General features: G+C 56.2%; 108 protein-coding genes and 1 riboswitch (1 of these 109 running past the window's edge). Of the genes, 73 read left to right on the top strand and 35 right to left on the bottom strand.

Features of this window, described 5'->3' with window-relative positions:
- The 18 genes from rpsE to glmM form a co-directional block, all read left to right on the top strand.
- Positions 1-109, top strand: partial view of a 30S ribosomal protein S5 gene (gene rpsE / locus ACN08Y_RS00540; RefSeq protein ID WP_419099316.1) — the 3' end only. The gene continues 575 nt to the left of window position 1, outside the view; the window shows 109 of its 684 coding nt (coding positions 576-684); its start codon lies beyond the left edge, outside the window; its stop codon occupies positions 107-109.
- On the top strand, positions 109-318 hold the full coding sequence (gene rpmD, locus ACN08Y_RS00535; protein ID WP_419111559.1) for a 50S ribosomal protein L30: 210 nt from the start codon (positions 109-111) through the stop codon (positions 316-318). Before rpsE ends, rpmD begins: the two co-directional genes overlap by 1 nt.
- A gap of 2 nt (positions 319-320) precedes the next feature.
- Complete coding sequence (gene rplO / locus ACN08Y_RS00530; RefSeq protein WP_419099318.1) at positions 321-779, top strand: 50S ribosomal protein L15; 459 nt, start codon at positions 321-323, stop codon at positions 777-779.
- A gap of 289 nt (positions 780-1,068) precedes the next feature.
- Positions 1,069-2,379 carry a preprotein translocase subunit SecY gene (secY, locus tag ACN08Y_RS00525; RefSeq protein ID WP_419111558.1) on the top strand — a complete coding sequence of 437 codons (1,311 nt, stop codon included), beginning with the start codon at positions 1,069-1,071 and terminating at the stop codon, positions 2,377-2,379.
- On the top strand, positions 2,376-2,939 hold the full coding sequence (locus ACN08Y_RS00520; RefSeq protein ID WP_419099320.1) for an adenylate kinase: 564 nt from the start codon (positions 2,376-2,378) through the stop codon (positions 2,937-2,939). The genes secY and ACN08Y_RS00520 overlap by 4 nt, the downstream gene beginning before the upstream one ends.
- A gap of 111 nt (positions 2,940-3,050) precedes the next feature.
- Positions 3,051-3,887 carry a type I methionyl aminopeptidase gene (gene map, locus ACN08Y_RS00515; RefSeq protein ID WP_419099321.1) on the top strand — a complete coding sequence of 279 codons (837 nt, stop codon included), beginning with the start codon at positions 3,051-3,053 and terminating at the stop codon, positions 3,885-3,887.
- A 126-nt stretch (positions 3,888-4,013) separates the two neighbouring features.
- Positions 4,014-5,195, top strand: a complete 1,182-nt coding sequence (gene rlmN, locus ACN08Y_RS00510; protein ID WP_419111557.1) for a 23S rRNA (adenine(2503)-C(2))-methyltransferase RlmN — start codon at positions 4,014-4,016, stop codon at positions 5,193-5,195.
- 409 nt (positions 5,196-5,604) lie between these two features.
- Entirely contained in the window at positions 5,605-5,826 is a 222-nt protein-coding gene (gene infA, locus ACN08Y_RS00505; RefSeq protein WP_083090737.1) for a translation initiation factor IF-1, read from the top strand.
- A gap of 140 nt (positions 5,827-5,966) precedes the next feature.
- Complete coding sequence (rpmJ, locus tag ACN08Y_RS00500) at positions 5,967-6,080, top strand: 50S ribosomal protein L36 (RefSeq protein ID WP_004005257.1); 114 nt, start codon at positions 5,967-5,969, stop codon at positions 6,078-6,080.
- A gap of 156 nt (positions 6,081-6,236) precedes the next feature.
- Entirely contained in the window at positions 6,237-6,605 is a 369-nt protein-coding gene (gene rpsM / locus ACN08Y_RS00495) for a 30S ribosomal protein S13 (protein WP_237202258.1), read from the top strand.
- A gap of 71 nt (positions 6,606-6,676) precedes the next feature.
- Positions 6,677-7,081 carry a 30S ribosomal protein S11 gene (gene rpsK, locus ACN08Y_RS00490; protein WP_083090739.1) on the top strand — a complete coding sequence of 135 codons (405 nt, stop codon included), beginning with the start codon at positions 6,677-6,679 and terminating at the stop codon, positions 7,079-7,081.
- Between the two features lie 146 nt (positions 7,082-7,227).
- Complete coding sequence (locus ACN08Y_RS00485) at positions 7,228-8,223, top strand: DNA-directed RNA polymerase subunit alpha (RefSeq protein WP_419099323.1); 996 nt, start codon at positions 7,228-7,230, stop codon at positions 8,221-8,223.
- Between the two features lie 96 nt (positions 8,224-8,319).
- Positions 8,320-9,012 (top strand): 50S ribosomal protein L17, encoded by a 693-nt coding sequence (gene rplQ, locus ACN08Y_RS00480; RefSeq protein WP_419099324.1) that lies wholly within the window; start codon positions 8,320-8,322, stop codon positions 9,010-9,012.
- A gap of 114 nt (positions 9,013-9,126) precedes the next feature.
- Positions 9,127-10,086, top strand: a complete 960-nt coding sequence (gene truA, locus ACN08Y_RS00475; protein WP_419111556.1) for a tRNA pseudouridine(38-40) synthase TruA — start codon at positions 9,127-9,129, stop codon at positions 10,084-10,086.
- 290 nt (positions 10,087-10,376) lie between these two features.
- Positions 10,377-10,820 carry a 50S ribosomal protein L13 gene (rplM, locus tag ACN08Y_RS00470; protein WP_419099326.1) on the top strand — a complete coding sequence of 148 codons (444 nt, stop codon included), beginning with the start codon at positions 10,377-10,379 and terminating at the stop codon, positions 10,818-10,820.
- Positions 10,821-10,855: 35 nt separating this feature from the next.
- A complete protein-coding gene (gene rpsI / locus ACN08Y_RS00465) occupies positions 10,856-11,344 on the top strand; it encodes a 30S ribosomal protein S9 (RefSeq protein WP_419111555.1) in 489 nt (162 codons plus the stop codon).
- Between the two features lie 197 nt (positions 11,345-11,541).
- Complete coding sequence (gene ppk2, locus ACN08Y_RS00460) at positions 11,542-12,645, top strand: polyphosphate kinase 2 (protein WP_419111554.1); 1,104 nt, start codon at positions 11,542-11,544, stop codon at positions 12,643-12,645.
- A 25-nt stretch (positions 12,646-12,670) separates the two neighbouring features.
- On the top strand, positions 12,671-14,026 hold the full coding sequence (glmM, locus tag ACN08Y_RS00455; RefSeq protein ID WP_419099328.1) for a phosphoglucosamine mutase: 1,356 nt from the start codon (positions 12,671-12,673) through the stop codon (positions 14,024-14,026).
- Between the two features lie 295 nt (positions 14,027-14,321).
- On the opposite strand, the gene mscL is transcribed toward glmM, so the two are convergent.
- The 3 genes from mscL to coaA form a co-directional block, all read right to left on the bottom strand.
- Positions 14,322-14,699, bottom strand: a complete 378-nt coding sequence (gene mscL, locus ACN08Y_RS00450) for a large conductance mechanosensitive channel protein MscL (RefSeq protein WP_419111553.1) — start codon at positions 14,697-14,699, stop codon at positions 14,322-14,324.
- A 141-nt stretch (positions 14,700-14,840) separates the two neighbouring features.
- Complete coding sequence (locus ACN08Y_RS00445) at positions 14,841-15,680, bottom strand: M15 family metallopeptidase (protein WP_419111552.1); 840 nt, start codon at positions 15,678-15,680, stop codon at positions 14,841-14,843.
- 1 nt (position 15,681) lies between these two features.
- Entirely contained in the window at positions 15,682-16,638 is a 957-nt protein-coding gene (gene coaA, locus ACN08Y_RS00440) for a type I pantothenate kinase (RefSeq protein WP_419104936.1), read from the bottom strand.
- Positions 16,639-16,778: 140 nt separating this feature from the next.
- On the opposite strand from coaA, the gene glmS reads away from it, so the two are divergent.
- The 3 genes from glmS (at position 16,779) to ACN08Y_RS00425 (ending at position 20,163) form a co-directional block, all read left to right on the top strand.
- A complete protein-coding gene (gene glmS / locus ACN08Y_RS00435) occupies positions 16,779-18,662 on the top strand; it encodes a glutamine--fructose-6-phosphate transaminase (isomerizing) (protein ID WP_419110760.1) in 1,884 nt (627 codons plus the stop codon).
- 125 nt (positions 18,663-18,787) lie between these two features.
- A complete protein-coding gene (locus ACN08Y_RS00430) occupies positions 18,788-19,216 on the top strand; it encodes a holo-ACP synthase (protein ID WP_419111551.1) in 429 nt (142 codons plus the stop codon).
- Between the two features lie 17 nt (positions 19,217-19,233).
- Positions 19,234-20,163, top strand: a complete 930-nt coding sequence (locus ACN08Y_RS00425) for an ADP-dependent NAD(P)H-hydrate dehydratase (RefSeq protein ID WP_419111550.1) — start codon at positions 19,234-19,236, stop codon at positions 20,161-20,163.
- A gap of 71 nt (positions 20,164-20,234) precedes the next feature.
- Here ACN08Y_RS00425 and ACN08Y_RS00420 read toward each other — a convergent pair whose 3' ends face one another.
- The 3 genes from ACN08Y_RS00420 to ACN08Y_RS00410 form a co-directional block, all read right to left on the bottom strand.
- Positions 20,235-21,707 carry a sugar transferase gene (locus tag ACN08Y_RS00420; RefSeq protein ID WP_419099335.1) on the bottom strand — a complete coding sequence of 491 codons (1,473 nt, stop codon included), beginning with the start codon at positions 21,705-21,707 and terminating at the stop codon, positions 20,235-20,237.
- A gap of 240 nt (positions 21,708-21,947) precedes the next feature.
- Positions 21,948-22,724 (bottom strand): phosphatase, encoded by a 777-nt coding sequence (locus tag ACN08Y_RS00415; RefSeq protein ID WP_419111549.1) that lies wholly within the window; start codon positions 22,722-22,724, stop codon positions 21,948-21,950.
- 9 nt (positions 22,725-22,733) lie between these two features.
- Positions 22,734-23,951 (bottom strand): glycosyltransferase, encoded by a 1,218-nt coding sequence (locus ACN08Y_RS00410; protein ID WP_419111548.1) that lies wholly within the window; start codon positions 23,949-23,951, stop codon positions 22,734-22,736.
- A gap of 137 nt (positions 23,952-24,088) precedes the next feature.
- On the opposite strand from ACN08Y_RS00410, the gene alr reads away from it, so the two are divergent.
- Genes alr through tsaD form a run of 5 tightly spaced genes read left to right on the top strand, consistent with a single transcriptional unit; the run spans position 24,089 to position 28,340 of the window.
- Positions 24,089-25,339: an alanine racemase gene (alr, locus tag ACN08Y_RS00405; protein WP_419111547.1), complete on the top strand. Its 1,251-nt coding sequence runs from the start codon at positions 24,089-24,091 to the stop codon at positions 25,337-25,339.
- 26 nt (positions 25,340-25,365) lie between these two features.
- Positions 25,366-25,962, top strand: a complete 597-nt coding sequence (gene tsaE, locus ACN08Y_RS00400) for a tRNA (adenosine(37)-N6)-threonylcarbamoyltransferase complex ATPase subunit type 1 TsaE (RefSeq protein ID WP_419099339.1) — start codon at positions 25,366-25,368, stop codon at positions 25,960-25,962.
- A 4-nt stretch (positions 25,963-25,966) separates the two neighbouring features.
- On the top strand, positions 25,967-26,647 hold the full coding sequence (gene tsaB / locus ACN08Y_RS00395) for a tRNA (adenosine(37)-N6)-threonylcarbamoyltransferase complex dimerization subunit type 1 TsaB (protein WP_419099340.1): 681 nt from the start codon (positions 25,967-25,969) through the stop codon (positions 26,645-26,647).
- Positions 26,644-27,180, top strand: coding sequence for a ribosomal protein S18-alanine N-acetyltransferase (gene rimI / locus ACN08Y_RS00390; protein WP_419110754.1), 537 nt, complete (start codon positions 26,644-26,646; stop codon positions 27,178-27,180). Before tsaB ends, rimI begins: the two co-directional genes overlap by 4 nt.
- A 59-nt stretch (positions 27,181-27,239) precedes the next feature.
- Positions 27,240-28,340: a tRNA (adenosine(37)-N6)-threonylcarbamoyltransferase complex transferase subunit TsaD gene (tsaD, locus tag ACN08Y_RS00385; protein ID WP_419104929.1), complete on the top strand. Its 1,101-nt coding sequence runs from the start codon at positions 27,240-27,242 to the stop codon at positions 28,338-28,340.
- Between the two features lie 11 nt (positions 28,341-28,351).
- Here the strand turns inward: tsaD and ACN08Y_RS00380 are convergent, their stop codons facing one another.
- The 3 genes from ACN08Y_RS00380 to ACN08Y_RS00370 all read right to left on the bottom strand — a co-directional run bounded on the left by ACN08Y_RS00380 (position 28,352) and on the right by ACN08Y_RS00370 (position 31,243).
- Positions 28,352-29,491, bottom strand: coding sequence for a glutamate--cysteine ligase (locus ACN08Y_RS00380; RefSeq protein ID WP_419099343.1), 1,140 nt, complete (start codon positions 29,489-29,491; stop codon positions 28,352-28,354).
- A gap of 212 nt (positions 29,492-29,703) precedes the next feature.
- Entirely contained in the window at positions 29,704-31,023 is a 1,320-nt protein-coding gene (locus ACN08Y_RS00375; RefSeq protein WP_419111546.1) for a THUMP-like domain-containing protein, read from the bottom strand.
- Positions 31,016-31,243 (bottom strand): hypothetical protein, encoded by a 228-nt coding sequence (locus ACN08Y_RS00370; protein ID WP_419111545.1) that lies wholly within the window; start codon positions 31,241-31,243, stop codon positions 31,016-31,018. Before ACN08Y_RS00370 ends, ACN08Y_RS00375 begins: the two co-directional genes overlap by 8 nt.
- Before the next feature lie 238 nt (positions 31,244-31,481).
- On the opposite strand from ACN08Y_RS00370, the gene groES reads away from it, so the two are divergent.
- The 9 genes from groES (at position 31,482) to ACN08Y_RS00325 (ending at position 44,087) form a co-directional block, all read left to right on the top strand.
- A complete protein-coding gene (gene groES, locus ACN08Y_RS00365; protein WP_419099346.1) occupies positions 31,482-31,772 on the top strand; it encodes a co-chaperone GroES in 291 nt (96 codons plus the stop codon).
- A gap of 54 nt (positions 31,773-31,826) precedes the next feature.
- On the top strand, positions 31,827-33,422 hold the full coding sequence (groL, locus tag ACN08Y_RS00360; RefSeq protein WP_419099347.1) for a chaperonin GroEL: 1,596 nt from the start codon (positions 31,827-31,829) through the stop codon (positions 33,420-33,422).
- Positions 33,423-33,635: 213 nt separating this feature from the next.
- On the top strand, positions 33,636-35,777 hold the full coding sequence (locus ACN08Y_RS00355; RefSeq protein WP_419111544.1) for an acyltransferase family protein: 2,142 nt from the start codon (positions 33,636-33,638) through the stop codon (positions 35,775-35,777).
- A 199-nt stretch (positions 35,778-35,976) separates the two neighbouring features.
- Positions 35,977-37,494, top strand: coding sequence for an IMP dehydrogenase (guaB, locus tag ACN08Y_RS00350; RefSeq protein WP_419110749.1), 1,518 nt, complete (start codon positions 35,977-35,979; stop codon positions 37,492-37,494).
- A gap of 88 nt (positions 37,495-37,582) precedes the next feature.
- Positions 37,583-38,710: a GuaB3 family IMP dehydrogenase-related protein gene (locus ACN08Y_RS00345; RefSeq protein WP_419111543.1), complete on the top strand. Its 1,128-nt coding sequence runs from the start codon at positions 37,583-37,585 to the stop codon at positions 38,708-38,710.
- 83 nt (positions 38,711-38,793) lie between these two features.
- Positions 38,794-39,741, top strand: coding sequence for an SURF1 family cytochrome oxidase biogenesis protein (locus ACN08Y_RS00340; RefSeq protein ID WP_419099351.1), 948 nt, complete (start codon positions 38,794-38,796; stop codon positions 39,739-39,741).
- A 91-nt stretch (positions 39,742-39,832) separates the two neighbouring features.
- Positions 39,833-40,384, top strand: a complete 552-nt coding sequence (locus ACN08Y_RS00335) for a DUF3817 domain-containing protein (protein ID WP_419110748.1) — start codon at positions 39,833-39,835, stop codon at positions 40,382-40,384.
- A gap of 167 nt (positions 40,385-40,551) precedes the next feature.
- Positions 40,552-42,144, top strand: coding sequence for a glutamine-hydrolyzing GMP synthase (guaA, locus tag ACN08Y_RS00330; protein WP_419110747.1), 1,593 nt, complete (start codon positions 40,552-40,554; stop codon positions 42,142-42,144).
- Positions 42,145-42,776: 632 nt separating this feature from the next.
- Entirely contained in the window at positions 42,777-44,087 is a 1,311-nt protein-coding gene (locus ACN08Y_RS00325; RefSeq protein WP_419111542.1) for a GH25 family lysozyme, read from the top strand.
- Between the two features lie 218 nt (positions 44,088-44,305).
- Here the strand turns inward: ACN08Y_RS00325 and ACN08Y_RS00320 are convergent, their stop codons facing one another.
- From ACN08Y_RS00320 to ACN08Y_RS00310, 3 genes are read right to left on the bottom strand one after another with little or no spacing between them, the layout of a single operon-like run.
- On the bottom strand, positions 44,306-46,021 hold the full coding sequence (locus tag ACN08Y_RS00320; protein ID WP_419104920.1) for a glycoside hydrolase family 13 protein: 1,716 nt from the start codon (positions 46,019-46,021) through the stop codon (positions 44,306-44,308).
- A 60-nt stretch (positions 46,022-46,081) separates the two neighbouring features.
- Complete coding sequence (locus tag ACN08Y_RS00315; RefSeq protein WP_419111541.1) at positions 46,082-47,806, bottom strand: glycoside hydrolase family 13 protein; 1,725 nt, start codon at positions 47,804-47,806, stop codon at positions 46,082-46,084.
- A 35-nt stretch (positions 47,807-47,841) separates the two neighbouring features.
- Positions 47,842-48,672 carry an endonuclease/exonuclease/phosphatase family protein gene (locus ACN08Y_RS00310; RefSeq protein ID WP_419111540.1) on the bottom strand — a complete coding sequence of 277 codons (831 nt, stop codon included), beginning with the start codon at positions 48,670-48,672 and terminating at the stop codon, positions 47,842-47,844.
- Between the two features lie 343 nt (positions 48,673-49,015).
- Between ACN08Y_RS00310 and ACN08Y_RS00305 the strand changes: the two genes are divergently transcribed.
- From ACN08Y_RS00305 to ACN08Y_RS00290, 4 genes are all read left to right on the top strand, one after another.
- Positions 49,016-50,593 carry an alpha-glucoside-specific PTS transporter subunit IIBC gene (locus ACN08Y_RS00305; protein ID WP_419111856.1) on the top strand — a complete coding sequence of 526 codons (1,578 nt, stop codon included), beginning with the start codon at positions 49,016-49,018 and terminating at the stop codon, positions 50,591-50,593.
- Positions 50,594-50,685: 92 nt separating this feature from the next.
- Positions 50,686-51,453 (top strand): MurR/RpiR family transcriptional regulator, encoded by a 768-nt coding sequence (locus ACN08Y_RS00300; protein WP_419099358.1) that lies wholly within the window; start codon positions 50,686-50,688, stop codon positions 51,451-51,453.
- A complete protein-coding gene (locus tag ACN08Y_RS00295) occupies positions 51,450-51,908 on the top strand; it encodes a cell shape determination protein CcmA (protein ID WP_419099359.1) in 459 nt (152 codons plus the stop codon). Before ACN08Y_RS00300 ends, ACN08Y_RS00295 begins: the two co-directional genes overlap by 4 nt.
- A gap of 195 nt (positions 51,909-52,103) precedes the next feature.
- Positions 52,104-56,036, top strand: a complete 3,933-nt coding sequence (locus ACN08Y_RS00290) for a DNA helicase (RefSeq protein ID WP_419111539.1) — start codon at positions 52,104-52,106, stop codon at positions 56,034-56,036.
- A gap of 289 nt (positions 56,037-56,325) precedes the next feature.
- Here the strand turns inward: ACN08Y_RS00290 and ACN08Y_RS00285 are convergent, their stop codons facing one another.
- Positions 56,326-56,508 carry an FmdB family zinc ribbon protein gene (locus ACN08Y_RS00285; protein ID WP_419099361.1) on the bottom strand — a complete coding sequence of 61 codons (183 nt, stop codon included), beginning with the start codon at positions 56,506-56,508 and terminating at the stop codon, positions 56,326-56,328.
- A gap of 40 nt (positions 56,509-56,548) precedes the next feature.
- Positions 56,549-57,163 (bottom strand): 5-formyltetrahydrofolate cyclo-ligase, encoded by a 615-nt coding sequence (locus ACN08Y_RS00280; RefSeq protein ID WP_419099362.1) that lies wholly within the window; start codon positions 57,161-57,163, stop codon positions 56,549-56,551.
- Positions 57,164-57,256: 93 nt separating this feature from the next.
- On the opposite strand from ACN08Y_RS00280, the gene galU reads away from it, so the two are divergent.
- The 5 genes from galU to ACN08Y_RS00255 all read left to right on the top strand — a co-directional run bounded on the left by galU (position 57,257) and on the right by ACN08Y_RS00255 (position 62,763).
- Positions 57,257-58,165, top strand: a complete 909-nt coding sequence (gene galU, locus ACN08Y_RS00275; RefSeq protein WP_419111042.1) for a UTP--glucose-1-phosphate uridylyltransferase GalU — start codon at positions 57,257-57,259, stop codon at positions 58,163-58,165.
- A 185-nt stretch (positions 58,166-58,350) separates the two neighbouring features.
- Entirely contained in the window at positions 58,351-59,238 is an 888-nt protein-coding gene (locus ACN08Y_RS00270; protein WP_419111538.1) for a hypothetical protein, read from the top strand.
- A gap of 126 nt (positions 59,239-59,364) precedes the next feature.
- Complete coding sequence (locus ACN08Y_RS00265) at positions 59,365-61,011, top strand: CHAD domain-containing protein (protein WP_419111537.1); 1,647 nt, start codon at positions 59,365-59,367, stop codon at positions 61,009-61,011.
- A gap of 392 nt (positions 61,012-61,403) precedes the next feature.
- Positions 61,404-61,835, top strand: coding sequence for a hypothetical protein (locus ACN08Y_RS00260; RefSeq protein ID WP_419099365.1), 432 nt, complete (start codon positions 61,404-61,406; stop codon positions 61,833-61,835).
- Between the two features lies 1 nt (position 61,836).
- Positions 61,837-62,763 carry a LysR substrate-binding domain-containing protein gene (locus ACN08Y_RS00255; protein WP_419111536.1) on the top strand — a complete coding sequence of 309 codons (927 nt, stop codon included), beginning with the start codon at positions 61,837-61,839 and terminating at the stop codon, positions 62,761-62,763.
- Positions 62,764-62,809: 46 nt separating this feature from the next.
- Here the strand turns inward: ACN08Y_RS00255 and ACN08Y_RS00250 are convergent, their stop codons facing one another.
- Positions 62,810-63,859, bottom strand: a complete 1,050-nt coding sequence (locus tag ACN08Y_RS00250) for a mechanosensitive ion channel family protein (protein ID WP_419111535.1) — start codon at positions 63,857-63,859, stop codon at positions 62,810-62,812.
- A gap of 149 nt (positions 63,860-64,008) precedes the next feature.
- Here ACN08Y_RS00250 and ACN08Y_RS00245 point away from each other — a divergent pair, with 149 nt between their 5' ends.
- The 3 genes from ACN08Y_RS00245 to ACN08Y_RS00235 are packed head-to-tail and all read left to right on the top strand — an operon-like array spanning position 64,009 to position 66,834.
- A complete protein-coding gene (locus ACN08Y_RS00245; protein WP_419104909.1) occupies positions 64,009-64,488 on the top strand; it encodes an NUDIX hydrolase in 480 nt (159 codons plus the stop codon).
- Between the two features lie 2 nt (positions 64,489-64,490).
- Positions 64,491-65,606: a glycine betaine ABC transporter substrate-binding protein gene (locus ACN08Y_RS00240; protein ID WP_419111855.1), complete on the top strand. Its 1,116-nt coding sequence runs from the start codon at positions 64,491-64,493 to the stop codon at positions 65,604-65,606.
- Positions 65,607-65,616: 10 nt separating this feature from the next.
- Positions 65,617-66,834, top strand: a complete 1,218-nt coding sequence (locus tag ACN08Y_RS00235; protein WP_419099370.1) for a pyridoxal phosphate-dependent aminotransferase — start codon at positions 65,617-65,619, stop codon at positions 66,832-66,834.
- 100 nt (positions 66,835-66,934) lie between these two features.
- Here ACN08Y_RS00235 and ACN08Y_RS00230 read toward each other — a convergent pair whose 3' ends face one another.
- A complete protein-coding gene (locus tag ACN08Y_RS00230) occupies positions 66,935-67,171 on the bottom strand; it encodes an exodeoxyribonuclease VII small subunit (RefSeq protein ID WP_419099371.1) in 237 nt (78 codons plus the stop codon).
- A 61-nt stretch (positions 67,172-67,232) separates the two neighbouring features.
- A complete protein-coding gene (xseA, locus tag ACN08Y_RS00225; protein ID WP_419111534.1) occupies positions 67,233-68,534 on the bottom strand; it encodes an exodeoxyribonuclease VII large subunit in 1,302 nt (433 codons plus the stop codon).
- A gap of 135 nt (positions 68,535-68,669) precedes the next feature.
- On the opposite strand from xseA, the gene ACN08Y_RS00220 reads away from it, so the two are divergent.
- Positions 68,670-69,902, top strand: coding sequence for a hypothetical protein (locus tag ACN08Y_RS00220; RefSeq protein ID WP_419111533.1), 1,233 nt, complete (start codon positions 68,670-68,672; stop codon positions 69,900-69,902).
- Positions 69,903-69,922: 20 nt separating this feature from the next.
- On the top strand, positions 69,923-71,014 hold the full coding sequence (locus ACN08Y_RS00215; protein WP_419099374.1) for a 4-hydroxy-3-methylbut-2-enyl diphosphate reductase: 1,092 nt from the start codon (positions 69,923-69,925) through the stop codon (positions 71,012-71,014).
- Between the two features lie 3 nt (positions 71,015-71,017).
- On the opposite strand, the gene ACN08Y_RS00210 is transcribed toward ACN08Y_RS00215, so the two are convergent.
- A complete protein-coding gene (locus ACN08Y_RS00210) occupies positions 71,018-72,283 on the bottom strand; it encodes a DNA recombination protein RmuC (protein WP_419110732.1) in 1,266 nt (421 codons plus the stop codon).
- Positions 72,284-72,377: 94 nt separating this feature from the next.
- Between ACN08Y_RS00210 and ACN08Y_RS00205 the strand changes: the two genes are divergently transcribed.
- On the top strand, positions 72,378-72,701 hold the full coding sequence (locus tag ACN08Y_RS00205; protein ID WP_419099376.1) for a DMT family transporter: 324 nt from the start codon (positions 72,378-72,380) through the stop codon (positions 72,699-72,701).
- A 10-nt stretch (positions 72,702-72,711) separates the two neighbouring features.
- Here the strand turns inward: ACN08Y_RS00205 and ACN08Y_RS00200 are convergent, their stop codons facing one another.
- The 4 genes from ACN08Y_RS00200 to ACN08Y_RS00185 are packed head-to-tail and all read right to left on the bottom strand — an operon-like array spanning position 72,712 to position 76,137.
- Positions 72,712-73,317 (bottom strand): response regulator transcription factor, encoded by a 606-nt coding sequence (locus ACN08Y_RS00200; protein ID WP_419111532.1) that lies wholly within the window; start codon positions 73,315-73,317, stop codon positions 72,712-72,714.
- Positions 73,314-74,426 (bottom strand): sensor histidine kinase, encoded by a 1,113-nt coding sequence (locus ACN08Y_RS00195; RefSeq protein ID WP_419111531.1) that lies wholly within the window; start codon positions 74,424-74,426, stop codon positions 73,314-73,316. The genes ACN08Y_RS00200 and ACN08Y_RS00195 overlap by 4 nt, the downstream gene beginning before the upstream one ends.
- Positions 74,427-74,443: 17 nt before the next feature.
- Positions 74,444-75,208 (bottom strand): ABC transporter permease, encoded by a 765-nt coding sequence (locus tag ACN08Y_RS00190; protein ID WP_419104901.1) that lies wholly within the window; start codon positions 75,206-75,208, stop codon positions 74,444-74,446.
- A gap of 23 nt (positions 75,209-75,231) precedes the next feature.
- Positions 75,232-76,137 (bottom strand): ABC transporter ATP-binding protein, encoded by a 906-nt coding sequence (locus ACN08Y_RS00185; protein WP_419111530.1) that lies wholly within the window; start codon positions 76,135-76,137, stop codon positions 75,232-75,234.
- A gap of 286 nt (positions 76,138-76,423) precedes the next feature.
- On the opposite strand from ACN08Y_RS00185, the gene ychF reads away from it, so the two are divergent.
- The 7 genes from ychF to ACN08Y_RS00150 all read left to right on the top strand — a co-directional run bounded on the left by ychF (position 76,424) and on the right by ACN08Y_RS00150 (position 82,519).
- Positions 76,424-77,509 (top strand): redox-regulated ATPase YchF, encoded by a 1,086-nt coding sequence (gene ychF / locus ACN08Y_RS00180; protein ID WP_419111529.1) that lies wholly within the window; start codon positions 76,424-76,426, stop codon positions 77,507-77,509.
- Positions 77,510-78,202: 693 nt separating this feature from the next.
- Positions 78,203-79,249, top strand: a complete 1,047-nt coding sequence (locus tag ACN08Y_RS00175; RefSeq protein ID WP_419111528.1) for an EcsC family protein — start codon at positions 78,203-78,205, stop codon at positions 79,247-79,249.
- A gap of 235 nt (positions 79,250-79,484) precedes the next feature.
- Positions 79,485-79,895 carry a DoxX family membrane protein gene (locus ACN08Y_RS00170; RefSeq protein WP_419111527.1) on the top strand — a complete coding sequence of 137 codons (411 nt, stop codon included), beginning with the start codon at positions 79,485-79,487 and terminating at the stop codon, positions 79,893-79,895.
- Between the two features lie 111 nt (positions 79,896-80,006).
- Entirely contained in the window at positions 80,007-80,744 is a 738-nt protein-coding gene (locus ACN08Y_RS00165; protein WP_419111526.1) for a hypothetical protein, read from the top strand.
- 117 nt (positions 80,745-80,861) lie between these two features.
- Positions 80,862-81,221 carry a zinc ribbon domain-containing protein YjdM gene (locus tag ACN08Y_RS00160; protein WP_419111525.1) on the top strand — a complete coding sequence of 120 codons (360 nt, stop codon included), beginning with the start codon at positions 80,862-80,864 and terminating at the stop codon, positions 81,219-81,221.
- Positions 81,221-81,985, top strand: coding sequence for a class I SAM-dependent methyltransferase (locus ACN08Y_RS00155; RefSeq protein ID WP_419110724.1), 765 nt, complete (start codon positions 81,221-81,223; stop codon positions 81,983-81,985). Before ACN08Y_RS00160 ends, ACN08Y_RS00155 begins: the two co-directional genes overlap by 1 nt.
- Positions 81,986-82,147: 162 nt before the next feature.
- The gene (locus tag ACN08Y_RS00150; RefSeq protein ID WP_419111524.1) at positions 82,148-82,519 is read left to right on the top strand and encodes a hypothetical protein; all 372 of its coding nucleotides are present in this window, start codon (positions 82,148-82,150) and stop codon (positions 82,517-82,519) included.
- Between the two features lie 174 nt (positions 82,520-82,693).
- Here the strand turns inward: ACN08Y_RS00150 and ACN08Y_RS00145 are convergent, their stop codons facing one another.
- Together ACN08Y_RS00145 and ACN08Y_RS00140 are read right to left on the bottom strand one after the other, a co-directional pair.
- Entirely contained in the window at positions 82,694-83,362 is a 669-nt protein-coding gene (locus ACN08Y_RS00145; RefSeq protein WP_419111523.1) for a TetR/AcrR family transcriptional regulator, read from the bottom strand.
- Positions 83,355-84,005 (bottom strand): TetR/AcrR family transcriptional regulator, encoded by a 651-nt coding sequence (locus ACN08Y_RS00140; protein WP_419111522.1) that lies wholly within the window; start codon positions 84,003-84,005, stop codon positions 83,355-83,357. Before ACN08Y_RS00140 ends, ACN08Y_RS00145 begins: the two co-directional genes overlap by 8 nt.
- 175 nt (positions 84,006-84,180) lie before the next feature.
- Here ACN08Y_RS00140 and tpx point away from each other — a divergent pair, with 175 nt between their 5' ends.
- Positions 84,181-84,675, top strand: coding sequence for a thiol peroxidase (tpx, locus tag ACN08Y_RS00135; RefSeq protein ID WP_419111521.1), 495 nt, complete (start codon positions 84,181-84,183; stop codon positions 84,673-84,675).
- An 85-nt stretch (positions 84,676-84,760) separates the two neighbouring features.
- Here the strand turns inward: tpx and ACN08Y_RS00130 are convergent, their stop codons facing one another.
- On the bottom strand, positions 84,761-85,087 hold the full coding sequence (locus ACN08Y_RS00130; RefSeq protein ID WP_419099393.1) for a branched-chain amino acid transporter permease: 327 nt from the start codon (positions 85,085-85,087) through the stop codon (positions 84,761-84,763).
- Positions 85,080-85,841 (bottom strand): AzlC family ABC transporter permease, encoded by a 762-nt coding sequence (locus ACN08Y_RS00125; protein ID WP_419111520.1) that lies wholly within the window; start codon positions 85,839-85,841, stop codon positions 85,080-85,082. Before ACN08Y_RS00125 ends, ACN08Y_RS00130 begins: the two co-directional genes overlap by 8 nt.
- A gap of 79 nt (positions 85,842-85,920) precedes the next feature.
- Here ACN08Y_RS00125 and ACN08Y_RS00120 point away from each other — a divergent pair, with 79 nt between their 5' ends.
- From ACN08Y_RS00120 to ACN08Y_RS00095, 6 genes are all read left to right on the top strand, one after another.
- Positions 85,921-86,358 carry an Lrp/AsnC family transcriptional regulator gene (locus ACN08Y_RS00120; RefSeq protein WP_419104889.1) on the top strand — a complete coding sequence of 146 codons (438 nt, stop codon included), beginning with the start codon at positions 85,921-85,923 and terminating at the stop codon, positions 86,356-86,358.
- Positions 86,359-86,443: 85 nt separating this feature from the next.
- Positions 86,444-86,899, top strand: a complete 456-nt coding sequence (locus ACN08Y_RS00115; RefSeq protein ID WP_419099396.1) for an OsmC family protein — start codon at positions 86,444-86,446, stop codon at positions 86,897-86,899.
- A gap of 135 nt (positions 86,900-87,034) precedes the next feature.
- Positions 87,035-88,516 (top strand): amino acid permease, encoded by a 1,482-nt coding sequence (locus ACN08Y_RS00110; protein WP_419111519.1) that lies wholly within the window; start codon positions 87,035-87,037, stop codon positions 88,514-88,516.
- Between the two features lie 165 nt (positions 88,517-88,681).
- Positions 88,682-89,302: a thymidine kinase gene (locus tag ACN08Y_RS00105; protein ID WP_419099398.1), complete on the top strand. Its 621-nt coding sequence runs from the start codon at positions 88,682-88,684 to the stop codon at positions 89,300-89,302.
- A 157-nt stretch (positions 89,303-89,459) separates the two neighbouring features.
- Positions 89,460-90,206 (top strand): hypothetical protein, encoded by a 747-nt coding sequence (locus ACN08Y_RS00100; protein WP_419110717.1) that lies wholly within the window; start codon positions 89,460-89,462, stop codon positions 90,204-90,206.
- 148 nt (positions 90,207-90,354) lie between these two features.
- Positions 90,355-90,470, top strand: a riboswitch (SAM riboswitch).
- 18 nt (positions 90,471-90,488) lie between these two features.
- Positions 90,489-90,974: a hypothetical protein gene (locus ACN08Y_RS00095; RefSeq protein WP_419111518.1), complete on the top strand. Its 486-nt coding sequence runs from the start codon at positions 90,489-90,491 to the stop codon at positions 90,972-90,974.
- 375 nt (positions 90,975-91,349) lie between these two features.
- Here the strand turns inward: ACN08Y_RS00095 and ACN08Y_RS00090 are convergent, their stop codons facing one another.
- From ACN08Y_RS00090 to ACN08Y_RS00080, 3 genes are all read right to left on the bottom strand, one after another.
- Complete coding sequence (locus tag ACN08Y_RS00090) at positions 91,350-92,237, bottom strand: SIR2 family protein (RefSeq protein ID WP_419111517.1); 888 nt, start codon at positions 92,235-92,237, stop codon at positions 91,350-91,352.
- A 2-nt stretch (positions 92,238-92,239) separates the two neighbouring features.
- Entirely contained in the window at positions 92,240-93,277 is a 1,038-nt protein-coding gene (locus tag ACN08Y_RS00085) for a ParA family protein (protein WP_419111516.1), read from the bottom strand.
- 168 nt (positions 93,278-93,445) lie between these two features.
- Positions 93,446-95,668, bottom strand: a complete 2,223-nt coding sequence (locus tag ACN08Y_RS00080) for an NADP-dependent isocitrate dehydrogenase (RefSeq protein ID WP_419111515.1) — start codon at positions 95,666-95,668, stop codon at positions 93,446-93,448.
- A gap of 144 nt (positions 95,669-95,812) precedes the next feature.
- On the opposite strand from ACN08Y_RS00080, the gene ACN08Y_RS00075 reads away from it, so the two are divergent.
- Positions 95,813-97,825 (top strand): prolyl oligopeptidase family serine peptidase, encoded by a 2,013-nt coding sequence (locus tag ACN08Y_RS00075; protein WP_419111514.1) that lies wholly within the window; start codon positions 95,813-95,815, stop codon positions 97,823-97,825.
- A gap of 85 nt (positions 97,826-97,910) precedes the next feature.
- Here ACN08Y_RS00075 and ACN08Y_RS00070 read toward each other — a convergent pair whose 3' ends face one another.
- Positions 97,911-98,351, bottom strand: coding sequence for a hypothetical protein (locus ACN08Y_RS00070; RefSeq protein WP_419111513.1), 441 nt, complete (start codon positions 98,349-98,351; stop codon positions 97,911-97,913).
- 36 nt (positions 98,352-98,387) lie between these two features.
- Here ACN08Y_RS00070 and ACN08Y_RS00065 point away from each other — a divergent pair, with 36 nt between their 5' ends.
- Positions 98,388-99,065 carry a pyroglutamyl-peptidase I gene (locus ACN08Y_RS00065; protein WP_419111512.1) on the top strand — a complete coding sequence of 226 codons (678 nt, stop codon included), beginning with the start codon at positions 98,388-98,390 and terminating at the stop codon, positions 99,063-99,065.
- Between the two features lie 19 nt (positions 99,066-99,084).
- Here ACN08Y_RS00065 and ACN08Y_RS00060 read toward each other — a convergent pair whose 3' ends face one another.
- On the bottom strand, positions 99,085-99,549 hold the full coding sequence (locus ACN08Y_RS00060; protein WP_419111511.1) for a DUF805 domain-containing protein: 465 nt from the start codon (positions 99,547-99,549) through the stop codon (positions 99,085-99,087).
- A gap of 244 nt (positions 99,550-99,793) precedes the next feature.
- A complete protein-coding gene (gene pgi / locus ACN08Y_RS00055; protein WP_419111510.1) occupies positions 99,794-101,476 on the bottom strand; it encodes a glucose-6-phosphate isomerase in 1,683 nt (560 codons plus the stop codon).
- Between the two features lie 374 nt (positions 101,477-101,850).
- Between pgi and ACN08Y_RS00050 the strand changes: the two genes are divergently transcribed.
- The 6 genes from ACN08Y_RS00050 to ACN08Y_RS00025 all read left to right on the top strand — a co-directional run bounded on the left by ACN08Y_RS00050 (position 101,851) and on the right by ACN08Y_RS00025 (position 110,922).
- Positions 101,851-103,758, top strand: a complete 1,908-nt coding sequence (locus ACN08Y_RS00050; protein ID WP_419111509.1) for a BCCT family transporter — start codon at positions 101,851-101,853, stop codon at positions 103,756-103,758.
- A 272-nt stretch (positions 103,759-104,030) separates the two neighbouring features.
- Positions 104,031-105,944: a translational GTPase TypA gene (gene typA, locus ACN08Y_RS00045; protein ID WP_419099409.1), complete on the top strand. Its 1,914-nt coding sequence runs from the start codon at positions 104,031-104,033 to the stop codon at positions 105,942-105,944.
- 223 nt (positions 105,945-106,167) lie between these two features.
- On the top strand, positions 106,168-107,466 hold the full coding sequence (locus ACN08Y_RS00040; RefSeq protein WP_419111508.1) for a PIG-L family deacetylase: 1,299 nt from the start codon (positions 106,168-106,170) through the stop codon (positions 107,464-107,466).
- A gap of 121 nt (positions 107,467-107,587) precedes the next feature.
- Positions 107,588-107,911 (top strand): ferredoxin, encoded by a 324-nt coding sequence (gene fdxA, locus ACN08Y_RS00035; RefSeq protein WP_419099411.1) that lies wholly within the window; start codon positions 107,588-107,590, stop codon positions 107,909-107,911.
- Between the two features lie 366 nt (positions 107,912-108,277).
- On the top strand, positions 108,278-109,408 hold the full coding sequence (gene dapC, locus ACN08Y_RS00030) for a succinyldiaminopimelate transaminase (protein WP_419111507.1): 1,131 nt from the start codon (positions 108,278-108,280) through the stop codon (positions 109,406-109,408).
- 233 nt (positions 109,409-109,641) lie between these two features.
- Positions 109,642-110,922 (top strand): citrate synthase, encoded by a 1,281-nt coding sequence (locus ACN08Y_RS00025; RefSeq protein WP_419105486.1) that lies wholly within the window; start codon positions 109,642-109,644, stop codon positions 110,920-110,922.
- A 76-nt stretch (positions 110,923-110,998) separates the two neighbouring features.
- Here the strand turns inward: ACN08Y_RS00025 and ACN08Y_RS00020 are convergent, their stop codons facing one another.
- The 3 genes from ACN08Y_RS00020 to dapD form a co-directional block, all read right to left on the bottom strand.
- Positions 110,999-111,553 (bottom strand): NUDIX hydrolase, encoded by a 555-nt coding sequence (locus tag ACN08Y_RS00020; protein WP_419111506.1) that lies wholly within the window; start codon positions 111,551-111,553, stop codon positions 110,999-111,001.
- A 190-nt stretch (positions 111,554-111,743) separates the two neighbouring features.
- Positions 111,744-112,757: a UDP-glucose 4-epimerase GalE gene (gene galE, locus ACN08Y_RS00015; protein ID WP_419099415.1), complete on the bottom strand. Its 1,014-nt coding sequence runs from the start codon at positions 112,755-112,757 to the stop codon at positions 111,744-111,746.
- 149 nt (positions 112,758-112,906) lie between these two features.
- The gene (gene dapD, locus ACN08Y_RS00010; protein ID WP_419099416.1) at positions 112,907-113,863 is read right to left on the bottom strand and encodes a 2,3,4,5-tetrahydropyridine-2,6-dicarboxylate N-succinyltransferase; all 957 of its coding nucleotides are present in this window, start codon (positions 113,861-113,863) and stop codon (positions 112,907-112,909) included.
- A 77-nt stretch (positions 113,864-113,940) separates the two neighbouring features.
- Between dapD and dapE the strand changes: the two genes are divergently transcribed.
- On the top strand, positions 113,941-115,080 hold the full coding sequence (gene dapE, locus ACN08Y_RS00005; RefSeq protein ID WP_419110706.1) for a succinyl-diaminopimelate desuccinylase: 1,140 nt from the start codon (positions 113,941-113,943) through the stop codon (positions 115,078-115,080).
- Positions 115,081-115,343 lie beyond the last annotated feature (263 nt).

Genomic DNA, 115,343 nt, shown 5'->3' with positions numbered 1-115,343 from the left:
GCGTCAGCTCGAAGAGCCCGTTGCAGTTGCAGCACGCCGTGGTCTTCCCCAGGACGAGGTTATCCCCGGCTTCTTGCGTGTCGCTCAGTCTGAAAAGGCAGGTGCCTAATGTCCGGCAAGCGTATTCAGCCCAGCGATGCAAAGCTGGAAATCACCCAGATCAAGTCCTACGTTGGCGAAAAGCAGAACATGCGCGACACCCTTCGTTCCTTGGGCCTCAAGCGCCCCGGTAACATGGTTGTTCGCACTGCTGACCCCGTCACCTGCGGCATGGTCAACACCGTAGCTCACCTGGTTCAGGTTGAGGAGGTCAAGTAAAGATGGCAGTAGAAAATAACGACGCTATCAAGATTCACGATCTGCGCCCGGCTCCGGGTGCCCATAAGGCAAAGACCCGCGTAGGCCGCGGTGAAGGCTCAAAGGGTAAGACCGCAGGTCGCGGTACCAAGGGTACCAAGGCTCGTTACCAGGTCCGTGCGGGCTTTGAAGGTGGTCAGCTTCCGCTGCACATGCGCCTTCCCAAGCTCCGCGGCTTCAAGAACCCCTTCCGTACCGAGTACCAGGTTGTTAACCTGGACCGTATTGCGGAACTGTTCCCTCAGGGCGGCGACATCACCGTTGACGCACTGGTAGCAGCTGGCGCCGTTCGCAAGAACGAGCTGGTTAAGGTTCTGGGTACCGGCGAAGTTTCAGTAGCCTACAAGGTAACCGTTGATAAGGTTTCCGAATCAGCTAAGGCTAAGATCGAAGCTGCTGGCGGTTCTGTAACCGTCAAGTAGTCTTTGGACTCACCGGGTTAACCGGTAGGGCTCCTCTCACGTCACCGTGAGGGGAGCCCTTCTTTTGATGCCATCTACAGGGGCCGGTCTCATCTGCTGGAAAGCTGGGGTGGGGGAGTGAAGCCAGAATATCAACACTGAAAAGCCTGGGTATAGGGCTGGCCACACAGTGTGACCGCGAAATAATTAAGATTAAGCGCTAAACTGTAGAAGATTGTGTAAAAGCTCCGTCTTCTGGCTTCGGCCAGGAAAGAAGGGCTACCAAAACTTTTGTCTCACAGGAGGACATGTGCTGACCGCTTTCGGACGGGCCTTTAAGACGCCTGACCTGCGTAACAAGCTGCTGTTCACCCTGGGAATTATCGTGATTTACCGGTTGGGCGTCTTTATCCCCGCCCCCGGTGTTTCCTACGGAAACGTCCAGCAGTGCCTCAATACCATCACCGCAAGCGGTGGTATCTACGACATGATTAACCTCTTTAGCGGTGGCGCGCTGCTTCAGCTCTCGATTTTTGCCCTGGGTGTTATGCCATACATTACCGCCAGTATTATTGTGCAGCTGCTGCGCGTGGTGATTCCCCGGTTCCAGCAACTCCATGAGGAAGGCGCGCAGGGGCAGACTAAACTCACCCAGTACACTCGCTATCTGACTATCTTGCTGGCTCTGCTGAACGCCACAACCATCGTTTCACTGGCTCGTTCGGGCATGCTGCTGCAAGGGTGCGCCCTGCCGGTAATTCCCGAGGACGGTTTTCTCAACATTCTTCTGATTATCACCACCCTGACAGCCGGTACCGGCGTCGTCATGTGGCTGGGCGAACAGATCACCGAGAAGGGCGTGGGTAACGGTATGTCCCTGCTGATCTTTACATCTATTGCTGCTTCCTTCCCCGGTGCATTTGGCGCTATTTTACAGGCGCAAGGTTGGGGCATCTTCTCAGCTGTCATTGCAGTTGGCCTGGTCCTGATCGTTGCTGTGGTCTTTGTAGAACAGTCCCAGCGTCGTATCCCGGTTCAGTATGCTAAGCGTATGATTGGTCGCCGCACTATCGGGGGAACAACCACCTATATTCCCCTTAAAGTCAATATGGCCGGTGTTATCCCCATCATCTTTGCATCATCCATGCTGATGGTTCCCGGTTTGCTCGCTCAGTTCAATACTCCTTCCGATGGCTCTGCACCACCGGAATGGGTCAACTGGGTCAAGGCCAACCTAACCATGGGGGACAAACCGCTTTACATGGTTCTCTACTTCCTGATGATCCTTGGCTTCGCCTATTTCTATGTCTCAATCACCTTTGACACCGAGGAAGTAGCAGACAATATGAAGAAGTACGGCGGCTTCATTCCCGGTATCCGTGCAGGCCGACCAACCCAGGAGTACCTGAGCTACGTCCTGAATCGCATCACTCTACCGGGCGCTATCTATGTAGCATTCTTGGCCTTGATTCCACTGATTGCATTTGTGCTCTTTGGTGCCAACCAAAATTTCCCGCTCGGCGGTGCCTCACTGCTGATCGTTATCGGCGTTGGTCTTGATACTATCAAGCAGATCGACGCCCAGCTCCAACAACGCAACTACGAAGGACTGCTCCGATGAACCGCTTGCTCATCATCGGCCCTCCCGGTGCCGGCAAAGGCACTCAGGCCGTCAAAATCGCTGAAAAACTGAACATTCCCGCTATCTCTACCGGCGACATCTTCCGCAAGAATATTAAGGAAGCTACCGACCTGGGCCAAGAAGCAAAGAGCTACATTGACTCAGGCAACCTGGTTCCAGACTCGGTAACCAACCGTATGGTACGCGCTCGTCTGGCTGAAGACGATACCGCCCAGGGCTTCCTGCTGGACGGCTACCCCCGAAATACCGCTCAGGTTGCTGAACTCGACTCAATTCTTGCTGACATGGGCCAGAAAATTGACCGTGTTCTGCTCCTGGTTGCAGATAACGACGAACTGGTTCAGCGTCTGCTGGGTCGGGCCGCTAAAGAAGGTCGCTCAGATGATAACGAAGAGGTCATCCGCCACCGCCTGAAGGTCTACCAAGAAGAAACAGCTCCGCTGCTTGAAATCTACACCGAGCGTCAGCTGGTTTCAGAAGTCAACGGTTTGGGCGAGATCGATGAGGTTACCGCCCGCATCATGGATGCTCTTAAGTAGAGCTTACCGACCCACCTGTGCCCCCGGTCATTGCGGGGGCACAGCACTTTAACGCACACTGGTGTAGCCTTGGCATTTACCACAAGCCCCATACAGCCCTGAAAGAGACACATGCGCCGCATAGAGTACAAAACCGACCGTCAACTAGCTGAGATGGCCCGAGCCGGTGTTATCACCTCCCGCGCCTTAGATGCTGCCGTTGCCGCAGCCCTACCCGGTGTGACCACCGCAGAGCTTGACCGGGTCTTCCGGAAGGTACTCGCCGAACACGGGGCTGGGTCTAACTTCCTGGGCTACTACGACTACCCGGCAACTATCTGTACCTCCGTCAACGACCAAGTGGTCCACGGGATCCCCGGTGACCGGGTCTTAGCTGAAGGTGACATTATCTCTATTGACGGTGGCGCAACCGTTCAGGACGACCGTGGAACCACCTGGCACGGCGACTCCGCCCGAACCGTGCTGGTCGGGAAAACCGTATCCGATGCCCGCCGCGAGCTCTCCGAGATCACCCGCGCGGCTCTCTGGCAGGGCATTGCCGCTGCCGCAAGAGCCAAAAAAGTCGGTGAAATTGGTTTCGCCATTGAAAACTTTGTCCGCCAAGAAACCGGCGACAAGTACGGGATCATCGAAGACTTTGTAGGCCACGGAATTGGCACTTCCATGCACATGGCCCCAGACGTACTCAATTACGCCGCTCGTGACCTGGGCCCCCGCCTCAAAAAAGGAATGGCCCTAGCGATTGAGCCCATGCTGGTCACCGGCGGCATTGAAACCGTCACCCTCGAAGATGACTGGACCATCAAAACTCTTGATGGGGGAGATGCCTGCCAATGGGAGCACTCCGTGGCGATCCACTCAGACGGTATTTGGGTCCTTACCGCCGAAGACGGCGGAGCCTCCGAACTCTCCAAGCTCGGTGTTACGGTAAAGCCCATTCCTGCCTAAGAATTCATCCCGAAGGCGCGGCACCCTCAGAACCTTTGGATTACCCGCCGCTCCGGCCATCAGAAACGAACCATTTCACCGGGGAAAGGCCGCTAGCCCCCACCCCTCACCGAAAGCATAGACTTTATGACTGAAACGATTAGCGTCCCCCTGGAAATCTCCAGCGCCAGACCAGAGCCGGGGCAAATCATCCTCAAGGCCCCTCGCCGCGGCAAGCCCCCGCGCCACATCGCTGACTTCGACATGGCAGGCCGCCGCGCCTTTCTGGAAGAACTGGGCTACAAGCCCTTCCGCGCCGCCCAACTCTCCAAGCACTACTTTGAACGCCTGGTTACTGACCCCGAGCAGATGACCGACCTACCCGCCGCCGAACGCAATACAATGGTCGCAGAAGCCATGCCCCAGCTTCTGACCACCGTGCGTACTCTCGAAGCAGATGGCGGTGACACCCTCAAAGTAGTTCACCGCCTCTTTGACGGAGCACTGGTCGAGTCTGTGATCATGCGCTACGAAAACCGCGTTACCATGTGTATCTCATCGCAGGCAGGCTGCGGTATGAACTGCCCCTTCTGCGCCACCGGCCAGCAGGGTCTCACCCGCAACCTTTCCACCGCCGAAATCGTGGAGCAGGTTGTAGCCGGTGCCCGTTACCTGAAAAAAATGAAGGGCCTTGAAGAGGCCGAAGGCGGATCCGAAAACACCCGCCCCCTGCGCGTCTCCAACATCGTCTTCATGGGCATGGGCGAAGCCCTCGCCAACTATAAGGCAACCATGGGGGCCGTTCACCGCCTCATCGATCCGGCCCCCGAAGGCCTAGGAATCTCAGCACGGGGCATCACCATGTCTACCGTTGGACTAGTCCCCGGTATCCGCAAATTTGAACTCGAAAAACTCCCCATCACCCTGGCGCTGTCTCTGCACGCCCCAGATGATGAACTTCGTGATGAACTGATCCCCATCAACCAGCGCTGGAAAGTCGACGAAACCCTCGACGCGGCCTACGACTACTACCGGACCACCGGCCGCCGTATCTCCATCGAGTACGCACTTATTCGCGACATCAACGACCAGGGCTGGCGCGCGGACCTCCTCGGTAAGAAACTGGCCCAGCGCGGCCGGGGCTGGGTCCACGTCAACCCCATCCCCCTCAACCCCACCCCCGGCTCCAAATGGACAGCCTCACGCAAGGGCGTTGAACAGAACTTTGTTGAGCGCCTCCGCGCCCATGGGATTCCCACCACCGTGCGCGACACACGCGGTAGCGATATCGACGGAGCATGCGGCCAGCTAGCCGCCAAAGAGGACTAAGAGTATATAAGTTCCTCTTTTTGCTTGTGCGCCCCGTCTGCCCCCTAAACGCCAGCCCAAGCCAGCAGACGGGGCAGGCCACCAGCAGAATAAATCCCAGCCAGCATAGGAGTATGCCCAAGCTAATAAGTTGAAGGCATACGGGGACTGTTCCTCCATCATCTTGTGTCCGCTTCACGCAAGAACCGCAACAGCAACAAAGCCCCAGCGAGTTAATGTGAACCTCATTATGTTTTGAGGAAACCGTTAACTTTCTGGGGCATTTGCCGTATATTAGATTGTTGGTTGTCTGTGCCAAGCGTTTGCGCGCATGCGGAGCCAAGCTCACCCCTTGAGAACAAGCCCCGAACGCAGAAAAAATACTACCAACTGCCCACACAAAAATGGGCACGAACGTAAAGCGGAGGATATGGCCAAGAAAGACGGCGTCATCGAGATCGAAGGTACCGTGGTCGAAGCACTGCCCAACGCATCATTCCGCGTTGAGCTGGACAACGGACACAAAGTACTGGCACACATCTCAGGCAAGATGCGTCAGCACTACATTCGAATCCTGCCTGAGGACCGAGTAGTAGTGGAGCTGAGCCCCTACGACCTCTCACGCGGTCGTATCGTCTACCGCTACAAGTAAACACAAAGGCAAACGTCGCACTATGCGGCGTTTACGCCGTGTAAAAGGGGTAAACAGTTCTACCACCGGGCAACCGGACACAGAACCTCTTACCCCGCCCGTCCAAAGCATTAGCTGAAACATCAACGCAAAGGAATGCGATGAAGGTCAAGCCGAGCGTTAAGCCGATCTGCGACAAGTGCAAAGTGATCCGCCGTCACGGTGTGGTCATGGTGATCTGCGAAAACCCGCGCCACAAGCAGCGCCAGGGCTAACACCCAGGACAGCTGAGAAAAGTCCACCCTCACCGGTGGCAGACAGAAAATGGCACCGCTCCTGAGCAATCAGGATACCCTCGGGCACAGAGGCCGGGGACCGGAACAACCGGGCAGTGATGTCACAGACCTCTGCGAAAACAAGGAGAACGCCCCATGGCACGTCTCGCTGGAGTCGATATTCCCCGCGAAAAGCGCGTGGAAATTGCTCTTACTTACATCTACGGCGTGGGCAAGACCCGTGCAAAAGAAGCGCTAGCTGCAACCGGTGTTGACCCCAACACCCGCGTCAAGGACCTTGACGACTCACAGCTCGTAGCACTTCGTGACTTCATCGAAGGCAACTACAAGGTTGAAGGTGACCTTCGCCGCGAGGTTGCTGCTGATATCCGCCGCAAGGTAGAAATCGGTAGCTACCAGGGTCTGCGTCACCGCCGTGGCCTTCCCGTACACGGCCAGCGCACCAAGACCAACGCTCGTACCCGCAAGGGCCCCAAGCGTACCGTCGCCGGTAAGAAGAAGTAAACAGTGTTGTCTCAGTCTTACACATCGCGTAAGGCCAACACTTCCACCAAAACTTTGTAGGAGAATCAAAAATGCCTCCCAAGACTCGCGCAGCGGCCAAACGAACCGGCCGCCGCAAGGTTTCCAAGAACATTGTTGCCGGTCAGGCACACATCAAGTCAACCTTTAACAACACCATCGTATCGATCACCGATCCTTCAGGTGCGGTTATCTCCTGGTCATCCGCAGGTGAAATGGGCTTCAAGGGTTCACGTAAGTCAACCCCCTACGCAGCTCAGATGGCCGCTGAGACCGCTGCAAAGCGCGCTCAGGAGCACGGTGTCCGCAAGGTAGACGTTTTCGTTAAGGGCCCCGGCCCCGGTCGCGAAACCGCTATCCGCTCACTCCAGGCTACCGGCCTCGAGGTTGGCTCCATCCAGGACGTCACCCCCGTTGCCCACAACGGTTGCCGTCCCCCGAAGCGCCGCCACGTCTAAACCTCGCTGTCTAGACGCGTCCCGAACATCGGGCGATTGGCCACCTCACGGTAGCCGATCAATGAACAGACTGCTTCGTCTGCTTCCTCACTCGTTTTTCCCAACCTGTGAGCTCATATAGCGGATGCTCACCGAAAGGAAACATAGTGCTCATTGCACAGCGCCCCATCCTACGTGAAGAACATGTATCGGAAAACCGTTCACGCTTCACCATCGAGCCCCTCGAACCCGGCTTCGGCTACACCCTGGGTAACTCCCTCCGTCGCACCCTTCTCTCATCAATCCCCGGTGCCGCTGTAACCAGCATCCGCATCGACGGTGTGCTGCACGAATTCAGCACCGTAGAAGGTGTGACCGAGGACGTCACCGAGATCATCTTGAACATCAAGAAGCTCTCCATCTCATCTGAGAACGACGAACCCGTTATCGCTTACCTGCGCAAGCAGGGCGAAGGTGAACTCACCGCAGCCGACATTGAGGTGCCCGCAGGCGTCGAGATCCACAACCCGGATCTGCACATCGCAACCCTCAACAACCGCGCAAACTTCAACGCAGAACTGACCATCGAACGCGGCCGTGGCTACGTCTCGGCAGCCCAGAACAAGTCAGGTGATGCAGAGATCGGCCGTATCCCGGTTGACTCCATCTACTCACCCGTCCTGAAGGTCACCTTCCGCGTTAGCGCAACCCGTGTTGAGCAGCGCACCGACTTCGACTCCCTTACCCTGGACGTCGAAACCAAGGAAGCAATTGCTCCCCGCGACGCAGTCGCATCAGCAGGTAACACCCTCGTTGAGCTCTTCGGCCTTGCCCGTGAACTCAACACTGCCGCTGAAGGTATCGAAGTTGGCCCGTCACCCGCTGACGAGTCAATGGCCGCAGACCTGGCTCTGCCCATCGAAGACCTGGACATGACCGTCCGCTCCTACAACTGCCTCAAGCGCGAGGGCATCCACACCGTGGGTGAGCTCGTGACCCGCAGCGAAGCTGACCTCATGGACATCCGTAACTTCGGTGCCAAGTCCATCGACGAAGTCAAGGCAAAGCTCACCGAGCTCGGCCTGTCCCTCAAGGACTCACCCGCCGGTATGGATCTCTCAGCCCGCCTGCAGGACGACGACAGCTACGGCAGCGACTACTAAGACACCGGCAGTCAACGCACCCGCGTTACACCAGTCAAACATCTTTGGTTCCACTAGCCTGACGGCTTGAGGAACGGCTTACCAGGAGAAATTAATATGCCTACTCCCACTAAGGGTCCCCGCCTCGGCGGATCACCGACCCACGAGCGCATCATGCTGAACAACCTGTCTCAGCAGCTCTTCGAGCACAAGCGCATCACCACGACCGTTACCAAGGCCAAGCGCATGCGTCCGGTCGCTGAGCGCCTGATTACCTTCGCTAAGAAGGGTGATCTCGCCGCTCGCCGTCGCGTCCTGCGCTCCATCGGTAACAAGTCAGTTGTCCACGAACTGTTCACCGTCATTGCACCCGCAATGGCAGAACGCCCCGGTGGCTACACCCGCATCACCAAGATCGGTAACCGCAAGGGCGATAACGCTCCTATGGCCGTTATCGAACTGGTCATGGAGCCTGTAGCAACCGCAGCAGCTGTTTCCGAAGCAACCAAGGTTGCAGATAGTGCAGCAGCTCAGGAAGAGACCCCTGCTCCCGCAGCAGCTGCCGCTCCCGTAGCAGAAGAAGCTCAGGCTTCTGACCTGCCCGCAGGCGCACACGCTCCTCTGGAATCCGGTGAAGCTCCCGAGGGCTTCGAGATCAAGGGCAACGCTGACTCCATGAAGTACCACGTACCCGGCTCACGCTGGTATGCAAACACCCAGGCTGAGATTTGGTTCGACACCAAGGAATCAGCTGAAGCAGCAGGTTACGCACCTGCTGGTGGTGCTGCAGCACAGACCATCTCCGAATAATTTTCGGTGTCTGCGGTGGCCTTCCCTCAGGGGGAGGCCACCGCTGTTTTAAGCTAAGGTTCTGTTTGCCGCTACAGTGGAAGAAATACATGCAGGACGCTGGGAAGGAAAGACATGACTGAACACCCCCTGGGCGCTGTGCTATCTGCGGATGAGGAAGAGACCGCTGACTCCACGGTGCGCGTGCGGATAGATTTTTCCTATGACGGTGGCCCCTTTGCAGGTTGGGCTAAACAGCCCGGGTTGATTACTGTACAGGGTGTCCTGGAAGAAGCGCTTGCCCTCATTTTTCGGGTGCCCATATATACTACTGTGGCTGGTAGAACCGACGCCGGTGTCCACGCCCTGCACCAGGTAGTGCACTTCGACGTCTCGCGTTCTGCCTGGGAAAGAATGCCGGGTAAGAACCTAAATCTTGACCCCGGTAAGGCACTAGGCCGTAAACTGCGGGGGGCCTTGAGCCGGGCGCTGGCCGATGCAGAGGCTGAGCTCGGGCTACCCACCCGCTTGCAGGGCTATCTCCAGAAAGCAATCACTGTGACAGAGTGCCGTGAGGTGCCTGCCGACTTCGATGCCCGCTTTTCTGCCCTAGAGCGGTCCTACCGTTACCTGATTGAAGATCACCAGGAGGAACGGGGTAGTAATCCGCTCAACAGGCACCTTGCCTGGCAGGTTAATGCTGGGCTTGACCTGCAGCTAATGAACAGGGCAGCAGAAGAACTGCTGGGCCTTAAGGACTTCCTTTCTTTCTGCAAGCCCAGGGCCGGTTCCACAACAATTCGCGAGCTTCGGGAACTGAGCTTTGAACGCAGAGAAGACGGCCTCATCGAGGCAACTATCAGGGCAGATGCTTTTTGTCACAATATGGTCAGAACCCTGATAGCTTCTTTGGTCATGGTAGGGGAGGGTGCCCGCGATATTGCCTGGTTGCAGAGCCGCATCAGCACGCCGGTACGTGATTCTCAGGTTCGTCTGGCCGCCCCACGAGGCTTAGCTCTGGCACGGATTAGCTACCCAGAGGCCTCCGGATACGCCAGGCAGGCCAATAGGGCAAGGAATCTAAGAACTCTTTAAATAACATTCGTGTGATTTAAAGGTGAGGTCAGTCAAACAAGCCTATTTAAGGGAGCTTAGCTCTGGCTTAAAGCTAGAAGATTGGGTATAGTTTCATACGTTGTGCGTATACCGCCCTAATTTCGTACCCTGTTCTTCGGTCTAGTTGCAGGACAATAACGGGGAATAAGTGGTCTTAGGAGCTTGGTAGGCAGTTGTGTTTGGCCCTCACCCGAACCCTGCCCCACGCACTCACAGTAATCTAGCGCGATACCCAACTAGCGCTACCCGAAACGAGAAAAGGCGAAATTTTGCGCACTTACACTCCGAAGTCAGGCGATAACAACCGCCAGTGGCACATCATTGATGCCTCTGACGTTGTTCTCGGCCGTCTCGCAAGCCAGACCGCAATCCTGCTGCGCGGCAAGCACAAGCCCACCTTCGCACCTCACGTTGACATGGGTGACTCTGTCATCATCATCAACGCAGAAAAGGTTGCACTGACCGGTGCAAAGCTTGAGCAGAAGCGTGCCTACCGCCACTCGGGCTACCCCGGTGGTCTCAAGTCCGTCAACTACGCTGAACTGCTGGAAACCAACCCTGTTCGCGCCGTAGAGAAGGCCGTCAAGGGCATGCTCCCCAAGAACAAGCTGGCTGCACAGCAGCTCAAGAACCTCAAGGTTTACGCTGGTTCTGAGCACCCCCACGCAGCTCAGCAGCCCAAGACCTACGAATTCAACCAGGTTGCCCAGTAATTCGGGCCTACGAAAGAACTATTAAAGGAGACATCGTGGCTCAGAACGAAGAGTACACCACCGAAGAAGAGCTCACTAGCTACACTTCCGAATCCTCAGCTCCTGTAGCTGAGAAGGTTGCCCGCCCCGCACTGACCGTTGGTGGTCAGGCTGTTGGTCGCCGTAAGGAAGCTGTTGCTCGCGTTCGCCTGGTACCCGGTACCGGCAAGTGGACCGTTAACGGTCGCGAGCTTGACAACTACTTCCCCAACAAACTGCACCAGCAGGAAGTAAACGATCCTTTCAAGCTTCTTGAGCTTGAAGGCGCTTACGACGTCTTCGCCCGTATCTCAGGTGGCGGACCCTCCGGCCAGGCCGGCGCACTGCGTCTTGGCGTTGCTCGTGCACTGAACGAGATTGATGCCGAGAACAACCGCCCCGCCCTCAAGAAGGCAGGCTTCCTGACCCGCGACGCTCGTGTTATCGAGCGTAAGAAGGCTGGTCTTAAGAAGGCACGTAAGGCTTCACAGTTCTCCAAGCGTTAAGCTTTACTGGAATCCTTTCAGCCTCAGCTGTTTGAGAAGTGCCCTCTCCCTTTTGGGAGGGGGCACTTTTGTATTTCCTGGTCAGCCTAGTAAGAGAGCTTTGCTCCCGGTTAGGGTCAAAAGTTCTGTAACAGTGGGTTTACTCCCAGAGGCGTTCTAAGATAGTGGTGGAAACTACACCGAGAGAAAGGATGCCCATGGCATCTGCTAATGACGCGCGTGCAACCGGTCAGAACCCCACACCAGGCAAAAAAGCCGCAGCGGAAGAGGACACACAGACTACACCCCCGGTTACTGAGGGCAAAGAGGCCCACGCCGGCAGACCTGAGGACACTAAGAAACAAGCTGTCAAGGCCGCCTTAGCTAAAACAACTCGTCGGGTCTCTGTCGTTGAAGACTACAGTGCAGAGCTCGATGAGATTGCATCATTGACCAAGAAACTCAAGGGGGGAGAGGAGGGCCTCTCTGATGCCTGGAAGGTAGGCTACCCCTACGATAAGAAACTAGGACGTAAAGAGTACGAAAAAGAGAAGCGTGCCTTGCAGATTGAGCTTCTCAAACTGCAGCTATGGATTAAAGAAACCGGCCAGAAGGTACTCATTATCTTCGAGGGCCGCGATGCCGCAGGCAAGGGTGGCGCCATCAAACGCTTTATGGAGCATCTTAATCCCCGTGGCGCTCGTGTTGTGGCCCTGGAGAAGCCCACCGATATTGAGCAGACCCAGTGGTACTTTCAGCGTTATATCCAGCACCTTCCTTCAGGCGGCGAGATCGTGCTCATGGACCGTTCTTGGTACAACCGTGCCGGTGTTGAGCGCGTCATGGGCTACTGCACCTCCCAGCAGTACTACGAGTTCATGCGTGAGGTTCCTGAGCTAGAACGTATGCTGGTGAACTCCGGAGTTAGGCTCATCAAGTTCTGGTTCTCTGTCACCCGTGCAGAGCAGCTGGCCCGTTTCAATTCACGACGTACCGACCCTGTGCGCCAGTGGAAGCTTTCACCTACCGACCTAGCATCGCTGGATAAGTGGGACGACTACACCGCAGCCAAGGAAGCCATGTTCTTCTACACTGACACCGGTGATGCTCCCTGGACCGTGGTCAAATCAAACGACAAGAAGCGTGCTCGCCTAGAAGCTATGCGCCATGTGCTCAGCCAGTTTGAGTACCCCAATAAGGACCACGCCCTGGTCGGGGCCACAGACTCCTTGATTGTTGGTAAGGGCTCGGACGTTCTGGAGGATGACGACGATAGCATCGAAAATCCAGAGGGTTTCCCCGTCCTGCGTGAAGAAAAGTAGCTCTGAGAGCGTAGAATAGTCTGTAATGACTAGATTATTCGGAACCGACGGTGTTCGCGGCCTCGCTAACGATCTCATCACTCCTGCGCTTGCTATGGAGCTAGCGCAGGCCGCGTCCATCGTCCTAGGGTTCAATACGGTTGAAGAAGGTACTCGCCCCAAGGCTGTCATCGCTCATGACTCCCGTATTTCCGGTGAGTTTATTGGTGCAGCTATGACCGCTGGTTTCGCGGCTTCTGGCGTTGATGTCCTTGACGCGGGTATGGTACCCACGCCTGCAGCTGCCTACCTGGTAGCAAGCACCGGCGCAGACTTTGGTGTCATGATTTCCGCGTCGCACAACGCCGCAGAAGACAACGGCATTAAGTTTTTGGCCCGGGGCGGTAAGAAACTGGATGATGAGATTGAGAACGCCATTGAGGCTCTCTACCGTTCCAAAGACTTCCGTTACCCCACTCACGGTGATGTTGGGCGAGTTCGTCTGTTAACAGACGGCGAAGACCGCTACGTGACACACCTGATGTCGACCATGCCAGAACACCGCCGTCTCAACGGCCTCAAAGTGGTTTTGGACTGCGCCAATGGCGCTTCCTCAGGTGTTTCCCCAGACGCTTTCCACGCCCTGGGCGCCAAAGTCTTCCTTATTGGCGCCGAGCCCGATGGCAACAACATCAATGACGGTGTGGGTTCTACTCACCCCGAGCTCCTGCAAGAAGCCGTTGTTAAGCACAGCGCTGACCTGGGCATTGCCCATGACGGTGATGCTGACCGCTGTATGGCGGTAGACGAGCAGGGCAACCTGGTAGATGGTGATCAGATTATGGCCATTCTTGCTCTTTCCATGAAAGAAGCAGGAAGGCTCAAAGACGATACCCTGGTCGCAACCGTCATGAGTTCTTTGGGCTTGGAGCATTTCCTCAGGGATCATGACATCAAGCTTGTGCGTACCAAGGTGGGGGATCGCTATGTTCTTGAAGCCATGAACAAGCACGGCTACAACCTGGGGGGTGAACAGTCAGGTCACGTGATTATGAGCGATCATGCCACGACCGGCGACGGTGTTCTCACCGGCTTGCATCTTGCCGCTGAGGTTGCCCGAACAGGTCTGCCTCTCTCCGAGTTGGCTAACCGTATGCAAGCAACCCCCCAGAAGCTCATCAACGTCAAGGGTGTTGACCGTTCCGGCGTTGCTACCTGCCAGCCCCTCCAGGAAGCTATTGCACAGGCAGAAGCTGAACTTGGTGATAGTGGCCGTGTACTGCTTCGGGCCTCGGGCACAGAGCCTCTGGTGCGCGTCATGGTTGAGGCCCAGACTCAGGAAGTCGCCGATGCCACTGCTCAGGCTCTTGCCGATGTGGTCTCTCGTGAGTTAGCTCTGTAGAGCGCGTTTGGGCCTAAAGACTTACAGCGGGTCTCTCCACTAGGGGAGGCCCGCCTTCTCTTTGCAGGAATTTTGTGGCTTCTCTGCAGGGGGGGGGAGATAGCTCCTGTTAGGCGCAAGGGGGGTAGGGAATCATTGGCCTTGTGCCAGAGTTAGCTTTGTCTCTCTTTGCGGAGGGACTTAAGGCCTTTCTATCGACTGGGACCGATAGCTGATGAAGGTGGGAGAGAAAAAGCAGGGCCCCGGTAGCTTGTGCTACCGGGGCCCTGGTGATTTATAGGAGTTTTATATGAGATTACTTGGCGCTCAGGGCGTCACGGATCTCCTTGAGAAGAGCAACCTGGGGATCCTCTTCTTCAGCTTCTTCTTCGAGGCCGAGCTTGGCAGCGCGACGTTCGTTGAGCTTGTTGATGGGTGTTACGATGCAGAAGTAAACAGCTGCTGCGACGAGCAGGAAGTTAACAACTGCGGTCAGGAAAACGCCGACCTTGATGTCCCCGAAAGCCAGGAACTGGTCAAAGCTCTGAGCGCCGACAAGAGCGGCGATAGCCGGCATAAGAACCGACTCAACCAGGGCAGTGATAACGGCGGTGAAGGCGGTGCCAATAATCAGACCAACTGCCAGGTCGATGACGTTACCGCGGGTGATGAAATCTTTAAATCCACTAAGCATAAGTCCAACACTAGCGCCTTAAAGGGCAAGTGAACACACAAAAAGCCACCATTTCGGATATAGTCCTAGTGCACTTACTCACACTAGGGCTAAAACCTACCGTGAGAGGTAGGTGTGGAAAACCCGAGTGGTGGCTGAAAGCTAGTAGGAGGGTGCTGCCGATAGTCCGTAGAACTCTTCGAGAGTTTTCGCCCCTGATTCTTTGTAGGCTTTGGCTTGCTCTTTTCCGATGTAGCGCAGGTGCCAAGACTCGTACCAATAGCCGGTGGTTTCGTGTTCCATCCAGGGGTAGCGAACAATAAAGCCGTACTCGTGGGCGTGCTCAGCTGCCCAGAGAGCCGTGGCGGTGTCCCTGAAGCAGGGCTGAAGATCGCAGTCACTGCCACTACCAATATCAAGGGCAAGACCGGTTTGGTGTTCCGAGTAACCTGGGCGGGCGGAGGCAACATCGGCCCCTTCCCGGCCGTACTGGGCGACCCAGCCTGCGTAGGTTGCCTGCTGGGTCTCATAAGAGCGGTAGCCACTGAGTGCAGTCATCGGTGCACCGGCTGCTGCCGCATCAGCGAACATTTTTTGGGCCGCCTGGCTGGCTTGGGCCCGCAGATAGACACCACCGATGGGTTGCAGATCGGCTGGTGCGTAAGTTGAGGGGTTGAGAGGGTTCTGCTTGTTGACCACCACATTCAGTGAAGAAGCTCTTGAAGTGTCCGCAAAGTAGGTGGGCCCAGGCTGAGCTGGCTCTGACCCCTGGGGGGTAGCTTTAGCCGGGCTGGTGCTGGCCTGCTCTGAAGCCGGGCTGACTGAAGTACCGGCTGATGCTTCAGCAGATGTTGCTGACGCTACATAAGTGGCTTGGGCAGAGACCTCCTCTCCTTGAGTAGGCGAAAACTTTACAGTGTCCTCTCCTGTAGAAGAGCAAGCTGTTAAGGCCATGGTGATGATTCCCGCGATAGCAAGCGGGGTGTGTCTTAGCTCTTGCACGTCAGTTCTTTCTCAGGAGTACGCGACGAATTTTGTGGTCATGTGATTTTTTGAGAATAAGTTGTGCCCGGCCCCGCGTTGGTCGGACATTCTCTCGAAGATTGGGCTCATTGATAGAACGCCAAATACTTAAAGCAAGCTCACGCGCGGCCTCCTCAGAAAGGTTGGCGTACCGCTTGAAGTAGGATTCCGGGTTGGTAAAGGCAGAACGCTGGAGTTTAAGGAACCTTTGTACGTACCAGGACTCGATATCGCTGGTCCGGGCATCCACATAGATGGAGAAGTCAAAGAAATCAGCCAGGCTCAGAGCCGAGCTTTCATGGGCCCCCAGCTTGGCAGGAGCTAGCACGTTCAGGCCCTCAACGATGAGTACATCGGGGCTGGTAACCTCAATATGCTCCCCGGGAATAATGTCGTAGTACAGGTGCGAATACTTAGGCGCTGTCACTGAGGGGGAGCCTGATTTGACGTCCGAGACGAAGCGCAGGAGAGCCCGCCGGTCATAGGATTCGGGAAATCCCTTTCTGCCCATCAGCCCGCGCCGCTCTAACTCAGCGTTGGGGTAGAGGAAACCATCGGTGGTCACAAGCTGGACGTTGGGGGTTGAGGGCCACCTGCGGAGGAGCTCCTGCAGTACACGGGCGGTAGTTGACTTACCAACAGCTACAGAGCCAGCCACACCAATAATAAAAGGAACCTTTTGACCCCGAATACCCAGAAAATCATTGGTCATATGGTTAGTACTGGCTGCTGCATTGACGTAGAGGTTGAGCAACCTGGAGATAGGGAGATAAACCTGGCTGACCTCGTCCAGGTCAATTGTTTCCCCAAGCCCCTGAAGCTGTTCTAACTCGTCTTCACTCAGGGGAACCTCAATTTCGCTCGCTAACCGAGACCAGGTTTCCCGGTCCAGCTCAATAAAGGGAGAGTGCCTGAGGTAGAGAGGTGGGTTGCTCATTCTCTATAGTCTACGGCCACAGCCTCTACCTGACTGAATATGACAGCGCGGTAACCTCGGCGTTTATAAGGTCAAACTGTGTCGTAGTGATCAGTCAGTAAATCATCAGAGGCGCGTGATAGGCAATGTAGTATGAGAGTATGTGTGGAATCGTAGGATATGTAAGTCTGGGCACTGCCGCAGACGGTAAGAAATTTGACCATAGCGCGTACGACGTAGTTCTTGAAGGCTTGCGTCGCCAGGAATACCGTGGCTATGACTCGGCCGGTGTAGCACTCATCGGCGAAGACGGAATTGAATTCCGTAAAAAGTCAGGCAAACTGGTTAACCTGGAGGCTGAGGTAGCGGCAAGCCCCCTTCCCTCAACCACGATCGGTATCGGCCATACCCGTTGGGCAACCCACGGCGGCCCCACCGACACCAACGCGCATCCCCATGTTGTTGACAATGGGCGGCTAGCAGTCGTTCACAACGGTATTATCGAAAACTTCGCTGAGCTTCGCGCTGAGCTGCTGGCAGAAGGCGTGGAATTCAAGTCGCAGACTGACACTGAAATCGCCGCTAACCTCATCGCCAGCATTTACAACAAACTGGAAAACAAAGACCTGACAGAGGCCGTGCGCCGGGCATCCAACCGCCTGGAAGGTGCCTTCACCATTCTGGCTATCCACGTTGATTTTCCGGATCGCGTTGTGGCAACCCGCCGCAACTCACCCCTGGTTATTGGCCTGGGTGATAACGAAAACTTCCTGGGCTCAGACGTTTCAGGTTTCATCGACTACACCAAGCGTGCAGTCGAAATGGGGCAGGACCAGATCGTTACCATCACCGGTGGCGAATACTCCATCATCGACTTTGAGGGCTTCCCCGCTGAGGGTAAAGAATTTGCCATTGAATGGGACACCGCCGCTGTTGAAAAGGGCGGCTTCTCTTCCTTCATGGAGAAGGAAATCCACGAGCAGCCTGCAGCTGTCCGCGACACCCTGCTTGGCCGTCTGGACGAAAAGGGCAACCTCACCCTCGATGAACTCAAGATTGACGATGTAACCCTGCGAAGCATCAACAAAATTATCGTGGTCGCATGTGGAACCGCCGCTTACGCAGGCCAGGTCGCCCGTTACGCCATCGAGCACTGGTGTCGTATCCCCACCGAGGTAGAACTCGCTCACGAGTTCCGCTACCGTGACCCGATTGTTGACGAGAAGACCCTGGTTGTGGCTCTGTCACAGTCCGGCGAAACCATGGACACTCTCATGGCCGTCCGCCACGCCCAGGAACAGGGCGCTAAGGTTGTCTCCATCTGCAACACCAATGGCTCGACCCTGCCCCGCGAATCAGACGCCGCTCTGTACACCCACGCAGGCCCCGAAATCGCTGTTGCATCCACCAAAGCCTTCCTGTCACAAATCGCTGCAGCCTACCTGCTGGGCCTCTACCTGGCTCAGCTACGTGGCAACATGTTCAAGGACGAAATCCGCTCAATCCTTGAAGAACTGCAGAAGATGCCCGAAAAGATTCAGGCTGTCATCGACGCAGAAGACCAGGTCAAGGACCTTGGCAAGTCCATGAAGGACGCCAAGTCGGTTCTCTTCCTGGGCCGCCACGTGGGCTTCCCCGTAGCGCTCGAAGGTGCACTCAAGCTCAAGGAAATCGCCTACCTACACGCCGAAGGCTTCGCCGCTGGTGAGCTCAAGCACGGCCCCATCGCCCTGGTTGAAGAAGGCCAGCCGATCTTCGTGATTGTTCCTTCACCTAGCGGCCGCGATTCACTGCACTCCAAGGTTGTTTCTAACATCCAGGAAGTGCGCGCTCGCGGCGCGGTGACCATCGTTATCGCAGAAGAGGGCGACACCGCTGTTGAGGAGCACGCTGATCACATCATCCGCATCCCCTCCGCACCCAGCCTGCTTCAGCCCCTGCTCTCTACCGTTCCGCTGCAGATCTTTGCATGCTCGGTAGCCCACGCAAAGGGCTACGACGTTGACCAGCCTCGTAACCTGGCCAAGTCGGTGACCGTTGAGTAAAGGCTCTCGTTAGGTTGTTTATACGCCCCCGTATCCTCGCAAGGATACGGGGGCTTCTATTTCCCCACTCAAACCACGACTAGAATGGGGCAAGGATTATAAACACCTACCTGGAAGGTGCAGGCATGATTATGGGAACCGGCGTCGATGTAGTGAACATTGACCGTTTTGCTGAGCTCCTCAAACGAACACCGGGCCTGAAAGAGCGCCTCTTTGTGCCTTCAGAACGCGGCAAACCAGTCCGTTCCCTAGCTGCCCGCTTTGCGGCAAAAGAAGCTACAGCCAAAGCTCTCGGAGCGCCTGCCGGACTGGTCTGGCACCACTGCTGGGTTGAGAACGACACCAACGGTGCGCCCTATCTCACCATCCAAGGAACCGTGGCCCAAAGAGCACATGAGCTGGGAATTAACCGTCTGCACCTGACCATCAGCCACGATGAACCCGTAGCGACCGCTACTGTCATGGCAGAACGGCTCAGCCCAGAAGAAATGGCCTATCTAGCTGAACACGACCCCTCGGCCCGCGGAATCCTACCACCCAGCACATCACAGTAGTAGTAAGAAAGTAAGCTATGACTCATGGACCTCAGCCACTGACTCTTGAGCAATGCGCACAGGTGCTTACCGCCCCTACAGGCACCTCACACAAGTACACCAGAGGTGTGCTGGGGCTACTCACCGGAAGCGATAGCTACCCCGGTGCGGCGCTCATGTCGGCCCGTGCCGCAGTTAATACCGGTGCCGGTATGGTCAGATTCCTGGGAACTTCCTCCCTCAACCTCCTGATGCACCTGTCCGTTCCAGAAGCCGTTTGCACAGTAACCAGCACCCCGGAGAAGACCCGGGTCGATGCCTGGGCGCTGGGCAGCGGTGTCAGCGGTCAAGACCGCGAAAACCAGCTACGGCAGATCCTGCAGGCCAGAGAACCCGGGGTTATTGATGCCGGTGCGGTAGCACTCGCAAGCCAACTGGTTGCAGTTGACGGTCTAGAACTGGCCGCCCACCACATCATCACCCCGCATGCAGGTGAAGCCGCCGATGCCTTGACCTGGCTAGCTACCCTTAAACCCCAGCTGCTCCCGGAGCTTACTGAAGTACCTAGCCGCCATGAGATTGAGAACGAACCAGCCCGCTACGCCAGAATTCTTGCTGGCGCTCTCGGCGTCACAGTACTGCTCAAAGGCGGTTCAACAACCATCAGTGAACCATCGGGGCAGACCTACACCGTCACGGGCAACAGCCCCTGGCTGGCAACTGCCGGTAGCGGAGACACCCTCGCCGGCATTCTGGGCGCGCTCCTAGCCCGCTACCAGGCAGAGACACCCGCTGAGGCCCGGAAATCAAAAGACTACGCACTGCTGTCCGCCGCCGCTGTCCTGATCCACGGAAAAGCCGCCGAACATGTACACCCAGCCGGTATGCCAGGCCCGCTACCGCCTACCCTGGTGGCTGAACACATACCCGGTGCAGTGGCCCAAACCCTAGCCTCACATCCCGCATAAAACAGAAAAAAAGATGCGCCCCGTAGCAGAAATGCACGGGGCGCCTTGGTTCAGACCAGAGAACAAGGCTTCTAGTATGCGCCCTCCTTGGCAAAAACAGCTCGGACGGTGCGGAATAGAATCACGAAGTCACCAATAACAGACCAGTTCTCAACGTAGTAGAGATCAAGCCGAATGGACTCTTCCCAGGAGAGGTTAGAACGGCCAGAAACCTGCCACAGACCCGTGATACCTGGCTTAACCAGTAGCCGACGGTAGGCGTCCTCCTCATACTGCTCAACCTCAGCGGGCAGCGGTGGGCGAGGACCGACCAGCGACATATCGCCGATGAGCACGTTCCAGAGCTGGGGGAGCTCATCGATAGAGTACTTGCGAATGAACTTACCGATCTTGGTGATGCGGGGGTCATCGGCCATCTTAAAGAGCACACCGTTTCCCTCGTTCTTATCGATGAGTTGATCTTTGAGCTCTTCAGCATTGGGAACCATAGAACGGAACTTAATCATGTGAAAGCTGGTTCCCTTGATGCCCACGCGCTCCTGCAGGAAGAAAATCGGTCCGCCGTCGGACTTCACGAGCAGGGCAATGGAGACAAGCAGAGGGGCTAAGACAATCAAGCCGAAAGCCGAAGCAAAAACGTCAATACTCCTTTTAACAATTGCCTTTGCCCCGTCGATCCTGGGAGTGTGGACGTGGATGAGCGGAACCCCGTTCAGCGGCTGGGTATGGATACGGGGGCCTGCTATATCGGTCAGGGCCGGAGCCATAATGAGCGCGACATGAGCGGCCGCTAGAGCCCAGCCCAGTCGCCTAAGCTCGGTAGGGTTCAGGCCGTGCCCGGTCGATACTGCTACGGCATGGATATTATTGTCACGCACCACCTGTAAGACCTCTGCAGGGTCGGGCGAATAGCCAAGAACAGGTAGGTTCTCGTCATCTAAACGGGTCCCAGGACTCAGGCGTGGAAGGTAGGCCGCAACAGGACTTAAGCCTGAGGTTCTTGCGCCTTCTAAGGTCTTGAGGAGGTGATTGCCAGAGGCGACATCCCCAATAATCATTACTCGGGACAAGGCCCTACCCCGGTTGCGCCAATGAACCAGCCAGCGACGGACGCTCCACCGGGCACAGAGAAGAAGTAAGAGGCCAATAGGATAGGCCAAGATAACGTAGGTGCGGGCAAAATCTATTTTGGTCAGGTAAGAAAAAATCGCAATGAGTGCAAAGAAATAGCTGGTAGCCTTTGTCACTAAGCGATATTCGTCGTTGCCCTGGCCCAGGTAGCGGATGTTGCGGCTATTGGCCACAGACAGGGCAAGAAACCAGATAATCCCAAATACTACGCCGGTTGCAATATAGCCCCAGGGCAGTTCCTTACGCCCCATAACCCCGGAATTAGCAAAACCAAAACTTGCGACATGTGCTATGGCAAAGGTGATTGAAATAGCCACAATATCTGCTAGATAAAGGGCGATTCGAATTTTTGGATGCCAGGTACGGCGGTTTCTGGTTTCTTCCCACCGTGCCTCGATGCGCTGATCATTCACTATTGCGATATCCCCTAAAGTGTTGGCTGTACCCGGTGCGAGCGGTGGTACAAGCCTGTGCGACTGGATTCTTAATACTATCAGGATGAACTAATAAGGGGATCGCTCAAAGAGGCAGAACCCTCACAGCTTCTCGGTGAGAAGCAGATGATATCCCCCACAGGTTCTCGGATTTTCCTTTTTATAGTCTAAGACAGCCCGGAAGAAATTTTTAGGGAGTTTCAGCACATGGCAGGCAATTTATCGGTCCAGACCGGCAGTGCTCAAGATGAAGTCAATGACCGGTTCATAAAGATGCGGAAGGACATTGTCATCCATAGGTACAGCTACCAGGATCTGCCCTTGCTCGGCAGAGACAAACAGGCCAGGATCGTTGCAGTCGGCGATACCAATAGTGGGTAGACCTGCCGATGCCGCATAGCCAGCCATACCGTGATCGGCTACAACGAGCTGGGGGAGGGTCCCCAGCTTTTCCAACTGGGTCAAAGCCAACTGCATGGGGCCGGGAAAATGGGTGTGCTGTAGATTGCCGTACTGCTGGAACATAACCACATCAAAGATTTGGCGGATATCCCCGTCAAGGAAAGAATCGCCTTCATCAATACCCAGGACTGTTGCACCGTGAGCGCGTGCCGCCTGAGCCATAGCAACATAGATGGGGAAAAGGCCAGCGGGGTGACCTGTCGCAAAAAGAATAGACTGCTTCTCTCTAACGGCCTGCCCAAAGATACGGGCATAGACGGTGAGCGCGTCAATGCAGAGCTCTGCGCTGATGGTGTCCTGGCCCTCAGTATGGGCGGGGTCTGGGCTGGTGCCTACCCGGCGGGCCATCAGCTCAAAGACGTCCTGGTAGGTCCAATCGCGCGTCCAGCTGACTCCGAAGTCCAGGTGCTCGTTGCCATCCACAAAACCCTGGAAATGGGACAGGTTGTTTTCGCGCGGAGTTGCGACCTGCCCGGTAATGCGAGCCCGGTTCAGGTAGGTGGAAAACTCTGAGCGACTCATGTTAAATGCCACGGTGAATCCTTAGGGTTGTGCTAGTGAAAGCTGACGGTAGATGCGGTCAAGGGCGCGGGCTGTCTGCTCCCAGGTCATGCGGCCTGCCCGCGCTGCGCCCGCTGCCCCTAAGCCCAGGCGGAAATCGGGGTTCCGTACCAATGATTCTATCGCCTGCGCCCAGGCGTGAGGGGTTCGCTCGGTAACCAGGATACCTGTAAGACCATCGGCGACAGCCTCTACTAGTCCGTCTACTTTGCTGGCGATTACCGCAGTTCCGCAAGCCTGAGCTTCAAGGGCCACCAGACCAAAGGTCTCAGAGGACGAAGGGCAGGCAACGATATCGGCCCTGCGGAAGACATCAGCCAGCTCAACCGCTGACACCGAAGAGCCAAGCGTGACAGCCTGGCCCAGACCCAGCTGGTGCGCTCGCTCCAGTAAGTCCTGCTCGTAGGTGCCTCCCGACCTGCCCATAATATCGAGACTGACCTGCAAATCCTCAGGGAGAAGGGCAAGAGCTTCCACCAAGAGATGAGGGCCTTTGAGGGGCTGGGGGCGGCCAGCAAAGACCAGATGAGCGGTGGTGTCGCTCCCGGTGTTCAAGGCTGATACCCGAGTAGACGGGTAGAAAATAGAAGTATCGACACCGGGGTTAATCACGCAGAGCCTGTCATCGGTTGCACCATAGTAGCGGCGCATCTGGTCAGCCTCAAACTTGGTATTGACCACCAGCGTCGCGGCTTCTTCTACTAGTTGCTTCTCGCCCTCCCACCGCTCGGCAGGTTCGGGAGACTCGCCCTCACCCAGCCGGGCATTTTTAGCCGCGGCGGTGGTGTGCATGGTCTGAACCAGGGGTATATGAGGGTAAGCCTCACGCGCGGCCAGCCCAGAAAGCCAATAGTGGCCGTGAAGAACACTGGGCTCACGGGTAGCTTTTTCACGTACTGCACGAGCAAAATCGGGGATAAAAGCCGGAAGATCAGCCTTGGCAAGACCAACCGCACGGGGAAGAACCAGACTGTGAACCTGCGCCCGCTCACCTAGAGTATCTGTGCCAGAGGGGCCACCATCGGTACGAAGTGTAAAGACCTCCACTGTGAGCGCGGGGTCAAGAGCTAAGAGCGCTTGCAGAGAACGGTCAATATAAACATTCATACCACCGGCATCCCCCCTGCCAGGCTGGGCTAGGGGGGAGGTATGCATGGAAAAGACATGCAGATGCAGAGAATCTGAGGGTTGCTGTGCCACCCTACCTACTGTACCTGAGCACTCACCCGCACCGATGGCCCAGCCCTCAGATCTGCCACCCACCGGACGCTGGCGGCCCGCGTGGTTTATGGTAGGAATATAAACCCTCACACCTTGGCTCAGAGCAGGAGCAAAGCATGACCCTTGAAAGCGCCTACCGCCAGTACGGCTATGTACCCACCGACGCGCCCGGTGATGCTGAACGCCTAGCCATCATTGACCTGGATGCGGTGGAACACAACGTGCGCCGTATCAAAGAAATCATCGGGGACCGCGACCTCATTGCCGTGATTAAGGCTGATGCCTACGGGCACGGTGCAGTGGATGTTTCCCGCTCAGCCTTGGCCGCCGGTGCCGACTACCTGGGGGTGGTTCACCTTAAAGAAGCCCACGCCCTGAGGCAGGCGGGAATTGATGCGCCGCTCATTGCCTGGCTCCACACCCCCCGAACGAACTTTGAACAGGCTCTGGCCGACGGAATCGAGCTCGGAGTCTCTAGCCGCTGGGAGCTGGAAAAAATTGCCCTGGCCCACCGCGCCAGAGGCCAAGAACAGCCCGTGCCTGTTCACCTTAAAGTGGATACGGGGCTGGGGCGTAACGGCGTCACCCTGCAGGAGCTACCTGCGCTGGCAGGCTATGCCAGGGAGCTTGAAAAAGCCGGGCTTATTAGCGTCTACGGACTCTTTTCGCACCTAGCGGTTGCCGATGAGCCTCAGCGCCCTGAAACCGCCGACCAGTCGGAAGCCTTTGACCGGGCCCTTGCGATTGTGCAGGCCGCGGGGCTTGAACCCCGGCTCCGTCACCTGGCTAATACCCCAGCAACGCTTACCGCCCCTGAGAAGGAAAACCCCGGCAGCCTGCTTCGAGATGCTGTACGCGTTGGGCTGGGCCTTTACGGCCTCTCGCCTCTGGACGGTCACAGCCCCGAAGATCTGGGCCTCAAACCGGTCATGCACTTACAAACCTTCATTAACGTAGTCAAAGAAGTGCCTGCCGGTCAGGGCGTCTCCTACGGGCTGAACTACATCACCGATCAACCCACCACCCTGGCCCTCATACCGGTGGGTTACGCAGACGGTGTGCCTCGGGTCGCCACCGGCGGTCCGGTACGTATCTACCCTGCCGGTCAGGCCGCCCGCACCTACCGGGAAGTCGGACGAATTGCCATGGACCAGATGGTAGTAGATTTGGGCGCTCCCGGCCTCGCAGACCCCGCCGCAGGCTACCTGGGCGCTCCCGCCGTCCTTTTTGGTACCGGGCAGAATCCTGCTGTCACTGAGTGGGCCCAGGCTGCCGGAACCATCAACTACGAAATTGTCACCCGCATCTCCCCTCGTATCCAGCGGGTGAGCATTGGCGGTTCATGGCGGACCGCGCCCCAGAAATAAGACCCCGCAAGCCTACGAAAGTAACCATGAGTAAGCCCCTCCTGCTTGACCTTGAAATCACCGGTCCCGAACATACCCGTGCGCTGGCTCTAGCTCTAGCCCCCTACCTCCACGCCGGCGATGTGCTCATTCTGACCGGCGAGCTAGGCGCAGGTAAAACCACCTTTACCCGCTCGCTCGGTGAGGGCCTAGGAGTACGCCAAGGCGTCATCTCACCCACCTTTGTGCTCTCACGCGTCCACCCCAACCTGCCCAATGGACCCCGCCCCGGCGGGCCCGACCTGGTGCATGTGGATGCCTACCGACTGGCCTCAGCCGAAGAACTCGATGACCTGGACCTGGAATACTCCCTAGATACCTCCGTGACCGTTATTGAGTGGGGCAGAGATAAGGCAGAGCACCTGAGCGAGAACCTGCTGGACCTAGAGTTTTCACGGGTCACCGGGGCAGACCTGGCAGAGACCGACCCCTACCAGCTCTACGCCCCCGGCCAAGAAACGGAGCGCGAGGATGAGGACGGGCACCCCGAACCGCGCCGCCTTCGTCTGCTGGGGACCGGGCTCCGCTGGGAGGCCACCTGGAAGCAGCTCACAGACACCCTCACCTCAGTGGGGCTAGACTAGGGGAGTGCTTTTACTCGCTCTTGATTCATCTGCAACCGCCTCTGTAGCCCTGGGCTCCTATCAGGGCGGTACCCTGACCGTCCTGGCTCACCGGGCTACCACCGATACCCGCTCACACGCTGAGGTCATGTCGCCCTTCGTGGAGCAGGTTCTGGCTGAAGCTGGCTACCGGGGAAGAGACCTGGATGCCCTGATCACAGGTACCGGCCCCGGCCCCTTCACTGGTTTGCGCGCCGGTATCGTTACGGCCCGCACGCTGGCTTTTGCCTGGGATAAGCCCCTCTATGGCCTGATGAGCTTGCAGGCTCTGGCAGAAGCTGCTGCGGATACCGCCCGCGCCCGGGGGCACCAGAAGTTCTTGGTTGCTAGCGATGCCCGCCGCCGTGAGGTCTACACCGCCGTCTACGAGCTGACCGGCACCGGCTATACCCTGCTGGATGGTCCCACCGTGGGCTCTGCTTCGCAGGCTCCCCACTTACCTTCCTACGGTTTTGGTGCTGGCCTCTACCCTCAGGACCTTGAGAGACAGGAGGGCTTTGAAAGCCTCCAGCCCGATGCCCCTAGCTTACTTGCTGCCGCCTGCCGCTTAGGAATGGAGAACCTGAGCCAGGACACCTCTGCGCTCTACCTGCGTGAATCCGATGCCAAGGTTCCTCTTGCTCGCAAGAAGGCGCTGGGCTCATGAGTCTAGCTGCCCTGCCCACCGGTCTAGCGGGCGGAGTTACCGCCCGGCCCATGACCCTGCACGACGTCCCTGCCGTTCACACCCTAGAGCTTGCGCTTTTCCCCGCCGATGCCTGGCCCCTGGACATGTTTCTGGCTGAAATCACCCACCCCAGCCGGGCCTACATCCTGCTTGAAGCTCCGGCCAGTGATACCGGCCCTGCCCAGGTCATTGGCTACGCCGGGTGCATGAGCGTAGCCGACACCGCCGATGTGCAGACCATCGCCGTGCTACCAGCCTACCAAGGGCTCGGATACGGGCGGGCCATGCTGGACTACCTGGCCAGGGAAGCCAGCGCCCGAGGAGCCGAAAAAATCATGCTCGAAGTACGAGCCGATAACCCCCGCGCCCAGGACCTCTACCGACGCAACGGCTACCAGCACATTCACACGCGCCGCCGCTACTACCGCGACGGGGTCCATGCTCTAATTATGAGCAAAGAGCTCCCGCCTGCGATCGAAGCAGACCCCGCAGATAGTCCGGCCTCCGCCTAGCCCCGCACCCGGTCAGGCCTCATTCCGGCCCTTAGAAACCTCAACAAAGAAGACTAACCATGACAGACCAGCCCCTTGTCCTTGGCATTGAATCATCCTGCGACGAAACCGGCATCGGTATCGTACGGGGCCAGACCCTGCTGACCAACACTGTGTCTTCGTCCATGAACGAGCACGTCCGCTTTGGTGGTGTGATCCCTGAGATTGCCTCCCGCGCCCACCTAGACGCCATGATTCCGGCCCTGCGCGCAGCCCTGGATGAAGCCGGGGTGACCCTGGACGAGATTGACGCTATCGCCGTGACGGCGGGCCCTGGCCTTGCCGGTGCCCTGATGGTGGGTGTCTCAGCGGCTAAAGCTCTGGCCACCGCTACAGGCAAGCCCCTCTACGGTATTAACCACCTGGTAGCCCACGTGGGAGTTGGCCTGCTCGATGACTGCGGCATTGAAGGTCACACCGCCGACTTTCTGGACGGTCTACCCCCCAGCGGGTTAGGTGCACTGCTCGTTTCCGGTGGTCATACCGAGATTCTGGCGGTCCGGGATATCACCGGCGATGTAGAACTGCTGGGGGCGACCCTCGATGATGCCGCCGGTGAAGCCTACGACAAGGTAGCCCGGCTGATGGGGCTGCCCTACCCCGGCGGGCCTGCCATTGACCGAGCCGCCGCCGGTGGCGATGGCACCGCCTTTGCCTTCCCCCGCGGCCTATCCACCCGCAAATTTATGGGAACAGCCCAAGAACCCGGACCCCACCGCTACGACTTCTCCTTCTCCGGCCTCAAAACCGCTGTGGCCCGCGTGGTGGAAGGCTTTGAAGCTCGCGGTCAAGAAGTGCCCGTGGCCGATATTGCCGCCAGCTTCCAGGAAGCGGTGGTTGATGTGATCACTGGCAAGGCCATGCTAGCTTGTACCGAACGTGGGATTGATACCCTGCTTCTGGGTGGCGGTGTAGCGGCGAACTCACGCCTGCGCTCGCTGACTGCCCAGCGTTGTGCAGAGAACGGGGTTAAGCTGGTGATCCCTCAGCTGAGCCTGTGCACGGATAACGGGGCCATGGTCGCGGCTCTGGGTGCCCGGCTGGTATCGGAAGGGCGTGCACCCTCCGGTCTTGATTTCACCGCTGATTCTTCGCTACCTGTTACCACTATTTCCCTCTAGGGGGCAGGGGCCTAGAGTCCTTCGGTAGCCTGAGCTACCAGGTCATCGACCACCGCGCGCAGGTCGCCCCGGTTCTCGTGCGCTACTCGGCGCTGACGCTGATAGCCAGCTCCCTCACGGCAGATACGCTCAATATCGGCCAGCTCAGCCTGACAACCCAGATCAGCGGCTATGCCCTCTAGCTTGTTGAGTAGGCCCAGGACGTCCTCGGTGATGGGGCGTTCTGCATTGGCGTTATCCACAATAACTACGGCATCGGTGCCGTATCGGGCTGCCCGCCACTTGTTTTCCTGGTGGTGCCAGGGCTTGAGCGGCTCAATGCGCCTACCTGCTTCAATCTGACGGGAGAACCACTCGACCAGGCACTGGGTAAAAGCGGTGAGTGCGGTGATATCGGCAATGGAGGCCAGCCCGTCGTAGGCCCGCATCTCAACGGTGCCGTACTTGGGTACCGGGCGGACATCCCACCTGTTCTCGCTGGGGTCATCAATCACGCCGGTGGCAACGAGATCTTCTAGGTAGTCTTCATAGTTTTCCCAGCTCTCAAAGGTAAAAGGTAGGCCTGAGGTAGGGAGTTGCTGGAAAATTTGGGATCGCTGGGAGGCGAAGCCGGTGTCTTCACCCTCCCAAAAGGGGGAGCTGGCTGAGAGCGCTAGGAGGTGGGGGTAAAAGTTGGTAAGCCCGTTGAGGACGGGGAGAGCTTTGGCTCGGGAATCTACACCGGTGTGGACGTGTACCCCGTAGATGATTTGGCGGCGGCCCCAGTATTGGGAGCGGTCAAGCACCCGTAGGTAGCGTTCTTTGCCCACTACCACCTGTTCTAAAGCCTGAGAGAAAGGGTGGGTTCCTGCGGAGAAAAAGGCTAGTCCGAGCCGGTCGGTAATTTCCTTGAGTTTTGCTGTTGCTTGGGCCAGCTGGTCGGCAGCTTCTGCGGGGGTGCGGCAGATGCCGGTCACAACTTCAACCGTGTTATTGAGGAATTCACCGGTAATGTGCGCGCCCGGCCCCGGCACTAGTAGGTCGGGGTTTTGCTCTTGAATCAGTGCCAGAACCTCATCAGCCCTACCCGCTAGTTCACGGCTAACGGGGTCAACCAGGGCAAGTTCCCATTCCACGCCAAGGGTGGACTGGGCTGAGGATGCAAACTGCATGGTGGTGCTCCTGGGGACGGGTGCTGTCGCTGATTCTATCTTAGGGCCAGTGGGCCCTCTCCATGAATTGGGTGTCACCGTGTGACGGGGGGCGGGTCGGGGGTGTTTCTTACTTTGTATTTGCCCGGTGCTGATCTTATCAACTGGCTTGGGGGCTGGCCTTTAAGGGTGTTGATGACAATAGCACCGGGCAGAGGAGAAGGCTCCTTGAGTCATCTCCCGCCCTTGGTCAGCGGCACCTGTACAGGTTCAGCCCAGATTGCAAGCCGCTGAGAATCCAGCCCCTGACCCAGCCGGGTGAGAATGAGGGTTGCCTCCTTGCGAGCTTGCCCCTTTTTCTTTTTAGCACCGGCGAGGAGCTTGGCTCGAAGCTGTTCTGGAACGATATCTACCCCGCGTTTTTTGACGGTAAGGGCGGTGATGCCGTTTTCCTTGACCCAGCGTTTGAGGGCTTTCTCATGCAGGGGAAGTATCTGCCGGACTTCAAAGTACTGGGCGAGCGCGGTGGGTTCTAGAGTGTCTGTGGTCAGGTAGGCGATTCGCTCGTCGATGAGGTGGGCGCCCAGTTTGTGCGCTAGGTCGGAGACAAGGTGGGACCGTACTACGGCTCCATCGGGTTCAGCCAGGTAGGTGGCTAGTTCACCGATGGTGGGTTCGTATTGGTGGGTGCCGGTGCTTTCGGGGGAGTCGAGAGCCGAGGTGATGTCTTCCAGAAGTTCTGGTTCTTGTGGGTTTTTGGAGAGTAGGCTGGCTGCTCTACGCACCCTCTTGCGGGCCAGGGCGTTGAACCAGAGCACTACTTCTACAACGGAGCCACCGTGGGATACCCATTCGGCTTCGCAGTTGGCGGGAATGTGTTCGTGGGGTAGGCCCGGGCCCATTTTGACGCCCATGGGGATGCCGGTTGCCGCCAGTTTTTCGATCAAGGAGAGGGGAGGGGAGAAGGCTTCGGGGTCAAAGAGTCGGGAGGTGGTTGCGCCATCCTCAACTTCGCGGCGGGCCGGGTCGAGCCAGAGTGCTTGAATCGCTTGACCGTTTGCGGTGGTGAGGGTCTGAACGTCAATGTTTTCGACATTGCCGACGAGCACCTGCGAGTTGGGGTAGTGGGCAAGATTGTGGGCTGTGAAAGCGGCGGTTGCGGGGTCTAGTTCTACGGCGGTGATGGCAAGGCCTGCGGCAGCAAAGGCTAGGGAATCAGCGCCGATGCCGCACCCTAAGTCGGCTACAGAGGTGATCCCTGCGTCCTTGAAACGTTGGGCGTGACCTTTAGCGACGGCGGCCCGGGTGGCCTGCTCGTAGCCTGCTTCGGTCAGGAGCATACTGTGGGCCTTATCCCCGAACTTATCTGCTCCCTGGGTGCGGAGCTTTGCCTGGGTGAGTATGGCTGAACTGTCTTCTGGGCTGAAGCCGCGTGAGCGCAGGGTGCTGGCTGCTGCCAGAGCGCGGTCGGTGAAGTAGGGGGTGAATTCGTCGATAGCGGCAAGCTGTTCGTGCGTGAATGGGTGGGCTGGGGCAGGGGTCAGGCTAGTCATTGCCTACCATTCTAGTGCCGGTGGGGAGTATGGCACCGCCAACTGGCACGGTACAGAAGAGTAGAGCAAAGACACCTGCAACCGCTACTAACGAGCTTGCTAAGGCGGGAGAAGCCCCGAGCCTGATCGTTGCCAGAATCTGAATGGGAACGATAGCACCTAGCCCCATTGAAAAGAGGACGGTAGGAACTAGAACAGGCCAGAAAATCAGTTTGAGCACGGGTACCTCCACATCACCAGAAAGTAGTCTATAACACACAAAAAGGTGCGCTGTGTGCGAAACCTGCGCCGTATCTTGCTCCCTGAGCCATTACCGGCCTAAAGTTTTAGTTAGCACTTGACCGCTTACAGTGCTAAAGATGCCCGGTAGGTAAGACCGCGACGATACCAGCACCGGGCGCTGCAGCACCGGTCACCCCATAATTTCTATTTTTAAGCCTTCTCACAAGGAGTACCTCGTGGCAAACATCAAGCCCCTCGAAGACCGCATTGTCGTCCAGATCGTCGAAGCAGAGCAGACCACCGCATCCGGCCTGGTTATTCCCGACACCGCCAAGGAAAAGCCCCAGGAGGCCAAGGTTATCGCTGTAGGCCCCGGCCGCATCGACGACAAGGGCAACCGCATCCCCGTAGATGTAGCAGAAGGCGACCTCGTCATCTTCTCCAAGTACGGCGGTACCGAAGTTAAGTTCGGTGGCGCTGAATACCTGATCCTCTCAGCCCGCGACGTTCTGGCTGTTGTCTCCTAAGTTCTAGCGGAACCCACCACACCCGTTAGTACCCAAAGAAAGAAGTAAGGATTCATGGCAAAACAGCTTGAATTCAACGATGAGGCGCGTAAGCACCTACAGGCCGGTGTTGATAAACTGGCCAACGCTGTCAAGGTAACCCTGGGCCCTCGCGGCCGTAACGTGGTTCTTGATAAGCAGTGGGGCGCGCCCATCATCACCAACGACGGTGTCTCCATCGCCCGCGAAATCGAGCTGGAGGACCCCTACGAGAACCTCGGCGCTCAGCTGGCTAAAGAGGTAGCAACCCGCACCAACGACGTTGCTGGTGACGGCACCACCACCGCAACCGTTCTGGCTCAGGCACTGGTTGCCGAAGGCTTGCGGAACGTTGCCGCTGGTGCCGCCCCCGGTGAGATTAAGCGGGGAATTGAGCAGGCAGCCAAGCTGGTTGCTGAGCGCCTTCTGGCGAATGCCCGCGAAGTTAAGGGCGAAGAAGTGGCTCACGTTGCCGCTATCTCTGCCCAGTCACCTCAAATTGGTCAACTGCTGTCCGAGGCTTTCTCTAAGGTCGGCCAGGATGGCGTTATCACCATTGAAGACGGCTCAACCACCGAGATTGAGCTTGAGGTCACCGAAGGCATGCAGTTCGATAAGGGCTACCTGTCACCCTCCTTCGTGACCGACCCCGAGCGTGCCGAAGCTGTCTTGGAAAACACCGCTATTCTGCTCTACCAGGGCAAGATCTCAACCGTTGCCGAGATTATGCCCGTCCTGGAAAAGATTGTTCAGGCCAAAAAGCCCCTGACTATCATTGCCGAGGACGTAGACGGTGAAGCCCTCTCCACCCTGGTGGTCAATAAGCTCCGCGGCAACCTGGATGTTGTGGCCCTCAAAGCTCCTGGCTTTGGCGACCGCCGCAAGGCAATCTTCCAGGACCTTGCCGTTCTGACCGGTGCTACTGTCATCACCGGTGAACTGGGTATCTCCCTGGACGCTGTCACCCTGGAACAGCTCGGTTCAGCGCGACGCGTAACAGTTACCAAGAACAACACCACCATCGTTGACGGCGGTGGCACCTCCGAGGCTGTTGCTGACCGCGTCGCCCAGATTCGCAGTGAAATTGAGCGCGTGGACTCCGAATGGGACCGCGAAAAGCTCAAGGAGCGCCTAGCCAAGCTGGCCGGCGGCGTTGGCGTTATTAAGGTAGGTGCGGCAACTGAGGTCGAAGCCAAGGAGCGCAAGCACCGCATCGAGGACGCTGTGTCATCCACTCGCGCAGCTCTTGAAGAGGGCATCGTAGCCGGTGGCGGTACCGCCCTTGTTCACGCGCTTGCTGCCCTGGATGGCGTCAAGCTCGACTCTCAGGAGGCCCAGGTCGGTATCGACATTGTGCGCCGTGCCCTGGTTCAGCCTCTACGCTGGATTGCTGAGAACGCAGGTCAAGACGGCTACGTCGTTGTCTCTCGCGTCGCTGAGTTGCCCATCGGTCACGGCTTTAACGCCGCAACCGGCGAGTATGAGGATCTCATCGCTCGCGGTGTCATTGACCCCGTCAAGGTAACCCGTTCAGCACTAGAAAATGCAGCCTCCATTGCTGCGCTGGTTCTGACCACCGAGACCCTGGTCGTTGAGAAGCCCGCTGAGGACGAGAACGAACAGGCTCAATAAAATAGCTGTCCGCTAGGTATACCAGCCGCCTCAAGTTCTGCCCGCTATGGTGACCAACACCGTAGCGGGCAGAACTATTTGTATTAACAAAACACCTGAAAGTGGCGGTAGGATGCAAGAGCTAGAAAGATTGGACCTGGCTAGCAGGTCGCAGGCCAGAGCACCAGTAGGCTGAAAGGAGGAAGCCCACAGCACTACGCGGCGCTAGAAGCTATGAATGATTCTCAACTCCGCCAGCACCGGGCGCCCTCTACCGGAACCATACGAACTGTCACCCTCCAGGCAGAACGAGCCTGGCGCCCCGAAATTCAGGGGCTGCGGGCACTGGCTCTGCTCCTGGTGGCCGCCTACCACCTGTGGTTTGGGCGGGTATCAGGTGGCGTGGATGTCTTCCTGCTCGTCTCTGCATTTTTGCTAACTGGCTCGTTCACCCGAAAGCTGGAAGAGGGTAAAATCCTTGAGCCGGGGAGCTGGTGGGGCGCTAAAACTCTGCTGGCCTACTGGGTTCATGTCTTTAAACGCCTGCTTCCACTTGCTTCTATTACGGTTCTGCTGACCCTTCTGGGCACCTATTTTTTTATTCCGGCTGAGCGTTGGCTACCCATTATTGATGAAGCTAAATCTGTGGTCCTCTACCAGCACAACTACTGGTCAATCGAGAACGCCGTGGACTACTATGCGGCGGATTCATCGCAGGCTTCACCCTTCCGGCATTTCTGGTCGCTCTCAGTCCAAGGGCAAATGTATGTGCTCTGGCCGCTGATTTTCCTGCTCCTTGCCCTGCCCCTGGGTAAGCACCGACGCAGGGCGCGCTGGCTGTTGACCCTTGCTTTCGGCTTGATTTTTGCCCTGTCGCTGTCCTATTCCATTGACGAGACTGCCGCCCACCAGACCACCGCCTACTTTAATACCCAGGCCCGGCTGTGGGAGTTTGCGCTGGGGTCCCTGGTCGCGCTCTGGCTACCTGCGCTCAAACTGCCCCGGCACTTGCGCGCTCTGATGGGGTGGGCAGGTCTTGCGGGCTTGGTGAGTTGTGGGTTTGTACTCGATGTGAACGGTACATTCCCCGGCTATGTTGCGCTCTGGCCTACCCTCTGCGCGGCTCTGGTGATCATGGCGGGGGATACCGGCACGCTCTGGGGCCCCGAAAAGCTACTTACCTGGCGCCCCCTCTTGGCTTTGGGCGGTTTCTCCTATGCCCTGTACCTGGTGCACTGGCCAATCCTCATTTTCTACCTCTCCCAGACCAAAGAGGCCAAGGCTGGCTTCGTCGCGGGACTGCTTCTCCTCCTCATTTCTGGTTTACTAGCTTGGGCCTTGACTAAAGCCGTCGAGCAGCCGCTTCGGGACTGGGCATGGCCCAACCGTTCCATCGTCGCCGGGTTTGTCACAGCTACCCTCTTCGCGGGCCTGGCTCTGGCTCCCTCCTACGCATGGACCTCATCCATCTACCGGCAGGCGGTAGCCGCTGAAGAACACCGGGCAACGAATAACGTCGGGGCCGCTATGCTGGACTCCACTTACGAGTACACAGGGGACGAGGACGCCACCGTAATCCCTATTCGGGCCGTACTGGATGCCGACTGGGCTGATTTAGGCCCCTCCTGCACCGAGGCCGCACCCGAACTGGACCTACCCGAATACCTGGAGCGGGACTGCAACTTCGTGGTGCAGACACCCAATCCCACCGGGACGGTGGTTGCCTGGGGCAACTCCCACACCCAGATGTGGATTACGGCCCTGCGCCCCCTGGCAGCGGAAGAGGGCTGGAACTTGATTGCCCTGACCCGCCCCGGTTGCTTCCTGGGGCAAGAAGATAACGAGGCCTACTCCAACGGCTTTGAATGCCAAGAATGGGCCGAAGAAAGCTCCAACTACATACAGCAACTACACCCGGATATCGTCATACTCCAGGGCACCAAATCGGAGGCAGAACTGCCCGATACCGTCCTTGCCAATGCTGAACAGCGTATAGATGAGCTAACGCATTCGGATATCAGAGTTATCGGGGTTCGTGACACGCCCCGCATGGAAACCATGCACAAGGACTGCCTTGACTCCTTTGGCACATTCGATGAGTGCACCATGGAACCAGGCCAGGACGTATTCGAGAGCCCTTTAACCGCGTTGGAAGGGCGTTACCCAGGGTTTGCGGCTCTCAACCTTTCAGACTTGGTCTGCCCCAACAACGAATGTCCTGTCAGTATCGGTAACATCTATACCTACTTTGACTATGACCACCTCACCGCTACCTATATAGAAACTCTGGGCCCCTACTTTGACCCTCGCCTCTTGGAGGCTGTGCATCGTGCTGATCAAAGCGCACAGACTGCCGCAGATGATTCAGCTTTCTAAGATGAGCTGACCGGATATACCTAGAGCGGGAATGGGTGGGCTAGTCTGGTAGCTATGGGCTTTGAGGCTTCCTACCTGCCGGTGCAGAGCTGTTGCAAGGGGCCGGGGCGTCCGCTCGCACAAGCCAGCCAAGCAGACTAAGATTAAAGATAGTGTCGCCCGCGCTAGATGACCCCCTTCGAAAGGTAGCAACCCCTCCATGACCACTCCTACTGCTCTGAGCGAAGACCCCTTCGGCTTTACCGGACTTACCTACGACGACGTTCTCCTGCTACCTGGCAACACCGATGTCATTCCCTCCGAGGCAGATACCACAACGCGCCTAACCCGCCGTATCTCTATCGGTTCACCCATTATTTCTGCGGCCATGGACACCGTCACCGAAGCTAACCTGGCAATTGCTATGGCTCGCATGGGTGGCATGGGCGTTATCCACCGTAACCTTTCAATCCAGGATCAGGCCGACCACGTGGACCGCGTCAAGCGGAGCGAATCGGGCATGATTACCAACCCCGTGACCGTCGGCCCCGATGCCACTATTGCTGAACTTGATGCGCTCTGCGGGCACTACAAGGTCTCGGGTCTTCCCGTGGTGGATGATTCCGGTGTTCTGGTCGGTATTATCACCAACCGCGACATCCGTTACCTACCCGAGTCCACCTTTGAGACCACCAAGGTCCGTGACATCATGACCAAGATGCCCCTGATTACGGGTCATGAGGGCATGAGCAAGGACGAAGCCTTCGACCTGCTGGCAAGTAACAAAATCGAGAAACTGCCCCTGATTGACGAAGCAGGTAAGCTCACCGGTCTGATTACGGTCAAGGACTTCACCAAGAGCGAGCAGTACCCCCGAGCCACTAAGGACGAGGACGGTCGCCTGCGCGTCGGTGCCGCTATCGGATTCTTTGGTGATGGCTACGAGCGCGCCATGACCCTGATCGAAGCCGGTGTTGACGCCCTGTTCGTGGATACCGCCAACGGTCACTCCCAGGGCGTACTCGACATGATTGCCCGCCTCAAGAAAGACAGCGCAGCCGCCCACGTTGATGTTGTGGGTGGCCAGGCCGCTACACGGGCCGGTGCCCAGGCCATTATCGATGCCGGTGCCGATGCCGTGAAGGTGGGCGTTGGCCCCGGTTCTATCTGCACCACCCGCATTATCGCCGGCGTTGGTGTGCCCCAGATTACCGCTATCAATGAATCGGCTAAAGCCGCTATCCCTGCCGGTGTTCCGCTGATCGCGGACGGCGGTATGCAGCACTCCGGTGAAATTGGTAAGGCCCTGGTCGCAGGTGCTGACTCCGTGATGCTTGGCTCCCTGCTGGCCGGTACCGCAGAATCACCCGGCGACCTAATTTTTGTCAACGGCAAGCAGTTCAAGGCCTACCGTGGCATGGGCTCACTGGGGGCAATGCAGTCCCGCGGGGGTAAGAAGTCTTTCTCTAAGGACCGCTACTTCCAGGCCGATGTGTCCTCAGAGGAGAAGCTGATTCCCGAGGGAATCGAAGGTCAGGTGCCCTACCGTGGCCCCCTGTCCTCTGTACTGCACCAGCTCGAAGGCGGCCTGCGCCAGACCATGTTCTATGTGGGTGCCCACACTATCGACGAACTCAAGCACAAGGGCCAGTTTGTGCGGATCACTTCGGCAGGTCTGAAGGAATCACACCCGCACGACATCATGATGACGGTAGAAGCCCCCAACTACCGCCGCTAAGCGCAGATTGTTAGCACCGCCTGCCCCTAGAATTGGGCGGGCCTGAGCAGAAAGCCACCAACCGGCTAGGCCGGTGAAAGGAAAAGCTATGAACGACATCCAAATTGGTATGTCCAAGCGCGCTCGCCGCACCTACTCGCTCGATGAAATTGCCCTGGTTCCTACCCGCAGGACCCGGGATACCAACGATGTGAACGTCACCTGGCAGATTGATGCCTTCGCGTTCGACACCCCCATCATCGGTGCTCCTATGGACTCGGTGATGTCACCGGCTACCGCTATCGCTCTGGGTAAGCTCGGTGGCCTGGGTGTTCTTAACCTGGAAGGGTTATGGACTCGTTATGAGGATCCCCAGCCCCTACTCGATGAAATCACTGCACTGGATGCAGAGGATGCCCCAGCCGCGACCCGCCGCATGCAGCAGATATATTCGGAACCCATTAAGGCTGAGCTGATAACGGCTCGCCTTGCTGAGATTCGTGAGTCCGGTGTCATTGTGGCAGGTTCGCTGACCCCGCAGAACACCCAAGAGTTCTATGAGACTGTGGTGAAAGCTGGTGTTGATATCTTTGTGATTCGCGGTGCAGCTGTTTCTGCCCAGCACGTTTCGACTAGCCGTGAGCCTCTAGACCTCAAAAAGTTTATTTACGAGCTCGATGTCCCTGTGATGGTGGGCGGTGTAACCGGTTATACCCCCGCCATGCACCTGATGCGCACCGGTGCCGCTGGTGTCCTGGTTGGCTTTGGGGGCGGTGCGGCCCTCACTACCCGCCGGGGCCTGGGTATCCAGGCCGCTATGGCAACTGCTATCTCCGATGTAGCAGCCGCCCGCTCGGACTACCTGGACGAATCGGGTGGCCGCTACGTCCATGTGATCGCTGACGGTTCACTAGGCCGCTCCGGTGATATGGTCAAGGCTCTGGCTATGGGGGCCGATGCTGTCATGATTGGTGCGCCTCTGGCTCGTGCCCTTGAGGCCCCTGGTGCCGGCTGGTACTGGGGTAACGAAGCCCATTCCAAAGATTTCCCGCGCGGTGTACGCACCTACCAGGGTACCGTGGGAACCCTCAAGGAGGTTCTCTACGGCCCCTCGGCTCACACCGACGGTAGTTCTAACCTGGTAGGTGCCCTCAAACGGGCGCTGGCTACCTGCGGGTACACCGACCTGAAATCTTTCCAGCGTATCGATGTGAATTTCACCCCCTACGTCAAGTAGCGTCGACGGCCTCGCTCTTGCTGCTCACATGCAGGGGAGCGGGGCCTGCGCGCTGTCACCCATGTTTGTAAGAGGTCTCTGAGTTGCTGAAAACTGCCCTAACCCCACGCTGGTTGCTGGGCTTGCTCCTGGTGCTGGCTCTGTCCAGCGGCTTTGTCATGCTCAGTAAGTGGCAGCTTAACTCATCGACCATGGGGCAGCTTACCGCTGACCCGGCCAAGGATAGGGTAGGCCCCTACACCGAAGTTCTCCAACCACACAGTGCTCAGCTCGCTAGCACTGTAGATACTGTAGTTGAAGCGCGAGGTACCTATACTCCAGGCTCCTCCTACCTGGTAGAAAACAGGCTTAAAGATGGTGTCCAAGGCTACTGGGTAATTGCTCTATTCACCCCGGAAGATAGCCAGAACGTGGAAACCAGTATGGGATCTAGCCCCCGGGGTATCGCTGTGGTGCGCGGCTGGTCTAAGGAGCCCCTTGTGCCTCCGGAACCTCAAGGGCCGGTGACGGTAGCCGGTCGTATCGTGGCTAATGACCCACCGGTCAATAGTAACCAGAGACACTCCCAGCTTGAGAACAAGGACCGTTTACTGGGGTCAGCCAGCCCTGCCTACCTCACGAATGTGTGGAACGCCCCGCTCTATGACGGAATCCTGACCCTTGATTCTGAGAGCACAGAGGGGACACCGCTGGCTGATGACGGAACTATAGCTATAAACGCCACCATCATCGGGCAGACCGATAACTTCCTGCCGGTGCGGGCGCCTCAGGTCACCGATGAGAATGTTGACTGGCTTAACATCTTCTACGCCCTAGAATGGCTGGTTTTTGCTGGGTTTGCGCTGTATCTGTGGTATCGGATGCTTAAGGACGCCGTTGAAAAGAAAAATGATCCGGCTCTCTACTTCGAGTATGAGGGGGAGTACTGGGTAGACGAAGAAACCGGCCGCCCCTACTACTACGACCCGGCGGATAAGACCTACTATTATTTCGATGAGGTCCAATCAACTAATAATACCGAGTCACACTAAGATTTCTCAGATAAATAAGGCCTCTGCCAGCTTAACCCTAATCCGGTAACTGGCGCAGAAGAACGAATTAACCCACGAAAGAGGGAACAAGGTGACTGAAGAACCTACCCCCCGCCCGGTCAATCGGACCGATGGCAAGAAAGTAACCCTAGCAGAGGGCAAAGCTGAGGCAAATACACGCGGTGGTTTTACCGTTCGCAAGAAGTTTGGCGGAACGGAGGCCCAGATTCGTGGTGCTCTCACCTTCTATAAGTGGTGCGCCTGGATATCGGGTATCTTCTTGTTGCTGCTGGTTGCTGAGATGATTACGCGTTACATCGTTGGTTATGACCTTATTGCGGGCGGAAGGGATGCGCAGACCGGGCAGAGCCTTGCCCTGGGCTGGCTGAATAGGGAAACCGGTAACCTGCACGGCGGTGTAAATATTTCCACCTGGGTTCTGATCGTTCACGGCTGGTTTTACGTCATTTATCTGATTTCTTGTTTCCGTCTTTGGCTGCTGATGCGCTGGGCATTGCCGCAGATGATTGTGATGGCCTTAGGTGGCGTGGTCCCCTTCCTTTCCTTCATTGTTGAGCACAAGATTCATGCGGAAACCCTCGCCCTGCTCGATTCCAACCCGCAGGCAACTAAACGGTATTAGCCCGGTAGCTACTGCAACTGTTGACAGGTTGGGGGGATGCCTGCCAGCCAGACCCCAATCTGCTTTAGAATAAGACCTATGGAATTCCCTGGGACCGGATCTTTCGGTTGCCGCTGAGCGTGTACCGTCTATCTGGTCCAAACCCACAACCGAAAAGGTAAACATCTGTGACTACTCACACCCCCAACGAGGAGCTGGATCAGCGCCCGGTATTGGTCGTTGATTATGGCGCCCAGTATGCGCAGCTGATCGCCCGCCGCGTGCGAGAAGCTGGTGTCTATTCGGAGCTGGTGCCTCACACCATGCCAACCGAGAAGATGCTTGCTAAGAACCCTGCAGCCATCATTCTTTCTGGTGGCCCCTCATCTGTTTATGAGGAAGGTGCACCCAAGGGTGACATTGCCCTCTTTGAAGCTGGCGTACCCGTATTTGGTATCTGCTATGGTTTCCAGGTCATGGCCCAGACGCTGGGTGGCAAGGTCGCCCAGACCGGTTTACGTGAATATGGCGCAACCGACGCTGTCCTGTGCGCGCAGAACTCTTCTTTCTTGACCGGTACCCCTGCCACCCAGAACGTGTGGATGAGCCACGGCGACTCTGTGGCTGAAGCCCCCGAAGGTTTTGAGGTTCTGGCTAAGACCCCGGGCGCGACTGTTGCCGCGTTTGTGGACGAGAAGCGTAAGCTCGGTGGCGTGCAGTGGCACCCCGAGGTTAAGCACTCGGACTACGGACAGCTTGCTCTTGAGAACTTCCTGTTTGAGGTTGCGGGTCTGGAGAAGTCCTGGTCAACCGGCAACATCATTGATGAGCAGGTTGCCAAGATCCGGGAGCAGGTAGGCGATGACCAGGTTATCTGTGCTCTGTCTGGCGGCGTTGATTCCTCTGTTGCGGCCGCTCTGGTGCACAAGGCTGTGGGTGATCAGTTGACCTGTTTCTTTATCGACCACGGTCTGCTCCGTGAGGGTGAGCGTGAGCAGGTGGAGCAGGATTACGCCTCCACCATGGGTATCAAGGTTGTAACTATTGATGAGTCTGAGCGGTTCCTTGGTGCCTTGGCAGGTATCACTGAGCCTGAGGCTAAGCGTAAGGCTATTGGCCGCGAGTTTATCCGGTCCTTTGAGGCTGCTCAGCGCAAGCTGATTGAAGAGGCTGGCGCTGAGGGCGGGGACATCAAGTTCTTGGTGCAGGGCACCCTTTACCCCGATGTGGTGGAGTCCGGTGGCGGCGAGGGCGCGGCGAATATCAAGTCGCATCACAATGTGGGTGGCCTCCCCGATGATTTGCAGTTTGAGCTGGTTGAGCCTCTGCGTACGCTGTTCAAGGATGAGGTTCGTGCTATTGGCCGCGAGCTGGGTGTTCCCGAGAAGATTGTTGCGCGTCAGCCTTTCCCCGGCCCCGGTTTGGGTATCCGTGTGATTGGTGAGGTGAACAAGCATAACCTGGATATTCTGCGTGCGGCCGATGCGATCGTGCGTCAAGAGCTGACCGCTGCGGGTATGGATGAGCAGATTTGGCAGTGCCCTGTGGTTCTGTTGGCTGATGTGCGTTCTGTGGGTGTGCAGGGTGATGGCCGTACTTATGGACATCCGATTGTGTTGCGCCCGGTGTCATCTGAGGACGCTATGACCGCAGATTGGTCACGTTTGCCCTATGACCTGTTGGCCAAGATTTCTAACCGGATTACTAATGAGGTGGCTGAGGTCAATCGAGTGGTTCTGGATGTGACTTCAAAGCCTCCGGGAACAATTGAGTGGGAATAACAAAAATTTTCCCCACCTGGGGAAAATAAAATTTTTGTTATTCGCCGAGCATAGCGAAGCGGTGAGGCGGGAAACAGCACAAGCGTAGCGGGTTCCTCTACTTCAATTTTTCGCCCAAGGGTGGGAAATAATGATTGATGTATGCCGAGGTCTTAGCACAGTGTTGAGCCGGTGTCTGTGTGATTCTGGCAAGCAGTTTCAGCCTGGATTCTTGAATTGTGAGAGTTTTCGTCTCATCTAGTGAATGGGTAGGTGCCTGGAAGGTTCCTACCCATTCTTTTATGCGCAGGGGGTTACAAATTGGGGGAGAGCAGTTAGTTTATTAAGGGAGCTGTTTACCACCCCCCTCGGGTAGGCAGCCCTTCTTCCTGCATATTTCCCCCTAACTGGAAAACGACACACACATGTACCCTTTAACCTTGAGCGGGCCACCCCCACGGCCCGTGAACAGTAGTTTTCTTAAGATAGCTCTTGCGAGTATTGTGCTGGCTCTTGGCAACTGCTTGCCAGCGGCTCATGCCTTGGAGGCTCCGGAGCCCGATGCGGCGTCTTTGCCTGCTAGCGCTTACCAAAGTGATTCAGCGCCACCTGAGCCTGGGAGTAAGAGCCCTGGCGCCCAGATGGGCCAGGGCTTGAAGAAAGCCCAGAGCTGGCGTGCTGAGCAACTGGGAAGGGACACAGGTGATGACGTTCAGTCCCAGACCCCTCAGTCCCAGACCCCTCAGGCTGATGCGCTAGGGGTGTACGGCCTGGACGTATCGGGCTGGCAACCTTATATTGACTGGCAAATGGAGTATGCCAAGGGTGCTCGTTTTGCTTATGTCAAGGTGTCGGAGGGCAACTACTATACGTCTCCTACTTTCTCCTCCCAATATGGGGGTGCCCAATCAGTTGGTATGCCGCGAGGCGGCTACCATTTTGCCCTGCCGACTCAGTCGAGCGGTGCTGAACAGGCCCGTTTCTTTGTGGCAAATGGTGGTGGATGGAGCCCCGATGGTAGGACTCTGCCCGGCCTGTTGGATATTGAGTACAACCCTTATAGCCAATTCGGTAACATCTGTTTCAATATGACTCAGGCACAGATGGTTGCTTGGATCGATGATTTTGTTCAGACCTACAAAGCCTTGACCGGCCGTTACCCTGCTGTTTATTCAACCACTGACTGGTGGCGAACCTGTACGGGGGATACTCCCCGTTTTAACTACCTGCCCTTGCACCTGGCCAGTTACAGTAGCCTCCCGGGGGCTATGCCCTCGGGCTGGTGGACCTACGATATCTGGCAGTACTCATCGACCGGCCCCTTTGCTGGGGACTCTAACTATTTCAACGGGTCAGTGCGCGATTTAAGGGCTTTCGCAACATTCTTTAATTACAAGCCGGTGGGTGGTGTTTCGCCCTATCAGAGCCCTGCTGCCTTCCGGGACGTCTCGGCTAGCCACGTTTTCGCTGGTGAAATTAATTGGTTGGCTTCTGCAGGCCTTACGCGGGGCTGGCCTGATGGTACTTTCCGACCTGAGGCGAGTATCTCGCGTGAGGCCATGGCCGCCTTTATCTACCGTATGGCTGGTTCGCCTGCTTATACGCCGCCGCAGGCTTCTCGTTTCCGTGATGTTCCTGTGACTCACCCCTTCTATAAAGAAATTAACTGGTTGGCTGACCGCGGCATTAGCCAGGGCTGGCCCGATGGAACTTACCGGCCTGGTGAGAGTATCTCGCGTGAGGCTATGGCGGCTTTCTTCTACCGCTTAGCTGGTGAGCCTGCTACCAGTGCTGGTTCGGTCTTCTCCGATGTCTCTGCCCAGCATGCTTTTGCTCGTGAGATTAGGTGGTTCGCTGATCAGGGTATTACTCAGGGCTGGGCCGATGGTACGTTCCGCCCACAGGCACCAACGACTAGGGCAGCTATGGCGGCTTTCATGTACCGCTACACTTACCGTCCCTAGTATGTGATCTATCCATTTCCGAGTGGCTCACAGCTACAAAGAGCCCCGCCCCCGTGATAGGGGCGGGGCTCTGACTCTGCGGAGACCTTTGAGGTGCTGGTAGAATCACAAAGCTTGAGGTGCTTGAGCCGAAGCTGAAACAGGGGCTCAAATCAGCAGTCAGGGGCTTGTGCACCCAAAATATCTAGCGAATATAAATGATGGTGCGCTCCTGGAAACTAAGCAACTACTCGATAGATCTTTGCCTCGTAGGGGCGCAGGGCGCTCCCGGCATCATCTGCATAGTTGCTCAGTACTAGCTCTACCCCCGGTAGTGCTGCCAGCTCAAATTCGCGAGTCAGCTCACGGTCGGTAAAGTTAGCGACCACGAGCAGTTTCTCCCCTTCACCGTGACGTTCGTAGGCGTAAACTTCGGTGTCCTCAGGGGCAAGAGGAACAAAAGTGCCGTAGACCAGCAGGTCTTTAAGCTCACCTCGGCGCAGGGCTAGGAGCTGACGGTAATGGTGCCAGAGTGAGTCGGGGCGGCTCATTGCTTCTTCAGCGTTGATGTCCACATAGTTGGGGTTCAGCCCAATCCAGGGTTCAGCGGTACTGAAGCCGGCCTTGTGCCCAGCTGACCACTGCATGGGGGTGCGGGCATTATCTCGACCCTTGAGATGTATGAGAGCCATAGCCTCATCGGCGCTGATCTGCTGGCGCTGGGTGACAAGATCGTCGTAGAAGTTGATGGAGTCGAGGTCCTTGTAATCCTCAATCGACTCGAACTTCACGTTGGTCATGCCCATTTCTTCGCCCTGGTAGATATAGGGAGTACCCTGCATGCCGTGAAGTACTGTTGCCAGCATCTTGCCGGATCGCTCCCGGTATTCGGGGCTGTCGTTCCCAAAACGGGAGACGATGCGGGGCTGGTCGTGGTTGTTCCAGTAGAGTGAACCCCAGGCCTTGCCTGCCAGCTCAAGCTGCCAGGTGTTGAGAACCTGTTTGAGGGCGGTCAGTTCAAGGGGCTGATATGACCATTTGCCCTCACCGGGGGCGTTATCCAGGCCGACGTGCTCAAAGTGGAAAATCATGTGGAGCTCATCGGAGGTGAAGCCCGAGAACTGAACTGCATCCTGGGGGCTGGTGCAGCTCATCTCACCCACGGTCATGCAGTCGTAATGGTCAAAGGTTGCCATATTCAGCTCGTGCATCCATTCGTGAACGCGGGTGCCGTTTTTGATAACAAAGGGGATAGATGAGCTGTGCTTGTCGGGCACAACCGACGGGTCATCGGGTAAGCCCTCGGGCTTGGAGATAATGTTGATAGCGTCCAAGCGGAAACCGTCAACACCCTTATCGAGCCAGAAGTTCACCAGGTCGAAGATTTCCTGGCGCACGGCGGGGTTCTCCCAGTTCAGGTCGGGCTGCTTAACCGAGAACATGTGCAGGTACCACTGGTCTGTATGTTCGTCGTACTTCCAGGCGGGCCCGCCAAATTCGCTACCCCAGTTGTTGGGGGGTAGGGGCTTACCTTCAGCATCCACACCGGAGGAGTCGCGCCAGATGTAGTAGTTGCGGTAGGGGTTATCCCGGCTTGAGCGGGCCTGCTTGAACCACTCATGCTCGTCGGAGGAATGGTTGACGACCAGATCCATGAGAATTTTGATGCCCAGTGAATGGGCGGTCTCCAGCATGGTGTCGAAATCTTCCATGGTGCCGAACTCGGGCATAATGGCTCGGTAATCGCTGATGTCATAGCCCATGTCGTCGTTGGGTGAAGCAAAGACCGGGGAAAGCCAGATGACGTTGATACCTAGCTCTGCTAGATAGGGCAGGCGGGCTGTGATACCCGGGATATCGCCGACACCGTTGCCGGTGGAATCCTGGAAGCTACGGGGCCAAATCTGGTAGACGACCGCTTCTTTCCACCATTTTTTACCTGAATTATCTGCCATGGGTGCTCCTTGTTGTGCGTGCTTAGATCTTATGGGATAGGGGTTAAGGCCAGCTTACCGTCAGGCTTGGTAGAGATAGACTTTGGCCTCGTAGGGTCGCAGGGTGTTTTGGGTGTCATCGGGGTAGTTAGATGTCAGCAGAGTATGTTCTCCTGCGGGTTCTTGATAGGTGCGCTCCAGGGTGCTATCGGTGAAGTTGGCAATGACCAATAGAGTCTCTTGCTCCGATGCGCCGGTACCGTGCCGGTAGTAGGCGTAGACCTGCTCATCCTTGGGGTCTAGGAGCTCATAGGTCCCGTTGACCATGATCGGGTGCTGGCGGCGGAGGGCAATGAGCTGCTGGTAGTGGTAGAAGACCGAACCGGGGTCAGCGAGTGCCTCTTCCGCGTTGATTTCGGTGTAGCGGGGGTTGAGTTTGAGCCAGGGTTTTCCGCCTGTAAACCCTGCGTGGGCTTCTGCCTTCCACTGGATAGGGGTGCGGGCATTATCGCGCCCGGACTGAGAAATGTAGCGGAGCATATCTTCGTGGCTGACCAGCCCGGAGCCAACCAGCTTGCGGTAGGCATCGTGAATCTCGATGTCCTTGTAGTCCTCGATGTTTTCAAAGTAGACGTTGGTCATGCCGAGTTCTTCACCCTGGTAGATGTAGGGGGTGCCCTGTAAACAGTGGAGTACGGTGCCGAGCATCTTGGCTGAGAGTACCCGGTATTCGGGCGAGTCGTTGCCAAAGCGGGAGACCGCGCGGGGCTGGTCGTGGTTGTTCCAGTAGAGGGCGTTCCATGCTTTACCGGACAGGTCGTTTTGCCAGCGGCTGAGGGTGTCTTTGAGGTCTACGAGCTTGAAGCGGGTGTCGTTCCACTTACCCAGGGCCGGGTTAGGGTTGCCGTCCAGGCCCATGTGCTCAAACTGGAAGAGGGTTTGGAGTTCGCCCCGGTCAAAGCCGGTGTAGAGCAAGCCATCTGCGGTATCGACGTGTGGAGTTTCGCCCACGGTAATCACGGGGTACTTGCTAAGAACTTCACGGTTCATCTCTTGAAGGAACTCGTGGACGCGGGGACCGTTGGCCACCATACCCAGCGAATCGGTCTTAGACCCAGCGGCCACAGCCGGGTCATCGGGGTAGGCAGGGTCCTTGGAAATGAGGTTAATGACATCCATGCGGAAGCCGTCTACGCCCTTATCCAGCCAGAAACGCATAAGGTCATAGACCTCCTGGCGGACGGTGGGGTTCTCCCAGTTCAGGTCTGGTTGTTTGACTGAGAACATGTGTAGGTAGAACTGTTCTGTAGTCGGTTCCCATTCCCAGGTGGACGGTGAAAAAGCGGCAATCCAGTTGGTGGGCGGGATTGGCTCTCCCCGTTCGGTATACCCGGCGGGGTCTTTCCAGATGTAGTAGTCGCGGTAGGGGTTATCCTTACTGCTCTTGGCCTGGATGAACCACTCGTGTTCATCGGAGGTGTGGTTGACAACCAAGTCCATCATGATTTTGATACCCGCTTGGTGAGCGGCGGCCAGTAGGGTATCGAAGTCGTCCATGGTGCCAAACTCAGGCATAATGGCCCGGTAATCGGAAATGTCGTAGCCGTTATCATGGTTGGGTGACTTGTAGATGGGGGAGAGCCAGATAAGGTCTACCCCCAGCCTGGCCAGGTAGGGAATCTTCTCGGTGATACCGGGTAGGTCACCGATGCCGTCGCCGTTGGAGTCTTTGAAACTGCGTGGGTAAATCTGGTAGACAACGGGTTCCTGCCACCAGGCTGTTTCGCGGTGAGATGGGGCGGTCATGGGGTACCTTCCTCAGACTGTAGGAGAGAAACGATTTAGAGGTTGAGAGTGAGCAAAAGCCCGGAGTGGTCCGAGATAGCCTGATCTGATGTATCGGGAAACACCACGCTGTGCTGGGCCACGTCAAGAGGCTGGTTGGCTAAGACCAGGTCAATCCGGAGGGCTTGGGTGAAGTTAGTCCAGCCGTGGATAGCCTTATGCACAGTATGCTCCCCTTGAATCTGGCTTGCGGTCAGATAGGTATCGTGCCAGCCCAAAGACCGCATGAGCGCGTACCCCTCATCGGTTACCTCTGCCGCATTATTGAAGTCACCGGCAAGTAATACTGTCTCAGAGCCAGCAAGCTCTCTGAGAGACCTATTGAGAATCTCAAATTCCTGTGCAAAGAGCGAGGCCCCCTCTACTTCCCACCAGCTCATGTGGGCGCTTGTAACCCACAGGCCACCGTGCTCAGCGCCCAGCTTGGCAGCAATGACGACCCTGCGCGCAACGTCCTGATCCGTGTAAGTAGGGGACACATCGATACACTCAAGCCTTTGCATCGGCGCGCGAGTGAGCAGCGCGACCCCCTCGTCATAGCGCTCAAAACCGAGATGGGAGACCGCCCAGGCCCAGTGGTAGGGGCGATCTAGCTCTGCCAGGAATTGGTTGAGCAGTAGCGCAAAATTGTCCTGACGCACGGGGCGGTCAGCCCCGCCCGCATACCCCAGCGGATGCTCAAGGATGGGGGAGTGGATAAACTGGTTAACCTCCTGCAAGGCCACGGCATCAATTTTTTGTTGGACGATAAACTGCGCCAGCTCATAGATTTTGGAAACCTGGTGAATCTCAAGCCAACTGTGGGTATTGAGGGTTAGGAGCTTCATAGCGGCCTCGGCTCATTCTTTCGTGCCCTGACATTTTCTCTGCTCCATTTATCCTAGGTAAAACCCCGCCATAGCGCCCCCGGTAGTAGGGGCCCCGGGGCCGGTATTTTTACCGGCTCCCGTAAAACGTGCCAGTTCGTGGCATTAATTCCAAAGTGAGTACAAGCGGGGGACTAATAGAACAGAGGGTGATTAGATAGGCCTAGTACTTACACGGTCAGCACTTGACAGATCCCGCTTGCCCCAGAGGCAAAGGGACAGGTGCGACCTACACACGAAAGGTTCTTATCCGATGATGGAGAAGATTCAGAGGTTCGGCTCGGCCATGTTAGCCCCCGTCCTCATCTTTGCATTCGCCGGTCTTGCCGTTGGTATCGCTATCATCTGCAAGAACGAGCAGCTTCTAGGCGGTATTGCCGCTGAGGGTACCGGCTGGTATAACTTCTGGTCAGTCTGGGAGTCAGGAGCCTGGACCGTCTTTAACCAGATGGAATTCCTCTTTGTTCTGGGTCTTCCTATTGCCTTGGCGAAGACCGCTCAGGCCCGCGCGGTTCTTGAAGCGGGTATGGTTTACCTGACCTTCAACTACTTCGTTGCTTCAATCCTGAGCATCTGGGGCGAGAACTTTGGCGTTGACTACAGCGTAGATCTTTCAGAAGGTGCTGCCGGTACCGGTCTGAAGATGATTGCCGGTATCAAGACTCTGGACACCGGTATCTTCGGTGCTATTATCATCTCCGCCATCGTGGTCTGGCTGCATAACCGCTACTTCGGCACTAAACTTCCCGATTTCCTGGGTATCTTCCAGGGTACCCAGTACGTCTACGGTCTGGGCTTCTTCCTCATGATGCCTGTAGCTCTTGCCTTTGTCATGGTCTGGCCTACCATTCAGACCGGTATCGGGTCTCTCCAGGGCTTCTTCATGAACTCTGGTGTGTTCGGTGTTTGGCTCTACACCTTCCTAGAGCGCATCCTGATCCCCACCGGCCTGCATCACTTCATCTATACACCTTTCGTCTTCGGCCCGGCTGTTGTTCCCGATGGCATCACCAAGTACTGGGTTGCTAACCTGGATACCTTTGCTAACAGCACCACTCCCGTCAAGGAACTCTTCCCCGGTGGCGGTTTTGCCCTGCACGGTAACTCCAAGGTCTTCGGCCCTCTGGGTATTGCAGCGGCTTTCTTCACCACCGCTCGCCCCGAGAAGCGCAAGGAAACCCTGGCACTGCTAATACCGGTTTGCTTGACCGCAATGCTGATTGGTATTACCGAGCCCCTGGAATTTACCTTCCTCTTCCTTGCACCTCCGCTCTTCGCCGTACACGCGGTTCTCGCGGCAACAATGTCCGCTACCATGTATGGCTTCGGCGTTGTGGGCAACATGGGCGGCGGTCTGATTGACTTCCTCTTCCAAAACTGGATCCCCATGTGGCCCAACCACTCAGGTATGGTGCTGACCCAGATTGCTATCGGCCTCTGCTTCACTCTTATCTACTTTGTGGTCTTCCGCTTCCTCATCCTCAAATTTGATTTCAAGACCCCCGGGCGTGAAGCCGATGGCGGCCAAACCAAGCTCTACACCAAGGCTGAATACAAGGAAGCCAAAAAGAAGGGTGCGATGGGGGCTGAGGACGCCGCTGCGGGTCTTGCTACCGCAGAAGCAACCGACCCCTACACCCAGCGAGCAAGCGACTTCCTGGCTCTCTTGGGCGGCCCTGAAAATATCGCCCAAGTCAATAACTGCGCGACCCGCCTGCGAATCTCCGTTGATAACCCCGAGCTGGTGGGAACCGAAGCTGACTTTAAGTCAGCAGGCGCGCTTGGCCTGGTCAATAAGGGTAAGGCCCTGCAAGTCATTGTGGGTATGGACGTGCCCCAGGTCCGTGACAAGTTCGAGGAACTGGTCAATAACGGTAAATAAGGCCTAGCCATTTATTTTTCCCATCGAGGGCTTCTGAGAAAACACCTATACTGTAATCAACGCAGTGACCGTGAAAGACTCAGGAGCCCTTGGTGGATTTACAAGAACTTGTCAACGCGCACCAAAGCCGTTTGAGCGACACCGAACGCGAGATACTCGCTTTCATGTTGAACAACGAAGAGTTTGTCGCCGATTCCACTATTAGCGCCCTGGCGCACAGGACTTTCACTTCAACCTCCAGCATCATCAGGTTGACCAAGAAACTGGGTTTCTCGGGTTTTGCCGAGCTAAAGTTCTTTGTCAAGAACTCCCTAGCTGGGCCCACGACTCCTCCTATTGATTTTCTGGAAAGCGGGCGCAACGACATCCTCACAACCTATGAGGGGTTGATGGCTACCGACTTCACGCCTATTGTGCAGAAGATTGACACCGCACGAACTATTTACTGCTACGGCACCGGGTTCGCCCAGCGGACCGCGATTCAGGAGTTCTCCAAATCGTTGCTAACCTGCGGAAAATTTACACACGTTATCCCTGCTTCGAGTGAGTTCAGGGGCAGCATCGGGGTGATGAAACCAGAAGACCTGGTGATTATTGCTTCCCTGTCCGGTGAAACCGAGAGTGCCCTACCCACAGTTCGGGCATTGGCCTCGCGGAAGGTGCCCATGATCGCTATCACGGCTCTGGGTGTTAACTCTATTTCGGCAGTGGCTGAGCACGCCCTTCACTATGAGAGCACCCCGACCGTGACCAGCATCCATACGGAGCCCTTCCACTCTTTTGTGACCTTGAGCGTGCTCTTGGACTATATCGTTCGCCAGTACATCCAGTACCTTGACCTTAAAGAAAAAGATTCATGAATTCCATCTTCTACGCCCTGCGTAATACCCAAAAACTGCGAACCTTTATGTTCTGGTACTGGATCGTTAGCCCCTTTATCTACTTTTCCTACCAGTATGCAGTGTCCCAAAGTGCGCAGGTGAGTATCAGAGAAATGCTCAACCAACCTGCTATTGCTCTAGCATTTATCACCAGCTGTATTTCAATTATTATGGCCGGTCTGCTTAGGGGTGCTGAGGTCGAGAACGAAAGCACAGAGCGTATTTTTGGCATTTTTGCCCTGGCGCAACAATTACTGGTCGGTAATATTCCCGGATTTTTGTTGAGCTATTTTTATACTCGTTCCCTCTGGGACGCCACTGGCGAGCCCTTCGCCCCCCGCATGAAGTGGGTGCTCCTGGGCGGCATGGCACTTATTGGCTTTCTCTCTTTGCTCGTTTTGGTCGCAAATTTTAACCTCTATATTGCAGGCTAGATAGGTTCCTAACCATCCCGGGGATTCTGCTCTCATCAGGAAAAGCTTGCCGCGTGAAGTCTTATTAAGTCATGGTCACACTTTCTCGAGTACAGCGGAAAGATAAGCCGCAACCAGTCTTTACTGCAGTAGTAGCTTGAAGGAGCAACTATGATAGTAGAGACATAAAAACGTGCAGAAAGCCAGAGTATTTCAGTGAACGAGCAGGTTGCACCCAAACCAGCCTTGGGACATGACTATGCCCAGCCCCCTACCCCCCAATCAACCCGGGGGGATACTGGCGTTGGCACCGTAGCTGAGCACGCCCCAGATTCCTCCCCTGCGGTCACTGACGACCAGACCACCGCCCAGATCCAGGCTGGCCTTGAGGCCTGGGCTGAGCAGATGGAAATCTACACCGGCCCCGATGCCATGCTTGACTTCAATCAGGTTGACTATGTGCATATTGATTTGACTGAGGCAAATTCGTCGGGTGTTGCTCAGATGTTCATGGGGCGCAAGACCCGCCTATCGACCATTCTGCGCGATAAAGCAAGACTAGAAAGCGGCATGGTTGCCGCCCGGGCCTTACGCACTAAAATCTTTGAGCTGGCCACCAGCCACGGGCTAGACGCCGGCTACTTCGTAGCGGGTACAGCCTCCTGGCTCTCCCACGACATTCGTGAGGGCCGCATGATAGGGGAGAAACGTTTTATTGCCCCTATTCTGATGGCACCGCTCAGCCTGACCCCGCACCCCACCAGCGATGACTTTGAGGTTCAGATAACCGGCCCCGCCCAGCTGAACCCCGCTATGGTACGTCAAATCAAAAAAGAGTACGGGATTAACCTGGGCACCATGGACGTTGCTCAGCTAGCAAACTCCATGAGCAAGCTGGACCCAGAGCCCGTGATTGAGAGAATGAGGGCAACTACCGGGAATATCCCCGGCATGACCATTCAGTCCAACTATTTCATCTCAACATTTGCTGACCTGAAAGAAAGCACGGGTGAACTGCCGGCTGATGCCCACACCGATCTGGTGCGTGATATAGCCCAGCTCAAGCTCAACCCGCTTGAGAAGCCTTTTGTGGCACCGATTTATAACAACCGGCCCTCACTGGATACCCGTGACCCCGACACCGACATGCTGGTGCTTGACGCCGATGCCAGAGCTCAGGAAATCGTTGACTTAGCGCACCAGGGCCACTCCATGACCGTAACAGCGGCACCGGGCACCGATCAGCTGGGTACCGCAGTCAATATAGCGGCGGCCCTTATCCACCAGGGTAAGTCTGTTCTGGTGGTCGGTGAGAAGCGCTCAACCCTGGCAGATTTTAGCCGGGTACTCAACCGGGTTCACATGACTGATTTGGCCTTCACACTATTGGTTGAGCGGAGTCCAGAAGAGTACCGCCAGGAGTTTATTCAGGCGATTATTCGCGATGAGAAAGCACCCGCCCCAAACGTCAGCGAGATTCACCGGGAGCTTGTCGAAACCCGCAATAAATTACGCGGCCACACTGAGTCATTGCGCTTTACCGAGTCGCGCTGGGGTTGCTCAGTTTACGATGCCCTACAGACCCTAGCGGCTCTCACCGCGCAGGAAGAGCCCCCCGCCACCCGTGTGCGCCTACCCCGCAAGACTATGGACGCTCTGGTGTCCCGTAGCGCTACCGTTCAGCGCCTGCAGAGGTACGCGGAACTGGGAGGTTTTCGCCCCTCGACCCGTGTCTCGGCCTGGTATAAGGCTAAGCTGGCCAGCGCCGAAGATACCGCTGCGGCTCACAACCTGGTTAAGAGTCTGAGTGCCTCGCTGGCAAATGTTTCGGCCAAGATGCGGCTGATGGCTGATGAGACCGGTATGGAACAGGCCACCACCATGGACGACTGGGGCCTGCAACTTGATTTACTGGAGAGAATTTCGGAGACGCTGACCTACTTCAGGGCAGATATTTTTGACCGCCCGGTCACCGATTTAATTGCGGCAACCGCCAGCAGCACCTGGCGGCGCGAGCACGGCATCGAGATGTCAAGCATTCAGCGTACCCGCCTGCGTAAGACCGCTAAGGAACATATTGTCCCTGGTGAGTCTGTTCTAGACCTTCACGAGAGCCTTTTCATTGTTCAGGGCCAGCGGGAGGAATGGATTACCTGGGTTAAGGACCAGCGCCTTCCTCTAATTCCCCGGAACCTGGCTGAGTTGCGTGCTGATTACATGCGCCTGCTCGATGAGTTTACCGGTCTAGCTATCGTGCTAGAGGATTCACCGGCTGGTACCCGTTTCGCTCAGACCCGTTTGAGTGCACTTGAGAATCGCCTAAATTCTCTGGTGGAGGATCAGTGGTTGCTCCAGACCTTGCCAGAACGCGAAAGCCTCTACCGCCAGCTGTCCGAGATGGGGCTCTCGGAACTGCTTGCCGACTTTTATGAGCGCCAGCTTGATGCTGGGGCTGTCCCAGCTGAACTTGAGTTGGCCTGGTGGCAGACTGCTTTGGAAATGATGCTGGCTTCGCAAGAGCTTGAGATTCTCAACGGTGATGCCCTACGTGCCCTCGAGACCCGGTTCCGCAGGGCTGACTACTCCCATGTCTCATCGGGGCCCGCGCGCCTGCACGCCGCTGTAGCTGATACCTGGCGACGTCGGATCCAGGAAGAAGAACAACAGACGGCTTACCTGCGGAGCCAGCTCAAGGCACACGAGTTTAACCTGGGACAGGTGCTGACACACTCACCTAAGATGGCAACCACGCTGCTACCCTTATGGATTGCAAGCCCCTTCTCGCTATCGGGCAAGGTACCAACCAGCATGCGTTTTGATGCGGTAATCCTCCTCGATGCTGAGTCCACTCCGCTCGCGGCAAACCTGCCTGCTCTCATTCGCGCTGAACAGGTTATTGCCTTGGGTGACCCGCACAGCGGTTTCCCTGCACCCTTTATGGTCTCTGCTGTTGCACGGAACGCACCCCCTGTCCGTGACCAGAAGATTGTCAGCACCTTTGAGGCGCTGTCACGGATACTACCGGGGCGTAGCCTCTCTACCGTAAACCGTGCTGTGGATTCGGCACTCTTTGCTTATCTCAACGAGCACTTCTATCGGGGCGAGCTATCAAGCTACCCCTGGGGCGAAGAGATCACCGATGACACTCCGGCCCTAACCGTGGAGTATGTCAACGTCACCGGCAAGGTTTCTGAGAACGCCAGCCTTGATTCGCCCAGCCCGGAGGTGCAAAAAGTCGCCGAGATGGTGATTGAGCACGCTTACCGTACCCCCAGGCAGACCCTGGCGGTTGTGACCGCTACAGCTCGCCATGCCCAGCGTATCGCTGAGGCTGTGCGTCAGATGCTGGTACGCTACCCGCAGTTCACACCCTTCTTCGCTGCTGGTGATGAGTCCTTCCGTGTGGTCGATGTGTCTCGCGCGGTTGATATGGAACGCGACGTCATTATCTTCGCTTTGGGGGCTGGAAAACTTGCCCAGGGAGCGGCCCACCACTTTGGGCATCTATCTGAGCGGTACGGTCGTGAGAGCTTTGTGCTAGCTATGACCCGGGCTCGTCACCTCACCCGTTTTGTCACCTGTCTAAGCCCGGAAGACCTAGACCCCCAACGCCTCGAGTACGGTGCCTTCGATGTCTACCGCCTACTTCTTGCCTACCGCAAAGAGCAGGAAGCCAAGGCTCAGCGGCAGATGGCTGGCCCGATTACCGATCAGTTGCCGGTCAATGAGTTCCTCACTAACGATCACCTCGAAGCAATTGATATGGGGGACTGGCTGCTCAATGATCTCTTGCGCCGGTTGAACCCTCAGTCCACGACCTTGCACCAGTCGCCGGTTCCGCTGCTGTCGCTGGTGATGACCAGTGATCAGGATTCACTGCTTGCCGGTGCGATGGCTAGCCCACGTACACGTAAGCTGATGAGCGGTCAGGAACATGTCATTCCTGCTCGGGTGCCTTTGGCTCTTATCTCCGATGGTTCTGACGCCTATGCGGCTTTGAGCGTGCGTGAACGGTCCCGCCTGATTCCTGAGCTTTTAGCCCGTACTGGCTGGAATCATATGACCTGCTGGACCATTGAGGCCTTCTCTGACCCCGAAGCTGTTGTCCGCCGAATCAACAGCTACCTGGGCCTGGGGAAAGACAGCTAGCGCATGACTGCCTCAGAGAGCGCTCCGGAAGAGAGCAAGGATAATACTCGGTTCAGTCCGGTTCCTCGGCCTAGACGGGGCAACCGTCGCGCAAGGGGGGGCTCCCCCATCGGGGGGAAAGAACCCCGCCTTGCAGGTCTAGAGCCTCCTGTACGTCAGCTAGCACCTGAAAATGACGCTCTAGCAACCTGGCTCAAAGAGCAACGCCCACCGCACTACGAATAGGCACAAACACAAGAAGGCTCCCTCACCCCTATAGTGGGGGAGCCTTCATCCGTTTATGGCCTTTTTACTTGCTTTTATCGTTGGCGTAGAAGCCTGAGCCTTTAAAGACCACACCGACCTGGCCAAATTTCTTGCGGAGGGTGTCCTGCCCGCAGGACGGGCAGGTGGTGAGAGCTTGATCGCTAAAAGACTGGTGCTGTTCAAATAGGTGGTCGCAATTCTTGCACTGGTAGACGTAAACCGGCACAGTCGCTCCATTTCGGTGAGGTAAGTGTTATAACCGGGTGCTATTGTACTCTGTTCTTGCTGCCAGTACCCAGTTGCCGTAGTCCCTGCTCCGTCAGCGCGTAGTTGAGGGTTGCGTCCCACTCAGCGTGGGGGAGCCCATCGAGTATCTCGCGGGAGAAGACAAGACCGAGTGTTGAAGCATCCATTGCCTGGGCCGGCAGTAGCTTGAGAAGCCGGTCATAGTAGCCGCCTCCCTGGCCTAGCCGGTTGCCGTGCATATCGTAGGCTAGGGCCGGCACTAGCCGGATATCAGCCTCAAGAAAAGCCTCTGCCCCCAGCCTCTGACCTAGCGGCTCGGATATCCCTAAGGCATTGGTCACTAAGGGTGCCACCGGGCTCCAAAGAACCCAGGCCAGCTGACCTTGAGGGAGAACAACGGGGACGAAAACACGGTGCCCGGCGCGGTGAGCGTAGGCTAGGCCATCGAGGATAGGTGGCTCAGTGGGTAGGGGCAGAAAAGCTGCTATGGTCGAGCCTTCAGGCAAAGATTCCCAGAGACTGCGTAGGTGACCGGTAAAGGCTTGGCTCACAAGGTTTAGCTGGCCAGTTTCCCGTCGCCGGTGCCTCAGATAAGCGCGTGCAAATGTCTTGTACTGGCTGGTAGCTGGAGACATGTTGATAATCTTTCGAGCCTAATGACGCAATTAATGGTGCACAATTTATCTAGCATATAAGCAGGTTATGCAGTGTTTTTAGGTATTCTGATGATTATGACAGAAAATAAATCACTTCCCGTGACCAAGGCGGTTATCCCCGCTGCAGGTCTCGGCACTCGCTTCCTTCCTGCAACAAAGGCAACCCCCAAGGAAATGTTGCCTGTTGTTGACCGCCCCGCAATTCAATACGTGGTCGAAGAGTCGATTCGTGCTGGCCTGAACGATGTTTTGATGATTACCGGCCGCAATAAGCGCGCCCTTGAAGATCATTTTGACCGCGTTCCTGTTCTGGAACAGCAGCTTGAAGAGCAGGGTAAAGATGCCTTGCTTCAGAGTGTCCTAGATTCCAACGACCTGGGTGAGATTCACTATGTCCGCCAGGGCGACCCCAAGGGGCTTGGCCACGCAGTTCTGCGCGGTAAGGTGCATGTGGGCAATGAACCATTCGCTGTCCTTCTGGGCGACGATCTCATCGATGAGAAAGAAGACCTGCTCTCAGAGATGGTTGCCGTTCAGCAGAAGACCGGTGGCTCCGTCGTCGCTCTGATGGAGGTACCCGAGGAACAGATTTCTGCTTACGGTTGCGCCGCTGTTGAAGCTGTTGAAGGTGAAGATGGCTTCGTCAAGGTAACCGGCCTGGTCGAGAAGCCCGCAGCTGAAGAGGCACCCTCCAACCTTGCTGTGATTGGTCGTTACGTCCTTTCCCCCAAGGTATTTGAGGTGCTGGAAAATACCGCCCCTGGCCGTGGTGACGAAATTCAGCTCACCGACGCTCTACAGACTCTTGCACAGGGCTCAGGCCAGGGCGAAGGTGTCTATGGCCTTGTCTTCAAGGGCCGCCGCTTTGACACCGGTGACAAGCTCTCCTACCTCAAAGCCAATGTCATTCTGGCCTCCGAACGTGATGATCTTGGCCCCGAGCTACGGAGCTGGATTAAAGAATTCGCTGCAGAGCTCTAAAGACAATTTAGAGCGCTAATTTTGATGCACGATCTGCGCCATGCAGGGTATCTACTTGGATGTCAAGTAGATACCCTGTTTTCTTACCTGAACCCGCCCCCGCAAAGCAGGGTCAGCGGGTGTGCTCTGCGGTAGAATAGGTGAGTTACGTTTATACTTTTCTGCTATTGAGATGGGGGCTGTCTATGGAGCTGCTAAGCACCTCAGGCATTGTCTTGCTTGTTTGTGTACTTGCGGGGCTCTATCTGGTCAGCCGCCGCACAAAACCGCAGGGAACTGCGACGATTGGCGCCGAGAAATACGCTGCTGACGTCATGGAAGAGGCCCCTGAGCCCACTAGCCCAGAGCGTTCACTCGAATCTGTGCAGACCCTTACCGCTAGATCAGAAGGATCCCCTTGGACCGGTTTCGTACCGCGTTGGGGCCGTCTGGCAATCTTCTCGCTAGCCTGCCTGGCCCTTTTCCTTGCACTGGTCACAGGTCTTATGAGCCTGTGGGCAAGCGCATCTTTCGCCTTCCCCCTGTTCTGTCTGCTTGTTGCTACCGGTTCTCTTACCTTCTTGCGTGTACTTGCAGTTCGAGACAGGGACCGCCGTCGTGCCCGTACCGCCCTGACCGTTGAGAAAGCTCGCAAGGCCCATCGTCCTTCGGGAAGACAGGGCGCTGAAAGTAGCGTGAACCCGCTTTCCCACCCCGAAACCTCATCCATTGAACTGCGGCCTGCACCTGAGCGCCCTGCCCGCGCTCGTCAGCAGATGCCGGTTAGTCACGCAGCTAAAGCACTACGCAAAGCACGTACCCAGACCCCTGCGACCGCCCTGAGGCCCTCTCTGGCTCCTGCGGCTCAAAGGGACACCGAGCTCACCCCTCGCCTGAGAATGGACGAGGCTCTGCCCGATACTAGCTGGCAGATTACAGAGGTTCCCCGCCCGACCTATCTTGATGCACCCACAGCGCATAGGGAACTACCTACCGTGAATGAGTCAGAGCCTGAGCAACTGAGCCAGACTAAGACTCTTGCGGAGGCCGCTTCGCTCAATCTTGACGATGTCCTCAGGCGTCGGCGGGCCTAGACAAATCTGTGAGCCGCAGAGCTCATCGAAAGAACTGAATCAAGCGCCTGCCCTGAACCTAGGGCAGGCGTTTTTGCATGGGGCGGTTTAGCCGCTACCGCTGATCACCACAGTGAAGGATTCCTTATGGTTGCTCACCACCTAGAAGTTGAACGTAAATACGAGCTTGCAGACCTAGGCGGGCAGGCTCCGGTTATCGCCTGGCAGTTTGAGAGCTGGATAGCTGATACCCCTGTTGTAGAAGAGCTCTATGCAACTTACTTTGATACGCCGCAAGGTCAGCTCGCTGCCCACAGCCTTGCCCTCCGCCGGAGGCTAGGCGGGTATGACGAGGGCTGGCACATCAAATTTGATGTTTCCGGTGACCGCCATGAGGTATCTTTCAGCCTGGCTGAGAACCCCGAAGATATGCCCGAAGACATTCGACGTTTTGTGCGGGTGCTGACCGCTGGCAGTGCACTTGAACCGCGAGTTGGTTTAGCTACCCACAGGAGCAGGACTGTTATCCGTAGTTCAGATGGCCAGGCATTGGCGGAAATCTGTGATGACCGTGTCCAGGCCCTTGACTACGCCACCGGAGTTGAGCGTGCCTGGCAGGAGTGGGAAATAGAACTTTTAGAGCCGGCGCAATCGGATGCCAACCTTGCTCACAAGGTATTCTCCACGGTCGAGGAGCTACTTCTAGCGGCAGGGGCAGGCCCTTCATCCTCTCCGGCCAAAATTACGCGAGCGCTCGGAAAGGACGCTGAATTTGAGCGCCGCCGAGAGGCTCACCTCAAACAGTCGGAAGGCTTGCCCGAACAAGGGGTTGAGCTATCCCCGGTTGCCTCTGCGGATGCCGTTTGGCGGGATCCGGCTACCTCGGCCGACATGCTGGCAGAGATTGTGAACCGGTACAGCATTGAACTGGGGCAGGCTGATTTGCTGGTCCGGGCAGGACTACCTGATTCCAGTCACCAGGGGAGGGTCATTGCCCGTCAGCTACGGAGCGTGCTTGCTTTCATGGCGGTTCCCTATGCCAAAGATGAGCAGGCTAAGGCGCAGCTTCAGACGATTTTAGGTGGTCTTAAAACCTATGCATCTGAGCTTGAACAGCATCGGAACGGCGAGCTTATCCTGCCTATGGCTCAGTTAGGCCTTGCACGGACGCAGCTGCTAGGTGATAAGGACCTGGCTGAACTTGCTCATCTGGAGCAGGAACAGACACAGGAAGGCCTGGTGTCTGCTATGACCTACCTTAATTCGTCCCAGAGGTTGAACCTCCAGCAGTCTCTGCGTGATCTGCAAAAAGATTTGGATAGGTTTGTAGATTTACCTGCACAGCGTGAAAAGTACAGTGCTAAGGTCGCTCGGCGCTTACAAAAGAAGATGGTTAAGCAGGGACTTAAAGCGGTGAAAGCCTGGCCTGACTCTGCAGGGGACTTCGCGGTCACCACCGCTTACGATGATGGTGTTCATGACCTGCGTAAGCTGGCTAAAGCTACCCGCTACTGCCTGACTGCCTGCGCCGATGCAGGCATCTCTTTGAGCGAGGGGCAGGAGACCTTGCTCAAGAGCGCTCGCTTACTTCAAGCTGAGCTGGGCAAGCTCACCGATGAGTTGACTTTTCTTGACTGGCTTAAGGGCTTGAATGAGTCCTCCACTGCGGGGCTAAGCCCCTTTACTGTGGGTTGCCTTGCTGGGCGTAGTGAGCATGTAGCCCAGAAGCTGCGGGAAAGTATCCATTCCTCTGTTCCCCCAGTCCTGCAGAAGATTAGGTCTATTGACCTTTAGAAGAGGCCCTCTGAAGCGGAGAACCTGGCGCGGTCAAAGAGAAAGGCGGAGGTGCTGGTTGCACCTCCGCCTTGCATCACACACAGGAAGAAAAGTTATCTTGTTGACCTCCTAGCAGGCCTTCCCACAAGGCCCTGAGCTATTTGGTAATAAAAATATAACCTAATTCTGTGGCCTATGGCTAGGGGGTCCCTGTAATTTTTTTAGATTTACCTATTCTTAAAGATAGGATAGCCTAAATTTTAAACTATTAGGCCATGTCAGGGCTCTATTTGCCAATAAATTGTGAGCTTGCTCTCACCTTCTGGAAGGCTGTTGCCAGGCCATGCCGTTAGACTGGGGGAATGAGGGAATGGCTAGAAGGCTTGCACTGGAGCGCCGCAATAGGATTCATGTGGCTGGTAGGCATAGTGCGAACAAGCATCGTCTTTTCCCTAGGCTGGCTGGCCTCGACCGGTAGCAGTCGCTTCCACAAAATTCGCTACCTGATGGACCACCCCCTCTACCGCAGAGCCCAGTTTTTTGTGAACCGCTGGGGTGTCTTGGCAGTTCCCGCCTGTTTTGTGACGGTTGGCTTTCAGACCGCAGTTATCCTCACGACTGGCTTTACCCGCATGCCACTTACCCGATGGGTACCAGCCATGCTCGTCGGCACTTTCTTCTGGGGAACAATTTACGCAACGGTCGGTATGTCGGTGATTTGGCTCTGGCTAGAAAACCCGGCTGTTGCCCTCTCACTGGTGCTTATATTCCTGATCCTTGTGCTGCTCATCCGGTGGCACGGTGCACGGCGTTCAATGCCCCAACTGCCGAAAGGTAAATAGCGTGATACTCAGCCAAGCTATCCTCGCCCATACAGATTTGTTAGTAGATGGACACACGGATCGCTATGAGCAGGTTGGTAAAGTGCCAGGCCTGTGCGTGGGCTTTGTGCCCGGTGTGATGCCGGGTAAGTGGTTCAACCGTTGGCGCGATCGCTATTCGGCACTGGCCCCGCTGACCGATGTGGCACTTGGGGAGAGCAAAGGGCTTGCCGCCCTCGATGCCTTTGCCGATATGGTGCTTGTGCGAGCCGAGGATGAACCTGCAGCGCGCGATAAGAACCTCTACCACGCTATTGAGCTCTACCGCGAAGTGCCCGTTGTCGTTCTGCCCAAAGACCATCTGTTCACCCTCCTAGAGGCGATCCCGGTGGCTGATCTGGCTGAGGAGTTCCTACTTCAAGATCCTAGGGAGATAGCGGGCTGGGAACACACCGAGCAGACTCGTATCGTGCAGGAATCCCGCCCGCTACCTTCCATGAGGCACCGGGCCGATGCCGTAGAGCTGGTCGCCGCTGGTCTGGGCTTGCTGGTGGTGCCTATGTCTCTTGCCCGCTTCTACCACCGCAAGGACGTCACCTACCGCCCTGTTGAAGGACTAGAAGAGTACCAGGTCTTGCTGGTCTGGAAGCGCCAGGCACGCCCAGAAGAGCGGGAAGCTGTGATTCAGGATTTTGTGGGTATTACCAGGGGCAGAACAGCCGCCTCTCAGAGGGGCAGTGACACCCGCGAAACCGCCTTAGAGAAGCAAGGCCGTGAAAAAGAGGAAGCCAAGCGTAAACGTCAGGCCGCCAATAAACGGCGTGAAGCCGAGGACCGTAAGAGACGCAATGCGCAAAAGAGCGGTAACCTGCGGCAGTTCCAGGCCCAAAAGGGTGCTAAGCCCGCCCCCAAGGGGAGCGGGCGCGGTAGCCGAGGCAAAAAGCGCTAACCCCTCCGGTGTCCTCCGTAGGGTGCACCTATGCTAGACGCTGACTTTACTTCTTGTCGAAGGCGGAAGCGTCGGTAAATTTTTGGGGTGTGGTGCTAGCGCTAGCGACAGAACCATTACCGTGCACTTGGCTGTGAATTACCGACTGCTGAGCAAGCGGGATACGAATTCCTTGCTTATCCATAGCCTTTTTGAGTTCGGCGCGGAGTTTACGGCCCACAGCAAACTGCTCGGACGGGACAGTAGTCACCGTCAAACGTAGAATCACGGATTCGCCGGTCACCGACTGGACACCTAGATACTGGGGTTGGCCTGACACATTGCCCTTAATCCCGGGTAGTTCAATAGCCTCCTGGGTGGATTTGACCAGGAAATCAGCCATTTCGTCGATATCTGCCTCGTAGGGGATAGGCAGGTCAATAACGATTCGTGCCCAGCCCTGGGACGAGTTGCCCACTCTTAGGATTTCACCGTTGCGCACATGCCACAGGGTGCCCTGGACGTCTCGTACCTGGGTCGTACGTAGGCCTACAGCTTCAACTTCCCCTTCTGTATCGCCTAGATTAACCCAGTCACCGATACCTAGCTGATCTTCAGCCACAATAAAGATGCCCGAAAGGAAGTCCTTGACTAGGGACTGCGCGCCGAAGGACAGCGCCACACCCACAACACCGGCAGATGCGATAACCGGTGCAATATTGAAACCGAGCTCAGCGATAACCATGACGATGGTGACGGTCCAGATCATGATGGCTGAAACTGACCGGAGAACGGAGCCTACGGTGTGAGCGCGCTGGGCCTGCCGGGCGGAGGCCAGGGACGTATCTGAGGACCAGCGTTTAGCGAGCAAGCCTTTCTTATCTTCGCTGGCTACGATTCGGCTTCGAGTCCCGCGTGCAATGGAATCAGCGACATGCCTGATAACCACCCGTACGAGTATGTGCAAAATACCCCCGATGGTAAGAATCAGAAGGATGCGAAGCGGTGCACCCATCCAGAAATCTATGCTGGTCATCCGCGCCATGATACTTTCTGCTGCAGCGGTTCCCTGCTCAAGTGAAGAATTCTCTGCTAGTACATTCCCTGAAAAACTCATACCCAAGAGCCTAATACCTTTTCTTCTGTAAAGCTGAAGACAAACCAGGTAGATGAGCGGTAGCTGAATATGGTGGTGGGGCTGGCAAATGACACCGGCGCAGGTCGCTAAACTGGTGGAAGAGAATCGATAGTAAAGGAAACCCTTGCATGCCTCTGCCGAAAATGGAAACCCGCCCGGCCGCCTATGCAGTAGTTATTGAAGACGAGCAGATTCTGCTAGCACGGTGGGTTCCTCACATTCCGGGCTTCAAACCCGGCCTGACCCTACCTGGGGGAGGCATGGAACCGGGCGAACAGCCAGCAGATACTGCCCGGCGTGAGGTGCTGGAAGAAACAGGTTACACAGTGGAACTTGATGGTCTGCTGGGCGTGCATGCCGGCTACTTTGGCCCTAACCAGGGAAGTGACCTACCTTTTTGTGCACTTCGTACTATCTACCGGGCTCATAGGACAGGCGGGGAACTGCGCTCAGAAACTGGAGGCTCAACTGACCTTGCCCTGTGGGTTCCTTTAGCCGAATTGGAAAACCATGTCTATTACTCCCTGGTTGATGAAGCCGCCCGCATGATGGGCTACCCTGACGCCCTTGCTCTGAGCCGGGTCTACCAGAAGAAAGGCGCTAAGTGACTATGCCGATTAAAGCTTTGCGCTGGCAAGTGATGGGGCTGGGGGCGGTGGCAGCCTTAGCTTTTACCTCATGTGGAGCCTCTGGGGCAGGAACAACCCATAGTTCCCCGGCAGTAGTTTCAAGCGCTACCATCCGCATCGGAACCGGACTTACACCTGAAACCAGGCACGCAGCCTACATCTATCAGGTGGCTTTGCAAGAGGCTGGTTACAGCGCGGAGGTTGTGGAAACCGGGAGGGATCGTTCTGCTATTTTCGAGCAGATGCACATCGATATGAACAGTTCAGCAACTGCCCAACCTACCTCAACATCCCCCGACGGGGACGCTGTTCATATCACCCCTGACCTCTCAGGTGACCTCTTGCTCTACCTGACCGACAACGGTTCGACAAGCCCCAGCATCATCAATGATCAGCGCACCCAGGCTCAGTCAAGAGTGCAGGCCACTGAGCAGTCTAGCCAACCGGCAACAAGCTCCGCTTGGCTAGCCTCAGCCACAGCTAGCCCCAGCCCCACAAACCTTAACGTTCGGGGTCTGAGCAGCAACGATATCGTCAGCTACGTTGACCTTGCGCTCCCCGACACCCTTGAATTGCTCAACCCCTCAGCCGCCACAAACCGTTACGGCTACGTGGTAACCGCCGCTACCGCCCAAAAATACGGTTTAGGTAGCATGAGTGACCTTGGCGAAAAATGCGCCCAGCTTAGCCTAGTAGCCCCCGATACCTACACCGCAAACCCAAGCGGCGAAAACTCACTGCGAGAATATTATGGCTGTATGCCCGACCAAGTCCGTACCACCGATGAACGGACCGAACAGGCCAAGCAGCTCATTAGGGGGCAGACGGACCTGGCCTACATGTTTTCGGCTAGTGCCGATATATCGGCCAATAATCTGACACTGCTCGATGATCCGGAAAGGACACAGCTGGCCCAGAATATCGTGCCGCTGGTGCGTGCGGGGGAAATACCACAAGAAGCCCGGGACATCATCGACGGTGTATCTGCTCAGCTCAACACCGACTCACTTATTCGTCTCAACAGCTTAACCAGCGGTGATAATGCCGTCTCAGAAACTGATGCCGCACATTTCTGGTTGAGCACCCTCAGGGGGTAATCTAAGTCTCATGGCATTCAAGCAAACAAAAAAACTTCAAAACGTCCTCTACGACATTCGTGGGCCTATCTTAGAAGAGGCCCACCGTATGGAGGCCCGCGGTCACCGTATTCTTAAGCTAAATATCGGCAACCCCGCGCCCTTCGGTTTTGAAGCGCCTGAAACCATCATGATGGATATCATCGAGCACCTGCCCTACACCCAGGGCTACTCGGATTCCCGTGGCCTCTACTCGGCCCGTACCGCCATTGTGCAGTACTACCAGAACGAGGGCATCATGAACATCACCACCGACGACGTTTACCTGGGTAATGGTGTCTCTGAGCTTATCCCCATGACACTGCAGGCCTTGCTAGATGATGGGGAAGAGATTCTGGTCCCCAGTCCCGACTACCCTCTGTGGACTGCCGCTACCCAGCTGGCTGGCGGCAAGCCGGTGCACTACCTCTGTAAGGAGGAAGACAACTGGTTCCCGGATATAGAAGATATCAAGTCCAAAATTACTTCTAAGACACGCGGCATTGTGGTAATCAACCCCAATAATCCGACCGGCGCCGTCTACTCACCTCAGCTTCTGAGGCAGATTGTAGAGATTGCTCGGGAACATGAGTTGGTCATTTTCGCTGATGAAATCTACGAGAAGATTCTCTACGACGGTGCCACCATGACGCACGTAGCTTCTATCGCCGATGATGACGTGCTGACCCTGACTTTCTCCGGTCTTTCCAAGGCCTACCGGGTCTGCGGTTACCGTGCCGGCTGGGTCGCTATTTCCGGCCCCAAGCTCGCGGCCGCCCCCTTCATTGAGGGCATTAACCTGCTGGCTAACATGCGTCTGTGCGCTAACGTACCTGCCCAGCACGCCGTACAAACAGCGCTGGGCGGCTACCAGTCCATCAAGGATTTGATTCTGCCCGGTGGCCGTCTTAAAGAGCAACGTGACCTGTCGTACCAGATGCTCAGTCAGATGGAGGGCGTGAGCGTCAAGCAGGCTGAAGGTGCGCTCTACCTCTTCCCCAAGCTCGATATTGATAAGTTCAACATCACCAGCGATGAGCAGTTCATGCTTGATTTGCTCAGGGAGCAGAAGATTCTGCTCAGCCACGGAACGGCCTTTAACTGGGGGCAACCCGACCACTTCCGACTGGTCTTCCTCCCGGATGTTCACACCCTGGCTGATGCGCTGGAACGCCTGGGCAACTTCCTGAGCGACTACAAACAGAATTAGTTGTAAAGGCCGACATATAGGCATATAGAGGCGCGCAGGCGCAGAGAAAGTGATGCCATTTTCTCTGCGCCTGCGTTCTTGCAGATTTGCGAGGCCCGGCCTAGCTAGTGGCCTGCTTGGCGGCATCTAAGCGCGCCTGGGCACCGTCAAGCCAGGCCTCACAACGAGCTGCCAAGGCCTCGCCGCGCTCCCAGAGGGCAATGGATTCTTCGAGGGTGGAAGCCCCGGACTCCATGCGGGTTACGACCTGCATGAGCTCTTCGCGGGCTTGTTCGTAGGAAAGCTCATCCACGGGGCGGGCATTAAGCTCGGTTGCAAATTCGATATTGTCGCTCACGATAATTCCTTCTATTAGTGTTTGGGTCTAAGTCGTTCTACAGGGCGGGGGAGAGATGGGGCTAGAGAGCACTATCTGAAACTGAGGTCACGGTGGCCTTCAGGCTACCCTGTGCCACACGCACTTTAAGAGCCTGCCCCTCTTCAAGGGTGCTACTGTCGCGGACTAGGGCTCCCGACGCTGTTTGTACCAGGGAATAGCCCCGTTCAAGCGTCTGCTGGGGGGAGAGCGCCGTGACCCGTGCCCTGAGCTGGCTCACCTGCTCACGGTCGCGTACCAGCCGGTTGGTGGCCGCTGTTAATGCTCGGGCTCGGAGACGCTCAATATCCTCAGCCCGCGCCAGCATGGTTGAAGCTGGGGCGGCAAGGGCCGGGCGGGAACGGACCTGGGTTAGCCCCATGCGCTCACGCTGAATCAGCAGCTCAAGAGAGCGCATCAGCTGGTAGCGGGCTGCCCGGAAGAACTCACGCTCATCGGCGACATCGGGCACGATACGCTTACCAGCGTCGGTGGGTGTTGAAGCGCGCACATCGGCCACATGATCAAGGAGAGGTGAATCGGCCTCATGCCCGATAGCAGAGACCACAGGGGTGCGGGCCGCCGCAACGGCGCGAACCATGGCTTCTTCTGAGAAGGGCAGTAGATCCTCGAAGGAGCCACCACCGCGTGCAATTACAATCAGGTCAATGGAGGGATCCGCATCAAGCTCAGCCAGGGCCGCTGTTACCTGGGCTACCGCATGAACACCTTGAACAGCTACCTCCCGCACCGCAAAGTTAACAGCAGGCCAGCGGAGACTGGCATTACGAATCACATCTTTGAGGGCATCTGAATCGCGCCCGGTAATCAAGCCGATGGTGTGGGGCAGTAGCGGGAGCGGTTTTTTGCGGCCGGCATCGAACAGGCCCTGGGCCTGGAGCTTGGCACGGAGCTGCTCAATACGTTCGAGCATGGAGCCCACACCCACCGGCTTAATGTTGGAACCTTGCATGGAGAGCCGACCGGTTTTAACCCAGAAATCTGGCTTAAGTTGCAGGACGATGCGTGAACCTCGTTCTACCTGCCCCTGGATTTTTGCCATCTCTGAACCCCAGACCGTCACCGACACTGAGACTTCCTGGTCAATATCGCGCAGGGTCAGGTAAGAGACTCGGCCCCGGTGGTTGAGCTCAATTACCTGGCCTTCGACCCAGGTTGGCACACACCGGGCTATATACTCGTGCATCTTATGGGAGAGCAGATGAAGTGGCCAAGGGTTATCGGGTGTGGTCTGGCCGGCCCGTTGGGCATGTTGCCGGGGCTCCCGCCCTTCCTCTTGTTGCTGCTGGAGTTCAGCGAGCGTAGGTTCGCCAAAAGTATTCATATACCACTACTACCACCGGGGGCTGACACTTTTAGCCTCTTAACGAGGGTCGGTCGTACTTTTTATAGCATCGAAGGGGCTTCTACAGGTTAAAACACCCCAAAAGCTAGATAAACAAGCTACTATTCAAGGACTATGGGCACACAAAGTAGGCATGATTTTAATGAGCACGGTGACGGCAACTGGACTAACCCTCAGGTCCAGGCCGAGAACCAACGTGTCATCTACCAAGAAACTCAGGGGCAATCTGCTTCCGCTGTTAGAGCCGTAGCCTACGGCACAGCAGCTGCTTACCAGCACACGCTTCCCCAGGGGCAGGGGCAGGGGCAGGGGCAGGGGCAGGGGCGTGTGCCCCAGGCACAGACGGTTCCTGCTTCTTCCTACCCGGTTCCTGTAAATCCTGCGCCCCTACCTGCCTACCCCTACCCGGCCAAACCTCCTTATCGGATCTTTCGCCGCTTCTTCTGTAGTCTGCTAGCCCTATTCACCCTCTTGTGTGGGCTAGCCGGTGCTACGGCCTACTGGGCCCAGAGCGCCATCGTCGATACCGATAACTTCACGGCTATGGCCCAGGGACTGGCGACAGACCAGGACTTCCAGAACAGCCTGGCCTCAGCGGTCACCGATGACATCATGGCTTCACCTACCATCAGCACCTACCTGGGGGACGGGAACAGTGAGACCTGGTACGGGGGCGCCCAGAACTGGTTATACGACCAGACCTATACCCTGGTTAACCAGGCCACAGGCACCGTCGTTGCCTCGGAAGACTACCCGGAGTTGTGGGCGAAAGCTATGAGTGACTCCCACCGCTATAACTTTTCGGGGGAGACCAGGCCCGCCATGCTCGACTTTTCAGCTATCTACGATAAAGCTAGTGATTCCCTGCGAGCCACAACTGGTATCTCACTTGATACCAGCGCCCTTCCCGGGCGAACCCTTATGCTCGATACCGGCGAGAGTATCTGGCCGGTTAACACAAGTATTAACACCCTGATAGGGTTCGCGGGCCTCTGGCCGATTCTTCTAGCCGGTTGCGCTGGCTCCGCCCTGCTGGGCTTTCTGCTGTGGCCCGGTTCTAAATGTGCTCACCTGGCTTGCGTGGCTTTCATGGGTGCAGGACTTCTCTGGGCAACCGCCCTGATCGGTGGCGGAGCCTCATGGCTCTCGGGCCTTGGGCAGGGCGCAAGTAGCTCCGGTGTGCTCTTTTTCCAGAAACTCTCACAGTTAATTGCTGAATCCTTTGCCAGCTACCTGAACGGACTGGCCTTTGAGGTGCTGATTGCGGCGGTCGTCCTGACCCTGCTGGCAATTCTCATAGCGGTGCTCCGCGTAACTGCGAGACCCGCCACTGCACGCTTTCGCTAGAACAACGTAGGATAGAGACTATGTCCACTGCCGAAAAGACCATTGAACTGGGCCTGCCCACCGTGCCACGTGTGCGCCGGACCCGCCAAGAAATTGAGGCCGCCGCACCAACCGGCCCCAAAAAAGTACTTCTGGCCGCCCCGCGCGGCTACTGCGCTGGCGTTGACCGCGCGGTTATCGCCGTTGAACGTGCTCTAGAGCACTACGGTGCTCCGGTGTACGTGCGCAAACAGATTGTGCACAATCGACACGTTGTTGAGACTCTAGAAGCTCAGGGCGCAATCTTTGTGGACGAGGTAGAGGAAGTTCCCGAGGGCGCCGTCACCGTATTCTCAGCCCACGGTGTTTCTCCTGCCGTTGTCGATTCTGCCGCTGAACGCCAGCTTAACACTATTGATGCGACCTGCCCACTGGTATCCAAGGTGCACCGGGAAGCGGTCCGCTTTGCTAAGCAGGACTATGACATTCTGCTGATTGGCCACACCGGCCACGAAGAGGTCGAGGGCACAGCAGGCGAAGCCCCCGAACATATCCAGATTGTTAACTCGCCCGACGAAGTTGACCGGGTAACTGTGCGCGACCCCGAAAAGGTCGTGTGGATTTCTCAGACAACCCTGTCGGTGGACGAAACCCTTGAGACCGTTGCCCGCCTGCGCGAGCGTTTCCCCACCCTCCAGGACCCGCCCTCAGACGATATCTGCTACGCAACCTCAAACCGTCAGGGTGCTATCAAGGAAATTGCTCCCAAGAGCGACCTCGTGATTGTTGTGGGTTCTTCTAACTCATCAAACTCGGTGCGCCTCAAGGAGGTCGCTGAGGAATACGGTGCTCAGCGTGCCGAGCGCGTTGATTTTGCTCACCAGGTCGATGAAGCCTGGTTTGAGGGCGTAACCACAGTGGGGCTGACCTCCGGTGCATCGGTTCCCGAGGTACTGGTGCAAGAGGTCCTGCACCTGCTCGCTGACTACGGCTACACCGATGTTGAGGAACACGAAACCGCTAAGGAAGACATCCTCTTTTCCCTCCCCAAAGAACTGCGTGCTGCGCTGAAGAACGACACCGGTGCTCCCGCTATGCGGCTGGGCGGACGAGGTTCAAAGCCCACCCGCTAAGCCTTATTCATCAAAAAGAGGTTCATCGGTCCACGAGTCGTAAGGCTCAGGGCCGATGTTCTCTTTTCTCTGGGTACTCTCCGCATGGTACTGGGGGAGGGAGGTCATGAACTCCGGTGCCGTCAGCGGTTTAAGGCTAGCTTCCGAAGGGGTGGGGCTCAGGTGACCGGTAGCGTCCTGCACCCCGGAGAGAGCCGTCATCTTGCGGGCGGTCACAAACACACGGGTCTCTAAGGAACCCACCAGCGCGTTATACGAATCAACAGTGCGCGCCAAGGACTTACCCATACCCGCAAGATGGGACCCCGCGGTACCGAGTCGCTCATAGAGCTGCTGTGAAAGGTTAAAGAGCTCCCGGGCGTTATCGGTCAGAGCATCCTGCCGCCAGGAGAAGGAAATAGCCTTAAGCGCGGCCAACAGCGATACAGGCGATACCAGTGCTACGTTCTTGGCCGCGGCGTAGTCCAAGAGCTTAGCGTCTGCGGTCAGTGCCGCCGAAAGGGCTGACTCTACCGGGATAAAGCAGAGCACCAATTCCGGTGAAGCCCCAAAACCGGCCCAATATTGCTTAGAGGCCAGGGCATCAAGGTGAGCGCGAACAGCCTTAGCGTGACGGCCCAATAGCTCAGCCTGCACCGGCCCCTCAGCCTCCTGGGCATCAAGGTAGGAACTCAAGGGTACCTTAGCATCGAGTACCACCGTTTTACCGCCGGGTAGATGAACCACCATATCCGGTCGAATCTGTCGCTCCTGACCCCTGCTATCGGTAGCTACTGTGGTGTTCTGCTCGCTAAAGGTCACATGCCGGAGCATGCCGGCGGCCTCTACCACACGGCGTAGCTGGGCCTCACCCCAGCTACCCCGGGCACTGGTGGAGCGCAAAGCGGAAGAAAGCAGGCCCGTGACCTCGCGGAGCTGGTGGCTGGTCTTATTCGTCTCATTCAGAGCCTGAGCCAGGCCCCCGTACTGCTGGGCGCGCTGGGTCTCCATGGTACGCACTGACTTTTCCATGGTTGCCAGCTGGGTCTTGACCGGGGCTAGCGCCAGTAGGACGTCTTCATCGGCCTCCGCCCGGGCCTGAAGCTCCCTGACCCGCTCACTTAGCAGAGTCTCAGCCCGCTGGGCGGCAGCAAGATCCGCAGTGAGCTGAGCATTTTTTTCGCGGAGCGCATCGGTAGAACCGCTGCCCGCCCGCCCCCAGAAGAAACCGGCCAGGGTGCCCAAAACCAGGGCAAGAATGATCGCAAGAAGAACCGTTGGTGTAGCCATAATCTCTACTCTAACCCGGCCCCCAGCACATGGCCGCGCTGGGGTGGGCTGGGTCTCTGGCCTTTTAGAGCTTTGATGGGCACAATAGGTGACTATGCCCTACCTCTTTTTGACCATAGCAATTATCGCTGAACTGCTAGCAACCAGCCTGCTTAAATACACCGAAGGCTTCACCCGCTGGGGTTTTACTCTGGGGTGCCTCACCAGCTATGGCCTAGCTTTTTATATGCTCTCTATCGCCGTGCGTGATATCCCCGTGGGGGTGGCCTACGCCCTGTGGTCGGGCCTGGGAACAGCGGCCATCGTAGGAATCGGCGCAATCTTCTTAGGGGAACCCGTCACAGTCACCAAAGTAGTGGGAATCGCCCTCATCATCGCCGGAGTTTTGGTGCTTAACCTGACCGGGGCCTCTCACTAAAGCAAGTCCTCTAAAGCCAGCCACGTTCGCGGGCTAGACGGGCGGCATCAAACCTGTTGGAGGCTTCTAACTTGGTGATGGCGCTCGATAGATGATTACGCACCGTCCCCTGGGAGAGATGCAAGTTCTGGGCAATAGCTGATACAGAGGCCCCTCTCTCCGCACCTACAAGGACCTGACGTTCGCGGTCGGTCAAAGGCGAACTCCCTACCGAGAAACTTTCGGCAGCCAGAGCCGGGTCAACCACTCGCAGGCCGGCATGGACCTTGCGGATAGTCTCCGCCAGCTGGGCTGCCGGCGTGTCTTTGACCACGAAGCCACAGGCCCCCGCCTCCAGTGCTCGGCTCAGGTAACCCGGCCTGCCAAAGGTTGTCACGATTAAAGAGCGGCAAGCTACTTTACGCTCTTTGAGCTGGGCAGCTACCTCAATACCGTTCATTGCTGGCATCTCAATGTCTAGGAGGACGACATCGGGTGAGCTCTGTTCAACAAGGGGGAAGACCTCGTCTCCCCGCCCGCAGGTGCCAACTAGTTCCAGGTCAGGCTGCAAGGACAGCAGCGCCCCCAAGGCTTCACGGACTAGTTGCTGATCATCAGCAATCAGAATCTTAATCATGCACTCCCTCCTGGGCCGGTCAGGGGTGAGGTATCCCCGTTCATCGTAGCCAGTAGACGGGTGGAGCTACCGTGGGCTATGAGCAAATCTCCGCCTGCTTCCTGCACTCTAGCCTGTAAGCCCAGCAGCCCGTTACCGGGTTTAAAGGGGCCCTTGGTGCCGTCGTCAATGATTTCGATTCGTTCGGCATCTAGGTTTACCCAGCAGTTACGGGCCGATGAATGGCGTAGGACATTGGTGATGGCTTCGCGCAGTACCCAGCTAAAAAGAGTGGCATTATTCCCGGCTATCGCTACCCTAGCCGGTTCTGGCAGATGAGCCCTAATCTGGGCGGTTTCCAGAGCCCTACGAGCGGCTTCAAGCTGCCCAGCGAGATCGGGGCTCTTCATTCGGGTCACGGTAGCCCGTACTTCCGCTAGAGCGGTGCGCGATAGAACCGCTACCTCTTGCATCTGATCACGGGCTTTCTCCGGCTGGGCCGTGGCAAGTGCCGCGGCAAGTTCAGCTTTAAGGTTGATAACGGTCAGTGAATGCCCCAAAATATCGTGGACGTCCCGGGCTATGTGCTCAGCCTGTTGAGCCCGAGCCAGTTCTTCCTCCCGCTCCCTGCGCAGATCCGCCCAGTAACTTAGCGTTGCCATGACCAGCACAAAAATGGAACCGGTAATGAATCCGTAGCCACCCCGGAACAAGATATCCCGGTAAAAGAAAACTAAGCAGGCCGACATCACCAGGGCTATCACAGCCCCGACGATGATCCCAACCCTTTGCGGCGCATGAAAAGCCCAGAGAGCCACGCAGAAAGAGGAAAGGTAGAAGCCCCATCCTCCTAGCATCGAAGATAGCCCAATAGCGGGAAGAAGGAGCAACAGGTTCCAGTAGAGGGTCTTGAAAACGGGGCGAGGCTCGGTCAGCAAATCGTAGGCCCCAAAAGAGAGCAGGTAGATCAGGGAGAACAGGAGGAAGCAGATAAGTCCGACTACCTTCTGAGTGAACGTAAAAGAGCTGTTGTTCAGGAGGTAGCTCAGCGGGTAGAGCAGGAAGACCAGCCAAATCCCTGAGAAACCCGCTGCTACTCTGTCAAAGTTCTTGAGTGCGGAGAAGTTCACGGTTCTATTGTCTCACTCTAGCGGGAATGTACGCGCTTGCGGAGTAACCAGTTTCCCACCATGAAGACTGCTCCCCAGAAAGCCAGGTTTAGTAGGGCGTAGCTGACTGGCTCGGTGACAAACCAGGTGTTGGGGTCGGTGGTGACGGTATCACCCCGGGTGAAGAAGTAACGGGAGAGCTGGGTAACCCCGTAGAGCGGGGTGAAACGTGCAACCGCCAAGAGGTCCGTGGAGAGCGGGCTGAAGGTGGTGCCAAAGAAGGAGAAGAAGACCAACAGACCGGAAGCTACAGAGACGGCACGGGCGTTTTTGAAGAGTCTGGCAATGAGGCTCCCGTAGGCAACGAAGATAGCGGAGACGGCTAGGGTGACTAAGGCACAGGCTACCTGCTGGCCTAGAGGTATGCTGGCTTGAGTCAGCAGGGCGGTTAGATTGACGCAGAGCACCGGCAGAGCTGTTGTCACCAGTGCGTTGACAGTCTTAGTGGCCAAGAGCTGGCGAGAGGTTATTGGCGTCAGGGCCAGCTGGCGGCCCCAGCCTGACTCAATTTCAATCACCGCATTGCCGGCAGATGATACCGCGCCCACGACGGCACCGTAGACCGCCATACCCAGCATGACGTAGGCGGCAGCATCACCGTCCCTGAAGGCCATATGGCTGTAGTCCTGCATCGCCCCAAAGAGTAAGTAGAAGCCCACCGGCATCAGAAGCAGGTAGAAGAAAGACGAAAAGTTCATGAGGGAGTGCTTAAGGTCGTAGCCCATAAAGCGGAGAAGTTGCATAGCTGAATCCTTAGCGTGTGTGGTTAGTTGGTGCGGGCGAGGATACTAAAAGCCTCAGCCAGTGTTGGCTGGGTCACCTCTAGCTGGGTTAGGGGGTACTCAGCAAGCACGAAAGCCAGGAAGCGCTCGACCTCGACACAGCTCAGGGTGTACCTGCCCTTCTGGGCTGGACTGAGCTGGACACCCCATTCTTCTTGTTGCTGGGCAGTCAGTGCTAGCTCGCTACCACCGTCCAGGCGGAAACGTACGGTGCGCACACCTGCCTGTGCCCTTATCTGTTCGGTGGTGGCATCGGCAACCACTGAACCGTGGGACAGCATGATGATACGGTCGGCAAAGTCCTGGGCTTCTTCCAGGTAGTGTGTGGCAAAAAGAATGGTTTTGCCCCGGGCGGCCTGGGCGTGCATGGACTCCCAGAAGGCCGCGCGGGCTTTGACGTCCATGCCGGTAGTGGGTTCATCAAGCATAAGGATTGCTGGGTCACCCAAAAGGGCGATAGCGAACCTGACTTTTTGTTGCTGGCCGCCTGAGCACTTGGCGATCTTGCGATTGGCGATATCGGCTATACCTGCGGCTTCGAGAGCTGCCCAGACCTTGGGTGCAGTGGGGTAGGTTGCGGCGACCATGGCTACCTGGTCTTTGACGGTGAGGTCTTTGAGCAGGCCACCGCTCTGGAGGACGGCAGCTACCCGGGATGCTCTGACTGCCTGCGCCGGTTCGGTTCCACAGATTTTAACGGACCCCGCCGTGGGGGAGGCCAGCCCTAGGAGCATATCGAGCAGGGTCGATTTACCGGCCCCGTTTTCACCAAGGAGGGCAACAACTTCACCGGGAGCCAGGGTGAAGCTAACGTCTTTGACTGCCTCAACGGTACCGGTGTGGCTGGTAAAGGTCTGGGTGAGGTGAGAGGCTGCAACTGCGGTTTTCATACTTCTAGCTTGCCGCTGGCCCGCCCTAGCGCCCGATGCTAAACGTCACGACTTACCCCTGATATTTGTCACGGTACAGGGGTACAGGGGTACAGGGCGGGGATACAGGGCAGGGACACGGGGCAGGGGATAGGACGCTCGGGGGCTAGCCCCCTGGCGCAGGTAGCTGATTACCGCCCTCTAACTAAGTTTGTGGCTTCTCACGCACCTCCGGCACCCTACCGCTTGTGCTCACCTAGTAGACTAGGGAGCAAAAGATTCTTCACAACAAAAGGCTTATATCTCCGTGGCTCTTACTATTGGTATTGTCGGTCTGCCTAACGTCGGCAAATCTACCCTCTTTAACGCACTGACTAAAAACAACATCCTGGCGGCAAACTACCCTTTCGCCACCATTGAACCGAACATTGGCGTAGTGAACCTGCCGGATGAGCGTCTTGCCCGCCTGGCAGAGATCTACGGTTCTGAACGTATCCTGCCTGCAACAGTGTCTTTCGTAGATATTGCCGGTATTGTACGTGGTGCGTCCGAGGGCGAAGGCTTGGGTAACCAGTTCCTGGCTAACATCCGTGAGGCGCACGCCATCGCCCAGGTTGTTCGGGCTTTTGACGACCCCGATGTTATCCACGTGGATGGCAAGGTAGACCCTGCCTCTGACATGGAAACCATCAACACCGAACTGGTGCTGGCGGATTTGCAGACCCTGGAGAACGCTATCCCGCGCCTGGAAAAGGCCGTCAAAATCAAGAAGGGCGACCCCGCCCAGCTTGAGGAGTACAAGAAGGCTCAGGCCATACTGGAACAGGGCGACACCCTGATTTCCAAGTACAAGGAAGCCAAGATCGACATGGCTTTGCTCAAGGAGCTGAACCTGCTGACTTCTAAGCCCTTCATCTACGTCTTTAACTCGGACGAGGGCGTGTTGGCTTCTGAGGAAAAGCAGCAGGAACTGCGTGAGCTGGTGGCACCTGCCGAGGCTGTCTTCCTGGACGCCAAGCTTGAGGCTGACATGGTGGAGCTCTCTGAGGAAGAAGCTCGCGAGATGCTAGAACTGAACGGTCAGGACGAATCTGGCCTGGACCAGCTAGCCCGTGTTGGCTTCTCTACCCTGGGCTTGCAGACCTACCTGACCGCTGGCCCTAAGGAGACCCGCGCCTGGACTATCTCCCAGGGCGACACCGCACCCCAGGCTGCCGGCGTGATTCACACTGATTTTGAGCGGGGCTTCATTAAAGCTGAGATTGTCTCCTTTGAGGACCTGGACGCCGCAGGCTCCATGGCTGAGGCTAAGGCCAAGGGCAAGGTCCGTATGGAAGGTAAGGACTACATCATGCAGGACGGCGACGTGGTGGAGTTCCGCTTCAACGTCTAGTCAGTCTCTGATTGTTTTGAGTTTATAAAAACCTCCCGGTACCTGTACTAAACAGGGCCGGGAGGTTTTATTTGATGAGACAACAATACCTTATTCCCTTGTCCTAGGGGGACCATAGGATACTAAGAGTATGACAGGACCAGCGAGCCTTGACACCCAGGCACTGTAGGAGGCCGCCACTCGGTTTTCATTTTTTAGGTCTGTAACGGCTGAAGGGCTTTGGCGAAGAGAACGATTTAGACTTCTGGTTGTTTTCACGCCCCGGTATGAGCACCTTTTTGAAGATTTTTGTGGGGTCAAGCAGAAGCCGCAAGCAACTACCCACAGGGACGCAGATTTGGTTATCGCTGGAGCGAAGAGAAGCCCTTTATAAAGAACCGGCTTTTGCCCGGGGTAAGAGTATTTGTATTACCGATTTCTAGAGCCTACCGCTGGGACGTATAGCAGACGGGGCCATTTGCTAACGATATCGAAGGGAGCGGTTCACCAGAGAAACCTATTCGTTATTTTAGGCTAAAAGTACTTTCTAGCGTGTCTTTTCCATTATCCCTGCGTTTTGTTCACTGGCTAGGTATAAGACGCTATCCAGGGGAAGCTAAACGGCTACGTTGGAACGAGGCTAACCAGCTATGCCCTACATATCGATACTTTGTACTCTAAAATCAGCTTAGACCAACAGAAAAGGGGATAATAATGAGTCTTGCAAACGTAGACATCTCGGCAATGAATAAGTTTGACCGGCAGAACTGGGATGACATCATTAAATGGCAGGCTAAGAAAGACAAAACACCTAAGCTTCCTACATCACTTGAAAAAGCAAAGGACAAAGCAAGCGAATTTGCTACTTCGGCCAAGGAGAAAGCTACTGAAGTGCCTGGTGTGGAGCATCTAGGCACAACTCTCAAGGAATCAGTTGAGGGCGTCCTCAATTTTTTGAGTGATACCGGCGCAGCAACAGTTACCGAATCTGCTGTTCTGAAGAAATACGAGAAAAAGGGAGTTCTACTTGACTCGCTAGAAGATATCGCAGAGCTAGAACTCAAACAGATTCTTAAGGTCAAGCCCAGGCTTGACCTAGGGTACACGGCCGTTGCCACTGCAGAGGGTGCGGCAGTTGGATTTGCAACTACCGGAGGAACAACAGGTGCCCTGGCAGGGGTAGGAATAGGGGGTGTGGGCGCACTCCCTGGTGCAGCTCTTACTGCCAGCGCAATAGCAAGTGACGTGGCCGCGGTTCTCACAATGGCGAGTAGAGTTATTGCAGAAACTGCTACATATTATGGCTACGATACTACGTATCCTAATGAGAAGGTCTTCATGTCTTCCGTCTTGAGTATGGCTCTGTCTGGCGGAAGTAATGCCCAGAAGCAGTCGGCATTTCTAGCAATGAATAAGCTCATCGGCGATATTGCCCGTAGAAATACCTGGGATCAGCTGAATAAAAGCGCTGTAACTTCCCTCATCCGAAAAATCTATCAAGCGCTTGGCGTGAAGATGACTAAGAATAAACTTGCACAAGCTGTCCCCGTGCTGGGAATTGTGGTGGGGGCTGGTATGAACGCAAAAATGTTGAACAAGGTGGCGACCACTGCTGATTACATGTATCGTCAGCGTTTCTTGACAGAGAAGTATAACCTTGTGCTCACTTTTGATAGTGCCGAGAACGTTTCGGATGAAAATCTTGAGCAGGATGTGGAAAACGTCCTTGAGGCAGTTATTGATATCGAGGATACAGAATAAGTAAAGGAATAACTCCTTTAGCCGTAAGTCTCATCTCCTTTTGACAAGGGGACTCGCAGCCGAACGCTTATAAGCAATACCAAGGCTAGCTTCAGTAGCGAACAATATATTGGTAATCACCTCACAGCGCGGATTGATATAAATTATCTGTTGAGAATTAGCTTGGTAAGGTGCCCTATAGAGTTATCACCCTCTGATGATGCTCTTGTGTGAGCTGTGTACGATAATGGTGGGTATGCGTCGATACTCTCAGCACTTTGTGCGCCTGCTTCTGGGCTCTTTCATGCTTTTGGCTGGTACCGCCCACCTGAGCTACGCCCGCCAGTCCTTCCTGGCCCAGGTGCCTGTCTGGCTACCACTTGATCCAGACTTGGTTGTGGTGGCCTCCGGGCTGGTGGAGCTAGGCTTCGGTCTGGGCTTACTCTTTGCCCCGCAAAGCTCCCGTAGGGCAGTAGCCCTAGCGCTAGCTCTCTTCTACGTCCTCATCTTCCCCGGCAACATCAACCAGTACCTTCAAGGGATTGATGCCTTCGGGCTAGATACTGATGCCAAGCGCTTTGTCCGTCTGCTCTTCCAGCCCCTGCTCGTCCTTGCCGCTCTCTGGGCCGGAGGGATCCTGCCCAGAGGTAAAAAACTAGAGCCCTAATCCCTTGCTGAGGTCCAGGCCAGCAGACGGGCCAAACGATGTGCGAGCCCTATACTGGCTTAAACAGGAACAGAAAAAGAGACAACACTCAAGGGACCTGCAGGAGGATAAATGTCCGCCAAAAAAATTTCTCTCCTACTGTGCAGTGGCCTACTAGTGCTAAGCGCTTGCGGCGGCCCTGAGCCGGGAACTGACAGTAACCCATCAGCCAGTTCCCCCATGAGCCTCTCACCAAGCTCAACCGAAAGCCCTAGACCGTCTAGCTCACCCACCGTCACTGTCTCACCAGCTACCGCTAGTACCTCCGCTAGCCCAACAGCTCCTGCAAGCTCATCCACCCCTGCGACAGCAAACCCCACCAACCAGCAGCCGGGGGCCGCCCATCAAACTACCGCCCCACCGCTGACTGAAAGAAAAGGCTACATCCCGCAGGGTGCGGTTCCTGTCACCTCCTTCTACCCGGTCAGCGAGAACTGGAATGTTGGTATTCTCGTGAGCCCCTCAGGCAATATCGGGTGCGATGTTAGAGGCACTACCACAGCCGTCTGCGGGGTGGTCTCCTACGCGGAGGAAAGGAAGTACACAGAACCCTCAGCACTGCTTGCCCGGTGGATTTTCCCGCTGGATGATTCGGTCCAGCAGGTGGAGCTAGGGGCACGGGGTGATGCCCTCTTCTTCATGATGAACCAGTCTAACCCTTCTGGTGGTTCTGCCCAGGTGGTGCCTTATGGGACCAGCGTTTACTCCCAGCACCTGGCCTGTGAGTCGGCACAAGAGGCCATGACCTGCTGGAACACTAAGACCGGCAGGGGAGTTGTAATGAGTAGAGAGGGCTACAGTACTTTTTAGCTCTGCTAACCGCTGTGTCAGCGTCCCTGTGCCTGTGGCCCGGCGTGCGGGGCGCGCCCTGTGTATCTGCCATAATGAGGGGTGAAGTAGTCTCTTGACCCGTTCGAAGGAAGCGTCATGTCTGAAGAATACACGCCAGCTTGCCCAGTGTGCGCTGAGGAATACTCCTACCAGCAGGGGCAGCTGTGGGTTTGCCCCATGTGCGGCCACGAGTGGATTGAGGCTGAAAAGGGCGCTGAGCCTGATGAAGCCGGCAGCAAGGTCCTGGACTCGGTAGGTAATGAGCTAACCGACGGTGACGCAGTGACCATTACTAAGGGCCTAAAAGTTAAAGGTGGCGCGGATATTAAAGCTGGCACCAAGGTGCGCGGTATCCGCCTACTGGAGAGCCCTATCAACGGCCATGACCTTGAGGCCAAGGTTCCCGGCGCTGGCCAGATCTACCTCAAATCTTCTGTGGTAAAAAAGATTAACTAATGCTTGGCAGAGGCGTAAAAGCTAAGGGAACGGCTTCTCAGTTTGATGATTCATATTTAGTAGCAATCTACGATGAGGACAACCCTGACGGGGAAGACCACGATTTCTTTCGCCGTCTAGCTACAGCGACACAGGCCCAGTCCATTGTCGATTTGGGCTGTGGCACCGGAATCCTTACTGTTACCCTCACCGGGTCTGGTCGATCTGTCATAGGAATAGACCCAGCTCCGGCCATGATTAAGTATGCCCAACATCGCCCGGGCGCACATTGCGTAGAGTGGCAGGTGGGAACAAGCGATCAGATCATGCCACACTCCGCTGACCTGGTGATAATGAGTGGCAATGTAGCTATGCATATGATTGGGGATCAGTGGTACAAGGCTCTCAAACATATTGCACATGGACTGAAACTTGGCGGGCGGCTAGCCTTCGAGACCCGCAATCCCGAAAATCGTGCCTGGGAACGATGGAGTCACGAGCAGACTACACGTAAGACAGTTATTGGCCGCTTGAATGAAACCACAGTGATTGAGCCACCGGACCAACAGGGAGTTGTGGTTATGCGCTCGCACAGAGAATTTCTGGAGAGTGGCTACACGGTTGATACCGTTCAGCGGCTTCAGTTTAGAAGCTATGAGCAGATTACTGAAGCCTTAGAGCAAGCTGGTCTAAGGGTGGAGCACTGTTACCGTTCCTGGAGTTGTGAGCCTTTTACTGGGGGAGAGGACCAGCCCCTAATGATTTTCACCGCAGCAAAATACTAAAACTTACAAGTAAAGTTGGAATACCAATAGAGTTGAGACTCAACCAGAAAACCTACAAGCTCACTGATAATTATGGCTGGAGAGGCTTTCCCCCTTGTGGCAATTTAGGGTTTGGGCGTACTGTGTAGATACTGCTTATAGAACTATATGAAGGTGGATATTATGAAAGCACGTTTAGCTCTGCTTGCGGGTATCGGTGTGGGTTATGTTTTGGGCGCCCGCGCCGGTCGCGAGAGCTATGAAAAGATCACGAGTCAGGCTAACAAAGCTCTGCATGATCCTACTGTTCAAGAGAATGTGAAGGCCGCAGGGGAAACTATTCGCCATAAAGCTCCTCTGGTTGCCGAGAAAACCAAAGAAGTAGCTTCAACGGCTGTAGAAAAAACCAAAGAAAAAGTAGAAGAAATCAAAGAGACCCGCATCGAAACCAAGGCAGAGAAAGCCGCCGATGAAGCAGTCGAGCAAGCACCTGCAGATGTTATCTCAGATCCAGTCACCGCCCCCGAGGACGAAGGCCCGCTAGCTACTGCCTAGGGACCTCAGCAACTCCAGCCCGTCGACCGTTTAGAGCTCTATACGGTAGGCGGGCTTTTTACTGCCTCTTCCACTGGTGTTCTCTGCAAACCGTAAGAGCCTTAAGAGGGATAGGGCCACCGTAGATATGTGGGAACAGCTCAAAAATTGCTCTAACCGGTGTACCGGCCAAGACTATGAGCGGAAGGCGCCAACGCCTTCAGAAAGCCGAATAAATTCATCGATGTCCTCTTGGGTGGCATAGGCAACCGGGGTAACCAGTATCTCGTTCATGCAGGAACGGAAAATCCTGCTGATGTTGACGGGCTCTGACCCCCGCCCACCAATCACAGCCTTAGTTGAGAGCCCATAGCTAAGGGTAGTCAGCTTATTAGCCTGAACCTTCAGATGAGTGCCAGTTTTAATCTGACCAGTACTATCAAGGTAGACCAGCATGTTATAAAAATATGAGCGAATCCGTTCAAGGCTTTTGATCGAAATATCCTTGATACCGGGGACTGGGCGTAGTTCGGAAACCATGCTGAGAGTAATACGGGAGATTGCCTGCGAACGCGGGGTGATGGGGAGAAAATGCTCCAGAATTTTAACCGTGTTGAGAACATCCTGGCCTTCGACAGAAACAGCTTTCATACTGGCTTCTGTTTCCTGCCCAATAAGGTCAAAGGCGAAGGTGAGAAGCTCCACCCTGTTATTAAAAGAGTGACGCAGCGATCCCATGGAGATCCCGGCCTCGGCTGCAACATTCCTGACGGTAACGGCACTAACACCGCGCTCATTGAGCAGTTTCCATAGAGCCTGGGCAATTACCCGGTTCCGGGCTTCGTGGTCGATGAGTTTAGGCACGGACAAACTCCTGAGGGTCAGCAGAGGCATCCTGGCAGACAGGGGAGATAAAGATGTTCAGGAGTGTCTCGAACTGCACAATAATAGGTTCGGTAAGTTCCTGCGTGCTGATCTCACCATCTGTGAGAGCGTAAAGCGCGTTAATGCCCCAGAGCAAGGCAACGAGCTTCTCCACCTCCAGGTCAATATCTAGCCCCGGCTTGAGGAAGCCATGAGCTCGAAGCTGGCTCAACAAGAACCCATAGGCATATATAAAGTCCGCCTCATGTTCTTGGAGTATTTTTGCAATATCAGGGAAAATTCGCATGTCTGCCAGCATGCCTGCTATGACTGTCGTGAATCGTTGTCCGTCTTCTGAAACCGGCGAAAGGTAGGTGTAAAGTTCTTCCAAATTGTCAAGTAGCTGGCCTTCAAACTGCCGGTTGGTGAGGGAACGGATAAACTTTTTTCCTGCAAAGTCCAGGGAAAAAAGCATCATCTCCTCAAAAGAGGGGAAGACATGGCGCAAAGAGCCGGTAGAGATCCCGGCTTGGGCGGCAACGGTCCGTACCGAGACACCTCGTACTCCCTCACGCGTCAGCACCTGCCAGACTGCGTGAGCGATCTCCTGTTTTCGTTCCTCATGGTCTATTAGTTTTGGCACAGAATCCACTTTAGAACATCTTCTAAACCCGACACCTTTTTGGCTACAAGATGTCACGAAAGTGTCGACACGCCCCAAGGATGACTGCCCTAAAGCTCCAGTGGGCTAGAGCATAACTGCACGCCCACAGCGCAACCTCTTGCATAGCCTGGTTAAGCAGGACACAATGGATTCTATGGCTACTACACATTTAGAAGGCACCGCCGTTCAGACCGTCGGCGAACTGCCCACCCTTGACTCACAGGCTCCCAGCTTTACCCTGGTCAAGACCGATTTGAGTGAGATTTCATCCGCCGATTTTGCCGGTAAAAAGGTAATCCTCAATATCTTCCCCTCCATCGATACCGGCGTTTGCGCCAGCTCGGTGCGCACCTTCAACCAGCAGGCAGCTGCTTTGGAGAACACCGTGGTTCTGTGTGTTTCCCAGGATCTTCCTTTTGCCCTGGGTCGCTTCTGTGGTGCAGAAGGCATCGAAAACGTCGTGACTGCTTCTGCCTTCCGTTCATCATTTGGTAAAGACTTTGGCCTAACCCTCGCTGATGGCCCGCTGGCCGGTCTCTTGGCCCGATCCGTGCTTATTCTGGACACCGAAGGCCAGGTCATCTATACCCAGCTGGTCGATGAAATTAGCAGCGAACCCGATTATCAAGCCGCACTTGCTGCTCTTTAAGCCTTGACCGCTTGTATCATGTGGCCCCCGTTCCTGCCAGTGCTGGCAGGAACGGGGGCCTTATCTATGATGGCTGTTACCTAGCTTAGAAAACCCAGTTAGCCAGAATAACGCAGGTTGCTGTTCCCGCCAGGAGGCTAAGGGCGAGGTTTCCGCGCCAAAGATGTAGGGCGGCGGTCACAAGGGTTCCGGCCAAGTAGGGGGTAGCTGTTTGCCAGGAAGAATAGTCAATGTCTGCAATCACATAAAAACCCAGGCAGATAATAGCCCCTAAGGGTACCCAGCGGGCCAAATCAGTGACGAGGGCTGAGTCTTTGAGCGCATTTTTGATGCCAAAAGGAAGCAGCCGCAGGGCAAAGGTGATGCCTGCGGAGAGAAAAATAGCGGAGAGGATGTAACTGGTGCTAGGCACGGGGCAGCTCCTGTAGGGCTGTTTTAGGCTGGGCATAATGGCGGATCGTCAGCAAGGCGACAAGGCCCAGGAGAGAGAGAAGCAAGATGGAATGGGGGAAGAACACTATGGCAGTTATCGAGGAGAGGGCTGCCAGCGCCGCCGTTGTTTTATCCCTGACTGCTTTATAGGCGTTGATAGAGAGCAGAATAAACATACCGGTCATCACAAAGTCCACGCCTTTGAGATGCGATAGGAAAGTGGCGCCTACAAGAGCGCCTAGAGTTGACCCGCCCCACCAGCTCACCCAGAGACCCACAGATACGGTTAAAATGCGACTCCCGCGAAAGCCCTGGGAGCCCGGTGCGGTATTGACTGCGTAGGCTTCATCGCAGAGCAGATATACGGCGACCGCTTTAGCTAGGTTCCCCTGAACATTCTGTAGCGGGTAAGAGATACCGTAGACCAGGTGGCGGGCATTCATGAGTAGGGTAGTTGAGGCGATCAGTGAGAGGGGCGCTACCGAGGCAATGAGCCCAACCAACAGAAATTCCACCGAGCCGGCGAAGACGATCGCTGAGAGTGCAGGCGCAACCCACCAGGGTAAGCCAACCGAAGCGACCAGTACGCCTAAGCCCATACCCATGACCATAAACCCTATGCACAAAATACCCGCTACTCGCATGCCTTCTTTAAAGCCGCTTTCACCGGGTAGGGTAGCGACATGCTCACCGACAATATCGGGTGTGGTTGAGGTTTCTTTCGTGATGTGCATACGGCCAGTTTAAAGAAAAACGAGAGCAAGGTGTTTGCGAATAATTGCTGAGAGTGCTATGTGCTGGCAATATATGTATATGGATTCTTTAGATAGGGCAATAATCAATGAGCTCACCCGCAATGGTCGGCTGACTAACCAGGAACTTGCGGCGCGCGTAGGCCTCACTGCGGCCCCCTGCCTCCGCAGGGTACGCAGGCTCGAAGAACAAGGAATTATCGAAGGCTACAGCGCTCGCATCAACTATGAGGCCATGGACGAGGGGTTTGAAGTCCTGGTTTTTGCTGACCTATCTCGCAACGATGTTGCGAGCATTGAGGATTTTGAGAACACCATTATGGCCAGCGAGAACGTGGTTGAGTTCCGCCGCATGTACGGGCTACCTGATTACTACATTAAGGTTAGAGTCAAAGACTCAGCTGCCTACGAACGCTGGTTTTCAGAGGTCGCCGCCCGGCACGACTCTGTTATCAGGGTGGACTCCCGTATCACAATGAAGCTTCTCAAAGCCCCTTAACCTACCCTTGGGCCGCAGGGAATAAACTCTGTCTCTGCCCAGTTGAAACTGCAACCACGCTTAGGACAATTACCCAGGAGAAACCATGAGTGAGAATACCGCTAACCAACGCACCCAAGACCCCAACTACCGGGCCGTCACGGTAGAGCGGACTGCCTCCCGCCACTACCGCGCAACCAACGCCAAGGGCGACAGCCTTGAATTCGGTCAGGGGGAGGGGCTACTGACCCCTGTTGAGCTTCTGTTAGCCGCTATTGCCGGTTGCTCAGCTATCGACGTGGACGTTGTCACCGGCCGCCGCGCAGAAGCAGAGGAATTTAGCGTCACCTCTTCCGGCATCCGCCAGGTTGACGAAAACGGCGCCGTCCGAATGGACGATATTGAAGTCAGCTTTAAGGTCCGCTTCGCCGCAACCGAAGCTGGGGAAAAAGCTCAGTCAATGGTGGACCGACTCATCCGACTATCTGCTGAGAAGGACTGCACCGTATCTCGCACGGTCGAGCACGGCTCAAAAATCACCTTCATCAACGAAAATGCCTAGGACATTTGCCGGGTAAAGCTATATCACGTGATACCCGGTGGTATGTGGCCTGCGCGGTTGGTAGTCTAAAGTTTGTCTTAAACCCCCTAAGCAAAACTGTTGGGGACTCATTACCAGCGAAAGTAGCAGCACACTATGTCTCCTGAAGCACACCCTGCACCTACCGGGCAGGTTAAAGAAGAGCTTAAAAGAGGGCTAGCTAGCCGGCACCTCTCTATGATCGCAATCGGCGGTGCTATCGGTACCGGTCTGTTTGTGGCATCAGGTTCCACTATTGCAGAAGCCGGTCCGGGTGGTGCCCTAGTGGCTTATATCCTGATTGGCTTTATGGTGCTGCTCCTGATGCAGTCCCTGGGCGAAATGGCAGCGCACCTGCCGGTAGCGGGCTCCTTCCAAACTTTTGCCTCCCGCTATGTTTCAAGCTCCTTTGGCTTTGCTATGGGCTGGAACTACTGGTTTAACTGGGCAATTACCGTAGCCGCGGAGCTGGTCGCTGCGGGCGTCATCATGTCCTACTGGTTGCCGGGTGTCCCCGGCTGGGTATGGGCAGGTGTCTTCCTCGCTCTCATCCTGGGTATCAATGTGCTTTCGGCCCGCTCCTACGGTGAATCTGAGTTCTGGCTGGCCACCATTAAGGTCATTACCGTTATCGTCTTCCTTATTGCCGGCATTGCAATGATTTTTGGCATTCTGGGCAACCACAACAACGGCTTTGCTAACTGGACGAACGGCGAGGCCCCTTTCAAGGGCGGCTTCGTCTCGATTATGGCGATCTTCATGGTTGCGGGTTTCTCCTTCCAGGGCACCGAGATGATCGGTGTTGCCGCAGGCGAATCCCAGAACCCTCGCCGCGATGTGCCCCGGGCGCTTAAGAGCGTATTCTGGCGGATTATGCTCTTCTACATTGGAGCGATTGCCGTAATCGGTACCCTCATTCCCTACACCAACCCCAACTTGTTGCGCACCGGTGAAACCGATATCGCCTATTCACCCTTCACTATGGTTTTTGAGAACCTGGGTATTGCTTTTGCAGCTTCGGTCATGAACGCGGTTATTCTGACTGCTATCCTGTCAGCCGGTAACTCAGGTCTCTACGTCTCATCCCGTATGCTCTACGCTCTTGCCCTTGAAGGCCGCGCACCCCGTATCTTCACCCGGGTCAACGCCCGAGGCATCCCCATGCCTGCGCTGCTGATGACTGCCGCTATTGGCCTGTTTGGCTTCGCCTCAGCGGTTATTGGTGAGGGCTCTGCCTACACCTGGCTTATTAATATTTCAGGTTTGTCAGGCTTTATCACCTGGGTGGGTGTGGCTATTTGTCACTACCGTTTCCGCCGGGCTTATGTTGCTCAGGGTAACGACGTCAATGACCTGCCCTATAAGGCCCCTCTCTTCCCCCTGGGCCCCATCGTAGCCTTGCTTATGTGCCTTATGGTGATTGCTGGTCAGAACTACAACGCAATCTTTGAAGGTCTGTGGCTCCAAGTGGTCTCCGCCTACATCGGCCTGCCTATTATCATTGGTGTCTGGCTGGTTCATAAGCTGGTTACCGGTTCTAAGAGGATCCCTCTGGAACAGGTGGATGTTTCTGGTATTGAGGTGGGCCAAGCCCAATAAACGCCCACGCCGCTGGCTGTTTGCAGACCCCGCTACTGCCCCCTCCGTCAGGTTGGAGAGGGCGGTAGCGGGGTGTTTATCTATTGGATGCGCTGACTCATCAGATGCGGCCGTGAAAGGCTAGAATAAGGTGGTTTGTACATATTAGGAGCTGGGAGGGCCACCGTGGCTAAGCTGTATTTCCGTTTTGGGGCGATGAACTCTGGTAAGTCCACTGCGCTCTTACAGGCGGCCCATAACTATGAGGAGCGCGGTCAAAGGGTTCTGCTTGCTAAGCCACAGCTCGACACTAAGGGGGACACTGCCATTGTTTCCCGCCTGGGGGTTACTCGCGCCGCGGATTTCCTCGTGGGTGATCAGGACTCTGTGCGTGAGCTCTTCCATGCGGCGGCTGAACCTCACGCCCGGCAGGAACAGCTTCACGGGCACCTGCCTGTCTCCTGCCTGCTAGTCGACGAAGCCCAGTTCCTGACCACTGCCCAGGTTGATGACCTGATGCGGATCGCGGTGGAGGAGAATGTTCCCGTCATGTGCTACGGCATTCGCACGGACTTCCAGACGCGGGCCTTTCCCGGTTCAGCCCGTCTGCTGGAAATCGCGCACAGCCTTGAAGAACTTAAAACTATTTGCCGCTGCGGCCGCAAGGCTCTCTTTAATGGGCGCACTGTAGACGGTCGTTTTGTGTTTGCCGGTGACCAGGTGGCTATTGACGGGGTTCATGTGGGCTATGAGTCTCTCTGCCCTTCCTGCTATTTGCAGGAATCCGGTGGCAAGCTCTACCAATAGCTGGCAGGATCCCATGGCTATCCGTAGTGTCCAGAATCTTGGCTAGGGCTTTTTTTATCCCCTTTTTAGTGGTTTATGTCATGCCGAAGCGCCGAGGTGTGCCCAAACCAGCCTATAATCGTAGTGCCCAGTCCTTTTTTGAGAAAGAGAAAAATCTATGGCTGTATCACCCAAAACCCGCCTGCTGGCTGTACCCACCGTCGCGCTGATGTCCCTAGCCCTTCTGGCTGGTTGTGGCTCATCCGATAAAAAAGAGAGCGCAGCAGCGGAGACTTCTAGCTCAGCTAGCGCCTCAGCTGAGCAGTCCCAGGCAGCGGAGGAGACCAGCTCAGCTGCCGCTGATGAGGCTAAGGTAGAGGCAGTTATTCCTGACGGCTTCAAGAAGGTAACAGCACCTAACAACAAGATCAGCTTTGCTGTTCCTGAGGGCTGGATGGAGATGGACAGTGAGGCCATTGCCAACACCGATGCTCTTCAGGAGTACCTGGATCAGGCCGCCCAGGGAACTAACTTCACCCCCGAGGAGCTTAAGTCTCAGATGGCTCAGCTTGATCTGATGGCTACCTCTGTGACCCCTAACGAAGATGGTTTCGCTGAGAATGTGAACGTCAACGCTGAACCCGTCTTGGTTACTTCCCTGCCTGATCAGGCCGAGATGGAATCACTGGCTAAGGGTATCAACGCTACTCCGGGCGAGTACAAGAAGATCTCCACCCCTCTGGGTGAGGGCACTCAGCTGAGCTACACTCTTGACGTTACCGGTGTGTCCGTACACGGCGTGTTTGTGGTTGTGCCTTCTGGTACCGGTACCGGCTTCAGCGTTCTTACTGTTTCAAGTAGCAATGCTGACAGCGCGGCCAAGCTAGCCGAGCAGATGGCTGGATCCCTGTCCAAGGCCTCCTAGTTTCTTAGAGGCTTATGAGCTGACAGCTCGCGCTAAGGCCCCGCACCCTCTTGGGTGCGGGGCCTTAGCGCTTCCTGAGCGGTCTTTGTCAGATAGTGAAGTGTATAAAGCTTGTGAACTTCCATTTATTTTGTTAAGTTGGTGTCACGATTCAGAAGCCCAACGGTAAGCCCTTTGACTTGTTGGCTGGCAACCGCCTGACGCAGACGGTGCTCTCAAAGGAAAATCGGTCGCTACCCACAAGGCGTAGCGAAAGTGGCGTTTGTTTTAAGGAGGCCCACAGTGGGTCGTATTTTTTCGTGGACATCAGCTATCCGTTCTGCACTGTGTAGGAACAAGCCAGAGGACTTTTCTGACCCGGTTCAGGCACAAGAGCAAGAATCGCCGTCTATCCCTATTTCGCGCTGTACTATCCACGCACCTGGCCACCGGGTTACGCCCTCACTGGGGCTTAACGCTTCGAATATGACCTGGCAGAGGGTATCTATGACGGAGCTACGGGGGACTAGGGTGCGCTTATCTATCGGTGGGGAAAATAGGCTCTTTTGGAGCCATGATGCTGAGCGGCTGAGCGTTTTCCTCAGAAAAACTGATGAGTCAGTTCAGGGGGATTCTGCCTTACCCTTGCTCTGGAACCCTGGCAATAATTTGCTGGGTGTGCGCGAGGGAAGTTCTTTCTACCTGGTTCACCTGGCGGAGCGACCACTTGATTATTGTTCCTACAATGACTCATCACCGAGCCGTAGGGAAAGCCAAGCTAGTAAATAACTAGCTAGGGGGGGGGGGGGGGGAGGGGAGAGGGAGGGAGAAACCCCTCTCCCCAAGCCAGCTTTTCAGAGTTATTGACTTATTAATCTAATATTTTCTGATAGCTAAATTAAATTTAGTGAAAATAGTTTTCTTATAAAGGTAGGTGTATATAATCATTTTTTCACCCCGCATAGTTTATGCAATTATCTTGTCTGAATTAAATTATGTATAGTGTTATTGTTTAATTTAGAACTTTTGTAAATTGGTTTAAGTTTTCAATAAAACTAAACGAAATGAATTTGCCTAGCCTCATTGCAAAGATCTTTAAGTGCTTCTAGTCCATTTTTGTGATCAGGGGATGCACTGTAAGTCAGAACGCCAACCCCGTATGAATTAATAAACATCTCCATGAATTTGCCTAGCCTCATTGCAAAGATCTTTAAGTGCTTCTAGTCCATTTTTGTGATCAGGGGATGCACTGTAAGTCAGAACGCCAACCCCGTATGAATTAATAAACATCTCCTTTTTGTAACTGTCGATATCATCAGGGGTTAGGAGGAATCTGGAGTTCTCGCTTCCCCATGATTTCGTTCTTTGCAGGAGGGGGAGGATATCTGGGTCTGAAAGAGAATATCCTAAAAACAAAAAAATTTTTGTTCGCATCAGTGACTCAATGACATTGAAATTTTCACGGTTTTTTATTTCGTTGGAAATATAATCGCTCTGGCTTAGAACAATTGTGCTGTTGTTTTCAATGGAGCCGTGAATATGGACTATAATTGGCTCTGACTTTTGTATGCAATCCTGTATGTTATTACTATCTAGGGTTAGGGAAATGAATCCTTCGCGAAATCTTCTCTCAAGTATTTTATCATAGTTTGTAGTTAGTATGATTCTTGGTAAGAGATCTGCTAAACATTCATGCCATCCATTTGGCTGAAAGTGGTATTTATTTTTCGGTGAATCAACTAATTTTTTTATTTTTTTATATATATCACCTGTTTTTGACAGCTTTTGACACTCATAGTTAATAAACTCAGCCGCAAGGAGCAGAGAGTTCTCTTTAATAAGAATCTCTGCTTGTTTTTGCTGTTTTTCTGGCAGAATCTGTGCGATTTCATGAAGCATCTTTTCCCAGGTTGGGGGGTGCGTATTCGCAATAAATAGGTCTTCTGTTTGATGCTTGGCTTTGCTTTGAGCTGAAAATCCGGAACCAATAACGAATACAATATTGTTATATGCTAATGCTTCAATAACTGATTCTGGCCAAAGATTATTCATTTTTACTTCTCCCCCATGCGAGCATTGATCAAATTAAAAATTTTATCTAGCTGCTCTGAATAATTATCTCTTTGGGCGAACTGTGCTCCATTAAGGCCATCTGTGGATTGTAGATTTGATATAGGTGCGTGTGATTGTTGTGCTAGAGCCACCATAGAAAACATGTGTGGAACTGTCCCTAAATTATATAAGGTGCTGCTGTCTAGTGTATTCGGCTCGACGCGAGCTAGTTCAGTTATCTTTTGCGGGATTTTGTCTTTAAAATATTCATAGGATTTTGTGGTTCTTACTGATCCATCCTTATTTTTTCGAGCAATGTATTCTTGAATCGTATATCCGACATACTTAACTTTTTCTTTTTCATAATCCTTGAAAGGAATCATGTCCTGCTCTGTTGATTGGCCATCCTCTATGGATCGATCAATTGACCTAATATACTGTTTTTCCCAAGAGTTCATCCACGTCGCTATATTTTCTAAAGAATACATGCTGAACATATCTGGTGCAAGAGGTGTTATAAAAAAGTCTACCCCAAGTAACATGCTTCTGTTGAGTGCCCCTAAACTGGGACCTGCGTCAAGAATGATGAAATCATAGTTTGTTAAATGCCGAACGAGATTTTTAAGCCAGCTAGTTTTGGAGAATCCAGATAGTTTCAGGGATTGTATTTCGTTCCAGGCTGTTGACAGTGTGTCTTCAATCATTGAGAGTGACGGGTGTCCTGCTAGTACATCTACATTAAATCTTTCACTTCTGTGAAACTGTAAATCTTTATGTAGTTCATCAAAAGATTCTGAGAATCCTTTTTTTATGTTTTGAAATACTTTCTGAACCGTTAAGTCTGAACTTTTATTGGGTTCTTTGTAAATTTCAAACCATTGCTCTTCATCCAAGAGTAATTGGGTTGCGTTTGCTTGTGGGTCTAGATCGATTACAAGTATTTTTTTATTTTCGTGAGATGCAAGGAAATGTGCAAAATTGCAAGCTAATGTTGTTTTTCCTACGCCACCTTTATTGTTGAAAAAGGCTATAGTTTTCAATATTTTCTCCTCGTTTGGGTATCCTGAGATTTTTTGGGATTTGAGTAGTTAAAATTATTTTAAATTACAACATTTCTCCTTTTGAATATGGGCTGTAGAATTCTTTTTGAAGGTAGCTGAACTGTTATGTAAGAGCCGCCCAGGTTTCCCTGGGCGGCCACAGCTTTATTACTTATTAAGTGACGCGATTGCTTCATTCAGCGTTGCGCTGGGGCGCATGACTGCTGAGGCTTTGGCGTCCTCGGGCTTGTAGTAGCCGCCCAGGTCGGCGGGGGAGCCCTGCGCTGCAAGCAGCTCAGCCACAATCTGCTCCTCGTTCGCCACCAGCGCCTCCGCTACCGGCGCGAACTTAGCCGCCAGAGCCTCATCCTCAGTCTGAGCCGCAAGCTCCTGAGCCCAGAACTGAGCCAAATAGAAGTGCGAGCCACGATTATCAATCTCGCCCACCTTACGCGACGGCGACTTATTCTCATTCAAGAAAGTACCGGTCGCCTTATCCAAGGTGTCAGCCAGCACCTGAGCCGAAGCGTTACCGCTGGTCTTGGCAAGGTGCTCAAACGAAGCCGCCAGAGCCAAGAACTCACCCAGCGAATCCCAACGCAGGTGGTTCTCTTCCACCAGCTGCTGAACGTGCTTAGGGGCTGAACCGCCCGCGCCGGTCTCAAAGAGGCCACCACCATTAATGAGCGGAACAATGGAGAGCATCTTGGCGCTGGTGCCCAGCTCAAGAATGGGGAAGAGGTCAGTCAGGTAGTCACGCAGGACGTTACCGGTCACAGAGATAGTGTCCTGGCCCTGGCGGATCCGGTCAATGGAGAACTGGGTGGCTTCCGCCGGCGCCAGAATACGGATATCCAGGCCCTCGGTATCGTGCTCGGGCAGGTACTTCTGAACCTTGGCAATCAGGTTAGCGTCGTGGGCGCGGTTCTTATCCAGCCAGAAAACGGCGGGGGTCTTAGAATCGCGGGCACGGGTGACAGCCAGCTTGACCCAATCCTGAACGGGGATGTCCTTGGTCTGGCAGGCTCGCCAGATGTCACCGGCAGAAACCTGGTGCTCCATCAGCACCTCACCAGCGGAGTTAAGAACCTGAACAGTGCCGTCAGCGGCAAGCTGGAAGGTCTTATCGTGGGAGCCGTACTCCTCAGCCTTCTGAGCCATCAGACCAACGTTCGGCACAGTACCCATGGTGGTGGGGTCAAAGGCACCCTTGGTGCGGCAGTCATCGATCACGGTCTGGTAGACACCTGCGTAGGAAGAATCCGGCAACACGGCCAGGGTATCAGCCTGCTGGCCAGCCTTGCCCCACATCTGCCCGGAGGTGCGGATCATGGCGGGCATGGAAGCATCCACAATAACGTCGGAGGGCACATGCAGGTTGGTGACGCCCTTATCGGAGTTCACGTAGGCCAGTTCGGGGCCCTCAGCCAGGCCCTTCTCAACCAGGGCGCGAACATCGTCCTGAATCTCGGCGGGCAGGGTCTCAATACCGCTAAGGATAGCGGCCAGGCCGTTGTTACCGTTCAGGCCAGCGGCATCAAGCTGCTCACCGTACTTGTCAAAGAGCTCAGAGAAGTAAGCACGGACCACGCGGCCAAAGAGAATGGGGTCAGAAACCTTCATCATGGTGGCCTTCAAATGGACAGAGAAGAGCACACCCTCAGCCTTAGCGCGGGCAATCTGCTCAGCTAAGAAGCGGTCCAGGGCGGCAACGTCCATGTAGGTGGCGTCAATAATCTCACCGGCCAGTACAGGGGTGGACTCCTTGAGCACGGTGACGGTGCCATCAGCCGCTACATGCTGAATCTTGAGGTTATCATCGGCCTCCATGACCACAGACTTCTCGTTGCTAAAGAAATCGTTCTGGCCCATAGTTGCCACATTGGTCTTGGAGTCAGCGCTCCAGGCACCCATGGAATGGGGGTTCTTGCGGGCATAGTTCTTGACCGACAGGGGAGCGCGGCGGTCAGAGTTACCTTCACGCAGAACGGGGTTAACCGCTGAACCCTTGACCCGGTCATAGCGGGCACGAACGTCCTGGTCGGCTTCGGTGACGAGCTCTTCGGGGTAGTCGGGAATCGCGTAGCCCTTACCCTGTAGCTCGGCAATAGCGGCCAGTAGCTGGGGCTGAGAGGCAGAAATGTTAGGAAGCTTGATGATGTTGGCTTCGGGGGTCTTAGCCAGCTGGCCCAGCTCGGTGAGGGCATCGGGCACCTGCTGGTCGGCTGGGAGAATATCGCTGAACTGAGCCAGAATACGGCCAGCCAGCGAGATGTCTCGGGTTTCCACCTCAACACCGGCGGTTGATGCGTAGGCTTCCAGAATAGGCAGGAAGGAGTAGGTCGCTAGCAGCGGAGCCTCATCGGTGTGGGTGTAAATAATCTTTGCCATGTAGGGCGTCTCCCTTGTTGCTTGTGGGCAGTGTCATTCCTAAGAATACAACCCTGTGCCCCAGCTCATAGAATTTTACACGGCTGGGTCATAAAACGTGCCAGGTATCTCCTGGAAAAGTCATCCTTAGGTAGATTGGAGAGTATGCAGCAACAAGACTCTCCGGCCGCAGAGACCACCCCTCTGCCCGCCCACGAAACCTACCTATCCCAGCTGATTGAAGCCCCCCGTATGGTGGGCCTTGCCGCCTCGCGATCGGGTGAACCCGTCCTCACCGTGCAGACCCTGAATAAAGAGGGAGCTAAGTACCGGCCCCGGCTATGGGCTCTACCCGCTCACCAGGAGGAAAAGCCCTACCCGCTGACCGCGCCGGACTCCGGGGCGGCCCTGCTCGCACTCGATGAAGAAGGCAGACCTTACCTGACCCTGGACAAGGACCTAGACCAAGCCGAGTCCAAGAGCCTCAAAGGGGTCTACCGCCTGCCAGAACGGGGTGAACCCGAACTGGTCCTCAGTTTTCCCGGCGGCATTAATGAACTGGAAGTCCGCCAGCGGGAGAAGGGCCCTCGCTACATCTTCACGGCCAAGGCCCACCGTGGCTCACTCGAAGAACAAGCCAAGACACTTGATGAACGAGAAAAGAGCGCAACCAGCGGGGTACTCTACAGTGAGTTCCCCACCCGCTTCTGGGACCACGATTTGGGCACCGGCAAGCTCAGCCTCTACCTGCAAGACGGACAGGAAGAGCCCCGCCTCATCCATGAGCTGGGGGAGGGGGCCCTGCTCTCAGGTTTTACTGTCTGCCCCGGCGGTTCCCAAGCAGCCCTTACTGTAGAAACAAAAGAAGGCGGTATCTACCAGCGCTATAGTGTCTGGCTGATAGACCTGGACGGGCAGACAGCCCCACGGGAAATTGCCGCCGCAACAGCTACTCATGACTATATAGCTGGTAGCTTCACTCCTGAAGGCACCGGCCTAGCCGTGACCCAGGTACGCCGCTGGTTGCCCGGTCAGTCCATCAAGCTCAATGCCAACCACTACAATCTGGCAACCGGCGCAATGACCGAGCTTTCCCGCGACATAGACCGCTGGGCAGATGACCTGGTCTGGCTGGATGAAGAAAACTACGTCTTTAGCAGCGATAACCTGGGTGCAAGCGCTATTTATAGGGGGAGCCTGAAGGGGACAACCGAAACCCTGGTAGACGATGGACGGTCGCATTTCTCGTCGCTTGCCTACAACGATGGTGCCCTGGTCGCCCTCAAAGACAGCCACCAGCATTCGGCCTACCCCGTGCGTATTGATACCACCAATGGTCGCGTAACCCGCATAGCCAGCCCGGTTGAAGAGCTGAAGGCGCCCGGTAAGCTAGAACGGCTGACCTCAACCGCCGCAGACGGTACCGAACTCACCAGCTTCCTGGCCTTACCAGAGAACTGCGGCACTGAGCCCCTGCCCCTGCTGGTCTTCGCCCACGGTGGGCCCTGGGGGTCCTGGAACTCCTGGAGCTACCGCTGGAACCCCTGGGTCTTTACCCAAGCAGGCTACGCTGTGCTCATGCCCGACCCCGCTATCTCCACCGGCTACGGCCAAGACATGTTAGATCGGGGTGGGGACGACCTGGGAGGGACCCCCTACAGGGATATTATGCAGGTTGTAGAAGAGGTCAGCGCCCGCCCCGATATCCAGGGCGACAACCTAGCCTTCTCCGGCGGGTCCTACGGCGGATTTATGACTAACTGGGTAGCAGGTCGGGCTGAAAAACGCTTTAAGTGCTACATCACCCACGCCTCAATCTGGGACTATAAGGCCATGTACTTTCTGACCGATAACGGTGCCTGGAATGAGTGGAAACTGAGCCAAGGCGGCGAAGGAGATGTCATTTCCCCCTACCACCGGGCCGCCCATATCGCCGCCCCCATGCTGGTCATCCACGGCGATAAGGACTACCGGGTGCCCATCGGCCAGGCCCACCACCTCTGGGCTGATCTGCAACACCACTCGCCTGAGCTGGGGCACAAGTTCCTCTACTTCCCCGACGAAGGGCACTGGATCCTTAAACCCGGCAACTCGCGCCTCTGGTACCGCGTCTTTGTGGCCTGGCTCAACCAACATTTGGGCGGTCAAGAGTTCCAGATGCCCGAGATTCTAGGTTAGGGGAAACCACACCAGCCCCGACCACCCCGAACACAGATGCCCGCCACGGTAAGAACCGGGCGGGCATCTGGCTAGACTTGCTGCCTTAGAGCTTCTCTCGCTCATTTTGTACAGCCCTGCGCCTGCGCGCCGTCAGCGTAATAGCAGGCCCGATATTGGCCGCTACCCAGAGCGGGATAAGTACCACCAAAAACATAAAGAGTGTTCGAGCAATGGACGAGGCCTGGTCCGACTCAATCAGAGTGTTGAGCCAAGATGCGAGTCCCACAATTAAGACTGTCCCCATCAGCAGGTAGCTAAGAGCCCACCAGAACTCACTGGCCGATGCCTCGCCCCGACTATTCCAGTAGTGTCGGTAGAGAAGACGAACAGCACGCAAAGGCCCTACCTGTTCAGCGCTCGCGGGAGCGCGGTATTCGTCCTCGTAGCCCTCATCATCATGAAAGCCACCCACAGCAAGAGCCTCTGGGGTATCGAGTGAGGGCGCTTCTACAGGTCTATGGCGGGTAGGCTGGTTCTCAGACATACCCCTAAGAATACCTAAGGAAAGTGGAAAGCACCCATGCCCACACTTCTGCTCACTTACTTTGGCCCCTTTAGCGGTACCCCTTCGAACCCCACCGGGCAGGTTGCCCAGCGTGTAGCCCAACTCCTGGCAGGCAGTGCGCCGGGGCTGAGTGTCCAGGTGCGAGAGTTACCCGTTGAGTTTGCGGCCTCTTCGCGGGCGCTGGCTGAAATTCTCGATGAGGTCCAACCCCAGATAGCTATTGCCCTGGGGGTTGCCGTGGGGCGGGATAAGGTCAGTCTAGAGAGGGTAGCTATTAACATGGACTCTGCCCGGATACCCGATAACGCTGGGGACCAGCGCACTGACACGCCAATTCAGCTGGATGGCCCCACCGCCTATTTTTCTACCCTGCCCACACGGGCTATTTTCGAGCGGCTGACTGCCGATGGCCTGCCCCTTGAGCTGTCCTATTCCGCTGGAACCTTTGTTTGCAACCATGTCTTCTACGAGTTAATGCACAAAACCGGCGGGTTCATACCCGCCGGTTTTATCCACATCCCGCTGAGCGATTCAGACCTGCTCAAGGCCAAGGGCCAATCAAGCTCCCCCTGCGCCGAAGCCGGAGGGCTAGAGGGCAAGACTGCCCCGACCCTGGCCCTGGACCTGATGGCACAGATCCTGGAAGGGTGCATTGTGCTCACCCTAGAGACGCTTACTCAGCCTGGGGCCTAAAGAGTGGGGGCTGTCTGGCTCATGCCGGAGGAGAAGAGCTAGCTGAAGATTGATGGGGAGGTAGGGCACAGAAAATAAGGACGACAGCTAGCCCGGGAGGAATGAAACAAGCCCAGAAGAGCCAACCGGGCATACCTACATCACGCAGGCGGCGAGAGCCAAGCCCGGCGTTGAGCACCGTGAAAAGGATCCAGAAACTAGCAAAGATAGCCACCAGTCCAAGCCAAACACGAAATTCATGCACCTGCCAGATACTATCGGGGCGGTAGTTCGCTGGGTAGCTGGCCTGGGTGATGGTATAAACCCAGAAGATCAGGGTAGAAAAACTCACCAGGGCCCAGGCAAGTGGCCACCAGAGGATAACCTTCCAGAACTCAGAGCGGCTGGCGCTTCCGCTAAAGACGAAGAGGTGTTTTTTCCAGCGGCTGATGGCATCGGACATGCTGGTGCCAGGCTGGGCCACCGTGGCAGGCTGTGTATTCATTGATACTCCCGTGAAATCGCTGAGAACATTTTTAGCTCTGGTCTTCTCCTACCGGAAAACCGGTCTTGACCTAAGCGCTTGGGTAGTAGAGGAAACTACCGGCACCAGTGCAGAATGCCGGGCTGTCACCGGTAGTTTTTCTGATCGTCGAGAAGCCAGCCGGTAAGGGCTACTTCCTTCTTCAGCTAAGAAGAGGAATGTGTGCCCCTTACCGCCTGCTTTGCTTCCTTGCCTCCCCCTTAGCTTAGGCCTGAGCTCGCTTGTTCAGGTAGAAGTCAATGAGCGAGCGGGTTGAGGAGTCCTGCTGGGCCAGAACCGCGCGGTCACCGCCTACCGCCGGAGCTAGTTCAAGGGCAAGTTGCTTGCCCAGCTCCACACCCCATTGGTCGAAGGAGTCGATGCCCCAGACAATACCCTGAACAAAGGTGATGTGTTCATAGAGTGCAATCAGCTGGCCCAAGACGGAGGGGGTCAGCTGTGAGGCCATAATGGAGGTGGTGGGGCGGTTCCCCGAGAACACACGTGCAGAGACAATTTCTTCTGCGGTGCCCTCAGCCCGGACCTCATCGGCGGTCTTGCCAAAAGCCAGAGCCTTGGTCTGAGCAAAGAAGTTTGCCAGGAAGAGCTCATGGACGTCCTGCTCACCGTCGCGGGTGGGGTGAACCGGGTTAGCAAAAGCAATGAAGTCAGCCGGGATCAGGCGGGTTCCCTGATGAATCAGCTGGTAGAAGGCGTGCTGGCCGTTGGTGCCAGGCTCACCCCAGAAAACCTCACCGGTAGCGGTAGTAACGGGGGACCCATCAGCACGCACAGACTTGCCGTTGGACTCCATGGTGAGCTGCTGCAGGTAGGCCGGGAAACGGTGCAAGTACTGGTCGTAGGGCAGAACCGCGTGGGTCTCAGCACCCAAGAAGTTAACGTTCCAGATGTTTAGTAGACCCATGAGGGCAGGAACGTTCTTGGCTAGGGGAGCGGTACGGAAGTGCTCGTCCATAGCGTGGAAGCCTGCCAGGAACTGCTCGAAAGTATCCGGACCCAGAACAATAGCAAGGGCCGTACCGATAGCTGAGTCCACGGAGTAGCGGCCACCGACCCAGTTCCAGAAACCGAAAGCATTTTCGGGGTCAATGCCGAAGGCTGCGACCTTATCTAGGGCGGTTGAAACAGCGACGAAGTGAGCGGCAACAGCCTCCTTCTCTTCCTTACCTTCTAAAGCACCTGCTTGGCGCAGCGAGTTCAACAACCATTGGCGGCAGACACGTGCGTTGGTGAGAGTCTCAAGGGTGCCAAAAGTCTTAGAGGCAACGATGAAGAGGGTGGTCTCCGGGTCGAGGTCTTTAACAGTCTCTGCGGCATCGGTGGGGTCGATATTGGAGATAAAGCGGGCTTCAAGACCAGGCTGAGCGTAGGGCTTCAGCGCCTCGTAGACCATGACGGGGCCTAGGTCTGAGCCGCCGATACCGATGTTAACAACGGTCTCAATAGCCTTACCGGTAATACCTACCCATTCGCCGGAGCGCACGCGGTCAGCAAAGTCGTAGACCTTGGCGAGAACCTCGTGGACATCGGTGTCGATGTCCTGCCCGTCAACAACCAGTGAGGGGTTAGCGCCCCTGGGGCGGCGCAGGGCGGTGTGAAGAACTGCGCGGTCTTCGGTGACGTTGATGTGCTCACCGGCGAACATGGCATCGCGGCGTTCTTCAAGACCAACCTGCTGAGCAAGCTCGGTGAGGAGGGTCAGGGTTTCCTCGGTGATCAGGTTCTTCGAAAGATCAACATAAAGATCGCCCGCGGTGTAGCTGAGCTTCTCTGCACGGGCGGGGTCTACCTGGAACCAGGTTCGCAAATCAGCCTGGGTTGAGTCCTTGTGAGCAGCGAGTTGACTCCAGGCGGAGGTGGACGTGGGATCAATGATGGGGCGAGACATAAAAGTTTTGCCTTCCTGTTGGGAATGATACCTTGTCTTCATTTTATGTGGGATTTGTAGTTTTTGGGTGGCCCTGTGGTGTGGCTTTTTATGGTATTTTTTCGATTTTTTCTGGCAGGTGTTTCCCTCAGAAGCTGCGCTGTTGCCCCTTGAAGGGCGGAAAATAGGGGGCCTTAGCCTTCTGGCTAGGCGGTGTATTAGTACAGGAGGAAAGCTAGCCTGCTGATAATAAGTGATGTTACTATTGGTCAGGTTCCTGCCTCCGGCGCGCTCTAAAAATATGACTTGTGACAGGCCTAATAAGGTACGCCGCGGGATGAAGGAACTCGATGCATTACTCAAGAGGTCGAAACGAGATACAGAAAGAAATTACTATGTCAGTTACCGAAAGTACGGCGCCACCGGGGTCAGGCCCCGACCTGCGCAAGGGCGATATCGACAAAGCAACCCGGGCTAATATGCGTGAAGGATCCCTAGCCCCCAGGGTTTTTATTCCAGCAGCCCTTATTATGGTGCTCTTTATTGGAGCAACCCTTCTCTTTCCCAGCAAAGCTAAGGGAATTTTCGATGCGCTACAGGCAGACGTTATTAACTACTTTGGTTGGTACTATGTAGCGATTGTTGCTTTCTTCGTTATTTTCGCCCTCTATCTGGGATTTTCCCGCATGGGCGACGTTAAGCTAGGCGATGACGACGACGAGCCCACCTACTCATTCATGACCTGGTTTGCCTTCCTCTTCGCCGCCGGTATGGGCATCGGCCTGGTCTTCTACGGGGCAACTGAGCCCCTCATGCACTTTGTGGATCCTCGCCCCGGCGTTGGCGGGGGCACCCAGGAGCGGGTAGCCCAAGCGGCTATGAGCCAGTCCTTCCTGCACTGGGGCCTTCACCCCTGGGCCATCTACGTCATTGTCGGTCTAGCTATCGCCTACGCTACCCACCGTCTCAAGTTGCCGCTTTCAATCCGCTATTCCCTCAAACCGCTTCTGGGCGATAGGGTCAAAGGCCTAACCGGCGATGTCATCGATGTTATCGCCCTGGTAGGCACCCTCTTTGGTGTTGCAACCTCCCTAGGCCTGGGTGTTATGCAGATCGCCGCAGGCCTGGGATACATGGATATCCCTGCCGAGGGTAACGGCTGGCTCATTGGCATCATTGTAGCCCTCATGGCTATCACCCTCTTCTCCGTGGTCACAGGCCTTGAAAAGGGCATGAAGTGGCTCTCCAACGGCAACCTCATTCTGGCTGCTATCGTCTGTCTCTTTGTTCTGGTGGTTGGCCCCAGCCTCTTCCTCTTTAGGAACTTCGTAGGCTCCATCGGTGACTACCTGCAAAACATTGTGGCAATGACCTTTGAGACCCTAGCTCTCTACGGTGTTGATGGCGAACAGTTCCAGGCAGCCTGGACTACCTTCTACTGGGGTTGGTGGATCTCCTGGTCGCCCTTCGTTGGCATGTTCATTGCCCGCGTATCCAAGGGACGTTCGGTTCGTGAATTTGTGGTCGGTGTTCTGCTGGTACCTGCCCTGACCTCCTTCTTCTGGTTCTCAGTTCTGGGTGGTACCGCACTTCATCAGCAGCTCTTTGGGGCTGGCAACCTGGTTGGGGAGGACGGCAGCGTCTCGGCGCAAAACGCCCTCTTCCAGATGTTCCACAACCTACCCGGGGGAGCAGTGCTCACCGCTGGGGCGGTACTCCTCATCACCGTATTCTTCGTTACCTCAGCTGACTCCGGTGCGCTGGTTCTGGGCATGCTCTCAACCAACGGTTCACCGGAACCCAAGACCTGGATTAGGGTCTTCTGGGTGCTGGTTGCGGCTGTCACCGCAATTTCCCTGGTAATTATTGGTGGGACCGATTCGCTCTCGGCCATTCAGACCGTTGCAATTCTGACCGCCCTTCCCTTCTCCCTGGTCATCCTTATGATGTGCCTTTCGCTCTACAAGGCTTTGAGCGTTGAGCACCGCCTCTTTGTCCGTGCTCAGAGGCGCAACGCTCGTGAGGAGATTGAAGACTCAATCCACGAAAGCATCGGCGATCGTGTCAATGAGCTTGTAGCTGAAGGTGTAGAGGATAAACTCTCAGCCGCTGTAGATCAGCACCTGGATGATGTTCTCGATAAGGCTGTGGAGGCTAGGGTAGAAGAAGCAGTCGAAAAGGCAGTTGATGAGGTCTCCCTTCAGATTGAAGCTAATACAGCTGCAATCGAGCAGATTCAAACGATTACCGGTTCCATGCCTGCTGTAGGCAAGAACACCAAGACACCCTGGAAACAGGATTAGTCAGGTCAAATATCTAGCCGCTTGAGGCTAGTATAAAACCCCACCACTGTTCAGCAGTGGTGGGGTTTCTCATTTAAAATTGCGGCTGCCCCATCTGCTCTAGCTCTCCAGCGCCGGGGCGCGCTGAACCTGTGTGTCCCAGAAGATAGCCGGACCCTGGCAAGGGGTCGCTATACTAAAAGGTAAAGCCCTGTGCCCCTAGTCCCTGTTTGGGGTCCGGGGCGCTTCCGGCGTTTTATGTAATCCCAACCATTAAGCGAGATACTTACCGCATGTCTGAAACTCAGAAGACCGCATCACGGAGCGACCTTCGCAACGTGGCAATCGTGGCCCACGTTGACCACGGCAAGACCACCATCGTTGACGCGATGCTCAAACAGACCAACGCCTTTAGCGCCCACACCGATGTCGAAGACCGAGTCATGGACTCCGGGGACCTCGAAAAGGAAAAGGGCATCACCATCCTGGCCAAGAACACCACCGTCTTCTATGCCGGCCCCTCCGCAAACGGTGAAGAAGTCACCATCAACGTCATCGACACCCCCGGCCACGCCGACTTCGGTGGTGAGGTTGAGCGCGGTCTGTCCATGGTGGACGGCGTTGTCCTGCTGGTTGACGCTTCTGAAGGGCCCCTGCCCCAGACCCGCTTCGTTCTGCGCAAGGCACTTGCCGCTAAGCTGCCGGTAATCCTCGTAGTTAACAAGGTTGACCGCCCCGACGCCCGCATCGACGAAGTGGTCAGCGAATCTATGGACCTGCTCCTGGGTCTGGCAGGCGACCTTGCCGACGAGGTCCCCGACCTTGACATCGACGCCCTGCTGACTGTTCCCATCGTTTACGCCTCCGGTAAGGCCGGTGCAGCATCACTCAACCAGCCCGCAGATGGCGCTCTGCCCGATAACGACGACCTTGAGCCGCTGTTCGCAACCATCCTTGAGCACGTCCCTGCCCCCACCTACAACCCCGATGAGGTTCTGCAGGCGCACGTCACTAACCTGGACTCATCGCCCTTCCTGGGTCGCCTTGCTCTGCTCCGTATCTTCAACGGCACCCTCAAGAAAGGCCAGACCGTAGCCTGGGTACGCCAGGACGGCCAGACCAAGAACGTCCGTATCTCCGAACTCCTTGCAACCAAGGCACTCGACCGCGTACCCACCGACCAGGCTGGCCCCGGTGAAATCGTGGCTGTTGCCGGTATTGAGGACATCACCATCGGTGAAACCCTCACCGACCCCGAGAACCCCAAGCCCCTGCCCCTGATCAAGGTCGATGACCCCGCGATCTCTGTAACCATCGGTATCAACACCTCACCCCTGGCTGGTAAGGTCAAGGGTGCTAAGGTCACCGCCCGCCAGGTCAAGGACCGCCTTGATAAAGAACTGATCGGCAACGTTTCCCTCAAGGTTCTGCCCACCGAGCGCCCCGACGCCTGGGAAGTACAGGGGCGTGGCGAACTGGCACTGGCTATCCTGGTTGAGCAGATGCGCCGCGAAGGCTTCGAACTGACCGTGGGTAAGCCCCAGGTCGTTACCAAGACCATCGACGGCAAGATCCACGAGCCAATGGAACACATGATCATTGACGTTCCCGAAGAGTACCTGGGCGCTATCACTCAGCTTATGGCTGGGCGTAAAGGTCGCATGGAACAGATGGCTAACAACGGCACCGGCTGGGTTCGCATGGAATTCTCCGTGCCTGCCCGCGGCCTCATTGGATTCCGCACCAAGTTCCTGACCGAAACCCGCGGTGCAGGTATCTCCAGCTCCTACTCCACCGGCTACGAGCCCTGGACCGGGGACATCGACTACCGCTCCAACGGTTCCATGATTTCCGACCGTGCCGGTGTCGTCACCCCCTACGCCATCATTGCCCTCCAGGAACGCGGCACCATCTTCGTTGAACCCACTTCCGAGGTCTACGAGGGCATGATCATTGGCGAGAACTCACGCGCCGACGATATGGAAGTCAACATCACCCGCGAAAAGAAACTGACCAACATGCGCTCAGCATCGGCAGATAACTTTGAAAACATGACTCCCCCCAAGAAGCTGACCCTCGAAGAGTCACTTGAATGGGCCCGCGAGGACGAATGCGTTGAGGTTACCCCCGAAGCCATCCGCATCCGCAAGGTTATTCTTGATGCCAACGAGCGCGTGCGCGAAGCACGCCGCCGTAACCGCGCCTAAACCTTAGTAGCCGGTATTGACCGTGGGCCGTACTCCTTGCGAGTACGGCCCACGGCTCGTAGCGGGCCAAACAAGCCCCTATTGCTCTGAGCAGGCAAACCCTAGCAGCAGCACCGCAACCCCGCACTGCTGCCCGGCAGGTAAACCCCAGCTACACCCCAGTGAAGCCAGATAGAATAAGGGGGTACATCATCAATGGCACCCCCACGAGAAAAATCGCACCATGAACAATGACGCTCAGCCTTATTACCCCGTAGCCGGTGAACTCATCACAGAAAACGCCGTCTTCACGCTCATTCCCGACGGGCGCGCCCCCCAAGACACCACCCTGCTCTTCGTACACGCCCACCCCGACGATGAATCCTCATCAACAGGAGCCACCATCGCCGCGCTCACCGCAGCAGGAGCCACCGTAGACCTGCTCACCATGACCCGGGGCGAAATGGGCGAAGTCATTGATCCCGCACTCAAACACCTCGAAGCAGAACACCCCGCAAATACCGACCGTGGGCGCCAACTAGGCCAGCTCCGCACAAGAGAACTCAAAGCCGCCCTCACCGAACTCGGCGTTCGTGACCACCTCTTCCTGGGGCAAGGCCCCAGCGCACTACCGGGGGAGAGAACTCACTACCGGGACTCCGGCATGGCATGGGGTAGCGACGGCCGCGCCGCAGCCAACCCACTCGCTGCAGACGACTGCCTCACCCACCTACCCCTCAAACCGCAGGCCGAAGCTGTCGCCGCAACCATACGCGCAATACGCCCCGACGTCATCGTCACCTACGACGCAGATGGCGGCTACGGCCACCCCGACCACAAGCGCACCCACGAAGTTGTTATGGCGGCCCTCGATCTGATCGCAGGCACCACCGCCGAACCCATTGCCGTCTGGGGTATCGAAGGCCAACCACAAGAAACCGACACCCGCCAACAAGCCGTCATCCGTGGCAAAATTGAAGGCAAACGCGAAGCCATGCGCGCCCACGCCACCCAAATCACCATCACCGGCCCGACCACCTTCGAATACTCCAACAAAGTGACCCAACCTATCACCGCAGTAGAAACCTACCGCAAACTACAAGGCCAAAACATCACCCCACCCCCCACAGCCAGCGCCACCGACGAAATCACAGAAGCCCCCGGCCCCATCAACTCAATTATCACCGCAAGCGCACTCGGCCTTATCTCAGGCTTTGCCGGAACCATGTACCACACCCAGATCTGGTACATCTCCAAAGGTCTCTGGCTCCCCTGGGGCTTAGCCCTGGCACTGCTCACCGTCTACTTCGCCGCCACCTGGGCCGCAATCCACACCGAAAAAAACTGGGCCGCCACACTCGTAGGGGCAGTAGCCTTCCTCCTCACCGGCACCTTCGCCTTCGCCAAAGGCAACTCTCTGTTGGTCTACATTAACCCCATCAACCCACCCGGAATCGTTGGTACCCTCTGGGCCTTCGGGATCCTAGCGGTCACAGCTCTTAGCATCATCAGCGCAAGCCGCTACCGCCAGAAGAATAAATAAACAAACCCTAAGCTATATCATCGGTCACAAAAATCTGCCCCCACTCAGTGAAACCGATACACTAGAGCACAGCTAAAAACACCCAACCGCGCAACGGAACGCCCCCACCTGAAAGGTAACAATGACCTACATTATTGCCCAGCCCTGCGTCGACGTAAAAGACCGCGCCTGCGTCGAAGAATGCCCCGTTGACTGCATCTACGAAGGCGAACGCTCCCTCTACATCCACCCCGACGAATGCGTAGACTGCGGCGCCTGCGAACCCGTCTGCCCCGTAGAAGCCATCTACTATGAAGACGACGTTCCCGAAGAATGGGAAGACTACACCGCTGCCAATGCCGACTTCTTCGACGATCTCGGCTCACCCGGTGGAGCTGCCCGCCTGGGCAAAATCGACAAGGATGTACCCTTCATCGCGGCGCTGCCGCCTCAGAACCAGGGCTAAGGCTTCGCGCTCGATTCGCGCACTTCTGCGCTAAGCTAAGGTTTTCAGCACCGTAGGCTTTCAGCACCGCAAGCTAACGCCTGCTCGGCTGACCCTCTTGCCCGGTGCGCTCCGCTCACAAGGGCAAATCACGCCAGCCCCGCGCCATCGGGTAAGCCATGATCCTGCCGTGTAAGCCATAAACCCTGGAAAACACATACCTCAAGCTGATAAAGCTCCGCAGACCGGCCACCCGCCAGGGTCTGCGGAGCTTTGTCACACCTGCCCCAACCCAAGGACGAAGCCACCCGAGCCCTGGGGCCCGCCCACAAGCCCCTAGAATAGGGTGAAGAGACCAGAACCAACCGCAACGCAAGAAAGAAGACCATGCGCACCTTCGGACTAGATCTACCCGACTACCCCTGGGACACCATGGCACCCTACCGTGCCGCCGCAGAGCAGCACCCCGACGGGCTTATCAACCTCTCCATCGGAACCCCTGTCGATCCCACCCCGGATGTCATCCGTCTAGCCCTTGCTCAGGCCACTGATGCCCACGGTTACCCCACAACCCACGGAACCCTCAGCCTGCGCCAGGCAATCGTTGACTGGTTCGACCGCCGCCGGGGCGTCCCCGGCCTCACCACCGACCAGGTCATGCCCACCATCGGCTCCAAAGAACTCGTGGCCTGGCTACCCTTTTTGCTGGGGCTGGGGGAGGGCGACATCGTTGTGCGCCCTACCGTCGCCTACCCCACCTACGACATCGGAGCCCAACTGGCAGGAGCCACCCCCGTAGCGGCAGATTCACTTGAGGAGCTGGACGAGGCCACCCGCGCCAAGGTTCGCCTGATTTGGGTCAACTCACCGGCTAACCCCACAGGGATCGTCCGCGATACCGCCCAACTGAAAAAAATCGTGGACGACGCCCGTGCCCTGGGCGCCCTTGTAGCCTCTGACGAGTGTTACGCCGAGCTAGGCTGGGGCCACTGGGATACCGCCCAGGGTGGTGAGCCCGTACCCTCAATCCTGGACCCGCGCGTCTGCGGCCAAAGCCAGGAACTGGTGCTGGCCGCTTACTCCCTGTCTAAACAGTCCAACTTTGCCGGCTACCGGGGAGCCTTCATCGCCGGTGACCCCGACATTATGGCTAACCTGGTCAACTCCCGCAAGCACGCCGGCATGATTGTGCCCGCCCCCGTCCAAGTCGCCATGACCGCCGCCCTAGCCGATGACTCCCATGTTGAGGCTCAGAAGAACCGCTACCGTGCCCGCCGCGAAATTCTACTTCCCGCCCTCGAAAAGTTCGGCCTGCGTGTTGAAAACTCCCAGGCAGGGCTCTACCTGTGGGCTACTGCCGGTCAAGATACCTGGGCCACGGTCCAGCGCTTTGCTGAACGCGGCATCTTGGTTGGTCCTGGGATTTTCTATGGAGAGGCAGGTCAAGGCTATGTTCGTGTGGCACTGACCGGCTCAGACGATGACATTACTCGTGCCGCAGGCCGTCTGGCTGAATAGCTCTAGCCAGTTCCCCATGAGTAGTCAGCGCCAGTAGTGTAATCTATCTCACCTAGCAGGGGCCAATGTGACCCGCCCATCATTCTGATGTAATGTAGACCATAACACTAGGTGCTGATGCTCAGGGCGCGGTCTCGGATTACTGGGGCCGCGCTCCGAGCTGGCAGGCACAGATTTGAGGTACTGGCTGTCCCACCACGGTCCAGGGCCTCGGATAATCAGGAGGAAAACTAATGACTGAGAACAAAGCACTGCTGAGCTATGAGGGCAAAGACCTGCCCCTGCCCGCAGTAGAAGCAACCGAAGGCAATGGTGCCTTTGAAGTTGCAGGCTTGCTCAAAGAGACAGGCCAGGTAGCCTACGATCCCGGCTTCATGAACACCGCCAGCGCCAAGTCAGCTATCACCTACATCGATGGTGATGCCGGCATTTTGCGCTACCGCGGTTACCCCATAGAAGAACTGGCAGAAAATTCCAGCTTCCTTGAGGTGGCCTACCTCCTGATTTTTGGTGAGCTACCCACCCCTGAGAGGCTCGAAGAATTTGACCTGATGGTACGCCGTCACACCATGGTGCATGAGGATTTTAAGTTCTTCTTCAATGGCTTCCCCCGTGACGCTCACCCCATGGCTGTGCTGGCTTCTAGCGTTTCGGCTATGTCCACTTTCTACGGGGACTCACTGGATCCCTTCGATCCCCGCCAGGTAGAGATTTCAACCTTCCGTCTGCTCTCCAAGGTACCGACTCTGGCAGCCTACGCTTACAAGAAGTCCAAGGGCGAGCCTCTGATCTACCCCAAGAACGACCTCAACTACACCGAGAACTTCTTGCGTATGTGTTTCGGCTTCCCCACCGAGGACTACGAGATTAACCCCCTGCATGCCAAGGCACTTGACCTGCTGCTGCTCTTGCACGCTGACCACGAGCAGAACTGCTCTACCTCTACCGTACGCCTGGTCGGCTCAGCCAACGCAAACATGTTCGCCTCCGTCTCTGCCGGTATCAACGCCCTCTACGGACCGCTTCATGGCGGTGCTAATGAGGCTGTGCTCAAGATGCTGACCCAGATCCAGAAGGAGGGCATCAGCCCCGAAGACTTCATGGAGAAAGTCAAGAACAAGGAAGACGGCGTCCGCCTGATGGGCTTTGGCCACCGCGTCTACAAGAACTACGACCCGCGTGCCCGAATCGTTAAGAAGACCGCAGACGAGATCCTTGAAAGCATCGGCGGTAACTCTGAGCTCTTTGAAATCGCTATGCGACTGGAAGAGAAGGCTCTGAACGATGACTACTTCATCGAGCGTAAGCTCTACCCCAACGTAGACTTCTACACCGGCCTGATTTACAAGGCTATGGGCTTCCCCGAGCACATGTTCACCGTCCTCTTTGCCCTGGGCCGCCTACCTGGCTGGATTGCTCAGTGGACCGAAGGTGTGCAGGACCCCGACCGTAAGATTGGTCGCCCCCGCCAGGTCTACACCGGTGAAAACGAGCGCCATTACCCGCAGCGTTAAGCTACCGGTGTGTAGCTGGTAGCAAGCCGCCCCGCGCCCCAATGCTAGGGGAGCGGGGCGGCCTTCTTTATGCCAGTTACCGTTGTTGCTCCAGGGCGGTTAGGGGGCGCTGGCCCGCTACCAGGTGGATAACCTCTTGAGGCCAACCAGCAAGATGGCGGGGGAGATCCTGTGCCAGGATCTCGGGGAAGATTTTCTTGCCTTTGTACTTGCCTAAAGAGTCGAGGGGAACCCACTCAAGATATTCATGGTTACCCGAGAGGGTTTTCTCTCCCAGGTCGATAGGCTGAGTAATATCGAGGTTCTCCGCCACATCGACCCGGTAGTAGAGGGCCAGCTCATGTGAGCAGTAGCCCGGTCTCTTCTGATGGCCTGGTAGATCAAAGTTTTCAAGCAGCGCGCAGAGCTTCACCTCCTGTGCCTGTAAGCCTGCCTCTTCGGCTACCTCACGCACTACCGCCTGGGCACTAGGCTCGCCCACACGAATACCGCCACCGAGCGTCCAGTAGTAACCCGCACCGGGTGATGAAGTCATGAGCAACTTACCGTCACGGACCAGAAGGGCACCTACCCGATAGCGGAACTTAAGGCGCTGGGTATGGTCAATCAGTTCAAAGTCTTCGGCTGCCATCGTCTCTTTTTCTCTCAGGAACCTAAGGAAGAAGCCCCTCTCTGCACAGTAGAAAGGGGCCTTCTAAGGTTTACGCACCACGAGCTAGGATCTCACCAGCTCACGGAATACTGGCTACGTTTCTGTCCCGCGCTGTGCGCGCTTTCTAAAATTGCCAAATCGTTGGCAATTTCTTCACGAAAGATACTCGCTACGCTTCGTACCCATTCGGGTTGTTCTTCTGCCAGTTCCAGTGATCGCGCACCATGGTCTCAATGTCGCGGGTAGCGCTCCAGCCTAGGTCAGCCAGGGCGGCGGACGGGTCAGCATAAGATACCGCGACATCGCCAGGGCGACGGTCCACAATCTTGTAGGGCAGTTCCTTACCAGCGGCCTTCTCAAAAGCGTGCAGAACCTCAAGTACCGAGTAGCCGTTGCCAGTACCCAGGTTCCAGGTGTGCAGGCCACCGTGACTTGTGATGTAGTCCAGCGCCTTCAGATGACCATCGGCCAGATCGACCACGTGAATGTAGTCGCGTACGCCAGTGCCATCGACGGTGGGGTAGTCATTACCAAAGACGTTCAGGTACTCGCGGCGACCCACAGCAACCTGGGCAATAAACGGTACAAGATTATTGGGAATACCAGCGGGGTCCTCACCGATACGGCCTGACTCATGGGCACCAACGGGGTTAAAGTAGCGGAGCAAGGCGATGTTCCATTTAGGGTCAGAAGCCGCCAGGTCAACCAGCATGTCCTCGATGTGCTCCTTGGTCCGGCCGTAGCAGGACTGGGCATCCATATTGATTTTCTCGGTCAGCGGCATTGACTCAGGCTCACCGTACACGGTGGCGGAGGAAGAGAAGACGATGGAGTGACACCCGGCCTCCTCCATAGCGTAGAGCAGGTTGAGGGTACCTGCAACGTTGGTCTGGTAGTACCAGAGGGGCTTCTCGGCGGATTCGCCAACAGCTTTGAGACCTGCAAAGTGGATGACAGCATCGGGCTTAACCAGGTTGAAAAGCTGCTTCATCTCGGGCAGGTCAAGCAGGTCAACCTTGCGGAACTCAACGGTTTTGCCGGCCAGCTCTTCAACGCGAGCCAGCGATTCCATGGACGAGTTGGAGAGGTTGTCCATGACGGTGACCTCGTGGCCGGCTTCCAGAAGCTCAAGGACGGTGTGCGAACCGATGTAGCCTGCACCGCCGGTAACTAGAATTTTCACATTTTCCCCTAAAAGATGGATTGAGTTCAATTTCCAGCATACCTGCTATCCAGCTTCCAGCCCCCTATTTCTCCTGGTTAGACAGAAAACTGCCCTCCCCAGGGCAGCTAGCTCTAGGGAGGGCAACAGATCAGGTCACTTGCCTTTAATTAGTTGGCGTGCAGCTCAGAGTTCAGCTCAACGGTCTTGCCAGCGCGGGGCAGAACCTCAATAGCACCGGACACCGAGTTACGGCGGAAGAGCAGGCTATTGGCACCGGAGAGCTCCAAGGCCTTAACAACCCGTGGCTCATCACCGGGGTTGAGTACGGTTACGCGGGAACCTGCAGTTATATACAGGCCAGCCTCAACCACACAGTCATCGCCCAGGGCGATACCGATACCGGCCTCAGCGCCGAGTAAGGAGCGCTCGCCGATAGCAACACGCTGGGTACCGCCACCGGACAGAGTGCCCATGGTTGACGCGCCACCACCGATGTCGGTGCCGTTGCCAATGACGACGCCCTGCGAGATGCGGCCTTCAACCATAGACTCACCCAGGGTACCGGCATTGAAGTTCACAAAGCCCTCGTGCATGACGGTGGTACCGGGAGCCAGGTGAGCGCCCAGACGGACTCGGTCAGCGTCACCAATGCGAACACCGGCAGGAACAACATAGTCAATCATGCGGGGGAACTTATCAAGGTGAGTAACAACCAGGGCGCCACGGCGGCGGAGCTTCAAAGAAGCCACAGTGAATTCGCTGGCCAGGACGGGACCAAAATTAGTCCAAGCAACGTTAGCGAGCTTGCCAAACAGCCCTTCAAGATTGATGGTGTTGGGTGCTACTAGAGTGTGCGAGAGCAAGTGCAGGCGTAGGTAGGCGTCGGCTGCGTTGGCAGGAGCCTCGTCCAGGTTGATTGTGACGTTGACCAGTTCACGGACGACGTTACGGTCCTCATCGGCCTCAACCAGGGCTTCTAGCTCAGCAGCAAAGCTCTGGTCAGGGGTTTCGGTCAAGCTGGGAGCGGGGTACCAGACATCGAGGACAGTGCCTTCATTTTCGCCGGAGGCTACAACTGTAGCCAGGCCCAGGCCTGATGCTACGCGGGTGTTATTTTCAGTCATACCTCTAGTGTACGAAAAGGGCAGGTGCCCTACGTAATTTGTGCTTAGATGCTGGGACTGCTTGTAATGTAGAGGGCATGAGCACCCACACTGACACCGCCGAATCTTTTGCCCACTTTGGCCCCGCAACCCTTGACCTCACCCAGCCAGTTGAAGATCTCACCGCCGACCTACTCAACATTTTCTCGGTATCGGGCAGCGAAACGCGACTGGCAGATACAGTCGAAGCCGCCCTGAACACCTGTGAGGGACTAGAAATCACCCGCGATGGTGATGCCATCATAGCCCGCACCAACCTGGGGCGGGCCGAACGAATCGTCCTAGCCGGGCACCTGGACACCGTGCCCCTGCCAGCCACCGAGGGTTCAGCCGGTACCGTCCCCGCCACCTGGGTCAAGGAAGACGGCGAGCGCCTGCTCTACGGTCGCGGGGCGGTGGATATGAAAGGCGGGGTAGCTGTCCAGCTAGCGCTAGCCGCCAGCCTAGAGAACCCCCGCTACGACATCACCTATGTCTTCTACGACCACGAAGAAGTCGCCTCTGAACTATCTGGCCTGGCCCGGCTCATGCGGAACCACCGTCAACTGCTCACCGATGCCGCTTTTGCGGTGCTGCTGGAACCCACCGACGGAACCATCGAAGGCGGCTGTAACGGCACCATCCGCTTCTGGATCCGCACCGCAGGGTTAGCCGCCCACTCAGGCCGCTCCTGGAAGGGCGTGAACGCTATCCATAAGATGGCTGATGTGCTGGGCCGTCTTGCCGCCTACCAACCTGCCACCTACGAAGTTGAAGGCCTAGCCTACCGAGAGGGCCTGAATGCCGTTCAGATCTCAGGTGGCGTGGCAGGCAACGTTATCCCAGACCAAGCCGGTGTCCACATCAACTACCGCTTTGCCCCCAACAAGACCCTAGAGGAAGCTGTTGCCCACCTGCACCAGGTTTTTGAGGGCTACCAACTAGACTTTGTTGATCTGTCATCGGCGGCCCGCCCGGGCTTGGACGCCCCCATGTCACGCTCACTGATTGAGTCCGTTGGGCAGGAGCCCAAGCCCAAGTATGGCTGGACCGATGTAGCCCGCTTTAGCGACATCGGAATCCCAGCAGTCAACTTCGGCCCCGGCGACGCCCTACTGGCCCACACCGATAACGAGCACGTCAAAGCATCAGAGGTAAGAGCCTGCTACTTGGCCTTGCAGAAGTGGCTGAGCGCCTAGCCCGTGCTTTGGGGCGCGGACATAGCGTCGGCAAGCCTCCCTCTGACCCGGTTCGCTAGCGCCCACAGGGCGATTCGGGCCAGCCCCCAGCCAGCTTGCCTTACCGCTATGCCCGCACCTCATGGGTGGGCAGATACCCTACTAAGCACCTGACAGTGTGATACCTGCACCAGAGCAGATCTCACAGAAAGAGGCGGGGGCGGCCCACGAGCGAAGCGGGAGGGCCCGCCCCCTCACTGCCCTCCGGCCGGGCGGAGGAAAAG

Source organism: Rothia sp. P5764, assembly GCF_048512965.1.
Classification (GTDB): domain Bacteria; phylum Actinomycetota; class Actinomycetes; order Actinomycetales; family Micrococcaceae; genus Rothia.
This window is presented reverse-complemented; position numbering and strand designations above follow the sequence as displayed.

Bases quoted from the DNA above. Each gene is read 5' to 3' on its own strand.
- rpmD (WP_419111559.1), top strand. From the start codon at position 109: ATGTCCGGCAAGCGTATTCAGCCCAGCGATGCAAAGCTGGAAATCACC.
- rplO (WP_419099318.1), top strand. From the start codon at position 321: ATGGCAGTAGAAAATAACGACGCTATCAAGATTCACGATCTGCGCCCG.
- ACN08Y_RS00520 (WP_419099320.1), top strand. From the start codon at position 2,376: ATGAACCGCTTGCTCATCATCGGCCCTCCCGGTGCCGGCAAAGGCACT.
- map (WP_419099321.1), top strand. From the start codon at position 3,051: ATGCGCCGCATAGAGTACAAAACCGACCGTCAACTAGCTGAGATGGCC.
- rlmN (WP_419111557.1), top strand. From the start codon at position 4,014: ATGACTGAAACGATTAGCGTCCCCCTGGAAATCTCCAGCGCCAGACCA.
- infA (WP_083090737.1), top strand. From the start codon at position 5,605: ATGGCCAAGAAAGACGGCGTCATCGAGATCGAAGGTACCGTGGTCGAA.
- rpmJ (WP_004005257.1), top strand. From the start codon at position 5,967: ATGAAGGTCAAGCCGAGCGTTAAGCCGATCTGCGACAAGTGCAAAGTG.
- rpsM (WP_237202258.1), top strand. From the start codon at position 6,237: ATGGCACGTCTCGCTGGAGTCGATATTCCCCGCGAAAAGCGCGTGGAA.
- rpsK (WP_083090739.1), top strand. From the start codon at position 6,677: ATGCCTCCCAAGACTCGCGCAGCGGCCAAACGAACCGGCCGCCGCAAG.
- rplQ (WP_419099324.1), top strand. From the start codon at position 8,320: ATGCCTACTCCCACTAAGGGTCCCCGCCTCGGCGGATCACCGACCCAC.
- truA (WP_419111556.1), top strand. From the start codon at position 9,127: ATGACTGAACACCCCCTGGGCGCTGTGCTATCTGCGGATGAGGAAGAG.
- ppk2 (WP_419111554.1), top strand. From the start codon at position 11,542: ATGGCATCTGCTAATGACGCGCGTGCAACCGGTCAGAACCCCACACCA.
- glmM (WP_419099328.1), top strand. From the start codon at position 12,671: ATGACTAGATTATTCGGAACCGACGGTGTTCGCGGCCTCGCTAACGAT.
- mscL (WP_419111553.1), bottom strand. From the start codon at position 14,699: ATGCTTAGTGGATTTAAAGATTTCATCACCCGCGGTAACGTCATCGAC.
- coaA (WP_419104936.1), bottom strand. From the start codon at position 16,638: ATGAGCAACCCACCTCTCTACCTCAGGCACTCTCCCTTTATTGAGCTG.
- glmS (WP_419110760.1), top strand. From the start codon at position 16,779: ATGTGTGGAATCGTAGGATATGTAAGTCTGGGCACTGCCGCAGACGGT.
- ACN08Y_RS00430 (WP_419111551.1), top strand. From the start codon at position 18,788: ATGATTATGGGAACCGGCGTCGATGTAGTGAACATTGACCGTTTTGCT.
- ACN08Y_RS00425 (WP_419111550.1), top strand. From the start codon at position 19,234: ATGACTCATGGACCTCAGCCACTGACTCTTGAGCAATGCGCACAGGTG.
- alr (WP_419111547.1), top strand. From the start codon at position 24,089: ATGACCCTTGAAAGCGCCTACCGCCAGTACGGCTATGTACCCACCGAC.
- tsaE (WP_419099339.1), top strand. From the start codon at position 25,366: ATGAGTAAGCCCCTCCTGCTTGACCTTGAAATCACCGGTCCCGAACAT.
- rimI (WP_419110754.1), top strand. From the start codon at position 26,644: ATGAGTCTAGCTGCCCTGCCCACCGGTCTAGCGGGCGGAGTTACCGCC.
- tsaD (WP_419104929.1), top strand. From the start codon at position 27,240: ATGACAGACCAGCCCCTTGTCCTTGGCATTGAATCATCCTGCGACGAA.
- ACN08Y_RS00380 (WP_419099343.1), bottom strand. From the start codon at position 29,491: ATGCAGTTTGCATCCTCAGCCCAGTCCACCCTTGGCGTGGAATGGGAA.
- ACN08Y_RS00375 (WP_419111546.1), bottom strand. From the start codon at position 31,023: ATGACTAGCCTGACCCCTGCCCCAGCCCACCCATTCACGCACGAACAG.
- groL (WP_419099347.1), top strand. From the start codon at position 31,827: ATGGCAAAACAGCTTGAATTCAACGATGAGGCGCGTAAGCACCTACAG.
- ACN08Y_RS00355 (WP_419111544.1), top strand. From the start codon at position 33,636: ATGAATGATTCTCAACTCCGCCAGCACCGGGCGCCCTCTACCGGAACC.
- guaB (WP_419110749.1), top strand. From the start codon at position 35,977: ATGACCACTCCTACTGCTCTGAGCGAAGACCCCTTCGGCTTTACCGGA.
- ACN08Y_RS00345 (WP_419111543.1), top strand. From the start codon at position 37,583: ATGAACGACATCCAAATTGGTATGTCCAAGCGCGCTCGCCGCACCTAC.
- ACN08Y_RS00320 (WP_419104920.1), bottom strand. From the start codon at position 46,021: ATGGCAGATAATTCAGGTAAAAAATGGTGGAAAGAAGCGGTCGTCTAC.
- ACN08Y_RS00315 (WP_419111541.1), bottom strand. From the start codon at position 47,806: ATGACCGCCCCATCTCACCGCGAAACAGCCTGGTGGCAGGAACCCGTT.
- ACN08Y_RS00310 (WP_419111540.1), bottom strand. From the start codon at position 48,672: ATGAAGCTCCTAACCCTCAATACCCACAGTTGGCTTGAGATTCACCAG.
- ACN08Y_RS00295 (WP_419099359.1), top strand. From the start codon at position 51,450: ATGAATTCCATCTTCTACGCCCTGCGTAATACCCAAAAACTGCGAACC.
- ACN08Y_RS00280 (WP_419099362.1), bottom strand. From the start codon at position 57,163: ATGTCTCCAGCTACCAGCCAGTACAAGACATTTGCACGCGCTTATCTG.
- ACN08Y_RS00270 (WP_419111538.1), top strand. From the start codon at position 58,351: ATGGAGCTGCTAAGCACCTCAGGCATTGTCTTGCTTGTTTGTGTACTT.
- ACN08Y_RS00265 (WP_419111537.1), top strand. From the start codon at position 59,365: ATGGTTGCTCACCACCTAGAAGTTGAACGTAAATACGAGCTTGCAGAC.
- ACN08Y_RS00260 (WP_419099365.1), top strand. From the start codon at position 61,404: ATGTGGCTGGTAGGCATAGTGCGAACAAGCATCGTCTTTTCCCTAGGC.
- ACN08Y_RS00250 (WP_419111535.1), bottom strand. From the start codon at position 63,859: ATGAGTTTTTCAGGGAATGTACTAGCAGAGAATTCTTCACTTGAGCAG.
- ACN08Y_RS00245 (WP_419104909.1), top strand. From the start codon at position 64,009: ATGCCTCTGCCGAAAATGGAAACCCGCCCGGCCGCCTATGCAGTAGTT.
- ACN08Y_RS00240 (WP_419111855.1), top strand. From the start codon at position 64,491: ATGCCGATTAAAGCTTTGCGCTGGCAAGTGATGGGGCTGGGGGCGGTG.
- ACN08Y_RS00235 (WP_419099370.1), top strand. From the start codon at position 65,617: ATGGCATTCAAGCAAACAAAAAAACTTCAAAACGTCCTCTACGACATT.
- xseA (WP_419111534.1), bottom strand. From the start codon at position 68,534: ATGAATACTTTTGGCGAACCTACGCTCGCTGAACTCCAGCAGCAACAA.
- ACN08Y_RS00220 (WP_419111533.1), top strand. From the start codon at position 68,670: ATGGGCACACAAAGTAGGCATGATTTTAATGAGCACGGTGACGGCAAC.
- ACN08Y_RS00215 (WP_419099374.1), top strand. From the start codon at position 69,923: ATGTCCACTGCCGAAAAGACCATTGAACTGGGCCTGCCCACCGTGCCA.
- ACN08Y_RS00210 (WP_419110732.1), bottom strand. From the start codon at position 72,283: ATGGCTACACCAACGGTTCTTCTTGCGATCATTCTTGCCCTGGTTTTG.
- ACN08Y_RS00205 (WP_419099376.1), top strand. From the start codon at position 72,378: ATGCCCTACCTCTTTTTGACCATAGCAATTATCGCTGAACTGCTAGCA.
- ACN08Y_RS00200 (WP_419111532.1), bottom strand. From the start codon at position 73,317: ATGATTAAGATTCTGATTGCTGATGATCAGCAACTAGTCCGTGAAGCC.
- ACN08Y_RS00190 (WP_419104901.1), bottom strand. From the start codon at position 75,208: ATGCAACTTCTCCGCTTTATGGGCTACGACCTTAAGCACTCCCTCATG.
- ACN08Y_RS00185 (WP_419111530.1), bottom strand. From the start codon at position 76,137: ATGAAAACCGCAGTTGCAGCCTCTCACCTCACCCAGACCTTTACCAGC.
- ACN08Y_RS00175 (WP_419111528.1), top strand. From the start codon at position 78,203: ATGAGTCTTGCAAACGTAGACATCTCGGCAATGAATAAGTTTGACCGG.
- ACN08Y_RS00170 (WP_419111527.1), top strand. From the start codon at position 79,485: ATGCGTCGATACTCTCAGCACTTTGTGCGCCTGCTTCTGGGCTCTTTC.
- ACN08Y_RS00165 (WP_419111526.1), top strand. From the start codon at position 80,007: ATGTCCGCCAAAAAAATTTCTCTCCTACTGTGCAGTGGCCTACTAGTG.
- ACN08Y_RS00160 (WP_419111525.1), top strand. From the start codon at position 80,862: ATGTCTGAAGAATACACGCCAGCTTGCCCAGTGTGCGCTGAGGAATAC.
- ACN08Y_RS00155 (WP_419110724.1), top strand. From the start codon at position 81,221: ATGCTTGGCAGAGGCGTAAAAGCTAAGGGAACGGCTTCTCAGTTTGAT.
- ACN08Y_RS00150 (WP_419111524.1), top strand. From the start codon at position 82,148: ATGAAAGCACGTTTAGCTCTGCTTGCGGGTATCGGTGTGGGTTATGTT.
- tpx (WP_419111521.1), top strand. From the start codon at position 84,181: ATGGCTACTACACATTTAGAAGGCACCGCCGTTCAGACCGTCGGCGAA.
- ACN08Y_RS00125 (WP_419111520.1), bottom strand. From the start codon at position 85,841: ATGCACATCACGAAAGAAACCTCAACCACACCCGATATTGTCGGTGAG.
- ACN08Y_RS00120 (WP_419104889.1), top strand. From the start codon at position 85,921: ATGGATTCTTTAGATAGGGCAATAATCAATGAGCTCACCCGCAATGGT.
- ACN08Y_RS00115 (WP_419099396.1), top strand. From the start codon at position 86,444: ATGAGTGAGAATACCGCTAACCAACGCACCCAAGACCCCAACTACCGG.
- ACN08Y_RS00110 (WP_419111519.1), top strand. From the start codon at position 87,035: ATGTCTCCTGAAGCACACCCTGCACCTACCGGGCAGGTTAAAGAAGAG.
- ACN08Y_RS00100 (WP_419110717.1), top strand. From the start codon at position 89,460: ATGGCTGTATCACCCAAAACCCGCCTGCTGGCTGTACCCACCGTCGCG.
- ACN08Y_RS00090 (WP_419111517.1), bottom strand. From the start codon at position 92,237: ATGAATAATCTTTGGCCAGAATCAGTTATTGAAGCATTAGCATATAAC.
- ACN08Y_RS00080 (WP_419111515.1), bottom strand. From the start codon at position 95,668: ATGGCAAAGATTATTTACACCCACACCGATGAGGCTCCGCTGCTAGCG.
- ACN08Y_RS00075 (WP_419111514.1), top strand. From the start codon at position 95,813: ATGCAGCAACAAGACTCTCCGGCCGCAGAGACCACCCCTCTGCCCGCC.
- ACN08Y_RS00070 (WP_419111513.1), bottom strand. From the start codon at position 98,351: ATGTCTGAGAACCAGCCTACCCGCCATAGACCTGTAGAAGCGCCCTCA.
- ACN08Y_RS00065 (WP_419111512.1), top strand. From the start codon at position 98,388: ATGCCCACACTTCTGCTCACTTACTTTGGCCCCTTTAGCGGTACCCCT.
- ACN08Y_RS00060 (WP_419111511.1), bottom strand. From the start codon at position 99,549: ATGAATACACAGCCTGCCACGGTGGCCCAGCCTGGCACCAGCATGTCC.
- pgi (WP_419111510.1), bottom strand. From the start codon at position 101,476: ATGTCTCGCCCCATCATTGATCCCACGTCCACCTCCGCCTGGAGTCAA.
- ACN08Y_RS00050 (WP_419111509.1), top strand. From the start codon at position 101,851: ATGTCAGTTACCGAAAGTACGGCGCCACCGGGGTCAGGCCCCGACCTG.
- typA (WP_419099409.1), top strand. From the start codon at position 104,031: ATGTCTGAAACTCAGAAGACCGCATCACGGAGCGACCTTCGCAACGTG.
- ACN08Y_RS00040 (WP_419111508.1), top strand. From the start codon at position 106,168: ATGAACAATGACGCTCAGCCTTATTACCCCGTAGCCGGTGAACTCATC.
- fdxA (WP_419099411.1), top strand. From the start codon at position 107,588: ATGACCTACATTATTGCCCAGCCCTGCGTCGACGTAAAAGACCGCGCC.
- dapC (WP_419111507.1), top strand. From the start codon at position 108,278: ATGCGCACCTTCGGACTAGATCTACCCGACTACCCCTGGGACACCATG.
- ACN08Y_RS00025 (WP_419105486.1), top strand. From the start codon at position 109,642: ATGACTGAGAACAAAGCACTGCTGAGCTATGAGGGCAAAGACCTGCCC.
- ACN08Y_RS00020 (WP_419111506.1), bottom strand. From the start codon at position 111,553: ATGGCAGCCGAAGACTTTGAACTGATTGACCATACCCAGCGCCTTAAG.
- dapD (WP_419099416.1), bottom strand. From the start codon at position 113,863: ATGACTGAAAATAACACCCGCGTAGCATCAGGCCTGGGCCTGGCTACA.
- dapE (WP_419110706.1), top strand. From the start codon at position 113,941: ATGAGCACCCACACTGACACCGCCGAATCTTTTGCCCACTTTGGCCCC.